The following is a 113,345-nucleotide window of genomic DNA, read 5'->3' as shown; positions in this document are numbered from 1 at the left end:
GCGGCCATGCTGGTCGCCATGGTCGGGTTCGTCTCGACCGTGGCCTATTGCCGCTTCGTGCTGCGCGGCGACATCATCGAGTGAGGGCAACATGGCATCCTTGAGCGACATCCTGATCTCCTTCTTCCTCGTCGTGGCGGGGGTGTTCGGGTTGGTCGGGTCTTTCGGCCTTGTGAAACTCAAGGACACGATGCAGCGCATCCATGCGCCGACCAAGGCGACGACGCTGGGCGTGGGCGGGGTGCTGATCGCCTCCATGCTCTATTTCACGCTGGTCAAGGGCAGCTTCTCCTTCCACGAGCTGCTGATCTCGCTGTTCCTGTTCATCACCGCGCCGATCACCGCGAATTTCATCGCCAAGACCCACCTGACCAAGCATGTGCCCGAAGAAGACCTGCCCGAGAGCGAACAAACCTACGGCTGGGCCGTCTACAACGACCCGCCGGAATAGGGCCGCTATAGCATCCCGCCCGGAACAGCGGCGCAGCCGCCCGGGCAGCACACCATTGCCCGGCAGGCGATTTTGTCTCGCGAAAAATCTGCCGGGAGGGGGCCGCCCCGTCGTGCCGGAGGCACGCCTTCGGCGTGACCGGGTGCTTTCGAGAGGTTGCGCATCACTTGGGACTGGGGATGACGTTGCGGGATTAAGGGCTCTGCACTGATGTTGTGAGTACCCGACCGCGGCCGTGTGATGCCCTTTCGTTTGGCATTGGGCGAATGCGGTTTGATCAGATCTGCCCTAACCCCCGCGCACGATCACCGGCGGCGCGACCCCGATCGTGACCGGCGGCACATCGCCCGCCGCCTCGACCTCGACCAGGCAGGAATGCGCGATCGGCCCCTGGGCCAGTTTCGACGTGCCCTTGTCGGGGGTGAGAGTGTTGGGATTGCCATGCACACAGGTCTCGCCCGCGGGCTCGTACCACGCGCCGGTGGCGATCTGGATCACCCCGGGGCGGATCTCGTCGCTGATCCTGAGCCCGGCGAGGGTCGCCCCGCGCGCGTTGAAGAGGCGCACGATCTGCCCCTCCGACAGACCCCGCTTCGCGGCATCCTCGGGGTTCATCAGCACCGGCTCGCGCCCCGCCACCCGGTCGGCGCGGCTCAGCGACCCGTGGTCGATCTGGCTGTGCAGCTTGGTCTTGGGCTGGTTCGAAATCATGTGCAGCGCATCCCCCGCTCCCGCCTTGCCCAGCCATTCCAGCGGCTCGATCCAGGCCGGGTGACCCGGGCAATCGTCATACCCGAACCCCGCGATGGTCTCGGAAAAGATCTCGATCCTGCCGCTCGGCGTCTTCAACGGCCGCGCCTCGGGATCGGCGCGAAACGCCTCCATCATCACGGTCTGTTTCTCGGGCGCCGGAACCCGGTGCCATCCCTCGCGCCGCAACTCGTCGAGCGTGGGCAGTTCGATCCTGCCGCGCGCCGCCGCCTGCCGCGACAGGTCATAAAGCCAGCGCAGCCACTCCCCGGCGCTGCGCCCCTCGGTAAACGCCTCTTCTACGCCCATCGCGGCGGCGATCCCGCGAAAGATCTCGTGATCGTCGCGCGCCTCGCCCACCGGTTCGCCGACCTTGTCCATCATGGTGATGAACGGATCCTTGGGCGACATGGCGATGTCGTCGCGTTCAAGCGGGGTGGTGCAGGGCAGCACGATATCGGCATGCCGCGCGAGACTGTTCCAGCACCATTCGTTCACGATGATCGTCTCGGGCTTTGCCCACGCCCGGCGCAGGCGGTTGAGGTCCTGATGATGGTGAAACGGGTTGCCCCCTGCCCACCAGACGAGCCGCACATCGGGATAGGTGAGCGTGCGCCCGTTATACTCGACCGTCCCCCCGGGATTTTCGAGCATGTCGGTGACCCGCGCCACTGGGATGTAATCGGGCACCGGGTTCTGGCCCTGCGGAAAGGCGGCATAAGGCACCTGCCGCCGGTTGAGCCCGGTGTGGTTCATCGCCGAATAGCCGAACCCCACGCCACCGCCCTGCAGGCCGATCTGCCCCAGCATTGCCGCCAGCGTGATCGCCGCCCAATAGGGCTGTTCGCCATGGTCCTGCCGGGTCAGCGCATAGGCGACCGAGATCATCGTGCGCCCGCGTGCCATGCGCCGCGCCAGATCGCGGATCGTGTCGGCCGGAATGTCCGTGATCGCGGCGGCCCAGTCGGCGGTTTTCGCAACCCCATCCGTCTCGCCTGTCAGGTAAGCCGCGAACCGCTCGAATCCCACGGTATATCGCTCAAGGAACGCGCGGTCATGCAACCCCTCGGACAGGATCACATGCGCCAGCCCCAGCATCAGCGCCGCGTCGGTCGACGGTCTGAGCGCCAGCCAATCGGCCTCCACCCGGTCGAGAAAATCCGCCCGCAACGGCGAGACGTTGACGAACCGCGTGCCGCCCGCATGCGCCGCCAGAACCCCGGCCTTTTGCACATGCGCGCCGGTGCCGCCCTGGGTGATCTGCCCGTTCTTGAGCGGCACCCCGCCAAAGGCCACGAAAAGATCGCAATGCTCGGCAATCGACTCCCACGATGTCATCCGGTCGAGAAAGCTGCGAAAATCGCCCAGCACATGCGGCACGATCACCTCGGCGGCGGCAAAGGAATAGGTGTTGACCGACGAGGTGAACCCGCCCACGAGGTTGAGAAACCGCTTGAGCTGCCCCTGCGCATGGTGAAACCGCCCCGCGCTGGCCCAGCCATAGGACCCGGCATAGATCGCCTTGTTGCCATGATCGCGCCGCACGCGCTGCAACTCGTCCGCAATCAGGCGGTTCACTTCGTCCCATGTGACCTCGACGAACTCTTCCGATCCACGCCGCGCGCCCGCCGTGCCCGGCCCGCCCTCAAGCCAGCTGCGCCGCACCGCGGGCCGGGTGATGCGCAACGCATCCCGGCGCGTCTCGACCATGCCCGGCCCGATGGGCGAGGGGTCGGGATCGTGTTCGAACGGCGTCAACCCGGTCGGCTCGCCATTCTCGGCCTCGACCCAATAGGTGCCCCAATGGCTGTTGGTGATCGGTTTGCGGTCGAGATCCTTCATCGCGCGCCTCCTTCATGGCCCGTTCGTCGCCGCGCGAGAGTTGCGCAAAGCACGGGCGAAGGCAAGAAGTGGCGCGTGGTGCCAGTGGCCTTGGGCTTGTTGCGCTTGATCGCGTTCATCCCGCCCGGGCTGCATGCAGCCCGGGCAGCGTCCGACCCGCCCCATGGGCGGGCGCTTCACGCCCACCCCGGGTCGGGCGCTGCCCTTTCGTTGGGTGTCAATCAGCTCCTGTTCGGCGCATCGCGCTTCAGGGTATGTTGTGGCCCGGGCGAAATGAACGCGACCAAGCGCACGCCACGTTAACCCCTCGCGTTAACCCTTTGTCAGGATTTACCCGGCAGCCGGGCAGCAGCCGCATGTCAGCCGGATGTCACCCCCCGATTTTTCGCCGAAAAATCGTGTTAACCCGAGCGCGCGGTGCCCTCGATCTTACCCCTTGGGCTTGACGAACGCCGTCGCCTCGATCTCGAGAAGGGCCTCGTCCTCGACCAGATCCTTTATGATAATCAACGACATGGCCGGGAAATGCCGGCCCAGCACCCGGCGATAGGCCTCGCCGATCTCGCGCTGGTGGGCCATGTATTCGGCCTTGTCCTTCACGAACCATGTCAGCCGCCCGATATCGCCCACGTCACCCCCCGCCGCACGCACTATTGCGGCAATGTTTTCAAGGGTTTGCTCCATCTGCCCGACGAAATCGTGCCGCTCGAACACCTTCTGCGCATTCCAGCCGATCTGGCCCGCGATATGCAGCGTGCCATCCTCCATCAACATCCCGTTGGCATAGCCGAGTGCCGGGGCCCATCCTTCGGGCTGAATTGTCTTGGGCGCCATCTCGCCTCTCCTTGTTCCGTCTCGTAACCCGTTGATTTCTCAAAGCTCTCCGCGCAGGTGCCAAAGCTCGGGGAACAGCTCCACCTCCAGCATCCGGCGCAGGTACCCCACCCCCGAAGTGCCCCCGGTGCCGCGCTTGAACCCGATCACCCGCTCGACCGTGGTGACATGATTGAACCGCCAGCGGCGGAAATAATCCTCCAGATCGACCAGCTTTTCAGCCAGTTCATAAAGCGCCCAATGGTTCGCGGTATCCTCGTAAACCATCTTCCACCGCGCCTGGATCTCGGGCACCGCCTCATGCGGCCGGTCAAGCTGCGGGGCAGGGGGTTCGCCCCCGCCCGTGCCCTCGAAAAGCCGCGCGACAACCACGTCGTAAAAGCTCGGGCGGCCCAGTTCCTGCTCAAGCTTTTCAACCACTTCCGGCACATGCGCATGGGGTTTGAGCATGTTGGGATTGCGGTTGCCCAGCACGTATTCGATCATCCGGTATTGCCAGGATTGAAACCCCGACGACGGCCCGAGCGTGTCGCGAAACCGCGTGTAATCCGCCGGTGTCATGGTGCGCAGAACGTCCCACGCGTTGTTGAGCTGCTCAAAGATCCGGCTCACCCGCGCCAGCATCTTGAACATCGGCTCCAGTTGACCGGCCTCAAGCGCCTCCCGGGCGGCGGAAAGCTCGTGAATCGCAAGCTTCATCCATAATTCACTAGTTTGGTGTTGGATGACGAACAACATTTCGTCATGGGCATCCGAAAGCGGGTGTTGCTGATCCAGAAGCGCATCCAGATGCAGGTAATCACCGTATGACATCGCCCCCTTGAAATCGAGCTTGGCACCCTCGCGCCCGGGATCATATGCGCCGCTCATCGCGTCGACCTCAGGCGAAAGCGTTGGATCTTGCCGGTTTCGGTCTTGGGCAGGGCCTTGGTAAACACCACCGAGCGCGGGTATTTATAGGGCGCAATCGTCGATTTTACGTGGTCCTGCAATGACTTGATCATTTCGGGGCCAGGCACCGCGCTGGCCGACAGCACCACATGCGCTTCGACGATGGCGCCGCGCTCCTCGTCCGGCACGCCGATCACCGCGCATTCGGCCACGGCCTCATGGGCCAGCAATGCCGCCTCGACCTCCGGCCCGGCGATGTTGTAACCCGACGACAGGATCATGTCGTCATTGCGCGCGGCAAAGTGGAAATAGCCTTCCTCGTCCATGAAGAACGCATCGCCGGTGATGTTCCACCCGTCCTGCACATACTCGATCTGCCGCTCGCCACGCAGGTAACGGCACCCGGTCGGCCCGCGCACCGCCAGCCGCCCGATCTCACCGGGGGGCAGTTCCTGCCCATCCTCGCCAATCACCCGCGCCTCGTAGCCCGTGACCGGCTTGCCGGTGCAGGCGGGGCGGTGATCCTCGAAGCGGTTGGTGACAAAGATATGCAGCATCTCGGTCGCGCCGATCCCGTCGAGCATCGGCTTGCCGGTCTTCTCCATCCATTCGTCATAGACCGGCGCGGGCAGGGTCTCGCCCGCGCTCACGGCGGCGCGCAGGCTGGAAAGATCCGCGCCCTCGTCCATCGCCTTGAGCATGGCGCGATAGGCGGTTGGCGCGGTAAAACAGACAGTTGCGCGGTATTTCTCGATGATCTCGACCATGTTGGGCGGGGTGGCGTTTTCCAGAAGCGTGGCCGCCGCACCAAAGCGCAGCGGGAAAATCGCCAAGCCCCCGAGCCCGAAGGTAAAGGCCAGCGGCGGCGAGCCCACGAACACATCCTCGGGCTGCACGTCGAGCACCTCGCGCGCGTAACCATCGGCGATGATCAGCAGGTCACGGTGAAAATGCATCGTGCCCTTGGGTTCCCCGGTCGAGCCGGAGGTGAACCCGATCAGCGCCACGTCGTCCTGCGCGGTTTCCACCGCATCGAACTGCACCGATTTCTCCAGCGCCAGCCGGTCCAGCTCGGCATCGTGGTTCGAGGTGCCATCGAACCCCACCACCGTCCTGAGAGATTCCGACTGCTTGGCGCAGATCGCCATCTCGTCCATCAGCCGCGTATCGCAAAGCGCGTGGGTGATCCCGGCCTTGTCGACATATTTCGCCAATTCGCCCGCGCGCAGCATCGGCATGGTGTTGACCACCACCGCCCCCGCCTTGGTCGCGGCCAGCCAGCAGGCCACCATCGCCGGGTTGTTGGCCGACCGGATAAGAACACGATTCCCGGGCTTTACACCCAAATCTTCAACCAATGCATGGGCAAGGCGATTGGTCCAGTCCGAGAGCTCCTTATAGGTCCGCCGCCGCCCGTTGCCAATGAGCGCGGTATGATCGCCAAAGCCGCGCGCGACCATCGCATCGGTCAGTTCCACCCCGGCATTGAGCCGGTCGGGATAATCGAACGCGTCGATGCGAAGCTCCGGCCATGTCTCCGGCGCGGGCAGGTTGTCGCGCGCGAAGCTGTCCTCGTGGGCCGATGGTCTGAGCATGTCCTATCCTCCCTGATGCTGCCCCAGTGTCTGGCGAGCGATCACCACGCGCTGCACGTCCGAGGCCCCTTCGTAAATCCGAAGCGCGCGGATCTCGCGGTAGAGTTTCTCGACCGTTTCGCCAGATTTCACCCCGTCACCGCCGTGCAACTGCACCGCGCGGTCAATGACCTTCTGGGCCTGATCGGTGGCGAAAAGCTTGGCCATCGCCGCCTCGCGCGTGACCCGTGGCGCGCCGGAATCCTTGGTCCAGGCGGCGCGATAGACCAGAAGCGCGGCCGCATCGACATCAAGCGCCATATCCGCGATATGCCCCTGCACCATCTGCAGATCAAAGAGCGGTGCGCCTTGCACATGGCGCGTCGTGACCCGCGTCAGCGCCTCGTCAAGCGCACGGCGGGCAAACCCCAGCGCCGCCGCCGCCACGGTCGAGCGGAACACGTCGAGCACCGACATCGCGATCCGGAACCCCGCGCCCGGCGCGCCGATCATGGCCGACGCCGGCACGCGGCAATCGGTGAACCGCAGCGTGGCCAGCGGGTGCGGGGCAATGGTTTCAAGCCGTTCCGCGACTTCGAACCCGGGCAGGTCGGCAGGCACGATGAACGCCGAGAGCCCCTTGGCCCCCGGCGCCTCGCCGGTGCGGGCGAAAAGCGTATAGACATCTGCAATCCCGCCATTCGAGATCCACGTCTTCTCGCCGTTCAGAACATAATCATCCCCGTCACGTGTCGCCGTCATCGTGGAATTGGCGACATCCGATCCCGAGGCGGGTTCGGTCAGCGCAAAGGCCGAAATCGCCTGTCCCGACCGCGTGAGCGGCAGCCATTCCTGTTTCTGCGCCTCTGTCCCGAAAAGCGAGATCGCCCCGGTGCCCAGCCCCTGCATCGCAAAGGCGAAATCGGCAAGCCCGTCATGGCGTGCCAGAGTCTCGCGAATGAGGCAAAGCGAGCGCACGTCAAGTTGTCCGTCCAAGTCACCGGAATATTGCAGGAATCCCGCCTCACCCAATGCCGAAACCAGCGCGCGGCAGGCGGCATCCGTGTCTGAGTGGTCGATGGTGAGGCCCGCGGCGAAGCGCTCCAACTCCTCGGCCAGTGCCCGGTGGCGATCCTCGAAGAACGGCCAGTTCAGAAAGCTCCTGTCACTCATCGCACCCTCTTTCATCTTGCTCCAAATACTCCGGGGGGTCCGGGGGCTGGCCCCCGGGCTCTCGGCTCAGTCGCCCTCGAACACGGGTTTTTCCTTGGCCACAAAGGCATGATAGGCGCGCTGGAAATCCTGCCCCTGCATGCAGATCGCCTGCGCCTGCGCCTCGGCCTCGATCGCCATTTCAAGGCTCATCGACCATTCCTGCGCCAGCATCGTCTTGGTCATCATATGGGCGAAATTGGGCCCCTCGGCGATCCGCGCGGCCAGCGTCTGCGCCTCGGCCAAAAGGTCGTCGGCGGCGACTTCGCGGCTGAAAAAGCCCCAGTCCACGCCTTCCTGCGCCGACATGCTGCGCCCGGTGTAAAGCAGTTCGGCGGCGCGCGACTGGCCGATGATGCGCGGCAGGATCGCACAGGCCCCCATATCGCAACCGGCCAGCCCGACGCGGGTAAAGAGGAACGCGGTCTTGGCCTCTGGCGTAGCGAGGCGAATATCCGAAGCCATCGCCATGATCGCCCCGGCACCCGCACAGACCCCGTCGACGGCGGCAATGATCGGCTTGCCGCAACCCAGCATCGCCTTGACCAGATCACCGGTCATCCGGGTAAAGCGCAAAAGCTCTTTCATCGTCATCTTGGTCAGCGGGCCGATGATTTCATGCACATCGCCGCCCGAGCTGAAATTGCCGCCATTGGGGGCAATGACCACCGCCTTGACCTCGTCGTCATAATGCAGATCACGAAACCAGTCGCGCAGCTCGGCATAGGAGTCGAAGGTCAGCGGATTCTTGCGGTCCGGCCGGTCGAGCGCGATGGTCGCGATCCCGCCGTCGATCTCGCATTTGAAATGTTTCACGTCGCTGCGCATCAGTCATGCTCCTTCATCGTGTCGCTAAGGTGGTCGAGACGGCGGACCATGCCGTCCACATCGTCGGAATCGAGTCCGGCCAGCATCGCGTCGATCCAGCCTTCATGCGCGGCGGCATGAGTGGCGAACACCTCGTGCCCCTTGTCGGTTAGCCGTACCCGGTGCGCCCGCCGGTCGCCCGGCACGGCCACGCGAAGCGCCAGCCCCTCCTCGGTGAGCTTGTCGACGATCCCGGTGATATTGCCGTTCGACACGCGCAGCATCTGCGAAATCTGGCTCATCTTGAGACCCTCGGGGCTGCGATAGAGCGCCGACATCACGTCGAACCGCGGCAGGGTCGACCCGAACTCGGCCCTGAGTTTCTGGCGAAGACTGGCCTCGATCAGGTTCGATGCCTTCAAAAGCTTGAGCCAGAGCCGCAGCCGCGCCTTGGAGAGCGGCTCCTTGCGGTCGGTCGTTTCGGTCTTGCGTGCCTCGCTCATACGTTGCCCACCATCTCTGCCTCGCGGTCGGCCAGCCGCCAGAGCTGATCACGCCCGGCAAGATAGGGCAGGGGCCAGTCGTTGCCGTGCCGGTCCCCGATCCGGGCCGCCTCGTGAAAGGTCCAATAGGGATCGGCCAGGTGCGGCCGCCCCACCGCAACCAGATCGGCACGCCCCGCCATCAGGATCGAATTGGCGTGGTCGGCCTCGTAGATGTTGCCCACGGCCATGGTCTTGATCCCGGCCTCGTTGCGGATGCGATCCGAGAAAGGCGTCTGGAACATCCGGCCATAGACGGGCTTCGCCTCGGTGCTGGTCTGCCCGGCCGAGACGTCGATGATATCGGCGCCCGCCTCGGCGAACATGCGCGCGATCTCGACCGCCTCTTCGGGCGTGACACCGTGATCGCCGACCCAGTCATTGGCCGAAATGCGCACGCTCATCGGTTTGCCTTCGGGCCAAACGCTGCGCATCGCCGCGAACACTTCGAGCGGATAGCGCATCCGGTTCTCAAGATTGTCGCCATACGCATCGCCCCGTGTGTTCGACACCGGCGAGATGAAGGACGAGATGAGATAGCCATGCGCGGCGTGCAACTCGATCATGTCAAAGCCCGCCCGATTGGCCATATGCGCCGCGTCCACGAACTGATCGCGCACCACGTCCATCTCGGCGCGGGTGATCTCGCGCGGGACGGGGTTTTCGGGTGACCACGGGATCGGCGAGGCCGACACGACCTCCCAATTGCCATCGGGCAGGGGGGCGTCCATCCGCTCCCACCCCAACTGGGTCGACCCCTTGCGCCCGGAATGGCCAATCTGGCAGCAGATCTTTGCGTCCGTCTCGGCGTGCACGAAATCCACGATTCGGCCCCATGCGGTTTCGTGTTCGGGCGCATAAAGCCCGGGACAGCCCGGCGTGATCCGCCCTTCGGCGCTCACGCAGGTCATCTCGGTATAGACAAGGCCCGCGCCGCCCTTGGCACGCTCGCCCAGATGCACGAGATGCCAATCCGTCGGGCTACCACCCACCGCCTTGTATTGCGCCATGGGCGAGACGACGACCCGGTTCTTGAGCGTCATGTCACGCAGCGCGAAGGGTGTGAACATCGGCGCACGCACCGGGGCCTCTTTGGGCACGCCCGCCTGATCCATGAACCAGCGCTCGGCACTTTCAAGCCATTCATGATCGCGCAGGCGCAGGTTTTCATGGGAAATCCTCTGCGACCGGGTCAGCAGCGAATAATTGAACTGCACCGGGTCGAGATCGAGATAGCGTTCGACCTCTTCGAACCATTCAAGACTGTTGCGCGCCGCTGATTGCAGGCGCAGCACTTCGAGCCGCCGCTCGTCCTGGTACCGCTGGAACGCGGCCTCCATGCTGGGTTCGGAATGCAGGTAATCGGCCAGCGCGATGGCACTGTCGAACGCGAGCCGCGAACCGGACCCGATCGAGAAATGCGCCGTCGCCGAAGCGTCGCCCAGAAGCACCACATTCTCATGATACCACGTCTCGCAAAGCACGCGCGGGAAGTTGATCCAGACCGCCGAGCCGCGCAGATGCGCCGCGTTCGACATCAATTCATGCCCGCCGAGGTGATCCTCGAACACCTTGCGGCAGGTCTCGACGATCTCTTCCTTGCTCATGCCCTCAAAGCCGAACCTGTCCCAGGTTTCCTGGCTGCATTCCACGATGAAGGTCGCGGTGTCGGCGTCGAACTGGTAGACATGCGCCCAGATCCAGCCATGTTCGGTCTTCTCGAAAATGAAGGTGAAGGCGTCGTCGAATTTCTGATGCGTGCCAAGCCAGACGAACTTGCATTTGCGGGTGTCGATGTCGGGCTTGAACGCGTCGGCATATTCCTGCCGGACGCGCGAATTGATCCCGTCGCAGCCGACGACGAGGTCAAATTCCTTCCGGTAGTCCTCGGCGCTCCTGAATTCGGTTTCGAACCGCAGGTCGACGCCGAGCTCGCGGGCGCGTTCCTGTAGCAGGCTCAGCATCTGCTTGCGCCCGATCCCGGCAAAGCCATGCCCGCCGGACACGGTGCGCTGGCCCTGGTGGACCACGGCGATATCGTCCCAATATGCGAAATGATCGCGGATCGCCCGTGCGCTTTTCGGATCGTTGGTTTGCAGCTTGTCCAGCGCGTCATCCGAAAGAACCACACCCCAGCCGAAGGTGTCATTGGCGCGGTTGCGTTCAATTACCGCGACCTCATGCGCGGGGTCGCGCAGCTTCATTGAGATCGCAAAGTAAAGGCCGGCCGGCCCACCCCCCAGACATGCAACCCGCATCGAGGCCTCCCATGATTCGCCGGGCCGGAACAGGCCCGATGGGGTCAGTCTGGCCAACATGTCTAAATATTTCAAGCTTGAAAATTATATATGTTGATTTTACCGCCCGCCGAGGGCAAGCTGGTGAGCGGGAGGCGGCGAGACCGGGTTTCTTGTGGGCATGCTTACGTTTTTGTTGACAAGCGCGGTCGCGTTGGGAACCCTTAGGGCTGAGCAATATATTGCATCACCGGCAGCGGAGATTCGCGCTGTATCGGGAAGATGGCCCGGGATGGTGGGGCAATATAATGCCGATCAACGGGAGGAAGAAAATGAAATTGAAATCATTTATGCTCGCGGCCTGTGCCGCGGCGATGACAACCGGCGCGGCACAGGCCGATGGCCTCAAGGTCGGGATGATCACAACGCTGTCGGGGGGCGGTGCCGGACTCGGGATTGATGTGCGTGACGGTTTCATGCTGGCGGTCAAGCAATCGGGTCGCTCGGATATCGAACTGGTGGTCGAGGACGATCAGCGCAAGCCAGACGTGGCGGTGCAACTGGCCGACAAGCTGGTGCAGTCGGAAAAGGTCGATGTGCTGACCGGGATCATCTGGTCCAACCTCGCCATGGCGGTGGTGCCGTCGGTGACGGCGCAGGGCAAGTTCTATCTCTCGCCCAATGCCGGGCCCTCGGCGCTGGCTGGCAAGGGGTGCCATCCGAACTATTTCAACGTGTCCTGGCAGAACGACGCCTTCAACGAGGCGGCGGGTGCCTGGGCCACGGAAAACGGCGTCGAGAAGGTCTTCCTGCTGGCGCCCAACTATCCGGCGGGCAAGGACATGATCGCGGGGTTCAAGCGCTTCTACGATGGTGAGGTCTCCAACGAGGTCTATACCAAGCTTGGCCAGACCGACTATGCCGCCGAAATCGCCCAGATCCGGGCGGATGATGCGGATATGCTCTATTACTTCCTGCCCGGCGGCATGGGGATTTCCTTCATGAAGCAATATGCCGGGTCCGGTGCGGACAAGCCGGTGATGGGCCCGGCCTTCAGCTTCGATCAGGGTATTCTGGGTGCCATCGGCGAGGCCGCGCTTGGCGTCAAGAACACCTCGCACTGGTCCAAGGATCTCGATGTGCCCGGCAATGCCGAGTTCGTGGCAAGCTTTACCGAGGAATTCGGCCGCCTTCCGTCGCTCTATGCCGCGCAGGGGTTCGATACCGGGCTGCTTCTGGCCTCGGCGATGGAAAAGGCCGATGTCTCGGACGCGGATGCGTTCCGCGCCGCGCTGAAAGAGGCGGATTTCCAGTCGGTCCGGGGTGATTTCAAATTCGCGCCGAACCATCACCCGATCCACACCATCTACATGCGTGAGGTGGTCAAGGAGGGCGATGTCGTCACCAACAAGGTGATCGGCGTGGCGGCCGAGGATCACACCGACGCCTATGGCGTTGACTGCAAGATGTAAGTCGATGGCCGCCGGGGCTTCGCGCTCTGGCGGCCCAGACGAAATTCACGGCAGGTTTACGGGCATATGGATCTGGTCCTTCTGATCGAGCAGCTTCTCAACGGGCTGCAATTCGGGGTCATGCTGTTTCTCATGGCGGCGGGGCTCACGCTCATCTTCGGGGTGATGGGGCTCATCAACCTCGCGCATGGCTCGCTCTACATGGTGGGGGCCTTTGCCGCCGCGGCCGTGGCCTCGGCGACCGGCAGTTTCACACTGGCGCTGATCGCGTCGCTGGCCGCCGCCGCGATCGCCGGGGTGATCGTCGAAATGGTCGTGATCCGAAGGCTTTATGACCGCGATCACCTCGACCAGGTGCTGGCCACCTTTGCCCTGATCCTGATCTTTTCCGAAGGCACCCGCTGGGTGTTCGGATCTTTCCCGCTCTATCTCGATGTGCCGAGCGCCCTCTCGGGCGCGGTCGATCTGCCCTTTGGCATCAGTTACCCGGCCTATCGCCTTGCCATCATCGGGATCGGGTTTGTCGTGGCCTTTGGTCTTTTCCTGCTGATCACCCGGACGCGGATCGGGATGCGTATCCGCGCGGGCGAAAGCGACCGCGAGATGATCGCGGCACTCGGGGTCAATATCGCGGTGCTTTACACGGCGGTTTTCGCCCTCGGTGCGGCGCTTGCGGGCTTCGCGGGCGCACTGGTCGGCGCGATCCAGTCGGTGCAGGTCGGCATGGGTGAACCGGTGCTGATCCTGGCCTTCGTGACCATCGTGATCGGCGGAATCGGCTCGATCCGCGGTGCCTTTGTCGGGGCGCTTCTGGTCGGGTTGACCGACACGATGGGGCGTGTGCTTTTGCCGGTCCTGTTCGGTGCCTTCATGAACCCGTCCGCGGCCACGTCGATCGGTTCGGCCCTGGCGTCGATGTCGATCTATATCCTGATGGCGGCGATCCTGCTGTTCAAACCCACCGGCCTTTACGGGAGCGCCTGAACCATGCGGCGGGAAACCCTGATCAACACGGTTCTGACCCTCGGACTGCTGGCGGTTCCGCTGGCAGCCTGGGCCATGGACGAACCCTATACGATCACGCTGGCCACCAAGGTCGTGATCCTTGCGCTGGCCGGTGTCGGGCTCAACCTTGCGCTGGGGCTGGGCGGGTTGGTGAGCCTGGGCCACGCGATGTTTTTCGGCATCGGCGGCTACGCGGCGGGCATCCTGGCCAGCCACGCGCAAAGCTATGACCCGATCATGGAATGGCCGTTCCTGATCGAGGGCACCCAATCCATGCCGGTGATCTGGCTCCTGGCAATCGTGGTCTCCGCACTTGTGGCGCTGGCCACCGGCGCGCTCAGCCTGCGCACCTCGGGGGTCTATTTCATCATGATCACCTTGGCCTTTGGCCAGATGTTCTATTACTTCACCATCTCCTGGCCCGCCTATGGCGGCGAGGACGGGCTGTCGATCTATGTCCGCGACCGCTTCCCGGGGCTCAACACGCTCGATCCCATGCATTTCTTCGGGCTGTGCTTTGCCTTGCTCATGCTGGGCCTCTTCATCGTCGCGCGCATCTCGCGCTCGGGCTTTGGCCTCGCTCTCAACGCCGCGCGCCAGAACGAGGCGCGGGTGCGCGCAGTGGGGATCGAACCCTATCGCCTGCGGCTCATCGCCTTTGTCATCTCGGGCGCGATCACCGGCTTGGCCGGGGCGCTCTATGCCGATCTCAACCGCTTCGTCAGCCCGGTGATGTTCTCGTGGCAAACCAGCGGGGAAATCATGATCTTCGTGATCCTGGGCGGTGTGGCGCGGCTTTTCGGGCCGGTGGCGGGCGCTGCGCTTTTCATCATCCTCGAAGAGGTGCTGGGCGGCGTGTCGGATTACTGGCACATCTATCTCGGCGCGCTCCTGCTGATCGTCGTGCTGTTCGCGCGGGGCGGTCTGATCGGGCTTCTGGCGGGGCGCAACGGGGGAGGTGGCCATGACTGAGTCGCTTCTCGACATTCGCGGCATTTCCAAGTCCTTCGGCGCGCTCAAGGCGTCGGATGACGTGTCGCTCGATCTCAAGCAGGGCGAGATTCACGCACTCATTGGTCCCAACGGCGCGGGCAAATCGACCCTGATCGCGCAGATCGCCGGAAGCCTGCGCCCGGATAGCGGCGAGGTCTGGCTCGAAGGGCGCAACGTCACCCATCACGACACGGTGGCCCGGGCCAATGCCGGGCTGGGCCGGACGTTCCAGATATCCTCACTGGCGATGGAGGACACGGTGCTGCAAAACGCGGTGCTGGGCGCGCTCGGTGCGCGCCACCGCGTGCCGGGCGTCTGGCGTCCGGTGATGCGCGACAGCGATCTGCGCGCAACGGCCATCGAGGCCCTGCGCGAGGTCGGTCTCGAGGAATTCGCCCATTTTCGCACCGCCGATCTCAGCCACGGCCAGCGCCGCCAGCTCGAGGTCGCCGTGGCGCTCACGCTCCGGCCGCATGTTTTCCTGATGGACGAACCCATGGCCGGGCTCGGGGCCGAAGGCTCCGCCATCCTCGTGGAGTTCCTGCGCAACCTCAAATCCCGCGCGCCGATCCTTCTGGTCGAACATGACATGGACGCGGTCTTCCAATTGGCCGACCGGATCAGCGTTCTGGTCTACGGCCGGATCATCGCCACCGGATCACCGGACGAAATCCGCGCCAACCGCGAGGTGCGCGAGGCCTATCTCGGCGAGGAGGACGAAGAATGAGCCTTTTGCGTCTCGAACATGTCTCGGCCTTCTATGGCCCGTCCCAGGCGCTTTTCGACGTCTCGCTCAGGCTCGATCAGGGCGAGGTCGTGGCACTCATGGGCCGCAACGGCATGGGCAAGACCACCACGATCAAGGTGATCTGCCGGATGCTGAAACATCGCGGCGGGGCGGTGATGCTCGACGGGCAGGACATGGCGCGCTGGCCGTCCTATCGCGCCGCGCGGGCCGGGCTCGGCCTTGTGCCCGAGGGGCGGCGCTGTTTTCCCAATCTCAGCGTGCGGGAGAACCTGATCGCCTCGGCCCGGCCCGGTGACTGGACCCTGCGCCGCGTGTTCGACTTTTTCCCCCGGCTGGGCGAGCGCGCGGGCCAGATGGCGGTGTCGCTTTCGGGCGGGGAACAGCAGATGCTGGCGATCGGGCGGGCGCTGATGACCAATCCGCGCATCCTCATTCTCGACGAGGCGACCGAGGGCCTTGCCCCGGTGATCCGCAACGAGATCTGGGCCGCCATCGGACAGCTCAAGCGCGACACCGGGCTGTCCATTCTCGTAGTCGACAAATCGCTCAAGGAACTCTCTCGCGTTGCCGATCGAGGGGTGATTCTCGAACGCGGCCGGTCTGTCTGGGGCGGCGGATTCGACCGTCTCGATGCCGAAAAGCGGGATCGCTACCTCGGCGTCTGAGCCGATTTTTCGCCGAAAAATCGTGCATTGCGCGCGCTCTAGGTGTGGAATTGCCGGATTTCAAAAATTTACCATTTGATAAAATTTCAACTTGTGGCACCCTGAGGAAAACAAAACCGAACTGGGAGATTTGCCACAATGGCGCATACCATCCGGACCCCCGGCATCGTCGCGGGCCGTCTTGCAGAGGATGTTCTGGCCGAGAATTTTTCGGACCTGCACCCGCCGCTTGACGCGCATGAGGCGCATGTCGCTGCTGACCGTTGCTATTTCTGTCACGACGCGCCCTGTATCACGGCCTGTCCGACCGATATCGACATCCCGCTTTTCATCCGCCAGATCACGACCGGAACGCCGCTTGCGGCGGGCAAGACCATTCTTGAACAGAATATCCTTGGTGGAATGTGCGCCCGGGTCTGCCCGACCGAGACGCTTTGCGAAGAGGCCTGCGTGCGCGAGATGGCCGAGGGCAAACCGGTCGAGATCGGGCGCTTGCAGCGTTTTGCCACGGATGCCCTGATGGCCCATGGTCCGCAACCCTTCTCCCGTGCGGCGGCCACCGGAAAATCCGTGGCCGTGGTGGGGGCGGGCCCGGCGGGTCTGGCCTGCGCCCACCGCCTTGCGATGCATGGGCATAATGTCGTGATTTACGAGAAGCGCGACAAGCCCGGCGGACTGAACGAATACGGCATCGCCAGCTACAAGACCGTGAACGGTTTCGCCCAGGCCGAGGTCGACTGGCTCCTGGACATCGGCGGCATCGACATTCGTTATGGTCAGGCGCTGGGGCATGACGTCACGCTGGATCAGCTCTCCGATGCCCATGACGCGGTGTTCCTCGGCATCGGCAAGACCGGCGTGAACCGGCTTGACGGGTTCGATCTCGATGGCATCCGCCCGGCGGTCGATTTCATCGCCGATCTGCGCCAGACTGACGACCTTTCGACCCTGCCAGTGGGCCGCCACGTGGTCGTGATCGGCGGCGGCATGACCGCCGTTGACGCCGCGGTGCAATCGCGGCTCCTGGGGGCCGAGTCCGTCACCATCGTCTACCGCCGCGCACAGTCCGAAATGCCGGCAAGCCGCTATGAACAGGATCTCGCCACCTCCAAGGGGGTCACCCTCGTGTTCAACGCACAACCGGTTTCGGCGAACGGGGCCGGGGCGGTTGAAAGCGTCACCTTCGAATATACCGCCACCAACGGGTCCGGCCTCAAAGGCACCGGGGAACGGTTCGACCTGCCCGCGGATCAGGTGTTCCTGGCCATCGGGCAGGTGCTCGAAGACGCGCCCGACGCCCTCACGCGCAAAGGCGCGGCACTTGCCGCCGATGCGGGCCACCGCACATCGCTGGCCAATGTCTGGGCGGGCGGCGATTGCTCGGCCGAGGGCGAAGACCTCACCGTGACCGCCGTGGCCCAGGGCCGCGACGCGGCCGAAGCGATCCACAAATCCCTGATGGGTGAAGGAGGGCCGGCAAATGGCTGATCTCACGACGAATTTCCTTGGAATAACAACGCCGAACCCGTTCTGGCTGGCCAGCGCGCCACCCACGGACAAGGAGTATAACGTGCGCCGCGCCTTCGAAGCGGGCTGGGGCGGCGTGGTCTGGAAAACGCTGGGCGAGGAGGGCCCGCCCATCGTCAATGTCAACGGCCCCCGCTACGGGGCCGTCTGGGGCGCCGACAGGCGCCTTCTGGCGCTCAACAATATCGAGCTGATCACCGACCGCCCGCTGCAAACCAACCTCGACGAGATCGCGCGGGTAAAAAAGGACTACCCGGACCGGGCGATCATCGTGTCGCTGATGGTGCCCTGCACCGAGGAAAGCTGGAAAGCGATCCTGCCGCGCGTCGCCGAAACCGGCGCTGACGGGATCGAGCTCAATTTCGGCTGCCCCCACGGGATGAGCGAACGCGGCATGGGCTCGGCCGTCGGGCAGGTGCCCGAATATATCGAGATGGTCACGCGCTGGTGCAAGGAAAACTACGACAAGCCGGTGATCGTGAAACTCACCCCCAACATCACCGATATCCGCTATCCCGCACGCGCCGCCAAGGCGGGCGGGGCCGACGCGGTGAGCCTGATCAACACCGTGAGTTCCATCACCTCGGTCGATCTCGACGATTTCTGCCCCGAACCCGCGATCGACGGCAAGGGCAGCCATGGCGGGTTGTGCGGTCCGGCGGTGAAACCCATGGCACTCAACATGGTGGCCGAGATCGCCCGCGACGCGGAAACCGCGGGCCTGCCCATCTCGGGGATCGGCGGGGTGACGACCTGGCGCGATGCGGCTGAATTCATGGCGCTTGGCGCGGGCAATGTGCAGGTCTGCACGGCGGCCATGACCTATGGTTTCAAGGTGGTGCAGGAGATGATCTCGGGGCTCAGCGACTGGATGGACCAGAAAGGCTACGAGAGCACCGATCAGTTCATCGGCAAGGCCGTGCCGAACGTGACCGACTGGCAATATCTCAACCTCAACTTCGTGACCAAGGCCCGCATCGACCAGGAAAGCTGCATCAAGTGCGGTCGCTGCTATGCCGCCTGCGAAGACACCTCGCACCAGGCGATCTGGATGAAGGAGGGGCGGGTTTTCGAGGTCAACGACGCCGAATGCGTGGCCTGCAACCTGTGCATCAATGTCTGCCCGGTCGAGGATTGCATCACCATGGAACGCATGGAGGCGGGTCAGACCGATCCGCGCACGGGCCGGGTGGTCTCGGACGACTATGCCAACTGGACAATGCACCCCAACAACCCGGCGGCGCAGGCGGCGGAATGACATTATGAACGTGATTTTTCGCAGAAAAATCGTGACCGAAAATTCTGCGAATTTTCTTGGGTGTTTGGTCTTTTGTCGGAGCCGGGGATAAGGCGGAACGCTCTAGATCAGGATATGGATCGGCCCGTTGTGGCACACGACGATGTATTGATCGGCAGTCTGCATCAACCGGTGGCCACGTTTGCGAACTTCCGCGAAGAAGCGGTCCTGGCCGACTTCGCGGTGGATCCAGGCAATGGACCTTCGGATCACGGCGCCCTTTCGGGCGGCCCGGGCCGAGAATACCTGGTCGATCCAGGCGTCCGCTCGCGTTTTCCGTGTCACCATCTGCATGACTTCATGCTGGCAGGACAAGGTTAATCACCGGTTAAGCCAAGGCCATCAGGGGCGCAGCATCCGGGTGAAAATCGCCTCGAGATGCGCCTGTGCATCGGGGTAGGGGTCGATGTCCTTGCTCCCCAGAACCGCATGCACCTGAACGTCGAAATCGGCGTAATGCTGGGTCAGCGCCCAGATCGAGAAGAACAGGTGATAGGGATCGACCGGCGCGATCTTGCCATCCCCGATCCAGTGGCGGATGACCCGGGATTTCTCGTCCACGAGATCTTTCAACTCGCCTGACAGATACGGTCCGATCCGTGGGGCGCCCTGGATGATCTCGTTGGCGAAAAGGCGGCTTTCGCGCGGGAAATCCCGGCTCATCTCGAGCTTGCGCCGGACATAGCCCAAGACCTCGTCGAGCGGCTCACCCGCCTCGTCGAGCGCCCGGAGCGGGTCGAGCCATGCTTCGAGCAACCCGTCGAGAAGCGCGGTATGAATCGCCTCTTTCGAGGGGAAATAATAAAGCAGGTTCGGCTTTGAGAGACCCGCCGCGCGTGCGATCTGGTCCACGGTTGCGCCGCGAAAGCCATGGGTCGAGAAAACGTCAAGCGCCGCTTCGAGAATCGCAGCCGTGTTCTTTTGCTGAATCCGCGTTGCCATCCACGCCTGCCATCACGTTCACATCCTCGCCCCTGCCCGGGCAAACCGATTGCCAGATGATCAAGCATCGACCTTTCTTGTGGAATGGCCTTTCCGAACAGGGCAACATGATGCGAAGTTCTTGACTGAGTGTAAAGCCATGTTAGCGTCGGTTTTGACCTGTTGGTCAAAACAGGCAAAAGTGGAGGTGAGGTGCGCGCTCTTCCCTCGACATAAAAAACGGACAGAGAGGACCACGCCATGCCCGCACCGGGAGAAAACCTGAGGATCAACGCAGACCGTCTTTGGGACAGCCTCATGGAGATGGCAAAAATCGGGCCCGGCATCGCCGGCGGCAACAACCGCCAGACCCTCACCGACGAGGATGCCGAGGGTCGCGCGCTGTTCCAGTCCTGGTGCGAAGAGGCGGGGCTGACCATGGGGGTCGACGAGATGGGCACCATGTTCGCGATGCGCCCGGGCACCGACCCCGATGCGCTTCCGGTCTATGTCGGAAGCCATCTCGACACCCAGCCCACGGGCGGCAAATACGACGGGGTGCTCGGCGTGCTGGCGGGGCTCGAGATCATCCGCACGCTCAACGATCTCGACATCAAGACGAAACATCCCATCGTCGTGACCAACTGGACCAACGAGGAAGGCACGCGGTTCGCCCCCGCGATGCTGGCCTCGGGCGTGTTCGCCGGCGTGCTCGGTCAGGACTGGGCCTATGACCGGGTCGATGCCAAGGGCAAGCGTTTCGGCGACGAGTTGGAGCGGATCGGCTGGAAGGGCGAGGAAAAGGTCGGCGCACGCAAGATGCATGCGTTTTTCGAATTGCATATCGAACAGGGGCCGATCCTCGAGGCCGAAGGCAAGGATGTCGGCGTCGTCACCCACGGCCAGGGGTTGCGCTGGATCGAATGTACGGTCACCGGCAAGGGCCAGCATACCGGCTCGACCCCGATGTACATGCGCCGCAACGCGGGCCGCGGCCTCGCGCGGGTGACTGAACTCGTGCACGAGATCGCGCTCCAGTATCAACCCAACGCCGTCGGCGCCATCGGCCAGATCGACGTCTATCCCAACAGTCGCAACATCATCCCCGAAAAGGTGGTCTTCACGGTCGATTTCCGCTCCCACATCCTCGAGACGCTCGAAGCGATGGTGCAGGAGCTGAACGAGACCGCGCCGGGGATCTGTGCCGATATCGGGGTCAATTTCAAATCCGAGGTGGTCGGCTTCTTCGACCCGCCCGCCTTTGACGAAACCCTCGTGGGCCGGGTGCGCGATGCGGCCGAACGCTTGGGCTATAGCCACATGGACCTGATTTCCGGGGCAGGGCATGACGCCTGCTGGGTCAACCGGGTCTATCCCACGACCATGGTGATGTGCCCCTGCGTGGATGGGCTTTCGCATAACGAGGCCGAAGAGATCTCCAAGGACTGGGCCCGCGCCGGGGCCGACGTGCTGATGCATGCCGTGGTCGAAACGGCGGAGATCGTGGGGTGATCTGTCCTGCCGCAGCTTGCCCGCCCGGGCAGGCACATGAGACTTTTGGGAGCAAGATGCCACCATGAGTGCCGCGAACGATATTCAGACGCTCATCGCCACCGAGCTTCACGATTACGACCCCGACGCGGGCAATATCCGCAGCGTGGGGCAGGTCGCACCGATGCCGGCCGACTGGCACCGGCTGTTGCTCGCGGAATTCCGCGCGGCGCTGATCGAGCCGCACGCGGTGGAAACCCTTTTCCCGGGCGGCATGACGGAAACCTGCTGGGCCGTCACGCAATCGAACGGCGCCTATCGCGTCATCTACATCCCGTGGGCCGAACTCTTTTCGCTCGCGGTCGAATCGAAATACGGCCCCGTCGATATCGGCGTCCATGGCGACGCGGTATCGGTCTTCGGGTCGATACATTGAGACAAAAACAGGGAGACTAGGACAATGAGCACCACAGTCATCAAGAACGGCACCGTCGTGACCGCCGATCTGACCTATGAAGCGGATGTCCTGATCGAGAACGGCACGATCACCGAGATCGGCAAGGGCCTCAAGGGCGATAAGGAACTCGACGCCACCGGCTGCTATGTCATGCCCGGCGGCATCGACCCGCATACCCATCTGGAAATGCCCTTCATGGGCACCTATTCCTCGGATGATTTCGAATCCGGCACCCGCGCGGCGCTGGCGGGCGGCACCACGATGGTGGTCGATTTCGCCCTCCCGAACCCCGGCGAGGGGCTGTTTGACGCGCTCAAGCGCTGGGACAACAAGTCGACCCGCGCCAATTGCGACTATTCCTTCCACATGGCCGTGACATGGTGGGGCGAGCAGGTCTTCAACGACATGGAAAAGGTGGTGCGCGAGCGCGGCATCAACACGTTCAAGCACTTCCTCGCCTACAAGGGCGCGCTCATGGTCAATGATGACGAGCTTTACGCGAGCTTCTCACGCCTGGCCGAACTGGGCGCGACGCCGATGGTGCATGCCGAGAATGGCGATGTCGTGGCCGAGCTTTCCGCCAAGCTCCTGGCCGAGGGCAACACCGGCCCCGAGGCCCACGCCTATTCCCGCCCGCCACAGGTCGAGGGCGAGGCCACCAACCGCGCGATCATGATCGCCGACATGGTTGGGGCTCCGCTCTACGTGGTGCATGTGTCCTGCGAGGAATCACATGAAGCCGTCCGCCGCGCCCGGATGCAGGGCAAACGGGTCTGGGGCGAGCCGCTCATCCAGCACCTGACCCTCGACGAGAGCGAATATTTCAACAAGGATTGGGACCATGCCGCGCGCCGCGTGATGTCGCCACCCTTCCGCAACAAGATGCACCAGGACAGCCTGTGGAACGGGCTGCAATCGGGCTCGCTCTCGGTGGTGGCGACGGATCATTGCGCCTTCACCACCGAACAGAAACGCTATGGCGTGGGCGATTTCACCAAGATCCCCAACGGCACCGGCGGGCTCGAGGATCGCATCCCGATGCTCTGGACCCATGGTGTCGGAACCGGGCGGCTCACCCCCAACGAATTCGTGGCCGTGACATCAACGAACATCGCCAAGATATTGAATTGCTACCCGAAAAAGGGTGCGATCCTCGTGGGCGCCGATGCCGATATCCTCGTGCTCGATCCCGAGAAAGAGAAGACCATCACCGCCGCCTCCCAGCAATCGGCGATCGACTACAACGTGTTCGAGGGCCAGCATGTCAAGGGCCTGCCGCGCTATGTGCTGACCCGGGGCCAGGTCGCCGTGATGGACGGCGAGATGCGCAACGAAGAGGGCCATGGCAAGTTCGTCGCCCGCGAACCCAACGCGCCCGTGAACCGCGCGCTCAGCCAGTGGAAAGACCTGACCGCGCCCCGCCCGATCGAGCGCACGGGCATCCCGGCCAGCGGCGTATGAGCGACACACCCGCCATATCCGGCGTGCTCGAAGCCGCGCTTTATGTCGACGATCTCGACGCGGCGGCGGGGTTCTATGGCGATCTCCTTGGCCTCGAAGAGGTGATCCGCCACGACCCGCGCCACATCTTCTATCGCGCGGGCGAGACCATCGTGCTCCTTTTCGTGGCGCACGAGACGCGGATTCCACCCTCGTCCGATACTGCCCTGCCGGTGCCGCCACACGGCGCGACCGGGCCGGGACATCTGTGCTTCAACGTGCCGGGCGACGCGCTCGACGACTGGCGCGCCCGGATCGAGGCGGCGGGGATCGAGATCGAGGCCGATTTCAGATGGCCGAACGGCGCGCGCTCGGTCTACCTGCGCGACCCGGCTGGAAACAGCATAGAATTTGCCGAACCAAAACTGTGGGAGCGCCGCGCGTGAACGAAAATACCCCCGTGATCCAGGCCCGGAACCTCGATCTGACCTTCGAGACCAATGACGGCCCGATCCATGCCCTCCAGGATGTGAGCCTCGATATCATGAAAGGCGATTTCGTGAGCTTCATCGGCCCCTCGGGCTGTGGCAAGACGACCTTTCTGCGGGTCATCGCCGCGCTCGAAGAGCCCACCGGCGGCACCGTGACGGTCAATGGCATGACCCCGGACGAGGCCCGCCGCGCCCGTGCCTATGGCTACGTGTTCCAGGCGGCCGGGCTTTACCCGTGGCGCACCATCGAGGGCAACATCCGGCTGCCACTCGAAATCATGGGCTTCGAGCGCCCCGAGATGCGCGAGCGGATCGACCGGGTGCTGCAACTCGTCGATCTCGAAGGGTTCGGCAAGAAATTTCCGTGGCAGCTTTCGGGCGGGATGCAGCAGCGCGCCAGCATCGCCCGCGCGCTGGCCTTTGATGCCGATATCCTGCTGATGGACGAACCCTTCGGTGCGCTCGATGAAATCGTGCGCGATCATCTCAACGAACAATTGCTCAGGCTCTGGGACAAGACCAGCAAGACCATCGGCTTCGTCACCCACTCGATCCCCGAAGCGGTCTATCTCTCGACCCGGATCGTGGTCATGTCGCCGCGCCCGGGCCGGATCACCGACGTGATCGAGAACACCCTGCCGCGCGACCGCCCGCTCGACATCCGCGACACGCCGGAATTCCTCGAAATCGCCCACCGCGTCCGCGAGGGGCTTCGCGCGGGGCATGCCTATGAGGATTGAACCGATCTTGCGGTCCGGGATGGCGCACCATGGTCCTTCATCTTGCCGCAAATACTCAAAAACGCGGCGCTGTCGGGTTGGCCGGGTATTTGAGTATTTAGAGCAAGATGAAGAACGGGGAGGGCGTGCGCGATGATGCGAAACCTCTTGTCGATCCTCACCGTCGTCGCCGCGATCATCGGGCTCTGGTATGCCGCCTGCATCCCGATGAACATGCACGAGGCCACCCAACAGGCACAGCGCGCCGGGACCGAGGTCACGCCCGCCACCGCCTCCGAGCGGCTGCAACTTGGCGGAATTGCGCTGGCAGTAAAGAACCCGACACTCTGGCGCGGCTCGTTCGGCCAGGACCGCCCGCGCCTGCCATCGCCCGATCAGGTCATGACCGAGCTGTGGAACACCACCGGCGCCATGGCGCTCTCGGGGCGGGCAATGTCGAAACGCAGCCTCGTCTTTCACAGCTGGATCACGCTTTCGGCCACGCTTCTGGGCTTTGCCTTCGGCACCGGGCTCGGCATCATCCTCGCCGTCGGCATCGTGCATTCGCGCGCCATGGACATGAGCGTGATGCCCTGGGCCATCGCCAGCCAGACCATCCCGATCCTTGCGCTCGCGCCGATGATCATCGTGGTGCTGAATTCCATCGGGCTTCAGGGGCTGATCCCCAAGGCGATCATCTCGGCCTATCTGAGCTTCTTCCCGGTGGTGGTGGGCATGGTCAAGGGCCTGCGCGCACCCGGCATGATGCAACTCGACCTGATGCGCACCTATAACGCGACGCAGGGCCAGACCCTGTGGAAGCTGCGCCTGCCCGCCTCCATGCCCTATCTCTTCGCCTCGCTCAAGATCGGCATCTCGGCCTCGCTCATCGGGGCCATCGTGGGCGAGTTGCCGACCGGGGCCATTCGCGGCCTCGGCGCGCGGATGCTGACCGGCTCCTATTACGGTCAGACCATCCAGATCTGGTCGGCGCTCTTTGCCGCCGCGATCCTTGCCGCGATCCTGGTCGGCACGATCGGCCTGATCCAGCGCAGGACATTGAAACGCATGGGGATGCAGCCATGAATGCAGCCGTGAAATCGCTTGGGCTGAGCCTGCCCGGATTCGTGCTTTTCGCGGCACTGGGATTGTCGGTCGCGGACGGGTCGGGCTGGATCGGGGTGGCGCTGGCAGTCGCCGCCGTGGTGCTGGGCTGGCTCGCCATCCGCGGGCTGGCCACGCATTTCGACACGCAAGGCTGGGCGCGGCTCGGGGCGCCGATCCTGCTCGGGCTGCTGATCCTCGTGCTGTGGGAGGTGACGGTGCGCGCGCTTGCCGTGCCCTTCGTCATCCTGCCGCCGCCCTCGGCAATCGCGGTCAAGATGTCGACCTCGCTGCCGATCCTCTGGGCCGACATGGTCCAGACCGTGGTCAAGGGCGCGCTTACCGGTTACGTGATGGGATGCGGCGCCGCCTTCCTCACCGCCGTGGCCATCGACCGCTCGCCGTTCCTGCAACGCGGGCTCTTGCCGGTGGGCAATTTCGTCGCCGCCCTGCCGATCATCGGCACCGCGCCGATCCTGGTCATGTGGTTCGGCTTCGACTGGCAATCCAAGGCGGCGGTGGTCGTGGTGATGGTGTTCTTTCCGATGCTGGTGAACACGGTCGCGGGCCTCTCCGAGACCACGGCGATGCAGCGCGACCTCATGCACACCTACGCGGCCTCCTACCGCCAGACGCTCTTCAAACTGCGCCTGCCGGCGGCGATGCCGTTCGTTTTCAACGGGCTCAAGATTTCATCGACACTGGCGCTGATCGGTGCAATCGTGGCCGAATTCTTCGGCTCACCCACGCTCGGCATGGGCTTTCGCATCTCGACATCGGTGGGGCAGCTTGCGCTCGACATGGTCTGGGCCGAGATTGTCGTCGCCGCCATCGTGGGCAGCGCCTTTTATGGTAGTCTGGCAATCATAGAGAAGGGGGTCACGTTCTGGCACCCCTCGCAACGAGGCTGAGACAGGCAACGAAACTTCTATAAGCAAACAGCAACTCAACAGGGAGCCAAAAGAATGAAGACATTGATGACAACAGCCATGGCGGGCGCAATGACGCTGGCCGCGTCGCTGGCACAGGCCGCCGACGATGTGACGCTGCAACTCAAATGGGTGACGCAGGCGCAATTCGCAGGCTATTACGTCGCCCTCGACAAGGGGTTCTACGAGGAAGAGGATCTTGACGTCACGATCAAGCCGGGCGGCCCGGACATCGCACCGACACAGGTGATCGCGGGTGGCGGCGCCGACGTGATGGTCGACTGGATGCCCGCCGCGCTGGCCGCGCGCGAAAAGGGTCTGCCGCTCGTCAACATCGCGCAGCCGTTCAAATCCTCGGGCATGATGCTGACCTGCCGCAAGGATGCGGGCGTCGAGACCACCGAGGATTTCAAGGGCAAGACGCTGGGCGTCTGGTTCTTCGGCAATGAATTCCCGTTCCTGAGCTGGATGAGCAAGCTCGACATGCCGACCGATGGCGGCCCGGACGGCGTGACCGTTCTCAAGCAGGGCTTCAACGTCGATCCGCTCCTGCAGGGGCAGGCGGCCTGCGTCTCGACCATGACCTATAACGAATACTGGCAGGTCATCGACGCCGGCCTCACACCCGAGGAACTGACCGTCTTCAAATACGAGGACCAGGGCTCGGCCACGCTCGAAGACGGGCTCTACGTGCTTGAGGAAAACCTCGAAGACCCCGAGTTCAAGGACAAGATGGTGCGCTTTGTCCGCGCCTCGATGAAGGGCTGGAAATGGGCCGAGGAGAATCCCGACGAAGCCGCGATGATCGTGCTCGAGAATGACGAGACCGGCGCCCAGACCGAGAAGCACCAGAAGCGGATGATGGGCGAGATTGCCAAGCTCACCGCCGGGTCCAACGGTGCGCTTGACCCGGCCGATTACGAACGCACGGTGCAATCGCTGCTCTCGGGCGGCTCCGACCCGGTGATCACCATGGAACCCGAAGGGGCCTGGACGCATGAAATCACCGACGCCGCGCTGAACTGAGGCAACGGCCCGACGAAGACCTGGCCCCGGGGGAAACTCCGGGGTCATTTTTTGTGCGCATTACCTGTGGACAAGGATCGGGTGCGCGACTAGACACAGCCTCGGTTCGGGGCGTGGCGCAGTCTGGTAGCGCACCTGTTTTGGGTACAGGGGGTCGTGAGTTCGAATCTCGCCGCCCCGACCAAGCGGCAGATCACCCGCCGGATTCATTCACATTCATGACCGGGTCATGTCGTCAGGCAGGCGTCCACCGCGTCCCCCGGGGGCGTTGTCATCGGCGTTCCGCCAAGCCGGGCCAGCATCCCGCGCAGTTTCTGCTCGATGCGGCGATCATCGTGAAGCACCCGCTGCACCCGGCCATCGCGTTGGGGCACCATGAGAAAGGCACAGCTCGTGACCACCTCGCCATCGCTCGCACCAGTGCGCGCGAGGCTGATCACCAGCCGCGGCAGCGTTTCGATGATTCCATCATAGGCCAGAATCGCATTCGCCGTTGCCGCCGGTTCAAGCAGCATGCGGCACTGGATCACGCCCGGCACGGGGCTGTGAATCTCGTCGCCCGGATCGGCGCAGGCGACTTGCATGGCCTCGCCAAGCCCGGCGGGGGCTTGCACGAAATGCGCGCTCGTCACCTGTGGCAGATCGCCCGTCGTGGGCGCATCCGAGCAGGCCGCAAGGGCTATCCCGGCCACCGTCGCGACCGTTCGGGAGAATCGCTTTGACCACATGGTGACCGGCCTTTCCGTGTCGGTTTCGTGACACTTGACCCGGGATCGGAAAATTTTTTTCCTTGCCGCCTCGCCGGGGCCGATCCGGGCCCGTTCCGGTCTCCGGGGTCACGCGGACCTTCAATTTCGGTCGATAACTGTGCTAAAATCAAGTCCTTTCGCACACTGGCCATTGCCGGTCTTCCACCCGCCGCCAATCGACTCGCCCTGTGGATGAATCATTTGCCCCGCCCGGATTTTGTGCCGCGGCCACGGTCAACCGGAAAATCGGCCCGTTTTCAAAATAAAGCAGTTGACGATTGGGGGCGCTCTACGCCAGTTTGTGTAGGCCGGTCGAGAGGACACAACATATAGTGGCCCACGAGGGACAGGCAGGGAAAACAAAAAGTCAGATACGGGTCGGGCACGACGCTTGACCGCCATCCGTTGCAGCTTGCCTTGCGGGCTGCGGACGTCCGATTTCACCCTGCCGTTTCTTGATCCGGTGCGCTGCCCCAAGAGGCCGGGGAGCGCCAACGGGACTTGGAAGATTGAATCAATGGGGCAGCGATGAAAATCGAAAGAAAATTCACCAAGGCTGGGCAGGACGCATATGCCGAGATCGAATTCGTCACCACCGCGTCGGAGATCCGCAATCCTGACGGCACCATCGTGTTCCGTCTCGACGAGGTCGAGGTGCCGAGCGGTTGGAGCCAGGTCGCATCGGATGTGATCGCACAGAAATATTTCCGCAAGGCCGGCGTGCCGGCAAAGCTCAAGCGGGTCGCGGAAAAGGGCGTGCCCGAGTTCCTGTGGCGCTCGGTCGCGGATGGCAAGGATGTCGAAAAGGGCGGCGAGACCTCGGCCAAGCAGGTCTTCGACCGGCTGGCCGGTGCATGGGCCTATTGGGGCTGGAAGGGTGGCTATTTCTCGACCGAGGAAGACGCCCAGGCCTATTTCGACGAAATGCGCTTCATGCTGGCCACCCAGATGGCCGCCCCCAACAGCCCGCAATGGTTCAACACCGGTCTGCACTGGGCCTATGGCATCGATGGCCCGGGGCAGGGGCACTACTATGTCGATTACAAGACCGGCAAGCTCACCAAGTCGAAAAGCTCCTATGAGCACCCGCAACCGCATGCCTGCTTCATCCAGTCCGTCGGCGACGACCTGGTGAACGAGGGCGGCATCATGGACCTCTGGGTGCGCGAGGCGCGGCTCTTCAAATACGGCTCGGGCACCGGCACCAATTTCTCGAGCCTGCGCGCCGAAGGCGAATCGCTCTCGGGCGGGGGCCGGTCCTCGGGCCTCATGGGCTTCCTCAAGATCGGCGACCGCGCGGCGGGCGCGATCAAGTCGGGCGGCACCACGCGCCGCGCCGCCAAGATGGTGATCGTCGATGCCGACCACCCCGATATCGAGGAATACATCAACTGGAAGGTCAAGGAAGAACAGAAGGTCGCGAGCATCGTCGCCGGTTCCAAGATGCACGAGCAGAAGCTCAACTCGATCTTCGCCGCGATCCGCGCCTGGGACGGGGCGCTCGACGATGCAACCGACCCCAAGGTCAACGCGGGGCTGAAAGCGGCGATCCGCGACGCCAAGAAGGTCGCGATCCCCGAAACCTATGTCAAACGGGTGCTGGATTACGCGCGCCAGGGCTATGGCTCGATCGAGTTTCCCACCTATGACACCGACTGGGACAGTGAAGCCTACGCGTCGGTCTCCGGACAGAATTCCAACAACTCGATCCGGGTGACCGACGCCTTTCTCAAGGCCATCAAGGACGACGCCGATTGGGAGCTCATTCGCCGCACCGACGGGACGGTCGCCAAGACGATCAAGGCACGCGACCTCTGGGAACAGGTCGGCCATGCCGCATGGGCCTGCGCCGATCCGGGGATTCAGTATCACGACACGATCAACGCATGGCATACCTGCCCGGCGGATGGCGCGATCCGTGGCTCGAACCCCTGTTCGGAATACATGTTCCTCGACGACACCGCCTGCAACCTTGCCTCGATGAACCTGCTGACCTTCCTCAAGGACGGCGAATTCCAGGCCGAGGATTACATGCATGCGACCCGGCTCTGGACCGTGACGCTCGAAATCTCGGTCCTGATGGCACAGTTTCCCTCCAAGGAAATCGCCCAGCGGTCCTATGATTTCCGCACGCTGGGGCTTGGTTACGCCAATATCGGCGGCCTCCTGATGAATATGGGGCTGGGCTATGACAGCGACGAGGGCCGCGCGATGTGCGGCGCGCTCACCGCGATCATGACCGGCGTCTCCTACGCCACCTCGGCCGAGATGGCGGGCGAGCTGGGCGCCTTCCCGGGCTATGCGCGCAACGCCGATCACATGCTGCGGGTCATTCGCAACCACCGCAACGCCGCCTATGGCGCGACCGATGGTTATGAAAACCTCGCCGTCAAACCCGTCCCGCTCGATCACGGCAACTGCCCCGAGGCCAAGCTGGTCGACCTCTCCAAGGCCGTCTGGGACGAGGCGCTCAAGCTGGGCGAAAAGCACGGCTATCGCAACGCGCAGGTCTCGGTCATCGCCCCCACCGGCACGATCGGCCTCGTGATGGATTGCGACACCACCGGGATCGAACCCGATTTCGCGCTGGTGAAATTCAAGAAGCTCGCCGGCGGCGGCTACTTCAAGATCATCAACCAGTCGGTGCCCGCCGCGCTCGAGAAACTCGGTTACGGCTCGGCTGAGATCGAGGAAATCATCGCCTACGCGGTCGGCCATGGCTCGCTCGGGCAGGCGCCCGCGATCAACCACGGCACGCTGGCCGGCCACGGCTTCACCCAGCGCGAGATCGACAAGGTCGAGGCTGCGTTGGCCAGCGCCTTCGACATCCGTTTCGTCTTCAACCAATGGTCGCTGGGCTTGGACTTCTGCACCGGCACGCTCGGTATCCCCGCCGAAAAGCTCAACGACCCGACCTTCGACCTGCTGCGGCACCTTGGCTTTTCGCGCGCCGATATCGACGCGGCCAACGATCATGTCTGCGGCACCATGACGCTCGAAGGCGCGCCGCACCTCAAGACCGAGCATTACCACGTCTTCGATTGCGCCAATCCCTGCGGCAAGATCGGCAAGCGGTCTCTCGGCACCGAGGCGCATATCCACATGATGGCCGCCGCGCAAAGCTTCATCTCGGGGGCGATCTCCAAGACGATCAACATGCCCAACGATGCCACCATCGAGGATTGCCAGAAAGCCTACGAACTGAGCTGGTCGCTCGGCGTCAAGGCCAACGCACTCTACCGCGACGGCTCGAAACTCAGCCAGCCACTGGCCGCCGCCCTGGTCGAGGATGACGAGGACGCGCAAGAGACGCTGGAAAGCGGCTCGAACCACGAAAAGGCACAGGTTCTGGCCGAGAAGATCATCGAGAAGGTCGTGATCAAGGAAATCGTCCGCTCGAACCGCGAAAAGATGCCCGAACGCCGCAAGGGCTATACGCAAAAGGCCATCGTCGGCGGGCACAAGGTCTACCTGCGCACCGGCGAATACGAAGACGGCCAGCTTGGCGAGATCTTCATCGACATGCACAAGGAAGGCGCCGGTTTCCGCGCGATGATGAACAATTTCGCCATCGCGGTCAGCGTCGGCCTGCAATACGGCGTGCCGCTCGAGGAATTCGTCGATGCCTTCACCTTCACCAAGTTCGAACCCGCGGGCATGGTGCAGGGCAATGACAGCATCAAGAACGCCACCTCGATCCTCGACTACATCTTCCGCGAACTCGCGGTGAGCTATCTCGACCGGACCGACCTCGCCCATGTCAAACCGCAAGGCGCCTCGTTCGACGATCTCGGCCGTGGCGAGGAAGAGGGCGTCTCCAACATCAAGGAGATATCGGGAACCGCCGCCTCGCGCTCGCTCGAAGTGCTCAAGCAGATCAGCTCGACCGGCTACCTGCGCAAGCGCCTGCCACAGGAACTGGTGGTGCTTCAGGGCGGGCAGGCGGTCGGCGGCACCGCGCTCCACGGGGCCGATCCGGTCTCGACGCTCAACACGCTGGTGCCGGAAACCGCCGGGGCGGCGGGCGCCACCATGGCCGCGTCGAGCACCACGACCGCCATGGCCTCGGGCACGGTCCCGATGGACGCCCGCTCCAAGGCCCGGATGCAGGGCTACGAGGGCGAGGCCTGCGGCGAGTGCGGCAACTACACGCTGGTGCGCAACGGCACCTGCATGAAATGCAACACCTGCGGCGCGACAAGCGGGTGTAGCTAAGACTTCCGGGGCGGGTGCGCTCGCCCCTGACGGCGTTCAGGCCGCAGGCAGAAACCGGGCGGTAATCAACGAGTGAGCCTGAACGGCGAAACTGAAAGGGGGGTCTCCGGGCCCCCCTCTTTTCTTGTCCTCGATTCGCATCAACTGTCGCCTGGCCGGGAATACGCAATCTCCCGCCAACCTGAAAAGAACCGGCTTTTCCGGCCATTCCCTGCCTAAACCCAATGCTGCATGCGGGGAGATCCGCTCAACCGGGGGTGGCGGAATTTTGCCCGGCAGATGTCCGCCCGCCGCACCCCCCCGAAATGGCGGCAAACGGCGCGAAATCGGCCCGCGACGCACGACCCGTTTCCAGACCATGCCCCTCTTTGCTTCATGGCGGCCGAAGGCTGTGACCTTCATCAACCACAAGAGGAGATTACGACATGAAACCGCTCTTTCCGACCCTGGCCGCTCTTTCGGTCCTGATGGCCCCCGCACTTGCAATGGGGCAAAGCGCAACCGATGCGGACGCCAATGGTGACGGCGTGCTGAGCCTCGAAGAGGTTCAGGCCGTCTATCCCGAAACCACCGCGGAGGATTTCGACGCGATGGACCTCAATGCCGACGGCGCACTCGACGATACCGAGGTCCAGGCCGCACAGGATGCCGGCATGTTGGGGGCGGCTGACTGACGCAGAAAACAAGCCCCCTGCCGTCATCCCCAACGGCGGCAGGGGGCCCAACCGCCGCGAAATGGCGACCGAAGGCTGTGACCTTCACCCAACCTCAAGAGGAGACTATGACATGAAACCACTCTTTCCCACCCTGGCCGCTCTTTCGGTTCTGATGACCCCGGCACTCGCAATGGGGCAAGGCGCAACCGAGGTGGATGCCAACGGCGACGGCGTGCTGAGCCTGGAAGAGGTTCAGGCCGTCTATCCTGAAACCACCGCCGAAGATTTTGACGCGATGGATCTCAACGGCGACGGGGCGCTCGACGATGCCGAAGTCCAGGCCGCGCAGGATGCCGGCCTGATGGCGGCGCCGTCGGCGGACTGACGAAGAAAACAGCCCCCTGCCGCCGCTCCTCCCGCCGGCGGCAGGGGGCAGTCGGGTCGCGATTATTTCGGCGCGGCCCGGCGCATCCTCCCCAGCGCACGCCGCGTTAACCCCGTTCCCTGCCGAAAGGTTAACGCATCCCCGGCAGCCGGATGTCAGCCGGACGGCAGCCGGGAGTCACCCCCCGGTTTTTCGCCGGAAAATCGCCGTTAACCCCACCGCGCGCTGCCCGCGGCTAGGCTGGCGGCGCGGCCCGGCGCAGCATCCCGAAAAGATCGCGCGGATCGTCGGGATCGGCCAGAAGATCGAGCGGCGCAAAGAAATCCGTGCCCCGGATCGCATCGCGCAGGAACCGCAACGCGCTGAAATCCTCGATCGCGAAACCCACGCTATCAAACAACGTGATCGCCCGCGCATCGCGCCGCCCCGGCGCCGCGCCCGTGATCACCTGCCAAAGCTCGGTCACAGGATGATCCGGCGCCATCTGCTGAATCTCCCCCTCGATCCGGGTCTGTTCGGGATATTCCACAAAGATATCACTACGATAGAGGATCGCGGGGGCCAGCTCGGTCTTGCCCGGACAATCGCCGCCAATGGCGTTGATATGCACGCCACTCCCCACCATGTTGTCGGTCAGGATCGTGGCATATTGCTTGTCGGCGGTGCAGGTGGTGATGATCTGCGCGCCCTCCATGCTCTCTTCGGCGCTCTTGCACTCAACGACCCGCAGCCCCATCCCCGCAAGGTTGCGCGCCGCCTTCTGCGTCGCCTTGGGGTCGATATCGTAAAGCCGCACCGTGTCGATGCCGCAAATCGCTTTCATCGCAAGGCTCTGGAACTCCGCCTGCGCCCCGTTGCCGATCATCGCCATCACCCGCGACTCGCCCGGCGCCAGGTATTTCGCCGCCATCGCCGAAGTCGCCGCCGTGCGCAGCGCCGTCAGGATGGTCATCTCGCTCAGCAGCACCGGATAGCCGGTATAGACATCCGCCAAGAGGCCGAATGCGGTGACGGTCTGCAACCCTTCGCTGGTGTTCTTGGGGTGGCCGTTCACGTATTTGAACCCATAGGCTTCGCCGTCGCTGGTCGGCATCAACTCGATCACGCCGACATCCGAATGGCTCGCCACGCGCGGGCTCTTGTCGAACCTCTCCCAGCGGCGGAAATCGGCCTCGATGTAATCGGCCAGCCCGCGCAGCGTTTGCTCAATCCCAAGATGATGGATCAGCCCCATCATGTGATCGACCGAAACGAAAGGAACCAAAGCCTTGTCAGAGGGTTGCGTCATGATCTTCATCCTTTCGCATAGGTCGGGCGGTCGAATACCTGCCGCCCGAGCGCCGAAGCGGCGAGGTCGACCATCATCTGTGCACTGCGCCCGCGCTCGTCCAGGAACGGGTTGAGTTCGACGAGGTCGAGCGAGGTCATCAGCCCGCTGTCATGGATCATCTCCATCACCAGATGCGCCTCGCGGAACGTCGCCCCGCCCGGCACGGTGGTGCCCACGGCGGGCGCGATCCCGGGATCGAGGAAATCCACGTCAAGCGACACATGCAGCGCGCCGCCCGCATCCGCCACCCGGTCGAGGAAGGCCGCCAAGGGGCGCGCGATGCCATGCTCGTCGATGCTGCGCATGTCGTGGCAACGGATGCGCGAGGCCGTCAACGCCTCGCGCTCCGCCCCGTCGACCGAACGCAACCCGATGATGCAGATATTCTCCTCCGGCACGGCGCAGGGCAGCGGCGGAAACCCGTCAAACCCGGGCCGCCCCGTGATATAGGCCAGCGGCGTGCCGTGCAGATTGCCGCTTTGCGTGGTCTCTGGCGTGTGGAAATCCGAATGCGCATCGAGCCATAACACGAATTGCGGTCGGCCGGTCTCGGCCGCTTGGGCCGCCACCCCCGCCACGCTGCCCAGCGAAAGCGCATGATCGCCACCCATGAAGATCGGCAGGCCCGCCTGCATGGCATCGCGCGCCGCGTCGATGAGCGCGCGGGTCCAGCCGATCACCGCGTTGGGGCGAAAGATCGTGCCGCCGGGTGCGTCGGGGTCATGCGGGGCAGGGGCGAGATTGCCCCGATCCGTAACCCGGTGTCCCAACAATTCGAGTTCGCCCACGATGCCCGCGATGCGATAGGCATCCGGCCCCATCAGGCACCCCTGCCGCCTCTTGCCGCTGTCCATCGGCACTCCGACCAGTTGAATGTCCCGCTGCTCCATGATGATCCTCTTTGTCCGCTTTTGGGCAATCTTTCTCCGATACGGGGATTGATCCAGCGGGCAATTGGGTCAAAATGGTGCGAGATTGATCGAAACGAAGGCTGGGGCAAACGAAATGGACGATACAGATCAGAAACTCATCTCGGCCCTGCGCCACGATGCCCGCGCCTCGCTTTCCGATCTGGCGTTGCTGCTTGGGGTGTCGCGCACCACCGTGCGTGCGCGGATCGAACGGCTCCGGCGCGCGGGCGAGATCATCGGTTTCACCGTGGTCCTCAAGGAGGACGCGCTAGCCGACCCGGTGCGCGGGCTGATGATGATCGGGATCGAAGGGCGCGGCGCAGACCGGATCATCCGCCAGCTTTCGGGCCTTTCGGCCGTGCGCGGGGTGCACAGCACCAATGGCCGCTGGGACGTGATCGCCGAGATCGGCACCGCAACGCTCGAGGAATTCGACGACATCCTGGCCCGCATCCGCCGCTTCGACGGGGTGGCGACCAGCGAAACCTCGCTCCTGCTCAACACACGCAAATCGGCGCGGAGCTGATCGCGCGACCTCAGACCCGGCTGCGCGCCGCCAAGAGCCACAACCCCATCAATCCGAACGAGATCACCGCGTTCCAGCTTGCCATCGACAGGCTCAGCATCTCCCACGGCACCTCGTCGCACATCACCACGCCGGTGGGCGCATCGAGGCTCAGGAGATCGCCGCCCGACAGCCCGCCAAGCCCGCCACCGCCCGAGCAACTGGCCGGACCCTCCCACCAGCCGCGCTCGACTCCGGTGTGATAGACGCCGATGCCGCCCGTGCCACCCGCCGCCAGCGCGCCCAGAAGCGGCAGACCCCGCCCCGCCACCATCAGCGCCAGAACCCCGATCACCACCGCCGCCACATGCGGATAGCGTTGCCAGTAACACAGCTTGCAGGGCGCCATCTCGCCCACATACTGGAACAAGAGCGCGCCGATCAGCATCGCCGCAGACCCCCCGGCGGCCAGAATGATCAATGTCGGTCGGTTGAGTGTCATAGGTATCGCACCGCGTAGAATCCAGCGAGCAGAATGATCACGAACAGCACGAACATCAAGCCCAACCGACGCTCGATGAAATCACGTATCGGTGCGCCGTATTTCCACAGCAGCACCGCGACGATGAAGAACCGCAGCCCCCGGGCAAGAATCGAGGTGGCGATGAACGTACCCAAAGGCATCGCTGACCAGCCCGACATGATGGTGATCACCTTGTAGGGAAACGGCGTCATCCCCGCGGTCAACACCGCCCAGAAGCCGAAATCGTTGAAACGCGTGTTGAACGCCTCCATCGCCTCGCCCTTGCCCATCGTGGCCAGAATGGGCTGGCCGATCTGCTCATAGGCGAAAAACCCGATCGCATAGCCCAACATCCCCCCCAGAACTGAGGCCAGCAGCGCCACGCCCGCGATCAGGAAGGCGCGATTGGGCCGGGCGAGGATCATCGGAATCATCAACACGTCCGGCGGAATCGGAAAGACCGAGCTTTCGATGAACGCCACCACCGCCAGCGCCCAGAGTGCGCGCGGATGATCGGCCAACCGCATCGTCCAGTCGTAAAGCCCGCGTATCATCCCGCCCCCTTTGCCGCTTTTTCCATCCCGTGCCGCATTCCGCACTGGCGTCAAGTCACCGAACCCTGCAAACTATGCGCAAAAATCGACCAAGGACAGGATCGGAGGCATCCATGACGGTTCTCATCGCCGGCGCAGGTATCGGCGGGCTTACACTGGGGCTGAGCCTGCATCAACTGGGCATTCCCTTCCGCATCTTCGAGGCGGTGCAGGAAATCCGCCCCTTGGGTGTCGGCATCAACGTGCAGCCCCACGCCATCCGCGAGCTGCACGAGATGGGCTTGCAGGACGCGCTCGACGCCGACGGCCTGAAAACCGAAGAGGTGGCTTATTTCTCGGCGCAAGGCGGGCGCATCTGGTCCGAACCGCGCGGCCGGTTCGCGGGCTACAACTGGCCACAATACTCGATCCATCGCGGGCGGATGCAGATGCTCCTGCTGCATGCGCTTGTCGAGCGCGCAGGTTCGGACGTGATCCAACGCGGTGCCGCGGTGAGCGATTGGCGCGAAACCGCCGAAGGGGTCGAGATCACGCTGACCGACCGCGCCAGCGGGGCACGGACCGGCACCGCGGAGGGCCGTGTTTTCGTTGCCGCCGACGGGATCAATTCGCGCGCCCGCGCGAAACTCTATCCCGACGAGGGCCCGGCCCATTGGGGCGGGGTGATGATGTGGCGTGGCGTCACGCGCGGGCCGACCTTCCTCACCGGGCGCTCGATGGCCATGGCCGGGCGCCGCGCGTGCAAGTTCGTCTGCTACCCGATCGAGGATTACGGCGATGGCACCTGCCTGATCAACTGGATCGCCGACCGGATGATGCCCGATGACTACGAATGGCGCGAACAGGACTGGAACCGCGATGGCGAGCGCGCCGATTTCGCCCCCGCCTTCGCCGACTGGTCCTTCGACTGGCTCGATATTCCACGGATCATCGCCGATGCCGAACATATCTTCGAATACCCGATGGTCGACCGCGACCCGCTCCCGGCCTGGACCCGTGGCCGCATGACGCTTCTGGGGGATGCCGCCCATGCGATGTATCCGATCGGCTCCAACGGCGCATCACAGGCGATTCTCGATGCCCGCATCCTCGCGCGCGAGCTGCGCGACCGTGGCCTGACAGGCGACGCGCTGCAAAGCTACGAGGACATCCGCCGCGAAACCGTGAACGCGCTGGTGCTGGCCAATCGCGGCGACGGACCCGACAAGGTTCTCGACGTGGTGGCCGAGCGCGCCCCCGACGGATTCGACGATATTTCCGACGTGATGAGCGGTGACGAGTTGAAAGAAGTCGCCGGCGCCTACAAGAAGATGGCCGGAATGGACATCGAAACACTGAACACGCGCGGCCCGCTCATTCCGACCTGAGATCCGCGCATTTTGCCCTTTTCAAAGCCCCGGACCTCGCGTTAAACGGGGGAACCGGGCCCAAGTGGCGGAATGGTAGACGCAGGGGATTCAAAATCCCCCGCCTTCACGGGCGTGAGAGTTCGAATCTCTCCTTGGGCACCAACACCCGGTCCACGACTCAATCGATTCGGCCCCCTGTCTTCCACAACCATTTTGAATTCGTGTTCAATTGTCGGAAAACCCGACGATTGATGCGCCGGACCTGGCTGAACCTGCCGAGTGCGCCCGGAAAATGAACAAATTTCCGACACATTTGTTCGCTCTCGATTGTTCTCGTTTCGGAAACATATTTCCGGCCAGCCCGGACCACGTCTTCCCGAGTTTCGTCAGCTTAGACCTTGGGCCAAAGGTGAAATCACTGAGAGGCGATGCTGCCAATATGGAAACAATCGCAGGAAAAGTGAGGATAAATCCGGCAAGATTATGGCGGCATTCAGCCATAAGTAGAGTAATCATGTCTTTTTCCCGTCAGATTCCGGTTTGCCCGGGAACAGGTGCAAGCTATTCTAATTCTGCCCAACTGGGGGGCGCATCTGCTGGCCGTGGGGCGGCCGCTGAACTGTGACGCATCCGTGCGATGTGGGGAAAGAGGCGACATGCGCGCATGAGTGTGCAGCGTGCTGCCGATGCTGCCGGATCGGGCTTTGGCCCGCGATTTTCCGTGCGAGCCTTTCCACTCCACGCGCTACGAACATGTCACGCATGAAGGGTTAACGGGCCACATCCGCGCAATTTGCCGGTCAGGGTCCGCATTGTCGCCACGCGACAGGCCGGGAAACCGGTGAAATGTGAAAGGGTCTTTTTACTATGGCTGATCTGGTACTCGATTGGGGGCTCTTCGGAGCATACGGAACGGATTTTGGGGCATCCCAGACGGTGGACACGGGGGGTGTCGACGTCACCGTCGCATTCGATCAACAGGACGCGGGCGCACAGGCCTTCACCTTCAACGCCGAAGGCTATGTCGGGCCGGACGAATCGTTCTCCGCGACCTCGTTTCTGAAACTCTTCGGCGATGGCGGCCCTGGCGGAACCTCCGACACCTCCACCACCACGATCTCCTTCGCTTCGAGCGACGATGAGTTCGGCGACGCGGTGCAGAACGTGTCGTTCCGGGTCAACGATATCGACAGCGGCACGGAAGACACCGGCGAATCTTCCGGTTTCCATTTCGACATGCTCACGATCCGCGCCTTCGACGCCGAGGGCAACGAGGTGCCCGTCACGGTCACCCCCGGCAGCGACGTGGTCGGCAGCGGCAACACGCTGAGCGGTGGCGCGAATTCCTGGACGCCGACCGACGCGCAGGCCTCCGCCCTGGTCGAGATCGCCGGACCCGTCGCCTCGGTCGTGATCGACTATGACAACACCGGCGAAGGCGATCAGAAGATCACCGTGTCGGACGTCTATTTCTCGACCACGGATGCCGAGCCTCAGGAGCCGGTTCCGGGCGACGACAGTGCGGCAACCGACGAAGGCACGCCCGTCGTGATCGACGTTCTGGAAAACGACACCGATCCGCAGGGCCAGCCGCTCGAAGTGACCGGCACGTCCGATCCAGCGAACGGCACGGTGACGATCAACCCCGACGGCACCGTGACCTACACGCCCGAGGCGGGCTTCACCGGCGAGGATACGTTCGATTATACGGTCACCGACCCGGACGGCAACACCGCGACCGGCTCCGTGACGGTGGCGGTCGAACCCGAAGGCGGGCCGCAGGCTCCGGTCCCGGGCGACGACAGCGCGGAGACCGGCGAAGACACGCCCGTCGTCATCGACATTCTGGAAAACGACACCGACCCGCAGGACCAGCCGCTCAGCGTGACCGGCACCACCGATCCGGCGAACGGCACGACGATCGTGGCCCCGGATGGCCGGGTCATCTATGTCCCCGACGCGGGCTTTACCGGTGAGGATACGTTCGACTACACGGTCGAGGACACGGATGGCAATTCCGCCACGGGCACCGTCACAGTTACCGTGAACGAAGGCGGCGACGGCGGCCCGAACTACATCGTCGAAGGCACCGGTGGCGATGACCTGATCGACATTGATTACACCGGCGACCCGCAGGGCGACATGATCGACGCCAACGATGCGCGCGACGGATCGAACGACGATATCGTGATCGCGGGGCCGGGCGATGACACGATCCTTGCCGGTGAGGGCGACGATCTCGTTTATGCCGGACCGGGCGATGACCTCATCCAGGGCGAAGAGGGTCACGACACGCTGGTCGGCGGCGATGGCGACGACACGCTCGACGGCGGCTCGGGCGATGACACCATGCTCGGCGGCGACGGGCGCGACACGTTCACCAACGCCAATCCCGGCGATGTCGTGGATGGTGGCGGCGGTCCCGACGGAACCAATCCCGACGATGGCCTGCCCTACGATTATGACACGCTCGACCTCAGGGGCTCGGCCCCCGAAGGCGGCAGCCTGCGGATCGAATACACCTCCGAGGACCGCGAAGACGGCATCGTGCACTATCTGAACGCCGATGGCGAAGATTCCGGCGCGCTCGAATTCCGCGAGATCGAGAATGTCGTGCCCTGCTTCACCCCCGGCACCGCCATCGCCACCCCCAAGGGCGAGCGGATGGTCGAGGATCTGCAACCGGGCGACAAGATCATCACCCGCGACAACGGTATCCAGGAAATTCGCTGGATCGGCACCCGCACGCTTACCGGTCACGAATTGGCCCGCAAGCCGGACCTGCGCCCGATCCTGATCCAGAAAGGCAGCCTCGGTCACAACCTGCCCGAGCATGACATCCTGGTCAGCCCGCAGCACCGGATGCTTCTGACCGGCGACAAGACCCAGCTCTACTTCGAGGAAACCGAAGTGCTGGCCGCCGCCAAGCATCTGACCGCGATGCCCGGTATCGACGAGGTCGGCACGCTGGGCGTCACCTATGTCCACTTCATGTTCGACCATCACGAGGTGGTGCTCGCCAACGGCGCATGGTCCGAAAGCTTCCAGCCGGGGGCCAATGTGCTCGACGGTCTGGGACGGGAGCAGCGCGGCGAGATCCTCGACCTGTTCCCCGAGCTTACCACCACCGAGGGGTCGACGATTACGCCGCCGCGCGCCGCGCGCTGAAACGGCACGAGGCCCGGCTGCTCGCTGGCTGAACCATGGATTGATCCGGGGCCGCGCGTGACACATGTGGCCCCGGACACCCCCCAAATGATACGAATATGCGGCTGCCTCGGGTGCTGATCCTTCACCCGGGCACTTGGGGGAAGGGTGTTCGCATCTTTCCCCCATCCTTCATGGGCTCACCGGGCCCGCCACTCCGCGAAATCCTCGGGCGTGTCGAGATCAATCAGCGCGTGCCGACCGGGCAGGGGAACGAGGTTCACCGCCTCGTCGCGCAGAACCGCTCGCGCCCCCGCATCGCCCTGCAACGCCATCAGCGCCGGGAAAAGCCTAGCCGGAAACACCACCGGATGCCCCGGCGTGCCATCCGCGGCGGTTGCGCGATGCACCTGGTCGGGCGCCGCGCGAAACGCATTCCGCATCGCCTCCATGTCCGCCGTGGTGAGGTCGGGCATGTCGGCGGGCAGGATCATCACCGCGCCCGCGCCCCGGGCCAACGCCGCAACCCCCGATCTGATCGACGCGCCCATACCCTCGGTCGCATCGGCCACGTAAACCGGCTGGGCTTCACCGATCAGTTTTGCGCGTGGATGATCCGGGCCGGGCAGGGCCACGAATACCGGAAGCCCCGAGGCCACGGCCCGCGTCACCACCCGCGACAATAGCCGCACGCCCTCGATGTCTTCCAGCAGCTTGTCACGCCCTCGCATCCGGGACGATGCCCCGGCCGCGAGGATCAATATGGCGATGCGGTCCATGCCGCGCAGTCTTGCCATGCGCGGCCCGGAAGACAAGCCTCAGCCCCGCATCCGCGCACCGTCCGCATCGAACAGCGGCGTTTCGATCAACCGCGCCTTGCGCATCTCGCCGAGGATCTCGATCTCGGCCTCAAGACCCTCCGCCGCCATCTCGCGCGGGATCAGCCCCTGCGCGATCGACTTGCCCGCATGGTGCGAATACCCCCCGGAGGTGCAGAACCCCCGCACCGTGCCATCGATCCAGATCGGCTCATAGGCTTGCACATCCGCGTCCTCGGCCTCGACTTCGAACGCCACGAGCTTGCGTGCCGCCCCCGCCTCGCGCTCGGCCTCTGCCGCCGCTCTCCCGATGAAATCGACCTCTTTCGACCATTGGATGAAACGGTCCAGCCCGGTTTCGCCCGCCGTGTAATCGGGCGAGAATTCGCGCAGCCACGCACCGAAAAACTTGTCGAGCCTGAGGCTCATCATCGCGCGCATGCCAAAGGGCTTCATCCCATGCGGCTGGCCCGCCTCCCACAGCGTCGTCCAGAGGCTGCGTTGCGCCATCGGGTCGCAATAGATCTCGAAACCCAGATCGCCGGTATAGCTCACCCGCTGCACAAGGCAATCGACCATGCCCACGGTCAGATGCCGCAGATCCATGAAACGCATGTCCGACAGATCCTCGCGCACCACCGATTGCAAGACCTCGCGCGCCTTCGGCCCCGCGATCTGGAACCCGTTGAGCCGGTCACTGATGTTCTCGACCCGCACGCCTTCGGCCTCGTTCTGCTCGAACCAGCGCATGTGATAGGCTTGGGAGCCATAGGATGCGGTCAGTTGGAACGCATCGTCCGACAGGCAGGAAACGGTGAAATCGCCGATGAGCCGCCCCTTGGGCGACAGCATCGGGGTCAGCGACAACCGCCCCGGCTTGGGAATGCGCCCCGCCATGATCCGGTCGAGCCATGCGCGCGCATTCGGACCCGTCACCAGGTATTTGCCGAAATTATGCACCTCGTTGATGCCCACCGCCTCGCGCACGGCCCTGACCTCGCGCGCGGTGGCGTCCCAGGCGTTCGAGCGGCGGAAAGACGGCGTCTCGAATCGCGGCTCTTTTTCCTGGCCTACCGCTTCGCTGCTTGAGACCGCGTAGCCTTGCGCAAAATAGTTGACCACCTCGAGCCCGTATTGCGCGCCCCAGACCGCGCCCATGCCGTCAAAGATGTCATACATCGGCGTCTGGCGACAGGGCCGCGCGGCGGGCAGTTCCTCGTTCGGATAAGCCACGGAAAAGCGTTTCTGGTAATTCTCGATCACCTTGGGCCGCGTATATCCCGGCGTGATCCAGTCGCCAAAGCGCGCGCAATCCATCGCGAACGTGTCACGCTCGCATTCTCCCTCGACCATCCACTGCGCCAGCATCAGGCCCACGCCACCGCCCTGGCTGAACCCGGCCATCACAGCGCAGGCCGACCAGTAATTGCGCATCCCCGGCACCGGCCCCACCAGCGGATTACCATCGGGCGCGAAGGTGAACGGCCCGTGAATGACCGATTTCACCCCCGCACGCTCGAGCGCCGGAAACCGGCGATAGGCGAATGCGATGCTGTCCTCGATCTTGTCGAAATCGTCGGGCAACAACTCATGCCCGAACTGCCATGGCGTGCCATCCACCGCCCATGGTCGACAGGGCTGCTCGTAGAACCCGATGCACAGGCCGCGCCCCTCCTGCCGCAAATAACTTTCTCCGGCCGGGTCCATCACGTGCGGATGCTCGCCCCCCGCGTCGATCATCGCGGCGATCTCGGGCACTTCCTCGGTGACGATATATTGATGCTCCATCGGGTGCAGCGGGAAATAGACCCCCGCCATCGCCCCCACCTCGCGCGCCCACAATCCGCCCGCGTTGACCAGGTGCTCGGCATGGATCGTGCCCTTGTCGGTCACCACGTCCCACGTCCCGTCGGCGCGCTGGTTGGTCTCGCGCACCATGCAATGCGTCTCGATCGTGGCCCCGCCCATGCGCGCGGCCTTGGCATAGGCATGGGTCGTGCCCGAAGGGTCGAGATGCCCGTCAAGCGGATCGTAAAGCGCCCCGATCACGCCCTCGGTATTGGTCACCGGCGCGATTTTCCTGATCTCTTCCGGCCCCACGATCTCGGTTTCCAGCCCCATGTAGCGATGCTTGGCCCGCTCGGCCAGAAGCATGTCCATCCGGTCGCGATTGTCCGCAAGCGTGATCCCGCCCACGTGATGCAACCCGCAGCTCAGCCCGGTGATCTCTTCCAGTTCCTTGTAAAGCCGGATCGTATAGCCCTGAAGCGCGGCCATGTTGGTATCGCCGTTGAGCGTGTGAAACCCGCCCGCCGCGTGCCACGTGCTGCCGCTCGTCAATTCGCTGCGCTCGACCAGCATCACATCCGACCAGCCCAGCTTGGTCAGGTGATACAGCACCGAACACCCAACGACCCCACCCCCGATCACGACCACGCGCGCACTGGTTTTCATCGCCCTTTTCCCTCTCGTTTTTCCCGCGTTGCCGTCACCCTGACCGTTTCACCCGCCCCCCGGCATGTCACTGAGCGACGAAGCACGTCGCATTCGGGCAATTCGCCCCGTGCGCCCTGCGCCAATCTGGCGGGGAACGGGCCGGGTCACAACCCGACCCGCGACCCGGGACAAAAGCAAGGAGCCCCCATGCGCACCCATGCACAGGCCGTCGTGATCGGCGGCGGCGTGATCGGCTGTTCGATCCTCTACCACCTGACCAAATCGGGATGGTCCGACGTGATCCTGCTCGAACGCGACGAGCTGACGAGCGGCTCCACATGGCACGCCGCCGCCAATATCCACGGGCTCCACGACAACACCAATATCAGCCGCATCCAGCATTACACGATGCAGCTTTACCGGGATCTCGAACAGGAAACCGGCCAATCCTGCGGCATCTTTCAACCCGGCTCGCTCTACCTCGCCCAGAGCGAGGCGCGCGAACATCAGCTCCGGCTTCAGGCGGCCAAGGCCAAACTTTATGGCATGAACTACCATGAAATCTCGCGGACCGAGGCCGAGCGCCTGCACCCGCTGGTCGATTTCGACGGCATCCGCTGCATCATGTATGAACCCGATGGCGGCAATGTCGACCCTTCGGGCGTGACCAACGCCTATGCCCTTGGCGCGCGGGCGGGCGGGGCCGAGATCATCCGCTTTACCCCGGTAACGGCGACCGAGGCGCAACCCGACGGCACATGGATCGTGCGCACCGAAAAGGGCGATATCAGAACGCCATGGGTGATCAACGCCGCCGGGCTCTGGGCGCGCGAGGTGGCCGCCATGGCCGGGATCACGCTGCCCCTGCAACCCACCGAACACCAGTATTTCGTGACCGAAACGATTCCCCAGATCGCCGCGATGACCCGCCGCCTGCCATCCGTGGCGGACCGCGACGGCGAATATTACCTGCGTCAGGAAGGGCAGGGGCTTCTCGTCGGCGCCTATGAGCGCGACATGCGCTTCTGGGCCGAGGACGGCACGCCCCCCGATTTCGGGCACGAGCTTTTTGCCGACGATCTCGACCGGATCGAGGAAAACATGCTGCGCGCCATCGACCGCGTGCCCGCGGTGGGCGAGGCGGGGATCAAGCGGGTGATCAACGGGCCGATGATCTGGTCACCCGATGCGAACGTGCTTTTCGGCCCGGTGCCCGAACGCCCGGGCTACTTCGCCTGCTGCGGCATCATCCCCGGATTCTCGCAATCCGGCGGCATGGGCAAGCTGGCCGCCGAATGGATCACGACGGGCGAAACCGGCCTCGATATGTTCGCATGGGACGTGGCGCGGTTCGGCGCATGGGCGGGCAAGGAGTTCACCCGCGCCCGCGTCGCCGACCAATATGCCCACCGTTTCGCCATCCATTTCCCGAACGAGGAACGCAGCGCCGGCCGCCCCGCACGCACCCGCCCCGCCCATGACATGCAGCGCGAGATGGGCGCGGTCTTCGGCCTCAACTATGGCTGGGAACACCCGCTCTGGTTCGCCGATGCGCCGGGCGCGCGGGACACCAACGGCTTTACCCGTCAGAACTGGTGGGAACCCGTTGGCGCCGAGGCGCGGATGCTGCGCGACCACGCGGGCATCATCGACATCTCGAACTTCGCCAAATACCGGGTGGCGGGGCCGGGGGCCGAGGAGTGGCTCAACGCGCTCTTCGCCAACCGCATGCCGCGCGCGGTGGGGCGGTCCTGCCTCACGCCGCTCATTGGCAAGCGTGGCGGCATCGCGGGCGATTTCACCGTCACCCGGCTGGCTGAGGATGAATTCTGGATCATCGGTTCGGGTATGGCTGAACGCTATCACAGCCGGTTCTTCGCCATGGTGCCGCTGCCCGACGGGACGACATGCCAATCGCTGACCGACACCACCTGCGGATTCAACGTGGCGGGACCAAAATCGCGCGAGATGCTGGCGCGGCTCACCAATGCGTCGCTTGAAACGGCGGACTTTCCCTTCATGCGATCAAACCGGATCGAACTGGCCGGGGTCGAGTGCCTCGCGCTGCGGGTCTCGTTCACCGGTGACCTGGGATGGGAGCTGCATTGCGCCGCCGAAGATCAGACCCGGCTTTACACCGCGCTGTTGGAGGCAGGGCGCGCGTTTGGCGCGGGGCCGGTCGGGTCGCGCGCGCTCATGTCGCTCCGGCTGGAAAAGGGCTATGGCTCATGGGGGCGCGAATATTCCCCCGAATACTGGCCACAGGAGGTCGGGCTGGAGCGGCTGGTGAAACTGGACAAGGACTTCCTGCACCGCGCGGCCGTGGCCGAGGTGATGGCCCGCGACGCACGCGAAACGCTGGTGATGCTGGCGCTGGATGAGGGCGACGTGACCGCCTCGGGCGCGGACGCGACGGGCGGCGAGCCGATCTTCAAGGACGGGCAGGGGATCGGTCGCGTGACCTCGGGCGGCTATGGCTATCACGTGGGGATGAGCCTCGCGCTCGGCTTTGTGAAGGATGCGGGGCCGGGCGACGCGGTCGAGATCATGGTGCTCGGCCGCCCCCACCGCGCGCGCATCCTTGAACGCCCGCCCTTCGATCCCGACGGCAAGCGCCTGCGCGCCTAGGCCTGATCCTAATGTGCGCCTTCGGCGCGCAGGTTTTGTTCGATTGGGGGCTTTGCCCCCAAGGCGCAAAATGCCACGGCATTTTGTCGCCACCCCCAGAGTATTTCCGGCAAGATGAAGGGGCAGCGCGCGTTGCGTTAACCGGATTCGGTTACATTCGCGACCGGTTTGCCCGGCAGCCGGGTGGCAGCCGCGCGGCAGCCGGATGTCACCCCCCTGATTTGGCACCGTGCGGTGGCGTTAACCTTTGGCGGCAAGCTGTTCGTCGAGCACCTGTCGGACAATGTCGAGGTCGACATCGGGGGTAACAAAAGCCTCGCCGATGCCACGCGCCATGACGAAATGAATCCGCCCGTCACGCACTTTCTTGTCCTGGTGCATCAGCGCGATCATCTCTTCCGATGCTGGCAAATCTCCCTTTATATCAGATAGATCGGCCTTCATCTTCATGTTCTTCAAATGGGCGCGCACCCGGCTTGGATCTTCCTGGCTGCACAGCCCCATCCGCGCCGAGATCTCGAAGGCGAGCGCACAGCCGATCGCGACGCCCTCGCCATGCAGCAGCCGGTCCGAGTAACCGGTCGCTGCCTCAAGGGAATGGCAAAACGTATGCCCCAGATTGAGCAGCGCCCGATCCCCCTGTTCCGTCTCATCGCGCGCCACGATCGCGGATTTCATCTCGCAGGCGCGCTTGACAGCGGCGACCAGGGTTTGGGGGTCGCGCGACAAAAAGGATGAACTATTGGCTTCAAGCTGTTGAAAAAAATCAAAATCGCCAAGAAGGCCGTATTTGACAACCTCGCCGTAACCGGCGAGAAAGTCGCGGCTGGGGAGCGTGGCAAGCGCATCGCTATCGGCCAGCACCAGCGCGGGCTGGTGGAAGGCTCCGATCAGGTTCTTGCCTTGGGGCGCGTTGATCCCGGTCTTGCCGCCGACGGAACTGTCCACTTGCGCCAGAAGCGATGTCGGCACCTGGACAAAACGCACACCCCGGCGCAGAACCGCCGCCGCGAATCCCACGAGATCGCCGATCACGCCACCGCCAAGCGCGACGATCATGTCATGGCGTTCAATCCGCTCTTCGAGAAGCCATTCGACGCTGCGCGTGAAATGCGGCCAGGACTTGGTTGCCTCGCCGGCGGGCAGGGTCAAGGAAGATGTAGAAATATCATATGATTTCAATGAGTTGACAAGGTGTTCCAGATGCAGGGGGGCGACATTCTCATCGCTGATCACGGCCACGCGCGCGCGCTCCAGATGCGGTCGGATCAACCGCCCTGCCTCGCCGATCAGGCCGGGACCGATCTCGATGTCATAGCTTCGCGCGCCAAGATCGACATGCACCGTTTCCCTCATGTCACCTCCGCGAGAACGTCCGGGTGCGAGCGCAGCGCGTCGAGAACCCGTTGAGCCATTTCGGCGATCGAATATTCGGCGCGGGTGCGCAGCCTGAGATCGGCGAGGGCATAGACCGGCGCGCGCGTCTCGTAGAGTGCGGCGAGCGTTGCATATGGATTAGGAGTGCGAAGCAAGGGTCTGGAATCCTTGTGTCTTACCCGATTCCAAAGCAGCGGCAGATCGGCCTCAAGACACACGGAAATCCCGCGCTGCGAGATCATCCGGCGATTGGCTTCGGCCAGGAAGGCACCTCCACCCGTTGAAAGAACACCCTTCACCTCGGCATCGAGGAGCCGCCCGATGACCTGGCTTTCCTTGTCGCGGAAAAACGCCTCGCCATCCCGGGCGAAGATTTCGGCGATGCTCATATTCGCGGCGCGTTCGATCTCGGCGTCAGAATCAAGGAACGGCACGTCGAGCATTTCCGCAAGCGCCTTGCCCACGGCTGTCTTGCCGGCCCCCATCATGCCGACCATGACAATCGTTTTCCTGACCTTCCAACCCATGTTCTGCCGCGCGTGTCGGCGTTCCCCTGCCAAATTTTTCATACGTCGCACCAATGACGTGATCTCGAGAGAAATGCCAGTTATAACTTGATTGTAATCGGTTAAACGCAAACTGAAACACGGGCAGGAAAAACGGGCGGTTCCGACATGTGGCGCATCATCAAATGGCTGTTTATTCTCGCGATTCTTGCGATTATCGCGGTGGTTGCCTATGCTTATGTTGGGCCATACTTCGGCGCGGATTTCTCGCCGCCCGGACAGGAGATTCGTCAGGACATTGAACTGGACGTCAATTAGAGCCCTGATCGTCGCGTTTTCCGCGGTCGCAGGCACGGCGGACGCGATTCGGGCGCATGAGCCGCTTTCGGCCATCGAATGGCTGGAGAATCCACCGCCTGTGGTCCGTCGCGTGGTTCCCGGAACAGGTGGAATACAAGGGCCGCGACCGATTGAACCGCCGGTCACGGATACGGCCGCTGTTCCACAGGTGACGGTCAGCCCGCTTGATAGGGTGTCGGTTGCAGCGGTGGGGTTGTTGCCTGCGTCCGTTACCGGCCTGCCGCGTGATCTCTGGCGGTCAAGCGCCACGACCAGTCTGACAGCGGCCTTGGCCCGCCAGGACGTTCTGGCGTTCCCGGCGATGCAGTCGCTCCTTTACACGCTGCTTCTAGCCGAGGCCGATCCTCCTGCCGACAGCGGCAGCGGACATGCGTTTCTGAAGGGTCGGATATCCAAGCTGCTCGAACTCGGGGCGGCCGAGGCGGCGCAGGCATTGTTGGAACGAACCGGGCCGGAGACACCTGCTCTCTTTCCACTGTGGTTCGATATCAGCCTGCTGTCGGGCACCGAGGAAGCGGCGTGCAACAGCTTGAATGAAAAGCCGTTTTTGTCGCCATCCGTCCCTGCGCGCATCTATTGCGCGGCCCGGGGCGGTGATTGGGCCGCGGCTGCGGTCATGTTCGACAGCGCCGTGGCGCTCGACATGATCGACGCAACAGAACGCCACCTGATTGCTATATATCTCGATCCTGAACTGGCCGAGACCAATGTTGAACCGGCGCCGCCCGCGAAGATGACGCCGCTTGTATTTCGTCTTTTTGAGGCCGCTGGAACACCGCTTCCCACCCTGTCCTTGCCGCGCGTCTATGCGATGACCGACCTACGCGATACAGTTGGGTGGAAGGCCGAGTTGGAGGCGGCAGAGCGCCTCACCCGGACCGGGGCCCTGTCGGAGAATCGCTTGATGGCCCTCTACACCGCTCGCCGTCCGGCGGCTTCTGGCGGGATCTGGGATCGGGTTGAGGCGATTCGACGTTTCGATGCCGCCCTTCAATCCGGTAATGCGGAGGCTGTCGCAACATCGCTTGGACGGGCGTGGCGGGCAATGCAGTCGGTTCACCTCGAAGTGCCTTTCGCGCGTTTCTATGCCAAGGATCTCACGCAGGTGCCGCTCACTGGGCCTGCGCGTGGACTCGCCCTTTCGGTCGGGTTGTTGTCACCCGACTACGAGATGATCGCCGCCGCAGCCGACCCGCAGACACCCGATGAGCGGTTTCTCGTCGCGCTGGCGCGGGGGGAGCCCCGATCCACGTTGGCGCGTGATCCGCTCTTGCGCACGATCGCGCGCGCCTTCGAGGCCGAGGGCCCACCCGAGGCACTGCAACCCCTTCTCGAGACCGGTAAACTGGGCGAGGCCATTCTTCAGGCGATGACGCTTTTTTCAAGCGGCGCGTCCGGCAATCTGGGTCAGCTTGAGAGCGCGCTTCAAGGCTTGCGCGCAATGGGGCTCGAAGACAGCGCGCGCCGTGCAAGTTTGCAGTTGATTCTGCTCAATCAGGGGGAGCTGCAATGACGCATCGCTGGATACCCTTGTTTCTCGAGGCCCAGGCAGCCGAACTGGGGGCCGCAGAAAACACCCGGATGGCCTATGCGCGCGATCTGGGCGATTTCGACGTCTGGTTGGCAGGGCAGGGGATCGACCTCGTCGATGCTACCCGCGTCGACATCGAAGCCTATCTTGTCGCTTGTGACGTGCAGGGGCTGGCTGTTGCCACACGCGCACGACGGCTTTCGGCGATCCGGCAGCTTTTCCGTTTCACTTTTGACGAGGGGTTGCGCGCTGACAACCCTGCCGCGGAAATCAAGGGGCCGGGACGACCGAAACGTTTGCCCAAGACTCTCTCGCATGACGATGTTGACCGTCTGCTCGACGTGGCCCGAAACCATGGGAGAAGCCCGGATGACCGGCTTCGCAACACCTGCCTTATGGAACTGCTCTATGCCACCGGCATGCGGGTGAGCGAACTTGTCGCGCTACCCGTATCGGCGGCGAGGGGTGATCCGCGGATGCTGTTGGTTTCGGGCAAGGGCGGCAAGGAACGCCTCGTGCCGCTGTCGCCGCCGTCGCGGGCGGCGCTGGCCGATTGGCTCGCGGTGCGTGATGAGAAGGATGCACGTGCGCGCAAGACCGGCAAACCCGCTTCGCGTTTCCTGTTCCCCTCGCACGGAAAGTCGGGGCATCTGACACGGCACCGTTTCTATCTCCTGATCAAGGAACTTGCCGTTGCAGGTGGTGTCGCGCCCGATACGGTCACTCCGCACCGGCTGCGCCACGCCTTTGCCACCCATCTTCTGGCCGGCGGGGCCGATCTGCGCTCGATCCAGGTCATGCTGGGCCACGCCGATCTGGCCACCACCGAAATCTATACCCATGTGCTGGACGAGCGCCTGCGCCAGCTCGTTCTCGACAATCACCCCTTGGCCCGGCCTGCGTCCGATGGATGACAAGTCACCGTTGTTTTTTCCCCACCCCCTTGCTTTGCCAAGATCCCGCGCCCATAACCAGTGATCTGACAGACATGACATATCGGTAAAATGGAACCTTCTGACGCTTCGCTGGACGGCGCATTCTGGATAACGTCGTCGGCGATCTTCCTGCTTCTGGTGCTTTCCGGCTTCTTCTCGGGCAGTGAAACTGCCCTCACCGCCGCGTCGCGTGGCAAATTGCGGTCGCGCGCCGACAAGGGATCACGCGGAGCCGAACGGGCGCTCGAGATCACCGAGGACAACGAACGCCTGATCGGCTCGGTGCTCTTGGGCAATAACCTCGTCAACATCCTCGCGACATCGCTGGCCACGGCGCTTTTCACACGGGTTTTCGGCGAAAGCGGGGTGGCGCTGGCGACTCTGGTGATGACGCTTCTGGTGCTGGTTTTTGCCGAGGTTCTACCCAAGACATATGCGATCACGAATGCCGAGACGGCTGCCAGCTTCGTCGCAAGACCAATTCAGTTTGTCGTAACCGTGTTTTCGCCCATCGTCGGCATGGTGCGTTGGTTTGTACGGGGTGTTTTGCGTCTCTTTGGCGTCAAGGCCGATCCCGACAGTCATATCCTCGCCGTGCGCGAGGAAATCGCCGGCGCCCTTTATCTCGGGCATTCGGAAGGGGTGGTTGAAAAAGAGGATCGCGACCGGATTCTTGGCGCGCTTGATCTGGGGGAACGCGCGGTGGAGGAGATCATGCTGCACCGTTCCCGGATCGAGATGATCGACGCGGACAGTGATGCCGAGGCGATCCTCGCACAATGTCTCGAAAGCAGCCACACGCGGTTGCCGGTGTTTCGCGACGATCCTGACAACATCATCGGCGTGGTGCATGCAAAGGACCTGCTGCGTGCCATGCACAAGCTTATGTTTGGACCAGAGGCTTCGCTTGATGGCCTCAAGGGGTTCCAAATCGCCGACGTGGTGATGGAACCCTATTTCGTGCCCGAAACGACCACGCTTGATGACCAGATGCGACAGTTCCTGCGTCGGCGAACCCATTTCGCGCTGGTGGTTGACGAGTATGGTTCTCTACAGGGTTTGATCACGCTCGAAGATATCCTCGAAGAAATCGTGGGCGAGATTACGGACGAGTTCGATCCCGCCGCCGAACACCCGATTCACAAGAGCGAGGACGGCAACTTTCTCGTCGATGGTGCGATGACGATTCGTGACCTCAACCGCGCAACAGACTGGAACCTGCCGGATGAGCACGCCAATACGATTGCCGGGCTGGTCATCCACGAGGCCCAGATGATTCCGTCTGTCGGGCAGGTCTTTGCCTTCCACGGGTTTCGGTTCGAAGTGGCCACCCGAAAGGAAAACCGGATCGTTCGCCTCAAGATCCGGCGGCTCTGACATATCGAATCCCGTTGCGGGTTCCGTGGTGGAATTCGCCTGCTCAGTCGGCCAGTTTCACCAGCGCGTGCCGCTTTTTTCCGGCCGACAACCTGATCGGGGTGGTCAGTGCGTCCGCATGAAGTATCTGGCCTGGATCGGTCAGCGGGATATCGTCGATCCGCGCACCGTTTTCGGCGATCAGCCGTTTGGCCTCCTTGCCCGATTTCGCCAGCCCCGCGCGCAGGATAAGTTGTGCAGCCGAAATCCCGTCGCTCAATTCCGCACGCGTCAGTTCAAGCGTCGGCAGATCATCGCCCACACCGCCCTTCTCGAACACGTCGCGCGCCGTGGCCGCGGCCGCCTGCGCCGCGTCATGCCCATGCAGAAGCCCCGTGACCTCATTGGCCAGCACGATCTTGGCTTCGTTGATCTCTGAACCCGACAGCGCCCCCATCCGTTCGCATTCCTCGACAGGTAGTTCGGTGTAAAGCTTGAGGAACCGTCCGACATCGGCATCGGTGGTGTTGCGCCAGAACTGCCAGAACTCGTAAGCGCTCAGCATGTCACCATTAAGCCAGACAGCCCCGCCCTGGCTCTTGCCCATCTTGCGACCGTCCGACGTGGTCAGGAGCGGCGAGGTCAGCCCATAGACCTCATCCTCCAGCACGCGGCGAGTCAGGTCGATCCCGTTGACGATATTGCCCCATTGATCGCTACCGCCCATCTGCAGCATGCAGCCATATCGGCGATGAAGCTCAAGGAAGTCATAGGCTTGCAGGATCATGTAGTTGAATTCGAGAAAGCTCAGACTCTGCTCTCGATCAAGCCGCGATTTCACGCTCTCGAATGACAGCATCCGGTTGACCGAGAAATGCCGCCCGATGTCGCGCAGGAATTCGAGATATCCCAATGCGTCCAGCCATTCGGCATTGTTGACCATGATCGCGCCGGTTGGGCCGTCGCCGTAATCGATATAGGCGGCAAAGACCCGTTTGATCCCGTCGATATTGGCGTCGATCTGTGCATTGGTCAGCAGCGGCCGTTCCTCGGCACGAAAGCTCGGATCGCCGACCTTGGTCGTCCCGCCCCCCATCAACGTGATCGGCTTGCCGCCGGTCTTCTGCAACCAGCGCAGCATCATGATCTGGATCAGGCTGCCCACATGCAGCGATTTCGCCGTCGCGTCAAAGCCGATGTAACCTGGCACCACCCCCTTCGAGAGCGCCTCGTCAAGGCCCTGATAATCGGTGCAATCGGCCAGAAAGCCGCGCTCGATCATGGTTGCCATGAAATCCGATTTGGGGTGGTAGGTCATGCGTCTTGTCCCGTAATGTTCGGGGCCTGTATAGGGTGCGCGGGGGCCGAGGAAAAGTCCATGTTGAAGGCGGGTAGGGTGAAGGCATTGGGTGCGATGAGCGGCACATCACTCGATGGTGTTGACGTGGCGCTTATCGAGACCGATGGCGAACAGATTTTTGGGTTCGGCGCGACCGGTTATCGCCCCTACAGCGCTGACGAACGCGCGGTGCTGCGCGCGGCGCTCGGCAAATGGCCCGGGGACGATCTGGACCGGGCCCGGACTGTGGTCGAGAATGCGCATGTCGCGGCGCTTTCAACCATCGAGGGGGCCGAGATCATAGGCTTCCACGGCCAGACATTGGCCCACGATCCGCGCGGGCGTGGCACCCACCAACTGGGTGATGGCGCGGTGCTGGCACAGCAACTCGGTCTGCCGGTGGTCTGGGATTTCCGTTCGGCCGATGTGCGGCTGGGCGGCGAGGGAGCGCCACTTGCCCCGTTCTTTCACCATGCCTGCGCGCGTTATATTGGTGCCACTGAGCCAGTGTCGTTTCTCAACTTGGGCGGCGTTGGCAACCTGACATGGATCGACCCGCGCCACACCCGCCCTGAAGAGCCGGGCGCACTTCTGGCCTTTGACACGGGCCCTGCCAATGCGCCGATCAATGATCTTGTCCAAAAGCGCTTGGGCCTGGATTGCGACCACGACGGTGCGCTGGCGCGCAGGGGGCGCGTGGAAAATGGCGCGCTTGAACTGTTTCTCGATGATCCCTGGTTCTATCGCATGCCACCCAAATCGCTCGACCGTGACGCATTCTCCGACATGATCGGATTGGTATGCGAACTTTCCGATGCTGATGCCGCCGCCACGCTTACGGCCATGGCTGCCGCTGCTGTATTCCGCGGAATTGAGCATTGCCCCTCGCCACCCGCCCGCGTCCTTGTGACCGGGGGCGGGCGGCGCAACCCTGTCATGATGCAGATGCTTGGAGCGGCGCTCGATTGCCCGGTCCTTCCGGTCGAAGATGTCGGGCTCGATGGTGACATGCTCGAAGCGCAGGCTTTTGCCTATCTTGCCGTGCGCGTGGCGCGTGGATTGCCCACGTCTTGCACCGCGACGACAGGAGTGCGCGCGGCTGTTGGGGGCGGGGAAATCAGCCGACCCCGATAGGATCAACCGGTGCGGCCTGTTCATTTTGCGCATGCAGCAAACCCATTGAGAACCAACTGCGGCATGTTAAAGTCGGCGTCAGCCAAGGCAGGCTGTCTCGTGCGTATCCAAGTCCAAACGCGAAATCAGGGGACCCGACAATGGTGACACGTGTGATTCCGGTCGATCCCTTCGACCTCGTGGTATTTGGTGGTACTGGCGATCTGGCCCGGCGCAAGATCCTGCCGGCGCTTTATCGTCGTTTCTGTGCCGGGCAAATCCCTGACGAGGCGAACATCATAGGCGCGGCGCGGTCGGAGTTTGACGATGCGGGGTATCGTGCCTTTGTACGCGATACGATCCTCGAATTCGCTCCCGTGACATTGTGCGAGGACGGCGCGATTGATACCTTTTGTGATCGTGTGCGTTATATCAAGCTCGACGCAAGAGGGGATGAAGGCTGGGAGGCCTTGGCGCGGATCATTCACGCCGATCGCGTAAGGGCCTTCTATTTCTCGGTTGGCCCGCAGTTGTTCGCCGATCTGGCCGAGCGATTGCATCGCCACGGCATGGCATCCGGTGAAACAAGAATCGTGGTGGAAAAGCCGTTTGGCCATGATCTCGCCTCGGCTCGTGAACTCAACACCATGTTGGCACGCCATTTTGACGAAACCCAAATCTACCGGATCGATCACTATCTCGGCAAAGAGACCGTGCAGAACCTGATGGCGATCCGGTTTGCGAACATGCTGTTCGAACCGCTCTGGAACAGTCAGTATGTCGATCACATCCAGATCACCGTGGCAGAATCCATGGGCGTGGCGGGCCGCGAAGAGTTTTACGATCGCGCAGGTGCCATGCGCGACATGATGCAGAATCACATGATGCAGCTTCTTTGCCTCATTGCGATGGAGCCGCCCGCCAAGTTCGAACCCGACGCGGTGCGTGATGAGAAACTCAAGGTGATCCGCGCACTCGATACCGTCGTTCTCGATGATATCGTGCGTGGCCAATACGAGGCGGGTGAGGACAAACCCGGCTACCTCGATGATGTGGGCAATTCGGAGTCGACCACCGAAAGCTTTGTCGCGCTCAAGACCGGGATCGGCAACTGGCGTTGGGCTGGAACGCCTTTCTACCTGCGCACCGGCAAGCGGCTCAGGGCGCGCACCTCGGAAATCGCAGTGGTGTTCAAGGATGCGCCGCATTCGATCTTTGGTGCCGATGCCGGACGACATGCCAATATCCTGACCATTGTGTTGCAGCCCAATGAAGGGATCGAACTGGGCGTGACCATCAAGGAGCCGGGCCCGGGCGGGATGCGGCTCATTGATGTACCGCTCGACATGTCCTTTGCGGAAACGCTTGGCCCCGGGGCCGAACTGGTCCCCGACGCCTATGAGCGGCTGATCATGGATGTGATCCGCGGCAATCAGACCCTCTTCATGCGCGGCGACGAAGTCGAGGCGGCATGGCGGTGGACTGATCCGATCATTGCTCAATGGGAAGAAAAGGGTGAAAGACCATTGCCATACGAGTCAGGCAGCACTGGCCCGGAGGATGCCTTGGCGCTCATGCATCGCGATGGACGACGCTGGCGGGAGATCAGGGAATGAAATTCATCGACTATGCCGATGCCGAGATGATGGCGATTGATCTTGCCAACGTGTTGGCGGGTGAGCTCGAGAACATGCTCTTTCACGAAGAGCGCGTATCTTTCGCTGTGCCGGGCGGCGAAACACCGGGACCGGTTTTCGACAATCTATGTGCCGCCGATCTCGACTGGTCGCGTGTTGATGTCTTCCTCACCGATGAACGCTGGCTACCCGAGGATGATCCGCGTTCCAACGCAAGACTGGTGCGGGAACGGCTCCTGACCGATAGGGCCACCGCCGCAGTCTTTCATCCGCTTTATGCCCCTGCGGAAAAGCCGGAGGATGTGTTGACCGAGCTCGAATCCATGCTCGTCTCCTGTCAGCCGATTTCGCTGCTATTGCTCGGAATGGGGGCGGACATGCATTGCGCTTCGCTCTTTCCCGGGGCGGAGGGGTTGAAGGATGCCTTGGCCGCCGACGCCCCGGTTCTCGTGCCGATCCGGACGCCCGCCGCACCCGAAACCCGAGTCACGCTCAGTGCGCGCGTGCTGGATGCTGCGATCTCCAAGCATCTCGTGATCACCGGTCAGCGCAAGCGCGCGGCCCTCGAACGCGGCATGCATCTGTCACCCGACGAGGCCCCGATCGCGGCCGTCATGGACGGGCTCACTGTTCACTGGGCCCCTGAATGAGCGCGCATCCTGATCTTGACGCGGCCTGGGCGTCGTTTTTTGCCGAGGCCGACAGGGCCCGCACACGGCGCATCGCCGATCTGTTCGATGATTCGGATCGCGCGATGCATTTTTCCGCCCGGGCTCTCGGAATGCTGTTCGACTATTCCAAGACTCATATCGACGGCGCGGCCCGTGAGGCGCTTTTGGGATTGGCTCGCGCTGCCCGGGTCGAGTCGATGCGCGATGCGATGTTCTCGGGTGCGCGGATCAACGGCTCTGAAGATCGTGCCGTTCTACATACCGCGCTGCGCAACCTTTCCGGCGTGCCAGTCATGCTCGATGGCGAGGACGTGATGCCCGGGGTTCTTGACACGCTCGAGCGGATGAAAGCCTTTGCTCGCGATGTCCGGGCAGGTCGGTTCAAGGGGCAGGGGGGGGCGATCACCGATGTGATCAATGTTGGTATCGGTGGTTCCGATCTCGGCCCGGCCATGGCCACCCGCGCGCTCACTCCATTTCACGACGGGCCGCGCTGTCATTTCGTTTCGAACGTAGATTCCGCCGATCTTGCCGATGTGCTGGATGGGCTCGATCCAGCGACCACGCTCGTCATCATCGCCTCCAAGACCTTTACCACCATAGAAACCATGACCAATGCCGCCAGCATCCTCAACTGGATGTCGGTTTCCTTGGCCGATCCGGCGGCGCAATGCGTGGCGCTCTCCTCGGCTACCGATCTGGTTGCAGAGTTCGGTATCCCGCCCGAGCGGGTCTTTGGATTCGAAGATTGGGTGGGCGGGCGCTATTCCGTGTGGGGGCCAATCGGCCTGTCGCTGATGATTGCCATCGGCCCCAAGGATTTTACCGAGTTTCTTGCAGGTGGCGCTGCGATGGACACGCATTTCCGCACCGCTTCACTTGCTGACAATCTGCCGGTGTTGTTGGCTCTTGTCGGGCTTTGGCATCATCAGGGCATGAGTTTTCAGACACGGGCCGTGCTGCCTTATGAGCATCGCCTCGCCCGACTTCCCGCCTATCTCCAGCAACTGGAAATGGAAAGCAATGGCAAGCGCGCCGCACAGGACGGTCAATCCCTGCCGCACGGTTCGGGCCCAATTGTCTGGGGTGAGCCGGGCACCAACGGGCAGCATGCTTTTTTCCAACTTCTTCATCAGGGCACCGAAATCGTGCCCTGCGAATTCATGATCGGCGCCGAGGGGTATGAACCCGATCTGGCCCATCACCATCGCTTGCTTGTGGCCAATTGCCTTGCTCAATCGGAGGCGCTGATGACGGGGCGCAGCCTTTCCGACGCACGCGAAATTGCCGCTTCAATGGGGTTTTCGGGCGATAAGCTTATGGCTCAGGCTGAACAGCGCGTTTTCGAAGGTAACCGTCCATCGACGACCTTGGCCTATCCACGTCTCACGCCGCGTGTTCTGGGGCAGATCCTTGCGCTTTACGAACACCGCGTGTTTGTGGAGGGGGTCATCCTCGGTCTCAACTCTTTCGATCAGTGGGGGGTGGAGCTTGGCAAGGAACTGGCCAAGCGGCTCGAACCGCTGGTGGCGGGCAAAGCCCCGCCGGAGGATATGAACCAATCGACCGGGCTTCTGGCGGCCTACCTGCGCGCGCCCAAGTAGGGATCAGGCATTCAGCCGCACCCAGACCGGCACGTGATCCGAAGGCTTCTCTTGCCCGCGCACCTCCTTGTCGATCCGGCATTCCAGCAACAGATCCGCGCATTGCGGGCTCAACAGGAAGTGGTCGATGCGGATACCATCATTTCGATTCCATGCGCCTGCCTGATAGTCCCAGAACGTGTAATGCCCCGACCCAGGCTCCACGGTCCGGAAGGCATCTGTCAGGCCAAGATTGACGATCCGGCGATAGGCAGCGCGGCTATCTGGCAGGGCCAGCGCGTCCTTTTCCCAGGCTTCAGGACGTGCCGCATCCTCGTCTTGCGGGATGACGTTGTAATCGCCAGCCATCAGGAACGGCTCTTCGCTGTGCAGCAATTCCTGCGCCCGCGCATACAGGCGCTCCATCCATGCCAGCTTGTAATCATACTTTGGCCCCGGCACCGGGTTGCCATTGGGGAGATAGAGGCCGCAGACCCGCACCGCCCGCTTGTCGACCACCGTCGCCTCTATCCAGCGCGCCTGCTCATCTACGTCGTCCCCGGGCAATCCGAATGTCACATCCTCAAGCGGCAGTTTCGACAGGATCGCCACACCGTTGAACGATTTCTGCCCATGCGTTTCGACCGTGTATCCCATGTCTTCGAAATGGCTACGGGGGAAGTTCTCGTCGATCGACTTGATCTCCTGAAGCAGTGCGACATCCGGATCGGCCTCTTCGAGCCAGTCGCTCAGCGCCCCGATGCGGGCCTTGATGCCATTGATATTGAAACAGGCGATTTTCATGGATGTGTCCTTTGTTATCCACCATTCCTCTCGGGCGTGGGCTGCCCGATCAGTGTCGATTATTCACCGGCCTTGAACCATCAATTTGTCATGTTGCTGCAATGCAAATCTATCCGTCATGCCACTGATGTAATCCGCGACGAGGCGGGCGATTGCTTGATCATCGCGGTTGTCCGCCAAGCCCGCCTGCCACGCCGATGGCAGCAACTCGGGTCGGGCCATGTAGAGCGGGAACAGATCGTGTATCACGGCCGTCACCTTGTGCCGCATTTCGACCACGCTCGGTGCGCGATACATGCGTTGAAAGAGAAAAGCACGGATTTGCTTCAGTTTTTCCCAATGCGACGGTGAAAATTGAACCATTGGTTTGCCAGCCATGCGAATGTCTTCGACGCATTTTGGGTTCAATTGGCCGAGATTATTACGGCTTGTGTTGATTACATCCTCGACCAGACTGCCAAAAAACCGTCGCAAGGCCTCGTGCTGGCGTCTGTCGGGGGCGAGGCCGGGATAGCGCATGTCCACCTCGCGAAAACAATCCCGAAGAATCGGTAATTCCGTCAGTTCCTCCATCGTGAACAGGCTCGCGCGTAACCCGTCGTGAATATCGTGATTGGAATATGCGATGTCGTCGGCCAGTGCCGCAACCTGCGCTTCGGGACCGGCGTGGGTTGTGAGTTCGAGATCATGAATGACATTGTAGTCTGCCAGCGCATATGGCACGTCACCCTCGATCGGGCCGTTATGCTTGGCGATACCTTCGAGGGTTTCCCAACTGAGGTTGAGCCCGTCCCATTCGGCGTAATGCCGCTCAAGCGTCGTGACGATTCTGACCGTCTGGGCGTTGTGATCGAACCCGCCATGAGGTTCCATGAGTTCATTCAGCGCGTCCTCTCCCGTATGCCCGAAGGGGGTATGCCCCAAGTCATGGGCCAGCGCGATGGCTTCGGTCAATTCCTGGTTGAGGCCAAGGGCACCGGCGATGGTGCGGGCCACCTGCGCCACCTCGATTGAATGCGTGAGACGGGTGCGAAAATAATCGCCTTCATGTTCGACAAAAACCTGCGTCTTGTGTTTCAGGCGGCGGAAGGCGCTTGAGTGAATGATCCTGTCGCGATCGCGCTGAAAACAGGTTCGGAACGCGCTCTCGGATTCTGGATAGAGCCTGCCGCGGCTCCTGTCGGGGCGGGTGGCAAAAGGGGCTGGATCGTGCATCATTGGGCCGCCTTCTTGTCGATGGGTCTATGGGCACGTATATTGTATGAAACGACACAGTTAAACTGCGGAGACCGAAGATGAATCTTCCCCCTAAAGTGACAGAACGCGCATTTGAGCGGCTGGCCGAGATCGGGGCCGGGGATCAGGGGCAAGCCCTGCGCGTGGCCGTGGAGGGCGGCGGGTGCTCGGGATTCCAGTATTCCATCATCCTGGACGCACCGACGCCGGAAGACATTATTCTGGAAGGCAAGGGTCAGAAAGTCGTGGTTGATGAGGTTAGCCTGCCGTTTCTTTCCGGGGCCACAATTGACTTTTCGGAAGAATTGATCGGCGCGCGGTTCGTGATCGACAACCCGAACGCGACGAGTTCCTGCGGCTGTGGCACATCCTTTTCGATCTGACCGGTTTCACCAATCCGTCATGTCCTTCTTGGAACATTGAAGGGTGATTTAGGACGTGGCGGGCGGAAATGGATTCACCCGCTATTCCGAGCGTGCTGCGCGTTGCAAACGCCGCCAAGGGCGGCGTTTGAATAGGAGAAATCGGTCAAGCGCAGCACGCCTCAGAACGGGATTTCGTCGTCGTAGTTCTGGCCGGGTCCACTATTGCCAGGTCCGCTGTCGTATCCGCCACCGCTACCGCCACCATAGTCGCCGCCTGACTGCCCGCTGCTGCCGCCGCCGCCTTCGCCGCGCCCATCCAGCATGACCATGGAGCCGCCAAAGCCCACGACAACCTCGGTCGAATATCGATCCTGGCCGCTCTGATCCTGCCATTTCCGGGTTCGCAATTGTCCTTCGATATAAACCTTGGACCCTTTGCGCAGGTATTTTTCGGCGACACCGACAAGCCCGTCACCACGCAGGACAACAGAATGCCATTCGGTCTGTTCGCGGCGCTCGCCTGTGTTGCGGTCTTTCCAGTTTTCTGACGTCGCGATGCGCAGGTTGCACAGCTTGCCCCCGTCCTGAAAGGTACGCGTTTCAGGGTCGCGACCGAGGTTGCCAATCAGAATAACCTTGTTCACCGAGCCGGCCATCGTCTTCTCCCACAGAATCCAAATTTTTCATTGTCAGCTTACATCATCCCGAACCCGTTAAGAAAAGCCTAAAATGCGAGTAAACCCAGTGAAGACGCGCGATCCCGGTGGTCTGGCGGTGGTGGGCGCGCGATCTGGAAGAATCGTGAAAACTGTTTATAAGGTTGCCGAACGACGGTTTTGGGACGGGTGACGATATGAGCAGAGTTCTGGTTCTGATCACGGCTGTGACCTTGGCGATGCCGCATGCTGCGGCGGCGGATATCCTGTCGACCAAGTCGCGAAGCACGCTGTTCAAGTCGCAGACCAAGGTTCTCGATACCCGCGCGAAATCGCAATACAATGCTTCGGTGCGCCTGCAACCGCCCAGTGTTGTCACCCCATCGAAATGGGGTGATGCCAAGGACTATTCCGGCACATACAAGGGGCCCTACCTGGCCATGGCGCGCGATGCGGCCCGGCGGCACGGGGTGCCGGAAGATCTGTTCTTGCGGCTGGTTCAGCAGGAATCGGGCTGGAAGGTCAAGGCGTTGTCGCACAAGGGCGCGATCGGGCTGGCGCAGCTCATGCCCGGAACGGCGCGGGCGTTGCGCGTCAATCCGCACGATCCTTATGAAAACCTTGATGGTGGCGCGCGTTACCTGATGGCGCAGTATCGCGAGTTCGGGTCATGGCGTCTGGCGCTGGCGGCCTATAATGCGGGGCCGGAAGCGGTCAAAAAACATGGCGGGGTACCGCCCTATAAAGAGACCCGAAATTACGTGAAGGTGATCTGGGGAAGCTGACGCTGCCCCAGATGTCGATTCCGCTCAGTTCTTTTCAAGCTCTTTTGCATGCAGCCAATCGGCATGTTGCGGCGCCTTCCTGGTGCGGCTCCATTCTTCGAGCATGTCCCATTTCACATCGTTGAGACGCGCCAGCATGGCGTCTTCCTCGGGGTCGGGGCAGGCCAGTTCGATCCGGTGCCCATTGGGGTCGAAGAAATAGATCGAGTGAAAGATCGAGTGGTCGGTCACGCCCAGAACCTCGACGCCTTTTTCTTCAAGATGTTCCTTGAATTCAACGAGTTCCGCGCGGTCTTTTACCTTGAACGCGATGTGCTGCACCCATTCGGGGGTGTTGGGGTCCCGGCCCATTTCGGGCTTGGTCGGCAGTTCGAAAAAGGCCAGAACATTGCCGTTTCCAGCATCGAGGAAGACGTGCATGTAAGGGTCGGGTTCGTGGGTCGAGGGCACATGATCCTCGGCGATGGCGAGCACGAAATCCATGTTCAGCATCTTGCCATACCATTCGACGGTTTCCTTGGCATCCTTGCACCGATAGGCGACGTGGTGAATTTTCTCGATCTTCATGTTGAGCGTCCTTTTGCTTGGCTGATCTCCGGTTTGATGGTTGCGTTTGCAACTATCAAGCGAAAAAGAACGTGCGCAAAAGCGCGGCCCACGTTCAATTCTGGCCGAACGCTTACTCGGCCGCCTCTTGTCCGAGCTTGATGACCGGCTCCATCGTCGCAAGCTCTTCATCCGAGAGGTGACACTTGATCTGATGGCCGGGTTTGAGTTGGCGCACCGGGGGCACCTCTTTTTCGCAGAGTCCGTCCGGAACCCGCGATTTCCAGCCGCAACGCGTCTGGAACGGGCATCCGCTGGGCGGATTCATCGCCGAGGGAATGTCACCTTCAAGAACAATATGTTTTTTTGTGACATGCGTGTCGGCAATGGGCACCGCCGAAAGCAACGCCTCGGTATAGGGGTGGTAGGGGGGCGAGAACACCTCGTCGGTGCTGCCCAGTTCGACCACATGTCCGAGATACATCACCATGACCCGATCCGAGAGATAGCGCACGATCGAAAGGTCGTGCGAAATGAACAGGAGCGTTGTCTTCTCGTTGCGTTGAATTTCCATTAACAGGTCGGTCACGGCGGCCTGAACCGACACGTCGAGCGCGGAAACCGGCTCGTCCGCGACCACGATCCGCGCGCCACCGGCAAAGGCGCGGGCGATGCCGACGCGCTGTTTTTGACCACCGGAAAGCTGGCGCGGCATGCGGTCGGCGAATTCACGTGGCAGCTTCACCAGGTCGAGCAGTTCGAGCATGCGCGTGCGCCGTTCCGCATCGTTCTTGCCGATGCCGAAGATATCGAGCGCGCGCATGATCTGGCTACCCACGGTCATCGAGGGGTTGAGCGTGTCGAACGGGTTCTGGAACACCATCTGGATATCGGCCACCGTCTGGGTGTCGCGCTTCTCGATCGGGATCTGTTCGATGTTCTTGTTGTCGAGCAGGATCTCGCCATCGGTCGCGGTCTCCAACCCCATGAGAACCTTGGCGAAGGTAGACTTGCCACAGCCGGATTCCCCAACGATGGCAAGGGTTTCGCTTTCGCGGGCCTCGAAGCTGAGCGTTTCGTTGGCCTTGACCACGCGCTTTTCGCCACCGCCGAACAGGGCATTGGCGGCGACCTCGTAATATTTCTTGAGATTGTCCATCTTGAGGACAACACGACCGATCTCGCCCTTGGTCTTGGTCTCGGCCAGGGTGATCGGTGCGTTCCAGTCGATGTCACGGAAGCGCAGGCAGCGGGTTTCGTGCTGCCCGTCGCCGTCGACATCCTTCATGGTGATGTCGCCCTGATCGCAAAGCCCGGCCTGGAAATAGTCGCAGCGCGGGCCGAAATTGCAGCCCGGGGGGCGTTCATGCGGCAGCGGGAAGTTGCCCGGAATCGCCACCAGGGGACGCGAGTTCTTGTCTGCGCCGGGCAGCGGGATCGAGCGGAAAAGGGCTTGGGTATAAGGGTGTTGCATGTTGTTGAACACGGTTTCGATATCGCCGCGCTCGACCGCTTCGCCGGAATACATCACGCAGATCCGGTCGCAGGTTTCCAGCACGAGGCCGAGATTGTGCGAGATGAACAGCATCGAGGTGCCGTATTTCTTGCCCAGATCCTTGACCAGCTCGACTACCGCGGCCTCGACTGTGACGTCGAGCGCGGTCGTGGGCTCATCGAGGATCAGCAAGGAAGGCTTTGACATCAAGGCCATGGCAATCACGATGCGCTGTTGCTGGCCGCCAGAAAGCTGGTGGGGGTAGCTGCGCAGGATGCGTTCGGGGTCGGGGAGTTTGACGTCGGTGACGACTTCGAGGGCGCGTTGGTAGGCCTCGTGTTCGCTCAGATCCTCGTGGATCATCGGCACTTCCATCAATTGTTTGCCGATCCGCATGGCGGGGTTGAGGGAGGCCATAGGCTCTTGATAAATCATGGCAATTTCGTTGCCGCGCAGGTTGCGCAGCTCGGCGTCGGTCATCGCGGCCATGTCACGGCCCTTGAACTTGACCGAGCCGCCGACGATGCGGCCGTTCTTGCCCAGATCGCGCATGACGCCAAGCGCCACCGTCGACTTGCCGCAACCGGATTCTCCAACAAGACCAACGGCTTCGCCGGGGGTGACCCTGACCGAGAAATCCATCACCGCGGGGATTTCGTGGAGCCGCGTGAAGAAGGAAATCGAGAGCTTGTCGATCTCGAGGATGGGGCCGTCGTAATCATGGATTTTCGGCATTAACTTTCTCCTTTCACGCCCGAATCGGGGGGGTGACCTGCGTGCACCGCCCGGCTGTCCTCCGGCTGCCGCCGGATTCCGCCCTTGGCCGAGGGGCGTTCGTTACCGTGCCGTTCGCCTTGTTCATCACGGGTTCAATCCTTCAGTGATTCTTCGCGCAGCCCGTCGGCCAGAAGATTGAGGCCGAGCACGAGGCTCAGAAGCGCGAAGGCGGGTGGCAGGGCAGGGTGCGGATAGATCGACAGGAGCTTGCGCCCCTCGTTGATCGTCGTCCCCCAATCGGGGCTTTCGGGCGGCAGGCCGAGACCGAAGAAGCCCAAGGTGCCCAGAAGGATCGTGGTGTAGCCGATGCGCAGGCAGAAATCGACAATCAGCGGCCCGCGCGCATTGGGCAGGATTTCCCACAGCATGATATACCACGGCCGCTCGCCACGGGTCTGGGCGGCGGCCACGTAATCGCGCGTCTGGATGTCCATCACGAGGCCGCGCACGATCCGGAAGACGGTGGGCGAGTTGACGAAGACCACCGCCACGAACACCACGAGAATCCCCGGGGGAATGTCGAAGAAATCGAGCGGCCAGAACCGGATCTTGGAGCTTGAGCCGCCATCGTTGATCGCCGCCGCGTAGAGCAGGAAGAGCGGGATCAGGATCAAGGCCATCCAGAAGATGTTCTTCTGCGGCTGGGTGCGAAAGCGCGACTGGATCAGCACACCCATGAACACCAGTGGAAAGAGGAAGAGCACCGTCGCCATGTATTGCGGCAGGCCGGTCTGCACGATCTCGGGTGTCACCAGCAGGTAGAAAAGCAGGATCACCGGGAAGGCGAGGATCAGGTTCGCAAGGAACGACAGGGCGGTGTCGAGCCGACCGCTGTAATAGCCCGCGGGAAGCCCCAGCGTGATCCCGACCATGAAGGCGAAGAGCGTCGCCAGCGGGGCGATCTGGATCACGATCGTGCTGCCGTAGACCATGCGCGAGAAGATGTCGCGCGCGAGGTTGTCGCCACCCAGCAGGTAGACCGGGAATTCTTCGGGTGCCGCGCGCAGGAGCGGTGTGCCCGGCAGCTTGTTTTTCATGCCGGACGCCTGTTCGAGCGGGGCATGGGTGGCGATCAAGTCGAAGACGCCGACGAAAAGCGCGGTGAACACCCAGAACATCACGAGGCCGAAGCCGATCATGCCGATCACGCTGTCAAACAGCTTGCCATAGAGGCCGAGCCGCCGCTTGTAGCGGATCGACACGCCATAGAGCACCACGAGGGTGATCCAGACCGGGGTGAAGCGGAGCACCACATTGGCCAGGATGCCGAGGTTTTCCAGCCGCGAGATGCGTTTGTGCTGGGCGATTTCCTCGGCCGGGGGCATGTCGGCGGCGTCAAAGCCGGCGAGCCATTCCTTGTGCGCCGCCCCCTGCCAGAGCAGCGTGACGACGAGCCACAACAGCACGACCGCGCCGACACCGTAGATGGCCCATTTGAACAGCGTGCCCATGAAGGCGGCGGGGTTGTCGAAGAAATTGTCCAGAAACCACGCCAGCATCGCGGCGAAGATCGCGAGTCCGGCCAGCGTGGCGAGCATCCAGCCCAGCGTCGAGAGCGGCATGGCGCCCCCTTCAACCCCGGTCAGCCCGCCATAGACGTAGGTGAAGCCCACGAGCAGCAGGAGCAGCACGGCGACACCGTTGAAGACCGAGAAGCTCGCCCGTGGGGTGTTGTCGATGAAGGCCAGCAGCGCGGCGCAGAGCCCGCAGGTGATGGCCAGTGTCACGAGCACCAGAAGCAGCGGGGCGAAAGAGCTGCCGTAGGCGCCAAACCAGGTAAGCGGTTCCATGTCTCGGCTCCTTCTTTATGACATGCGGATGCGTGGATTGAGGAACACATAGCCGATATCGGAAATCAGCTGTGTGACCAGAACCACGATCACCGAGACGACCGAAACCGCGAGAAGCAGTTCGATGTCGTTATTGCTGGCGGCTTGCACCAGCGTCCAGCCAAAGCCCTTGTAGTTGAACAGGGTTTCGACAATGACCACGCCATTCAGGAGCCACGGGATTTGCAGCATAATGACGGTGAAGGGCGCGATGAGCGCGTTCCTGAGCGCGTGTTTCATCACGATGTTGCGGAACACCACGCCCTTGAGCCGGGCAGTGCGGATATATTGCGCGGTCATGACCTCGGCCATCGAGGCGCGGGTCATGCGGGCGATATAGCCCATGCCGTAAAGCGCGATGGTCAGCACCGGCAGGAAGAAATTCTCGAAATTGGCGCTTTCCATGGCACTGGTGGCGGTGCCCTTGAACAGCGTCCCGCCGTCGATCAGCCCCCATTCGGCCAGGAGTGGCGAGAGACCGTATCGCGATGACGCGAGAAGCGCGATGAAAATCACCCCCGAGACATATTCGGGGGTGGCGGTGGTGGAGATCGCGAAGGTCGAGAGGGTGCGGTCGGTGCGCGAGCCTTCGCGCATGCCCGCCAGCACGCCGATCAGGAGCGCCGAGGGCACCATCAGCAGCATGACCCAGAGCATGAGCTTGGCGGTGAGGCCGAGGCGGGTGGTGATGATATTGGTCACCGAGTCCTTGAATACCGTGGATTGGCCCCAATCGCCCTGGAGCACGCCGCAAAAGCGGGGCGCCTTGGCCGGGTCGATATCGGGCTGGATGCAGTGGCCGATGACCGCGCCGTCCTCGGTGGTGTTGACAAAGCCCGGTGCGATGCCCAGCCACTGGATGTATTTCAGGGGCATCGGTTGCAGGTAACCGTTGGTATCAAGCCAGCTTTCGACCTGCGCATCGGTCATGCGCATGTTGCCTTCGGTCTTGGCCAGTTTTTCGAGGTTCGGGTAAAGATTGGTCAGGAAAAAGACGACAAAGGTCAGACAGAGTGCCGTCAGCACCATCGTCAGGACCCGCCGGAGAATGAAAAGCCCCATCGGTATCTCCCAGTTGTTTCGGGGTCGTTCGCCCCTGTGCCGGTTTTGTTCCGGCTTCGTAAGGCGGGCGCATCGGCTGCGCCCGCCTGTTGTTCATTGCCGCGCGGCGATCAGGCCGCGAAGCCGATCTTGTAGAGATGGATCTCGTGCGAGGGGTGTTTCGCGGCGTTCACGAGATTGCCGTTGTGGTGGTTGTAGAGCGACCTCCAGTAAGGCTGGATGATGACCCCGTCCTCACGCAGCAGGCGCTCGATCTTCTCGACCACGACGCGCCGTTCATCGGCATCGGCGATGGCGTTGGCATCGTTGATGAGCGCGTCATACTCGGCGCTGGAATAGGCCGCTTCGTTCCAGGCCTCGCCCGAGCGATAGGCCAGGGTCAGGATCTGCACATCGAGCGGACGGTGGTTCCACTGGGTCGCGCTGAACGGGTATTCGGTCCACTTGTTCCAGAACGTGTTGCCCGGAAGCACCGTGCGCTTGGCATTGATGCCCGCGTCGCGCAATTGTGCGGCGAGCGCGTCACCGGTGTTGCGCTGCCAGTCGTCATCGACGGTGATCAGCTCGTGCTCGAAATCGGCCATGCCGGCCTCTTCCATCAGGGCCTTGGCGCGGGCCGGGTCATGCGGTGCCGGACCGATATCGGCATAGGCCGGGTGGATCGGGCAGACATGGTGGTTCTCGGCCACCTCGCCACGGTTGGAATAGCCCAACTCAAGGAGGAAGCTGTTGTCGACCGCCAGCGCCAGCGCTTGGCGCACGCGCTTGTCGGCATAGGGCTTCATGCCGTCGACCTCGGCCTCCTGGTTGCCGCGGAACACCAGCGTCGCGGCGGTCACGGTCTCGGTCTGGGTCCAGCCGATGGCGTCCATCACGTCGATGAATTCGCCCACGGTTTCGTAGAGCAGGTCCACCTCGTCGGATTCGGCCGCGGCGATAAAGGCCGACGGGTCGGTGCCGTAGTCGATGAATTCGACCCGGTCGACGTAAGGTCCGCCATAAACCTCGGTGCCCCACCAGTCGTGGTCGGCGGCGCGTTCGAGAACGCATTTGACACCCACCTCGATGCTGACCGGGGCGAACGGGCCGGTGCCGATGCCGTTGGCGAACGGGTCGCCGCCATCATAGCTCGAATGGGTGATCGCCGCCGGGTAGTCGGACATGTTGGCAATGACCGACACATCGGGCAACGAAAGGTTGAGCACCACGGTGTGGCTGTCGCGCACTTCGATCGCACCGTCGCGGGCCTTGCCGGATTCCTCGTCGATGAGGCCGCCCATGCGGCTTGCCATCGAGTTGGCCTCGATCGACTTGTCGCACCAGCCGGCGATGTTGCGGGCCACGTCCTCGGCGGTGAAATCGTCGCCGTTGTTCCATTTCGCGCCCTGTCGGACATTGAGGATGTATTGGGTCGCGGTGTCGTTGACCTCCCAGCTTTCGAGAAGCATGGGACGGAATGTGCCGTCGGCGTTGTATTCGACGAGATACTCGAGAAAGCCGCGCGACTGGTTGCCGATCTCGGACCAGTCATAGGCGCGGGGGTCCTTCATGCCCTTGACCGACTGCTGAATGCGCAGTGTGCCGCCCTGCTGGATATCGGCCTGCGCGCGAGCCGGTTGGGCGAGGCCGCCCATCGTATAGGCCGCCGTCGCGGTCACGCCGAGTGCGGTGGTCCGGGCGAGGAATTCGCGGCGGCTGAGTTTGCCGGCCTTGAAGTCCTTGACATAGGTCCACGCGGTCTTGTGAACCGGTTTTCCGTTGATGGTCTGGGTCATGTTGTTCTCCCTATGACGTTCATTATTAATTGATCGGGTCGCTATATCCCCGAGGTGTATTGGGCCCCGGTGGCATTCTCCCCCTCTTTGCAAAACTATTTGCGCATGTTTCCGCCCCCGGCGTCAATCGCCACGATCGTCATTTCCTGTAAAAAAAACGACATCCGACTGTCGAAAAAGCGACACCGCCCAACATGGCAAGGTCATGTCACGGTGGAATTTTCCATGCGTTCCGGGCGGCGCTCGTGCCGGGGATGCATCCGGCCCTCCGGGTTCGGGGCGGCGGCGGAGGCGGCGCGGCGCGCCCGAGGGTGGGTCAGGTGTGGGAGACCGCCCCGGCGCCGGAGGCCTCTGCGTCGCGCAGGCCGGACGGTGTCTTGCCGGTATGTTGTTGCATGAAGCGGGTGAAATAGGCCGCACTGCCAAAGCCCAGATATTCAGAGATGCGGCCGACAGGATGGTCGGTGTCGCACAAGAGGCTGCGGGCGGCATGCAGGCTGCATTCGGTCAGGATCGCGGCGGCGCTCATCCCGGCGGTGGTGTTGAGGCAGCGGGCGAGATGGCTGGGCGTGATGCCCAGTTTCTCGGCATAGGTGGCCGTCGACTGGCCGCTGTGGAACTCGCGGGCCACGAGGTCGGTGAAGGCGGTGGCGATACGCGCCTCGGCGCTGGTCTCGGCGGGGCCGGGCGCGGCGAGAAGCGCGCGCTTGAGCCAGATCGCGATCAGCGTCGCGTGGGCGCGGGCTGCCGCGGCGTGAAAATCGCGGCTGCCGGATTGTTCGCGTTGCATCGCTTCGACCAGCGCGGTCAGCTCCTGCTGGGCGTGAACGTCGCGGATGCGCAGGTGGTGATTGCCCTCGGGCAGCGGAATCCCGGCACCGGGCGGCACCACCATGGCAAGCCCGAACCCCTGTGGCCCGGGATCGACGGAAAACAGCGTTCCGGCGGGGATGAAAAGCATGTTGTTGATGCCCATCCCCTTGCGCTGACCGGCGACGATGGCGCGGCCCTGTCCACGGGTGATCCAGATCAGCAGGTGGGTATCGCGGCTGTGCTGAAGCCCGAGCCGCCACGGCGCCTTGCCCGAGAGAGTGGCGAGCGTGTCGATGCGGGGTGCGTCCTGTGTCATTTCCGGGTCTTTCGAGGCGGGTGGATGGTGGATGATGGGTTGGTAACGCATGACTCCAAGGGGTAACGACTTGTGGGCGGTTGCGCCACGGGCTTGCCGTGGCGAGTGGTTCAGACGGCGGGAACATGCCGCCAGCCGCGCATTCGCGCGCGGAACCATGTGCGCTGACGCTTGGCATATTGACGGGTGGCGATGATGGCGGCGGTGCGGGCCTCGTCGAGTGTCATCTCGTCGCGCAGATGGGCGATCAGTTCGGGTGCGCCGATGGCGCGGGACGAGGGGCGGGCGGCGTCCCAGGTTGTGAGGTTGGCGCGCGCCTCGTCCAGCGCACCCGCATCCAGCATCCGGTCGAAGCGGGTTTCGATCCGTGGGGTGAGCCAGTCCTTGGGCGCGTCGATCAAAAGCGCGCAGGTGCGGGCCAGCGGCAGGAGCGGGGGTGGGGTGTCATCCTGCCACGCGGCCAGCCCGCGCCCGGTGCTGTGCTGCACTTCCCATGCACGTTGCACCCGCATCGGGTTGAGCGTGTCGATGCGGGCGGCGGTCGCGGGGTCGAGTTCGGCCAGCAGCGTCTCGCGGCCCCTGGCCGCCATGCGCGCGTCGGCCTCGGCCCGGATCGCGGGGGGGGTGGCGGGGATCTCGGCCAACCCTTCGGTCAGGGCGGTGAAGTAGAGCCCGGTGCCACCCACGATGATCGGGCGAGTGGTCTCAAGCAGGGGGGCGGCCTCGCGCAGCCAGTGGCCGACCGAATATTCGGCATCGCCCGGCACATGGCCGTAAAGCGCGTGCGGGGCGCGGGCAAGGTCGTCGTCGGAGGGGCGCGCGGTCAGCACCCGCCAGTTGGCAAAGACCTGAAGCGCATCGGCATTGACGATGGTGCCGCCCTGCGTCTCGGCGATGGCGAGCGCGAGGGCGGATTTGCCGCTGGCGGTGGGGCCGGCGATGACAACGGGCCGGTCCGGCAGGAGGTCGTCAAGGATATCGTCAAGGGTTCTGGTGGGCGCGATCATGGGAGCTTTGCCTTGCGGATGGATCGAAATGGATAGCGGAGGGCGTTCACCGATTGCAACACCGGTGGAAACCCGTATTTTGCGCGCCAGAACAGGATTGCCCCAAAGGAGCCCCCATGGACAAGGCCGATACCCCGCAAACCCGCTTCAACCGTGTCCTTCTCAAGATCTCGGGCGAGGCGCTGATGGGGGATCAGGGCTATGGGCTGCACCCGCCGACGGTGAGCCGAATCGCCGAAGAGGTGAGGGCGGTGCATGACATGGGGGTCGAGATCTGCATGGTGATCGGCGGCGGCAACATCTTTCGCGGGCTTCAGGGCAGCGCGCAGGGGATGGAGCGCACCACCGCCGATTACATGGGCATGCTGGCCACGGTGATGAACGCGCTGGCGATGCAATCGGCGCTGGAGGCGCATGGCGTCTTCTGCCGGGTGATCACCGCGATCCGCATGGACGAGGTGGCCGAGCCATACATCCGCCGCCGCGCGGTGCGCCACCTTGAGAAGAAGCGGGTCTGCATTTTCGCCGCCGGGACCGGCAACCCCTATTTCACCACTGACACCGCCGCCGCGCTCAGGGCCAATGAAATGGCCTGCGAGGCGATCATCATGGGCAAGAACGGGGTCGACGGGGTCTATGACAAGGACCCGCGCGTGCATGAGGACGCCAAGCGCTATGACAAGGTGTCGTTCGACGAGGTACTGGCGCGCAACCTCAAGGTCATGGATGCGAGCGCGATCGCGCTGGCGCGTGACAACAACCTGCCGATCATCGTCTTTTCGCTCGACGAGCCGGGCGGATTCAGTGGCATTCTGGCCGGTCAGGGCACCTTTACCACGGTCGGCGGCTGAGCGCCGGAGCGGTTGGAGCGCGGCGCGGGTTGGTCTATACAAACCCCGCGCGCAGGAGATATAGCAAGTGGGACACGGATAGCCCGCAAGGGGAGTGAAGAGCAGATGGCCGACGAGGAATTCATGTTGGACACCGACGATCTGGAACGTCGGATGCAAGGGGCGATGGGGTCGCTGCGCACGGAATTCGCAAGCCTGCGCACCGGACGGGCCAGTGCCGCGATGCTGGAGCCGGTGACGGTCGAGGCCTATGGTCAGCAGACGCCGATCAACCAGGTCGGCACGGTGAACGTGCCCGAGCCGCGGATGGTGACGATCAATGTCTGGGACAAGTCGCTGGTGCGGGCGGTGGAAAAGGCGATCATGAATTCGGGGCTGGGGATCAACCCGCAGACCAACGGCACGATCATCATGCTGCCCATTCCCGAACTCAACGAGGAACGGCGGCGCGATCTCACGCGGGTGGCGGCGCAATATGCCGAACATGCGCGGGTGGCCGTTCGCAACGTGCGCCGCGACGGGATGGACCAGATCAAGAAAGCCAAGGCCGACGGCCAGTTGAGCGAGGATGACCAGAAATTCTGGGAAACCGAGGTTCAGGAGATGACCGACCGCTTCATCAAGGCGGTGGACGAGGCGCTCGAGAACAAGCAGGGCGAAATCATGCAGGTCTGACGTGACCTGTCGCCGGACCGCACTGCGGGAGGAGTGGGCGATGTCCCCCAAGGATCAGACCACGGGCAAGCACGGGCGGCGCGGCCCGCGCCACGTGGCGATCATCATGGATGGCAACGGACGCTGGGCGCAAGCGCGGGGGCGACCGCGCCTGTTTGGCCACCATGCCGGGGCCAAGCGGGTGCGCGAGATCGTCGAGGCCTGTCCCGATCTCGGGGTCGAATACCTGACCATTTTCGCCTTTTCGACCGAGAACTGGAAGCGCACGCAGGTCGAGGTGGCCGGGCTGATGAGCCTGTTTCGCCGATACATCACCAAAGAGGCGCGCGCGCTGCGTGACGAGGGGGTGCGGGTGCGGTTCATCGGCGACCGGGTGCGGCTCGATGACAAGCTGATCCGGCTGATGGACGAGCTGGAGGAGATGACCGCCGGAAACACGCGGGTGCATCTGACCATCGCGCTTAATTACGGTGGCCGCGACGAGGTGGCGCGGGCCACCAAGCGGCTGGCCGAGGATGTGGCGGCGGGGCGGCTCGACCCGGCGAGCGTGGACGAAGAGACCCTGCCAAGGTACCTGGATACACATGTTTTACCCGACCCCGATCTTGTCATCCGCACCAGTGGCGAGGCGCGGATCTCGAATTTCCTGCTGTGGCAGTCGGCCTATGCGGAATACGAATTCATCGACACGCTCTGGCCCGATTTCTCATCCGATATCTTTGCCGGGCTGGTGCGCAGCTATGGCGCGCGCGACCGGCGGTTCGGCGGGGTGAAAGCATGAGCGCCGCAACAACGCCGCCGACCGGCCCGTCGCGATGGGGTGATCTTGCGCCCCGGGTGATCTCGGGCGTGGCGATGATCGCGGTGGGCGCAGTGGCGATCTGGGTCGGCGGGGGTGTCTTTGCCGCGCTGGCCGTGGCCATCGCGGGGCTGATGACGTGGGAACTGGTGCGGATGATCCGCCCGCGCCATCGCCGGGCAGCGGTGCAGGAGGGCGCGTTGGCGGCACTTGCGCTGGCGGTCGCGCTTTACGTGCCGGGCGGCATCGCGGCGGTAATCCTCGGCGTTCTGCTGGTCGTGCTGGTGGGGCGGACGGGGGCGCATCCGCTGCTGACCGCCGGATATGGTGCGGGCATTTTCCTCGGGGCCTACGGGCTGGTGATGCTGCGAAACGATGTCGGGCTGATCTGGACCCTGTGGCTGGTCGCGGTGGTGGTGGTCACGGATGTGGCGGGCTATTTCGCGGGCCGGATCATCGGCGGGCCGAAATTCTGGCCGAAGGTCAGCCCCAAGAAGACATGGTCGGGCACGGTCGCGGGCTGGATCGCGGCGGCGGGGTTGAGCGCGTGGATGCAGGCGCAATTCGGCCTGCCCGCATGGTTGATCGTCGCCGGGGTGGGGTTGTCCTTTGCCTCGCAGATGGGGGATGCGGCCGAAAGCGCGCTCAAGCGGCGGATGAAGGTCAAGGACAGTTCGAACCTCATTCCCGGCCATGGCGGGGTGATGGACCGGTTCGACGCGATGATGGGCGCGGCCTTGGCGGTGACGCTGGCCATGGTCGTGGCCGGGGTGTCATGAGACGGGTGTCGATCTTCGGGGCGACCGGGTCGATCGGGCAATCGACCATCGACCTGATCGCGCGGACGCCCGAGGCGTATGACGTGGTGGCCCTGACCGGGGGGCGCAACATCGCGCGGCTGGCGGATGATGCGGTGCGGCTGGGGGCCAAGCTGGCGGTGACGGCGCATGACGGGTTGCTTGATGATCTGCGCGCGGCGCTGGCGGGCACGGGGATCGAGGCGGCGGCGGGCGAGAGCGCGCTGATCGAGGCTGCCGCGCGGCCTGCTGACTGGGTGATGAGCGCCATCGTGGGCGCGGCGGGGCTGCGCCCGGGGCTCAAGGCGCTGGAGCAGGGCGGCACGCTGGCGCTGGCCAACAAGGAATCGCTGGTGACGGCGGGGCCGTTGCTGATGGAGGTGGCGCGGGCGCATGGCGCGACGGTGCTGCCCGTGGACAGCGAACATTCGGCGATTTTCCAGGCGCTGGTGGGTGAGGATATGAGTGCGGTCGAGCGCATCATCATCACCGCGTCGGGCGGGGCATTCCGCGACTGGCCGCTGGCCGATCTTGAACGCGCCACGGTGAAAGAGGCCAGCCACCACCCGAATTGGGCGATGGGTCAGCGGATCACGATCGACAGCGCGTCGATGTTCAACAAGGCGCTGGAAATCATTGAAACCCATGAGTTTTTCGGAATCGCGCCTGAGCGGATCGAGGTCTTGGTGCATCCCGAATCTCTGGTTCATGCGCTGGTGGGGTTTCGCGACGGGGCGCTGATGGCGCATCTCGGGGTGTCGGACATGCGCCACGCGATCGGGTATGCGCTGAACTGGCCCGCGCGCGAGGCGCTGCCGGTGGGGCGGCTCGATCTGGCGGGGATCGGACAGTTGAATTTCCGCCACCCCGACGAGGCGCGCTATCCCGCTTTGCGGCTGGCGCGCGAGGTGATGGCGCGGGGCGGATTGTCGGGGGCGGTGTTCAACGCTGCCAAGGAGGCGACGCTGGACGGGTTCATCGCCGGGCGGATCGGATTCACCGGCATGGCGGGCGTGGTCGAGGCGGTTCTGGAGCGGATTGGGTCAAACGAGGGTCTTATTGATGCCAACATGACCCTTGATAACATCCGCGCGGCGGACCACGTAGCCCGTAGCCTTGCAGACGAAGAGATGCGGGAGCGGGCCGCCTGAAGGCGCAACCCCGGATCGAAGACAGAACGAAGACAACGAATAACAGGCAGGACGACGTTTTGGATATTTCCCTGATTCCGCAGTTCGGCGGCTTCGTCATGACCGTGATCGCCTTTGTGGTGGCGCTGTCGGTGATCGTGGCGGTGCATGAATACGGCCATTACATCGTCGGGCGCTGGTCCGGGATCAAGGCCGAGGTGTTCTCGCTGGGGTTTGGCCCGGTGCTGTGGTCGCGCCATGACAGGCACGGCACGAAATGGCAGATCGCGGCGCTTCCCTTTGGCGGATATGTCAAGTTCCTGGGCGATTCGAACGCGGCGTCGGCCAAGGATGAGGAGGCGGCTTATGCCTTGTCGGAGGAAGAGCTGCGGCATTCGATGCATGGTGCGCCGCTCTGGGCGCGAACGGTGACGGTCGCGGCGGGGCCGATCTTCAACTTCATCCTGTCGATCCTGGTTTTTGCCGGGGTGATCCTGTGGCAGGGGCAGGTGGCCGAGCCGCTGACCGTGGGCAGTTTCCGCGCCTTGCCGGGCGAGGTTCAGGAGTTGCGCGAGGGCGACGAGGTGATCGCCATCGGCGGGGTGCGGGTGCCCGCCTTCGAGGATCGCGAGGCGTTCCGCAGTTTCGGCGACGCGGTGCCGGTCGAGCCGGTGCTGGATTACGATGTGCGCCGGGATGCGCGCGAGATGCGTGTTGGCGGGCCCTATCCCTATCCACCTCTGGTCACGCAACTGTCGCCGCAATCGGCCGCCTATGACATCGGCCTGCAGGTGGGTGACGTGATCACCGCGGTCGACGGGACGCCGATCTTTGCCTTTGAGCAACTGCGCGAGCGGGTCGAGGGTGGTAACGGCAAGCCGCTGTTGCTGAGCGTGTGGCGCGATGGCGCGGCGCTTGAATTCACATTGGTGCCGCGGCGGGTGGACGAGCCGCAGGCGGAAGGCGGGTTCAAGACCAGTTGGCGAATCGGGATCGCGGGGGGGCTTTTCTTTGAGCCGGCCACCGAGATGACGGGTGTCGGCTCTGCCTTGTGGGGCGGGGTGGTGCAGACCGAGCGGATCGTCCAGGGGTCGATCTCGGGGCTGTGGCACATGATCACCGGTGCGATTTCGAGCTGCAACATGTCGGGACCGATCGGAATCGCGCAGGTGTCAGGCGCGATGGCAAGCCAGGGTGCGGTGAGTTTCATCTGGTTCATCGCGGTTCTGAGCACGGCTGTGGGGTTGCTCAACCTGTTTCCGATTCCGGTGCTCGATGGTGGGCACCTGGTGTTTTACGGCTATGAGGCGGTGGCCGGGCGGCCGCCGTCGGACGGGGCCTTGCGAATCCTGATGACCGTCGGGCTGACGTTGATCCTGTCGCTGATGGTCTTTGCGCTGAGCAACGATCTGTTCTGTCCCTGATCGCCGCCTGGGCGCGATTGCCATAGTCTTGCCTCAATTCCGGTCTGCATTCCGTCACATTGGCCAGTCAACCTCTACGGGAATCGAACCACCGGCAATGGAGGGTGTGAAATGAGCACGATCGCGCGCGGATACCAGGGGCTTCACCTGTTGTGGGATCTCAACTGGGATCGCTTGCTTTATGTTTGCACAATCGCCGTGGCGCTGATGGCGGGCGCGTGGCTCGGGTCGCAGTTCTGAACACGGCCATTCGGCCCGGGCGGTTCGGCGTGCAGGCCCAATCCCGGCAGCCAATCATTTTTCTTCAAGCCCCCCGTCCGGGGGGCTTTTGCGTTTTTGACAAGTCAGGGCAATCCCTTTAGCTAGTCTATAGTTGGGGTGTCTGACCGGGTTGAGCAAATGACGTATAATATAAATGGCCACGCAGGGGGCCTGATTGAACAAGGCAGGAAAACACGCGCGTTCATGGCGGTGATTTTCCTGGGAGTTTCATTCATTTTCAGCACCTTGCCGGGTGTGGGCGAGGCACAGTCCTATCGCTTTACCGACGTGACCATCGAGGGCAATCAGCGGATCGAGCCGGGCACGATTCTGAGCTATGCGGGAATCGCCCGCGGCGAAACGGTGTCGGCGGCCGAATTGAACGACGCCTACCAGCGCATTCTGGCCAGCGGGTTGTTCGAAACCGTGACGATTGAACCGCGCGGTAGTCGACTTGTCATCGCGGTCAAGGAATACCCGACGATCAACCGGATCAATTTCGAGGGCAACCGGCGCCTCAAGGATGAGGAACTCGCCGGTTTCATCGAGTCGAAATCGCGGCAGGTCTACAACCCGACCAAGGCCGAACGCGACGCCGAGACCATCGCCGAGGCCTATTTGCAGAACGGTCGGCTGGCCGCGCGGGTGAGCCCCAAGATCATCCGGCGCAGCGACAACCGGGTCGACCTGGTGTTCGAGATTTTCGAGGGCGGGAATGTCGAAATCGAGCGGATCAGCTTTGTCGGCAACCAGGTCTATTCCGACCACCGGCTGCGCCGGGTTCTGGAAAGCAAGCAGGCCGGGCTTTTGCGGATTCTCATCCAGCGGGACACCTTTGTCGAGGATCGGCTGCAATTCGACCGGCAGGTGCTGCGCGATTTCTATCTCAGCCGGGGTTATATCGACTTTCGAATCACCGGCGTGAACGCCGAGTTGGCCCGCGAGCGCGACGGCTATTTCATCACCTTCAACGTCGAGGAAGGGCAACAGTTCCGGTTCGGTGAGATCACCACGGTGAGCGAGATGGACGAGGTCGTTGCCGAGGAATTCCAGTCGATCCTGCGGGTGCGTCCTGGCGTGGTCTATTCGCCGACGCTGGTTGAAAACTCGATCGCACGCATGGAGCGTCTCGCGGTGCGCAAGGGCATTGATTTCATGCGGGTCGAGCCACGGATCAGCCGCAACGACCGCGATCTTACGCTCGATATCGAGTTCGCGCTGGTGCGTGGTCCGCGCGTGTTCATCGAGCGGATCGATATCGAGGGCAATGCCACGACGCTCGACCGCGTGGTGCGGCGGCAATTCCGGGTGGTCGAGGGCGACCCGTTCAACCCGCGCGAAATCCGCGAGGCAGCCGAGCGCATCCGGGCGCTGGGGTTCTTTGAAAAGGCGGATGTGAATGCGCGCGAGGGATCGAGCCCGGAACAGGTGATCGTGGATGTCGATGTCGAGGAAGCCCCGACAGGGTCGTTGGGATTTGGCGGCAGTTTCTCGTCGAAAACCGGATTCGGTCTTGCGGTTCAGTTCGAGGAGAACAATTTCCTCGGGCGTGGGCAGACCTTTCGGTTCTCGATCTCGGGTGCGGAAGAAAACCGCAACTATGGTATGAATTTCGTGGAACCTGCCTTTCTCGGCCGCGATGTCCGGTTCCATTTCGACGTCGGTTATGTCGAGACCGAGGGCTACAATTCGAATTACGATACCGAGTCGGCGAGTCTGGGTTTCGGATTGGAGTTCCCGATCAGCGAGCGGGCGCGGTTCGGGGTGAATTACAAGTTTGATCACACCGAGGTGCTCAACTACACGGGACCCGCCGGGACACTTCTGGATGGCGAGGCCGGTCTGGGTGCGTTGAACGCAAGTTCGGTTGGCTTCACCTTTTCCTATGACACGCGGATCACCGGGTTGAACCCGAATGCCGGGATGTTGCTTGAGTTCAGCCAGGATTTCGGCGGTGCCGGGGGCGATGTCGATTTCTCGAAATCGACGGCGCGGGTGATGGCGCAGACCAAGATCCTGAACGAAGAGGTCACGCTGCGCGCGACCCTCGCGGGCGGGATGGTGAATTTCCGCAAGGGGCAATCGAGCCGGATCACCGACCGGTTCCTGTATGGCAGCGATATCATTCGCGGTTTTGCCTATGACGGGATCGGGCCGCGCGAGCGTGATGCGGGGGGCACGTTTGATGACGCGCTTGGCGGGAATTTCTTTGCCACCGCGAAATTCGAGGCGCAGTTCCCGCTGGGCCTGCCCGAGGAATACGGTATCGAGGGCGGCCTGTTCTATGATGTCGGTTCGGTCTGGGGGTTGGACACGACCAGCCCGAACACGCTTTACGCGGGCGGGCCGGTGCGTCATGTCGCGGGGCTCTCGATCTTCTGGAAAACGCCGGTCGGGCCGCTGCGGTTGAACTGGTCAAAGGCGCTTCAGAAACAGACCTTCGACAAGGAACAGCAGTTCGAGTTGACCATTCAGACCAACTTCTGAGGCCATGATGGGGCGCGCGCTGCGGGGGCTGATCTTGGCAACGGTGGCGGCGGTGATCTGCGTGACGCCGCCACTGGCGCGCGCGCAGGATCTGGGTTTGCCGGACAGCCCGGTTCTGACGGTCGATCTCAACCGGCTTTTCAACGAGACGCTGTTTGGCGAACGTGTTGCCAGCGAGCTTGAGGCCGAGAGCGCGGTTCTGGCGGCCGAGAACCGGCGGATCGAGGCGGAGTTGACGGCCGAGGAGAAGGAGCTGACCGAACGCCGCGATGCGATGACGCCCGCCGCGTTTCGCGAAGCTGCGGATGCGTTCGACGCGAAGGTGCAGCGCATCCGTGCCGAGCAGGAGGCAAAGGCCCGCGCGCTGGCCGATGAGAACGAGAACGCGCAGCGCCGGTTCCTCGGCGCGGCACGGCCTGTTCTGGAGCGGTTGATGCTCGAGAGTGGGGCTTCGGTGCTGCTTGATACGCGGGCGGTGTTGCTGAGTTCGGATGCGGTCAACGTGACCGACGCGGCGGTGGATCGGATTGATGACGCGATCGGCGATGGCAGCGGGGTATCGCCCGACGCCGAAGAGGTGGCCCCCGAAGTGCCGATTGCGCCGCAAGAGGCCCCGCCTCTCGTCCTGCCCCCGGAAGAGAGCGAATGACCGGTCGGGTGCCGTGATGCTTGCCCCGTTGGGAGGGAGTTGGTAAAGCCTTTCCCACTGAATTCGTGGCAGGATCGGAGTGTAACCTGCGAGACATGTGAGCGTGGCGCGCTTGCCGACAAGCCATGATGCAGGCGTGCCTGCGACGCATCGGGCAATGTCGAGAAGCCGAGAGGAAGGAAACGACAATGACCGAGGCAACCCGGGCGGGGATCGACCTGATCCAACGGATCATTCCGCATCGCTATCCGTTTCTCCTGGTCGATCGGGTCGAGGATATCGTGGGGTATCAATCGGCGCGCGGCATCAAGAACGTGACCATGAATGAACCGCATTTCCAGGGCCATTTCCCCGGCAATCCGATCATGCCCGGGGTGACCATCGTCGAGGCCATGGCCCAGACCGCGGCGGTGATGGTGGGCACGGCACTCGACATGGCCGATCGCAACATGCTGGTCTATTTCATGGCAATCGAGAAGTGCAAGTTTCGCCGCATGGTCGGGCCCGGTGACGTGCTGGAGATGTATCTGGAGACCATGCGCGGCAAACCGGGTGGCAAGGTCTGGAAATTCGCCGGAACCGCCAAGGTGGGCGAGGAAATCGCCGCCGAGGCCGAGTTCACGGCGATGATGGACCTGCCAAAGGAGTGACCTGAATGAGCCGTATCCATCCAAGCGCGATCGTCGAAGAGGGCGCCGAGATCGGTGAAGGCTGTGTGATCGGGCCGTTCTGCCTCGTGGGGCCGGAGGTGCGGCTGGGGCCGGGTGTCGAGCTCAAATCCCATGTGGTCGTGACCGGCAATACCGAGATCGGCGCCGAGACGGTGATCTTTTCCTTTTCGGTGATTGGCGAGGTGCCGCAGGATCTCAAGTTCAAGGGCGAGCAAACGCGGCTGATCGTGGGCGCGCGAAACCGTATCCGCGAGCATGTGACGATGAACACCGGCACCGAGGGCGGCGGCGGCGTGACCCGGGTGGGCGATGACGGGCTGTTCATGGCCGGGTGTCACATCGCGCATGATGCGCAGGTGGGCAACCGTGTGATCGTCGTCAACAATTCGGCCATCGCCGGGCATTGTATTCTCGAAGATGACGTGATCGTCGGGGGGCTTTGCGGTGTGCATCAATTCGTTCGCATCGGGCAGGGCGCGATCATCGGCGCGCTGTCGATGGTGACGAATGACGTGATCCCGCACGGGCTTGTCCAGGGACCGCGCGGGGTTCTCGACGGGCTCAACCTTGTGGGGTTGAAGCGTCGCGGGGTCGGGCGTGCCGACATCACGGCGCTGCGGGCCGCGTTCCAGATGCTGGCGCAGGGCGAGGGTGCGTTCCAGGACCGGGCGCGCCGTCTGGGCGAGGAAACCCAGAGCGATTACGTCCGCCAGATCGTCGATTTCGTGACCGCGGGCAGTGACCGGTCCTTTCTGACTCCGGGGTGAGCCGATGCTGGCGTTGATTGCGGGGCGGGGGCATTTACCCGACAAGGTGGTTGCGGCTCTGGGCGAGCGACCGATCATCTGTGCGATGGAAGGCTGTTTGCCGGATCGGCTTGACCCGGATCTGGTGTTCCGGCTGGAGACGCTGGGCACGCTTTTGCGGATACTGGCGGAACGCGGTGTGACCGGGGTGTGTTTTTGCGGTGCAATTGACCGTCCGGCGCTCGATCCGGCTGCTCTCGATGCCGAGACGCGACCGCTTGTCCCGATATTCATGGAGGCGCTGGCCAAGGGCGATGACGGGGCGCTGCGCGCGGCGATTCACCTGTTCGAACGCGCAGGGTTCACGATCCGCGCGGCGCATGAGATCGCGCCGGAGATCGTGGCGCGGGCGGGCATTCCCACGCAGGGAAAGCCCCGTTCGACCCATCGCGCCGATGCCGATCTGGGCGACCGGGTTCTGGCCGAGATGGGGGCAGCGGACGAGGGGCAGGCCTGTGTGATCCGACAGGGCCGGGTTCTGGCGCGTGAAGACCGGGCGGGCACGGATGCGATGCTGGCCGGGCTGGCGGGCGCGGCGCAGGATGCGCCGGGCACCGGCGCGATCCTCTTCAAGGGGCCGAAGCCGGAGCAGGACCGGCGCATCGACCTGCCCACGATCGGCCCGGACACGGCGAAAGCTGCCGCCGAAGCCGGGTGCGACGGGATCGTGATCGAGGCGGGCGGCGTGATCATTCTCGACGAGCCGCGGGTGGTCGCGGTTCTCGATGCGATGAACATGTTTCTTTGGGTTCGGGAGAGGCCATGAAGGTCTTTGTGATCGCGGGCGAACCATCGGGTGACCGCCTGGGCGGAGCACTGATGGCGGGGCTGCGGACGCTGATGCCCGAGGTTGCATTTCGCGGCGTGGGCGGGCCGGAGATGCGCGCGCAGGGCATCGAGAGCCAGTTCCCGATGGAGGAGCTGTCGATCATGGGTGTGGCCGAGGTTCTGCCGAAGCTGCGCCATCTCATGCGGCGGCGTGACGAGGTGGTGCGCGCGGTGCTCGATTGGGCGCCCGATGTCCTGATCACCATCGACGCGCCGGATTTCAGCCTGCGCGTGGCCAAGGGGGTCAAGGCCGCGTCGGGTATCCGCACGGTACATTACGTGGCGCCCTCGGTCTGGGCATGGCGGCCCGGACGCGCGGCGAAGATGGCGCGTCATATCGATCATGTTCTGGCTCTGTTGCCATTTGAACCGCCTTACATGGAGGCGGCGGGGATGGAGTGCGATTTCGTGGGGCACCCGGTGGTGAGCGAGCCGGTGGCGAGCGATGCGGAGGCGGCGGCCTTTCGCGCCGAGCACGGGATTGCGGGCGAGATGCTCTTGGTGCTGCCCGGTTCGCGCCGGGGAGAGGTTGCGCGATTGTCGCAGCGGTTCGGTGAGATCATTGCCCGGGTTGCAGCCGCCCGACCGGGGCTGCGGGTGGTGGTTCCGGCCGCCGCACCGGTGGCGGAGATGCTGGCCGAAATCGTGCCGGGCTGGGCCGGTGATCCGGTGCTGCTCGATCCGCGCGGTGTCGGGGGGGACGTGTTTTCTGCGACAAAACGGGCGGCGTTCCGGGCGGCGGACGGGGCGCTGGCGGCATCGGGGACGGTGTCGCTTGAACTGGCGGCGTCGGGGACGCCGATGGTGATCGGTTATGATCTCAACTGGCTCAGCCGCCAGATCATCCCACGGCTGTTGCAGGTCGATACGGTGACGCTGGTCAACCTGGTGAGCGGTACGCGAGTGGTGCCGGATTTCATCGGCAAGGCGTGCCGCGTGGGGCCGATGGCCGAAGCGGTGATCGGGATGTTTGAGGCGCCAGAGGCGCAGCACGCGGCGCTCGATCTGACGATGGAGCGGTTGGGCCGGGGTGGCGAGGCGCCGGGGCTGCGCGCGGCGCGGGCGGTTCTGGCGCGGATGTGAACGGATCGTGCGGGGTCAGCCCGCGTGAATCCAGCCGCCCCCGAAGATCCGGCTGCCGCCGGTTTCGTAGAACACGCAAGCCTGCCCCGGCGAGACGCCTTCCTCGGGGGTGAGGAGTTCGACCTCTGCCGTTGAGGGCGAGAGCGCGCGCAGAATCGCGGGGCGGGGTGGCCGGGTCGAGCGGACCTTGACCATGATCTCGCGCTCGGTGACGTTTTCGAACGTTTCGTCGCCCAACCAGTTGACCTCGCGCACGGGAACGATGCGGGTGGCGAGCAATTCCTTGGGGCCGACGATCACGCGGCGATTGTCGACATCGAGTTTCACCACGTAGAGCGGATCGACAAGCCCGCCGATCCCGAGGCCGCGGCGTTGGCCGATCGTGTAATGGATCACGCCCTTGTGGTTGCCCAGCACATTGCCGTCGATATCGACGATCTCGCCCGGTTCGGCCGCGCCGGGGCGCAGTTTCTCGATCACGCTGGCATAGTCGCCATTGGGGACAAAGCAGATGTCCTGGCTGTCGGGTTTCATCGCCACGGGCAACCCGTATTTTGCTGCCAGCGCGCGGGTTTCATCCTTCGAGGCAAGATGCCCCAGCGGGAAGCGCAGGAAATCGAGTTGCTGTTGCGTGGTCGAGAACAGGAAATAGCTCTGATCGCGGTTGGCATCGGCGGCACTGTGCAATTCGGCGCCGTGCGGGCCGGTCTTGCGCTGGATATAGTGGCCGGTGGCCATGCAATCGGCGTCGAGATCGCGCGCGGTTTCCAGCAGGTCCTTGAATTTCACCCGTTCGTTGCAGCGGATGCAGGGCACCGGCGTGGCACCGGCGAGATAACTGTCGGCAAACTCGTCAATCACCGCGTCGCGAAAGATGTTTTCGTAATCGAGCACGTAATGGGGAAAGCCCATTTCCTCGGCCACGCGGCGGGCGTCGTGAATGTCGATGCCCGCACAGCACGCACCCTTCTTGGCCAGGGCCGCGCCATGGTCGTAAAGTTGTAGCGTGACACCGACCACGTCATAGCCTTCGTCAGCCAGCATCGCGGCCACGACCGAGGAATCGACACCACCCGACATGGCGACCACCACGCGGGTTTCAGAGACGGGTTTGGCGATCCCCAGCGAGTTGAGCGGGGTCGCGGTATCGAGCGACATGGCGGGTTCCTTCAATTCCTGGGTAAATATAGGAAAATCCTAAACACTCTCAAGTCCCGGTTTCACCGGTCATTAAGCCTGCCGGGTGCATCACCGTGGCATCGCAATGACGAGGTTTGGGCGATGTATCTGAAAAAAGTCGATGGGCCAAGGGCCGTGACCCTGCCGGGCGGAACTGTGATGTCGCGCTCGGACCTGCCGCCGGCAACCACCGCGCGCTGGGTGGCCAGCCGCAAGGCCGCCGTGGTGCGCGGCGTGGTCTACGGGTTGATTTCACAGGACGAGGCGCTGGACAGGTACGGGTTGAGCAAGGAGGAATTTCTCGAATGGGTTGCCGCGGTTACCGGGTTCGGCGAAGATGCACTGAAGGTGACGCGGTTACAAAGATATAGACAACTTTAACGAGCGTTCGTAAGCTTTATTGCGATTTTAACATGTGATTAACCATTTTTGTTCACGTTTAATTCCTATGATTGCATTGAAGCGGAGAATTGAAAATGCGCGTGCTGCTGGTGGAAGACGATCCGACGACGTCGAAGAGCATCGAGTTGATGCTGACCCATGCCAACCTCAATGTCTATACGACCGACCTCGGCGAGGAGGGGGTCGATCTGGCCAAGCTTTACGATTATGACCTGATCCTTCTCGATCTCGGGCTACCGGACATGAACGGGCATGAGGTGTTGCGGCAGTTGCGCCTGGCGCGAATCGATACGCCGATTCTCATTCTGAGCGGTGCCGACGATACCGAGAACAAGCTCAAGGGGTTCGGCTTTGGTGCCGATGACTACCTGACCAAGCCGTTCCACCGCGAGGAACTGGTTGCGCGCATCCATGCGATCATCCGCCGCTCGAAAGGGCATTCGCAATCCGTCATCAAGACCGGGAAGGTCTGTGTCAATCTCGATGCCAAGACGGTCGAGGTCGATGGTCGGCCGGTGCATCTGACCGGCAAGGAATACCAGATGTTCGAACTGCTGAGCCTGCGCAAGGGCACGACCCTGACCAAGGAGATGTTTCTCAACCATCTTTATGGCGGCATGGACGAGCCGGAACTCAAGATCATCGACGTCTTCATCTGCAAGCTGCGCAAGAAGCTGACCACTGTGACCGACGGCGAAAATTATATCGAGACGGTCTGGGGGCGGGGCTATGTTCTGCGCGACCCGGCGCCGGTCGAGGAACCGAGTCGCCCGATCGCGATAGGCGCCTGAGCCGGCCCGCTCGGATCGAGATGGATTGAGGCGGCGCAAGGGTAGAAGGATACCACTCACGGATCGCGCCCGGGGATTGCGCGGTACTTGTCCTATGGTGGCGGCAGGGGATGGCCGTGCCGGGCGGCCACGCATTGACCCCGGGTGGTGGAGATCGGGCATGCCTTGTTTGCATCGGTAGGCTGGACCTTGGTTCGGGGCGGGGCTAATCCTTGGTGGACAAGACCTGCGCCAAGGCGGCGCACGCTCAATCCTTGGGGGGCGATGTGACGGGCGAAACACCGGTGGATCAGTTGAGCGAAAGCGAGGCGAGCGGCGAGTTGGAGCGGCTGGCGCGGGAGATCGCGGCGGCGAACGAGGCCTACCATACCCGTGATGCGCCGGAGATTCCGGACGCGGCATATGATGCGCTCAAACAGCGCAACCAGGCGATCGAGGCGCGATTTCCCCATCTCAAACGTGCCGACAGCCCCAGCGAGCAGGTCGGTGCGACCCCGGCCGAGGGGTTTGGCAAGATCCGCCATTCCGTGCGGATGCTGTCATTGGGCAATGCCTTCGATGACGGTGACGTGGTCGAATTCGGTGAAAGCGTGCGCCGCTATCTCGGGGTCGAAGAGGCAATCGCCTATACTGCCGAGCCCAAGATCGACGGGCTGAGCCTTTCGCTGCGTTATGAGAACGGCGCGCTGGTGAGTGCCGCCACGCGCGGCGACGGCGAGACCGGGGAGAACGTCACGGCCAATGCCCGCGAGGTGGATGACATTCCCGAGCGGATCGAGGGCGCGCCCGAGCTCCTCGAAGTGCGCGGCGAGGTCTATATGAGCCATGCCGATTTCGAAGCGCTCAATGCGCGGCAGGAAGACCGGGGAGGCAAGACATTCGCCAATCCGCGCAATGCCGCCGCCGGATCGCTGCGCCAGCTTGACGCGACGATCACTCGCGACCGGCCGTTGCGGTTCTTCGCTTATGGTTGGGGCGAGGTGAGTACACCGCTGGCCGAGACGCAGATGGGGGCAATCGAGCGGCTGAAGGATCTGGGATTTTGCACCAATCCATTGACGCGGCTATGCGATGGGCCAGACGAGATGCTAGCGCATTACCGGGTGATCGAGGAACAGCGCGCGACGCTCGGCTATGACATCGACGGTGTGGTTTACAAGGTCGACGATCTGGCTTTGCAAAAGCGGTTGGGATTTCGCTCGACCACGCCGCGATGGGCGATTGCGCACAAGTTTCCCGCCGAACTGGCCTGGACCCGGCTTGTGGCGATCGACATCCAGGTAGGGCGGACCGGTGCGCTTAGCCCGGTGGCGCGGTTGCAGCCGGTGACGGTGGGTGGCGTGGTGGTGTCGAACGCGACGCTGCACAACGAGGATTACATTGCCGGGCGATCGAACACCGGTGAGCAGATTCGCGAAGGCAAGGACATTCGCGTGGGCGACTGGGTTCAGGTCTACCGGGCCGGGGACGTGATTCCCAAGATCGCGGATGTGGACATTGAGAAACGGCCCGAGGGGTCGGAGCGGTTCGTGTTTCCCGATCACTGCCCGGAATGCGGCTCAGCGGCGATTCGCGAGGAAGGTGACGCGGTGCGACGCTGCACCGGGGGGCTGATCTGTCCGGCACAGGCGGTGGAAAAGCTCAAGCATTTCGTGTCGCGCAAGGCGTTTGACATCGAGGGGCTGGGCGCGAAGCAGGTTGAAATGTTCTATCGGGACGAGATCTTGCCGATTCGTGAACCTGCCGACATTTTCACGCTGGAAGCGCGCGACGAGCAGAACATCGCGAAACTCAAGAACCGCGAAGGCTGGGGCGAGACCAGCGCTGGGAACCTCTTTCGCGCGATCAATGAGAAGCGCGAGATTGCGCTGTCGCGGCTGATTTTCGGGTTGGGCATCCGTCACGTGGGCGAAGTCGCCGCGCAAGACCTTGCACGGCATTACGGCGATTGGCACAGGATGGCCGAGGCGCTCGACCTGGCGCGGGCTGCGGCGCTGGCGCATCGGGCGGGTGACGAAGCGGCGGAGGAAGAACGCGCCCGTGCGGTCGAAGAGGGCCGCCGCGCAAGGGTGAGCGAGGCGCGGGCGGCTGCCGTTGCGCGGTGCAACGTGCCCGCGCAGACGCAGGCGGCCTGGGAGGATCTGATCTCGGCTGACGGGATCGGCCCGGTGATGGCGCTTTCGCTCTCGGATGCCTTTGCGAACGATCACGAGCGCCGGGCGATTGACGCGCTGGTGGCGCATCTGACGCCACTGCCGCCAACGGCGCGGGCGACGGAAAGCCCGGTCGCGGGCAAGACGCTGGTCTTTACCGGGACGATGGAAAAGATGACCCGGGCCGAGGCCAAGGCGCGGGCCGAGGCGTTGGGCGCCAAGGTCGCGGGCAGCGTGTCGGCCAAGACCGATCTGGTCATCGCCGGGCCGGGGGCGGGATCGAAGGCGAAGAAGGCCACCGAACTGGGGGTCGAGACGATCGACGAAGACGGCTGGCTTGCGATGATCGAGGGGCTATGAGCGGACGCCCGGAGCCCCTGTTCCCGCTTTTCGCGGATATCGAAACGCTGGAGGGCGTGGGGCCCAAAACTGCGCAGCACCTGGCCCAGATCGACATCGAGAAACCGCGCGACCTGCTGTTCACGTTGCCCTATTCGGTGGTCGACCGGCGTCGGCGCGAGACGGTTCAGGGCGCGGACCTGCCGGCGACGTTGACGGTCGAGGTCGAGGTTGGCCAGCATCGCCATGCGACGCGGCGGGGCGGGGCCTATCGAATCAATGTCGAGGATGCGAAGACCGCGTTTCAACTGGTATTTTTCCACGCCCGGGATGAGTATCTCAACCGTATCCTGCCCCCGGGCAGTCGCAAGCTCGTTTCGGGGCGGGTCGAGATGTTCGACGGGCTGGCGCAGATGGTGCATCCCGACCACGTGCTCGACCGGCATGAAGCGGGCGAGATTCCCGAGTTCGAACCGGTCTATCCGCTGACCGCGGGCGTGACGCAGAAGGTGATGGCCAAGGCGGCCCGCGCGGCGGTGCTGCGGGCGCCGGAGCTGGCCGAATGGATCGACCCGCTGCAGAAGGCCAAGGCGGGCTGGCCCGATTGGCATGACGCGGTTGAAAACGCCCACGCGCCGCGCGCGATGGCCGACCTTGCGGCGACGGCCCTGGCGCGCGAACGGTTGGCCTATGACGAGTTTCTGGCCCATCAACTGACCCTCGCGTTGGCCCGCGCGAATTTGCGCCGCGCCAAGGGGCGCGAAAGCCACGGCACGGGAATGTTGCAGGCGAAGGTTCTGGAAAGTCTGGTTTTTCGGCCTACGGGTGCGCAGACCCGGGCGATCAACGAGATCGCGGCGGACATGGGCAAGCCGCAGCGGATGAACCGGCTGTTGCAGGGCGATGTGGGGGCGGGCAAGACGCTGGTGGCGTTCATGGCGCTCTTGATCGCGGTCGAGGCGGGCGGGCAGGGGGTGATGATGGCGCCCACCGAGATACTGGCGCGCCAGCATCTTCAGGGGTTGCGCCCCTTGGCCGAGAGCGCGGGCGTGGTGATCGAGCTTCTGACCGGGCGCGACAAGGGGGGCGAGCGCAGGGCCAAGTTGGCGGCGCTGGAGACCGGCGAAATCCAGATCCTTGTTGGCACCCACGCGGTGTTCCAGAAGGATGTGGAGTTCCGCGATCTGCGATTGGCGATCATCGACGAGCAGCACCGGTTCGGCGTGCGCCAGCGGCTTGAGCTGGGTCGCAAAGGGGCCGGGGCGGATGTTCTGGTGATGACGGCGACGCCGATTCCGCGCAGCCTTTCGCTGGCGCAATATGGCGATATGGATATTTCGATTCTCGACGAAAAACCGCCCGGGCGGCAGCCGATCAAGACCGCGCTGGTCAGCACTGCGCGGATGGGGGAGGTGGTCGATCATCTGCGTCGCGCCGTGAGCGAGGGCAAACAGGCCTATTGGGTCTGCCCGTTGGTTGATGAGAGCGAGAGCAGCGATCTGACCGCGGCGGAGGAACGGTTCAAGCACCTGCGCGCGGCGCTTGGCGAGGGCCGGGTGGGGCTGGTTCATGGGCAGATGCCGGGGCCGGAAAAGGACGCGGCGATGGCGGCGTTTCAACGTGGCGAGACCAGCGTTCTGGTCGCCACGACGGTGATCGAGGTGGGGGTGGATGTACCCAACGCCACGATCATGGTGATCGAACGGGCCGAGATTTTCGGGTTGGCGCAATTGCACCAGCTGCGCGGGCGGGTCGGACGAGGGAGCGGGGCGTCGACCTGTCTCTTGATGTATCAGGCACCGCTCAATGAGGGTGGCGAGCGGAGGTTGACCACGTTGCGCGACACCGAGGACGGGTTTCGCATCAGCGAGGTCGATCTGGAGATGCGCGGCGCAGGCGATCTGATCGGCGTGGCGCAGTCGGGGCTGCCGAGGTTTCGCGTCGGAGACATGGAACATCAGGCGGCGCTCATGGCGGTGGCGCAGAGCGATGCGCGCAAGCTTTTGAACGACGATCCGACGCTTGAGACGAATCGGGGCCGGGCGGCGCGAGTCCTGCTTTGGTTGATGGAGCAGGATCAGGCGATTCGTTTGATTTCAGTGGGTTGATCCGAGTAGGCCCTGAAAGTTCGCAAATGTTCCTAAAAAGTTCTTTACAAGCGAATCAAAAAATGAGAACAAAGAGGCAACATGATGCCCGAGAGCAGGAGATTCCCGATGGTCAACCAGATCAAATCGATTCTCGAACGTAGCCAGGACACGATCTGGCAAGATGCGATCGGGGCCGTGTCTCTAATGATTTTGCTGATTGCCGGGCTGCACCTGCCCGGGCTTGTCTGAGCCGTTTGATGAATTCTGCCACGTGAGCCTTTGCCCCTGTCCGCGGCGCAACTTGTCCCAAAGCCTGCGCCGAGACTGACACTGCCTGTCCCTCATGTCGTCCCGGGGTTGCTTCATCGGCCCCGACTGATTGGCGGGGGCACATGGGCTCACGCAACTGACCGCCGCCTTGGAAACCAAGCGCGGCGGTTTTTTCTGTTCAGGCGTTATCGCGTCCGGGAAAACCTTGGATCAGGCGCAATTGCTTTGCGCGGCCTTGTCCATCGCTTCGAGCGTGGCCTCGATGGCCAGCAGGATCGAGGCGTGGCGGTTCTTGTAATCGCGGGCCGGGCGCAGCACCTCCAGCCCGTCGAACGGGGCAGGCGGTGTCGGGCCGTCGTGTTTGAGCATGTCGCGCAGGGCGTCACGCGTTGCTTCGACCTCATCGCGGGTGCGGCCGATGATGTTGGCACCGACGATGCTCGCCGCAGCCTGACCCAGGGCGCAGGCTTTCACATCCTGGCCGTAGTCGGTGATTACACCATCGCGCAGCTTGATATCGACGGTGACGGTCGAGCCGCAAAGCGGCGCGCGGCGCTTGACCGTGGCGTCCGAATCCGGGAGCCGATCAAGATGCGGGATCTCGGCGGCCAGCGCGAGGATGCGCTCGGAATAGAGCTTGATGAGATCTGTCTCGCTCATGTCGTTTCCTTCGCGGTCCTTTTGTCCTAGATAAACCTGTCGAACGTGGATGCAAAGGGGGCAGGGATGGGCTTTGACGCCGAAACACTGAAATATGATGATCGGGGACTGGTCCCGACGATCGCACAGGATGCGGCCACGGGCGAGATCCTGATGATGGCGTGGATGAACGCGGAATCGGTGCGCCGCACGCTTGAGAGCGGCAAGGTAACCTATTGGAGCCGATCGCGGCAGAGCTTTTGGGTCAAGGGTGAAACCAGCGGCCATGTGCAGAAACTGGTGGAAATGCGCATTGATTGCGACCGCGATTGCCTGCTGGTCCTGGTCGATCAGGCCGGTCCGGCCTGCCACACCAACCGGCGCAGTTGTTTCTACACCGCCGTGCGGGACGGCCGGGAAGTCGAGCTCATGAAGCCGGTTGATGATCACACGCCATAGGTGGCGTTTGTGGCGGAGAGACAGCCCGCCATTCTGCCTATTTTGTGCCCTGCAATTCGATGCGACAAATCTTGTAAAACCTAATAAAATAGCACCTTTGTGGGTGGTTTGGCTTTGCGGCCTTGTGCAATCTTATGCGACCGGTTACATCTATTATGTGGGGTAAGATGTGGGAGCACAAGAATGCCGAAGGTCGCGCAGGAACTATCAGCACTTGAGGTCAAGAACCTGGCCCATCCGGGCGGCAAACGAAATGTCTTGTATTCGGTCGGCGGCGTGGCGGGGCTACATATGCAGATCACGCCGCATGGCGGGCGCTCTTGGGTTTTGCGCGTCAAGGTGGGTGAGAAGCGCCGCGACCTTGGCTTGGGCGGTTTTCCGACTGTTACGCTGTCACAGGCGCGCGACAAGGCGCGTGAGGCCCGCGACAAGATTGAACGCGGCATTGATCCGGTCGAGGAACGAAAGGCCGCCAAGGCCCAACTGGTCGCGGCCCAGCGTCGTGGCCTGACTTTCGCCGACGCGGTGGACAAGGCTCTTGCCGCCAAGCTCGACGCCTTCAGGAACGCCAAACATCGCCAGCAATGGGAAACCACCCTTGCCACCTACGCCACGCCTGAATTGGGCAAGATGCTTGTGCAGGATATCGACACGCAAGACGTGTTGCGCGTGTTGCAGCCGATCTGGGCGACGAAAACCGAAACCGCGTCCCGCGTCCCGCGTTCGAGGCCGAATCGAGGCGGTTTTGAGCTGGGCAACGGTTTCGGGACACCGCAAGGGTGACAACCCGGCGCGATGGGCAGGTAACCTGAAAGAGTTGTTGCCAGCCCCTGCTAAGATAGCCAAGGAAGCTAACCACCCCGCCGTGCAGATCGACGACGCCCCGCGATGGTTTGCGGCGTTGAAGGCGCGGGAAGGGCTTGGCGCGCGGGCGCTGGAATTTCTGGCGCTTTGCGGTCTGCGTTCGAGCGAGGTGCGCAGCCTGACATGGGATGATGTGGACAAGGACAAGGCGCTTGTCGTCATCCCGGCTGACCGGATGAAGGCGGGCAAGGAACATCGCGTGCCGCTATCGCCCGAGGCGCTGGCGCTGTTGGACGCCTTGCCCCGCTTCGAGGACAACCCGCTTGTCTTCCCGGCCCCGCGCGGTGGTATGTTGTCCGACATGACCTTGAGCGCGACCATGAAACGGCTTCATGAGGCTGATCTGGAGCAGGGTGGCGAAGGCTTTATCGACCGCGTGTCGAAGCGTCGCGCCGTGCCGCATGGCCTGCGCAGCACGTTTCGTGACTGGGTGGCAGAGCGCACGAGCTACCCCGGTGACATGGCAGAGGTTGCGCTGGCCCATAAGATCAGCAACGCGGTAGAGGCAAGCTATCGACGGGGCGACATGATCGAGAAGCGTCGGCGCATGATGGCTGATTGGGCCGATTTCATGTGCGGCAATGCTGAAGGTGGAAAAGTGGTGATGATGAGATGAGCGACTCCAAGACCTCGGTGCGCAAAACAATCGTTGAAAAGGTGAAAGTCCTTCACTCGTCACCCGGTGATACATTTTTCCCAGATTTCTTGTTTCAGAATGGCGAGAAACCAACTGACGTTTGGCAGATTTTTACTACTACTCGCACAGGTTTGTTGCCCAGCAAAACTGGAATACATACTTGTTACAGTGAAGAGGAAGCCAGCGCACTTGCAGCAAAATATCCTGTTGGCAGCGAGCTACCAGATTCTCAAGGTGTTGAGGAATATAAGATGGATTTGGTGCGCGCGATCATGGAATCGGATTTTCCGTTCGGGGTCTGCGCCGGAGATGAGGAATCTCCACTTGCGTTTGATGTTCTCGGAGATTCGGGAATCTATCGTGGACGATATGGAACGCTGTCACAGAAGGTCATTGACTTTCTGGGTAAGCAACGCACTGGTAAGCTCAAAAACCGCTTTGGGGAGAATTGGCATGTTGCCGCAGCATTTGAGTATTGTTGGCTGAAATTTCCGCATTCGTCACCCGCCTTTGTAGCTGCATCTTATCAGTATCACTACTACATAACCAACGATGACTTTTCGGCAGGTTATCATTGGCGTGACCTCGAAGTTTTGGTGCACGGTGTAGAGGCGGAAGCCACAAAGGCAATAGAAACCCGCAAGAAGGCAGGTGTATCTGGAAGTCGAAAGTCTGCGCAGTCGCGTGAAGATCGTAGGAACGCGCTCATGACAGCGATGGAGGATGTCGCAAGACGCAATCCGCAAATTGCCCAGTTAGGCGAAAAGGCACTCGTCCAACTCGCGACGGCAGAAGCAACCGAATCCGACCCTGCATTGTGGCGGCAAGGCAAAGGCCAAGTGATGGAGTATCTGGGTGAAATCCGACGCGGGGAGGCAGGGAAAGACCTGCAAGCCAAATATAGAGCGCTATTTCCAGCCAAACCGCCTAAGCGGATTGGTTAGTTTTATCAGGCTGCTTAGGCTAGAGCCGGTTTTTGTTGATCCGCCTAAGCAACTGATTTTGAATGTTCATTGACGCGATAGATGGCATGATGATGCACCCCATAGCGAAACTATGGAGGCGCATATGCCCGAAACATATCTATCAGACCGCCAGCTTGGCGCGCGTTATTCGGTTCATTATTTGACCCCACGGCGCTGGGCGAATGAAGACCCGACATTCCCCAAACCCGTTAAGCTAAGCCCCGGCTGCACCCGCTGGAGGTTGTCCGAGATCGAGGCTTGGGAAGCTGCGAAAGCCGAACCCGAGCCGAAGCCCTGACGCGGGCGCGAAACGATCAAGGACAGGTTTGCACATGGCAAAGCGCCCCAATCCGCGCGCTATCAAGGCGGCACGCACCTACACGATAGAAGAAGCGGCCCAAACCCTTGGCGTGACCACTGGCACGATCCGTAGTTGGGTGAAATCCGGCCTGCCCCTTATGAGGTCACGGCGGCCCTTCCTGATTCTTGGCGATGACCTGCGCGGTTTCCTTGAAGACCGGGCGAAGCGGCGGAAAGCGCCGTTGCAGCCGGATCAGCTCCGTTGCTTTACCTGCAAGGTCGGACGCACCCCGATGGGGCTGATGGTCGATTGCATCCCTCAAACCCCGAAAACCGCGCGCCTACTGGGTCTGTGCGAGGTCTGTGGGGGCACCTGTAATCTCATGATCAGCCAGACCAAGATCGACCATTACAGCCAGATTTTCGAGGTCGCCATCAAAGAGGGGCGATGAGCCTAAAGGATACCACGGAACCCCTCTTGAAACATCACTTCGGAAAGGATGAACAATGGCACGGAAATTCAACGAAGAAAACGAGCGGATCAAGCGCCGCTACCTGCAATTCCTGCGTGAAGCCAAACGCAGCGACATGGCGACGGTGGACAAGGCCGCCTATGCCATCCTTCGCTTTGAACGCAGCACCGGCTTCAAGCCGTTCAAGCGGTTTCATATCGAACAGGCTGTCGCCTTCAAGCACCGACTGTCGAGCGAGAAGAGCGCCCGCACCGGCGCGCCGCTGGCCAAGGCCACGGTCGATAGCACCCTGCGCATGGTCAAGGCGTTCATTCACTGGCTGGCGGGGCAACCGGGCTACAAGTCGCGTATCGCCTATGCCGATGCCGAGTATTTCAACCTGAACGCCAAGGACGCCCGCATTGCCCACACCGCCCGCGAAACGCTCTATCCGACGCCCGAGCAATGTCGCCATGCCTTCGCGCAGATGCCCAGCGCCACGCCATTGCAGCGCCGTGACAAGGCGCTCTTTGCCTTCCTGATGCTGACCGGCGCGCGGGATGGGGCGGTTGCGTCCATGCGCCTGAAGCACATCAATTTGGTGCAGGGTTGCGTTAATCAGGATGCCCGCGACGTGAATACCAAATTCGCCAAGACCTTCATCACTTGGTTTTTCCCAGTTGATGACGCCTACCTGCAAACCTTCAGCGATTGGATGGACTATCTGCGCCAAGACGAACTGTTTGGCCCGAATGACGCCCTTTTTCCCAAGCCCAAGATGGGGCTGAAAGACGGTGCATTTGCCGCGCTGGGCCTGTCGCGGGACACCTACAGCAACGCGGGCAAGTTGCGCGCGGTGATCAAAGATGCCTTCACCAGCTCAGGCTTGTCCCCCTATGCCCCGCACAGCTTCCGCAAGATGCTGGGCCTATTGGCGAATGATCATTGCAAAACGCCGGAACAATTCAAGGCATGGTCCATGAACCTGGGCCATGAAAGCATTGCCATCACGTTGAGTGCATATTGCCCCGTGTCGCCGTCGCGGCAGGGGGAACTGATCCGAAGTATGGCTTAGAGGTTGCCCTTTGTTGCGGCACCTGCTTTGCCTAGTGTCGTGTCAGCAAGGGGAACGCCGTGTCAGTTATAACCGATTTCATTTCCCGCGTGCAGGCGATCTACAAGACCGGCAACGCGACCGAACATTCCTATCGTTCCGCCTTTGAGGCACTGTTCGAGGCGCTGGGCGATGAGGTGCGCGCCCTGAACGAACCCAAGCGGGTGAAATGCGGCGCGCCCGATTTCATCGTGACCCAAGGCGATATCGTGATCGGCCATGTCGAGGCCAAGGACCTGCATATCGGCCTGCGTGGCATGAAGGACGCGAACAAGAATCAGCAGGACCGTTACCGCGCCGCCCTGTCCAACCTGATCTACACCAATGCGCTGGATTGGGATTTCTACCGTGATGGCGATCTGGTGGCGTCAGTGAGTATTGCCGATTTCGTCATGGGCATTCAGCCCAAGCCCGACCAATACGAAACGCTCGAAAACCTCTTGCGCGACTTCATCGCCCAGCGCCCCCAGACGATCACGTCACCCCGCGAACTGGCCACGCGGATGGCGGGCAAGGCCAATCTGATCAAGGACGTTCTGGGCAACACACTGCGCGAGGATGCGGACCTGCAAACCGAACTGGCCGCGCAATACCATGCGTTCAAGGAAAACCTAATTCACGACATCACGCCAGAGGATTTCGCGGATATCTACGCCGAGACGGTCGCCTATGGCATGTTCGCGGCACGCCTGCATGACCCGACCCCGGACACGTTCAGCCGCCAAGAGGCGTTGGAACTCCTGCCCAAATCCAACCCCTTCCTGCGCAGCCTGTTCACATATGTGGCGGGCTATGATCTTGATGACCGGATCGCATGGATCATTGACGATTTGGCCCGCGTGTTCCGCGCTTGCCATGTGGACAAGCTGATGGAGGGGTTCGGCAAGCTGACCGGGCAGAATGACCCCTTCCTGCATTTCTATGAAACCTTCCTTGCCGCCTATAACCCCACCAAACGTAAGGCGCGGGGCGTCTGGTATACGCCCGAACCGGTGGTCAATTTCATCGTGCGGGCGGTCGATGAGGTGCTGCAATCCGAATTCGGTCTGCCCGATGGTCTGGCCGACACGTCCAAGGTCACGCTGGACTGGGACACGGGGCAAACCGACGCCAAGGGCAAAGCGGTCACGATCAAGAAAGAGGTTCACCGGGTCCAGATACTTGATCCCGCGACCGGCACTGGCACCTTTCTGGCTGAGGTGATCAAGCAGATCGCCCCCAAGGTGCAGGGCGTCGCCCCCGGCATGTGGTCGCAATATATTGAGGATGACCTGATCCCGCGCCTGCACGGGTTCGAGTTGCTGATGGCCTCTTATGCCATGTGCCACATGAAGCTGGACATGATCCTGACCGAACTGGGCTATCGGCCTACCAAGGAACCGCCGCGCCTGTCCGTTTATCTGACCAATAGCCTGGAAGAGGGCGAACCGGCCAATCAGCAATTGCCGTTTTCCCAATGGCTGAGCCGAGAGGCAAAAGGCGCGAACACCATCAAGCGCGACATGCCCATCATGTGTGTGATCGGCAACCCTCCCTATCTGGGCGAGGGCGGCGTGTCAGAGGGCTGGATCGGCAACCTGATGGACGATTACAAGAAAGAGCCGGGCGGCAAGGTGAAGCTGAAAGAGCGTAACCCCAAATGGCTCAATGACCTCTACGTAAAATTCATTCGCCTGTCGTCGCACCTCATTGAGAAGAACGGCGAGGGCGTGCTGGGCTTCATCACCAATCACGGCTATCTCGACAACCCGACATTCCGGGGGATGCGCTGGCACCTGCTCAATACCTTTGACCGGATTTGGGTGCTTGATCTGCACGGCAACACTAAAAAGAAAGAGGTCACGCCAGAGGGCAAACCCGACAAGAACGTATTCGACATTCAACAGGGCGTGTCGATAATCATCGCCGTGAAGAAGGACGGCGGCAAGGGGTTGGCCGAGGTGATGCATGGGGATTTGTGGGGCGCGCGACAGGCAAAGTATGACGCGTTGGAAGCGGTCAGCCTAACCGAGCCGGTGTTCGAGAAGCTGGAAAGCCCAGCACCGCAATATCCCTTTGTGCGAAGGGATTTCGAAGTTCAGGAGAAATATGAGGAAGGTTTCTCAATACGCACTTTCTTCACCGTCGGAACACTTGGTTTTCAAACACACCGAGATGGGTTTGCAATCGACGAAACAAAATCAATCTTAGAGTTGCGCCTTGCAAATATGCGTGACCAGGCGATTTCCGATGCAAAGTTTGCGGAGGTATTTTCAGTCAACGACAATCGTGACTGGAAGATTGAGCGCGCGCGTCAACTCGCCAGAGAAACGCAGGACAAAGATGTCTTGAGGCTTTGCGCCTACCGCCCTTTTGATAATCGGTGGGCTATCCTCAGTGAGATAGCGATGGATTACCCTAGACCTGAGTTTAATTCGCACATTACAGATAGAGAAAACCTGACTCTAACGGTGCCGAGACAGATTGCCTTTATCGGCTATCGACATGCATTTTTGACTGATCTACCCGCTGAAAGCTGTCTTATTTCGAATAGAACCAAAGAAGGCAACGTGAATTTTCCACTATATCAATATGAAAGCATCGACCAAACCCGCCGGGTGAATTTTGACCCTAAGCTTTACGCAAAACTGCAAAAGCTGGCTAAACACCCCACACACGGCACCCCGGATGAGGTGCAGGTGTTCGATTATATCTACGGCGTGCTGCATTGCCCCGCCTATCGCGACACCTATGCTGAGTTTCTGAAAATCGACTTCCCCCGCATCCCTTGGCCCTCCAGCCCGGATGAATTCTGGGATATCTCGGCCAAGGGCACCCAGTTGCGTAAGCTGCACCTGATGGACGCCGCCACCATCGGCCCGACCCCCTATCCCTTCACCGGCGAGGGTGACAACGTGGTGGACAAGCCACGCTATGACGCGGGCCGCGTCTGGATCAACAAGACCCAGTATTTCGCGGACGTGCCCGAGGTGTCATGGGGCTTCTACATCGGCGGCTATCAGCCCGCGCAAAAATGGCTCAAGGACCGTAAGGGGCGCGAGTTGTCCTTTGACGATGTGAAGCACTATCAGAAGATCATCAAAATCCTGTCCGAAACCGACCGGATCATGCAGACGATCACGATGGATTTGGGCGGGAGTGCAGACACGAGCGAGGGAGGTTGAGCATGTGGAAATGGATCATCTGCTTGGTTCTGGTCGGCATAACCGGCTTTATCGGCTACGCAGGGTATCACAGCTATCAGAAAGGCTATTTCAATCTGCCGGAATTCAGTGAGACTTCTTACGCGCTTTCATTTCGAAACGGATTTCGAGGTATTGTGGTCGATCCCGAAGTAAGCAACCCGTTGGAATCTTCACCACGGTTCTTTCGGCGGTTAAATCTGGCCAATCCTGAACGGCGGTATTTTACCCTTGCCTTCGATGTGCCCTCCTGGTTCGAAAAGACTTGGTCATTCTGCCACCCGCCCACAGACGAAGAACGTGCCGTAATTGAAAGAGACATGCCCGACGAGGTGAAGCGCGAAATCATCGGTGGACGGCTCGACGGTGTCTGCAAGATCGAAGTCGATGGTGAAAGCATATGGCGAGGATTGATCTATTCCGTGCCCAAGCAATAGGTCGAGGGTCTTGGATGCGACCCCGCTCCATCGTCGCGGTTAGATGCAGACCATCACGATGGATTTGAGATCGAACCCAGCTAGAAAATGCAAGACGTGAAAGGAAGAAACAGACATGTTGTTTACCAAAATTGGCCGTATCATCGCTTTTTCTATTGTGGCTTTTGGCCTTCTGACAGTTGCTATGGGAGTTTACGTTTCGGTCATTTCTGAAAACATGGAAGTTAATCAGTTACTATCGAAAAGATATTTGGGTAGCAGCATTAATAGCGGCGAGCACATCGACAAGGGCATATTCCGTGTTCTGATCGGAGTGGCATTTGGCATTGCCACCGATGTCAGTCAGAGGCTGGAAACGTTGAGCACTCGGGCATGAGGGCTGTTCAAACTTAGATAGGACTTTCGGCATGATCCGTTTTTTCATTCTCGCGTTGGCGCTGATATCCACCACGCCAGCCTTTGCACAGAGCTTCTCATGCCGGATCGGCACTCGCCCTGCCTGCCTCGATTATGGCGACACGGTGTGTTCCTCGACGGGCAAATGCGTGGATGCGAACGCGGCCTGTTTCGACACCTACCAATGCAATTACGAAGGCTTCACCTGCCGCTCGAACGTCACCGAATGCGTCGAAGAACACGACGACCTTTTGCGCAAGCACAACAAATTGGTCCGCGACTACAATGACCTTCTAGAACGTAACAACGAACTGGTCAGTGATTACAACGCCCTTCTGGAACGTAACAACGAACTGGTCAGTGATTACAACGCCCTTCTGGAACGGTCAAAACGCGCTCAATCCTTAGCCGAAGACACGGAGCGCTGCGTCCGGTGGGCTACGACACTGAACGATGCGCAAAGCTGTTACTGATCCAGAGGCCCAAAGCTGCAATCAGAACATACCGCCGCATCTGTTTACCAGCTGATTCAATACCGGGACACCTTGGCATTTATCGACGCCGTATTTGGTGCAGACCTATAGCGACATGATATGCCCAGTGCTCGTGGTATGTTTGTAAATCAGGGTTTGCAGGTTAGCATAGGTGATTGTGCACAGGAATAGAGGCGAATAGCATGGCAAAAGTTGAAGAAGCCGAAGCCGACCAACTGGGGGTAAAGTTAAGCGGATCGCCTCAACGCGGCCAAAAGGTCGAGCTCGCCTGGAAAAACGCGCTTGGTAAGATATTCGGAACCTCTGACGACATGCAGGCTGAGGTTCTGCTGAGCCATTGCCTGAAGCCCCTGAAGGCGGATGAGGCCAGCGACGATCATCCCGGCAATGATGAGCGGATATTCATGCTGTCCATCATCCGCGACATGGCCCCGCGCGATGCGATTGAACGCATGCTGGCGGTGCAGATGGCCGCAACCCATGTTGCGACGATCCGGTCATCCCGATGGCTGGCCCATGCCGAGACCATCCCGCAAGTGCAGGCGCACTACACCGGTTTCAACAAGCTGGCCCGGACCTTCACGGCCCAGGTCGAAGCGCTGCGAAAGTATCGCACCGGCGGCAAGCAAACGGTGGTGGTGCAGCGCATGGATGTTTCAGACGGCGGGCAGGCAATCGTTGGCAACGTGCAGCACGGGGGGAGGGCCAGCGATGAAGGATGACGACAACCCCATGAGCAAGGCACACGCGGCCCCCAGATGCACTGCAAACTCCAAGCGGACAGGCGAGCAGTGCAAAGCCCCCGCCGTCAAGGGCTGGTCGGTTTGCCACTTTCACGGCGCAGGCGGTGGACATGGCGCAGGCCCTTCGCATCCGTCATGGCGACACGGCATGCGGTCGCGGGAATGGACCGAGGCGCGGGCCGAGATAAATTCATTGGTGCGGGAAACCAGAAAGATCGAGCGTATGCTTTCAGGTGGCGAGGCGAGTTGACAGGGCGGGCGACCCCGGGGGGTTACAAAAGTCCGGCTGTGTCGATCCCTGCCCGGCAGGGGTAGGTTCTCGCCTATATGCCAATACTGCGACAAAGGGTCAGACCCGCGCCATGACCTCACCTAGCGTTTTTTCTATGTGGGGCTCTATGTGGGGTAAATTACCTTTAAGGGCATTTTTACCTTTATAATCAAGGCCAAATGGCGGAGAGACAGGGATTCGAACCCTGGGACCCCGTGAAGGGTCAACGGTTTTCGAGACCGCCCCGTTCGACCACTCCGGCACCTCTCCGCGGGGGTCTGTGGGGCCGTTTAATCGGCTTTGTCGGGCGGATCAAGGGGCGTTTTGCATTGTGTCGCGAGGGTTTTGCCCTAGGTTTCAGGCAGAGGCGACGGGAACCAGCAGGTGGCGGTCATGGATCAATGGAGCAGGGGTTTTGCACGTTTGGCGCGGCTCGGGGTTTTTTCGGGCCTGTTGCTTCTTGTCGCGGTAATGCGTCCGGCGCAGGCCGATGATCGCGACAGGCTTGAAGCGTTTTTGAATGTCACTGGTTTTGATGTTGCGCTCGACTCGATTGCATTGATGGCGTCGGACGCTCCGGACATGGTGGGGATACGGGCCGAAGAGTTCGGGTATCGCTGGAAAGAGGTCACAGAAGAAGTATTCGACAGGGCCAGGATGCACGGAATGGCGTTGGAAATCCTGGCGGGCACGTTGGACGACGACCTCTTGGATCACGCGGTTGAATTCTATGCCACGCCATTGGGGCAGCGGCTGGTCGAGGCCGAGAACCGTGTTCACATGGAGGAGGACGATACCGCGAAACGCGAAGAGGGTGCGCGAATCGTGGCCGCGCTGAGGGAAGAGGGTAGCCCGCGTATCGGATACTTCGAGCGGATGAACGCGGCGATCGACGCTTCGGACAGCGCGGTGCGGGCCATTCTGGAAATCCAGTTCCGGTTTTTGATGGCGGCGAGCGAGTCGGGTGTGATCGACGGGCCGCTGGATGCCGGCGCCTTGCGGGCGCTGCTTTGGGAAAACGAGGACGAAATGCGTGATCGGATGGCAGCCTCGACGCTGGCCAATTCGGCCTATGCCTATCGTGATTTCTCCGATGAGGATATACGCGCCTATACCCGTGCGCTGGAAGCGCCGCCGATGCAACGGGTATACGAGTTGATGAACGCGATTCAGTGGGAAATCATGGCCAACCGGTTCGAGGCGCTGGCAATCGCATTGGGAACGCTGGATCGGGGAGAGGAATTGTAATGACGCATGCGTTGATCCGTTCGACCGTTGCCGTGGTATTGGTTCTGGTTCTTGCGCTGCGCGCGGCAGGAGACGAGGCCGAGGACCGGATCGTGTTGAACCAGGCGCTTGGACTGGGTCCGCTTCTGGAGATCATGCAGGCGGAAGGCGAGGAATTCGGCGCCGGGTTGGGGCAGAATTTCCTGCCCGGTGGCGGCGGGGCTGCATGGCAGAGGGTCGTGACGCGCATCTATGACCCGGAAAAGATGAGCCAGGTGGTGGAGCGCGGCTTGCGGGCGGAGCTTGAGGCGCGTCATTTGCCGGACCTGCTTGAATTCTTTCACTCGGCGCGCGGCAAGCGGATTGTCGAGCACGAAATTGCGGCGCGGCGGGCGTTTCTTGACTCCGCGATAGAGGATGCGGCCAAGGCGGCCTATCGGGAGGCGAAAGAAAGCGAGAGTGGCGGCCAGCAACAGGACCGGCGGCTTGCGCTGATCCGCTCTTATGTCGAGGCCAATGATCTGATCGGGTTCAATGTTGCCGGGGCGTTGAATTCGAATCTGCGCTTTTATCAGGGTATGGTCGAGGGCGGCGGGCTCGACATGAGCGATGCCGAAATGGTGGACGAGGTTTGGGCCCAGGAAGAAGAGACGCGCGCGGATACCGAGGAATGGATGATGTCCTATCTGATGCTGGCCTATTCGGATCTTTCGGATGCGGATGTATCGGCTTATGCGACATTTTCCGAAACCCCGGCGGGCCATGCGCTGAATCGGGCGCTTTTCGCCGGTTTCGACCGGATGTACGGCGATATCTCCTATGCCTTGGGATTGGCCCTGGCGGCCCAGATGAAGGGTGAAGACCTGTGAGTTCTATCGTTGGATACCCGAATCGGTTGACGGGTGCCGGGTGTGGTGACAATCGCGGAAAATAGCCGCCGCAGCCTCTTGACTTGCGCCACGTGATTGAAGATAAGCCGTCATCCGGGCGCGGGGTAACCTGTGGCCCGGCTCTTATATTAATGACGCCTGTGAGGGCGCGCTGTCCGAGGTGGGGCCATGCCCCGATAACGCCCGCTTTGGGGACCAAAGGACGCGAAAGCAAAAGGAAAGCGAGCCATGTTCGCGGTAATCAAGACCGGCGGCAAGCAATACAAGGTCCAGTCCGGCGACACGCTCCGAGTGGAAAAACTGGCTGCCGATGCCGGTGAAACGGTTCAATTCAACGACGTGCTGATGCTGGGCGGTGACAAGACCGTGGTCGGTGCGCCGCTGGTGGATGGTGCGGCCGTGCAGGCCGAGGTGGTTGACCAGGTCAAGGGCGACAAGGTCATTCACTTTGTGCGCCGCCGACGCAAGCATAGCTCCAAGCGGACCAAGGGGCACCGCCAGAAGCTGACCCTGCTCAAGATCACCGAGATCCTTGAGAGCGGTGGCGACAAGACCGGGGTCAAGGCCGCATTGGGCGCGGGATCGGTCGGGGCGGTGGCTGTGGCCGCAGCTGACGCCGAGAAGCCCGCCAAGAAGGCGAAGGCCAAGGCAGAGACGGCGAAACCCGCCGCTGCATCGGGCGCTGGCGATGATCTCAAGGTGCTTTCGGGGGTTGGCCCCGCGCTTGAGAAGAAGTTGCATGAGGCCGGGGTAACCAGTTTTGCCCAGATCGCCGCATGGACCGAGGCGGATATCGCTGCTATGGACGAGAAACTCAGCTTCAAGGGCCGCATTGAGCGCGAAGGCTGGGTTGAACAGGCCAAGAAACTGGCCAAATAAGACGGCAAAGGAGAAAGCGATATGGCACACAAGAAAGCAGGCGGTTCGTCCCGCAACGGTCGCGATTCTGCTGGACGTCGTCTTGGCGTCAAGAAATTCGGTGGTGAAAACGTGATTGCTGGCAACATCATCATGCGCCAGCGCGGCACCAAGATGTGGCCGGGCGAAGGCGTGGGCATGGGCAAGGATCACACGATCTTTGCCACGGTTGACGGACACGTGCAGTTTCACAAGGGCCTCAAGGGCCGCACCTTCATTTCGGTGCTCCCGGCGATGGAGGCCGCAGAATAAGCCGACCTTAAGGTTACGAGAGTAAGGGGATCGGCATGAAAGGCCGGTCCCCTTTCTCGTTCAAGGGTTTGCATTGTGGCGACGTGCATCCCCCGTGAGGAGGAAGGCGGGTAGGATGGCAAGGATGTCGGGCAATGCCCCGGGGGTGCGTTTTCGGAGGAGTAGCAGCGCATGAAGTTGGAAAAAGTGATCAATCAGCCGGTGATCGAGACGGATCGGTTCGACCTGCGCCCATTGCGGGTGTCGGACAAGGGGCTGATCGAGCTTTATGCGGGCGACGAACGCGTGGCACGCAATACCACGTCGATTCCGCATCCCCTGCCGCCGGGTACGATCGAGGATTTCATTCGCCGGGCGCAATCCGAGGGTCGGGTGGAGGATGTCTGGGCAATGGATGCCACAAAGATCGGCGGGCACGAGTTAATGGGGCTGGTCGGGCTGACCCGGATGGATCGCAACCAGTCGGAAATCGGCTATTGGGTGGCGCCCGTATTCTGGAACACCGGCATAGCACAGGAGGCAGTTGCCGCGATTCTGGCCGCCAACCCGCTGGACAGCAAGACGATTTTTGCCAGCGTCTTTCAGGACAACCCGGCCTCGGCCCGGGTGTTGACCAACCAGGGGTTCGAGTATCTGGGCGACGCCGAAACCTATTCGGTGGCGCGCGGCGCGACGGTGCCCACCTGGACATACAGTTTGAAACGCAGTTGAGCCGTCACCGGCCTTTGCGTAAGAGGATGACATGAAGTTTCTTGATCTCGCAAAGGTTCATATCCGATCCGGTTCGGGCGGCAATGGCTGTATCAGCTTTCGCCGTGAGAAATACATCGAGTTCGGCGGCCCGGATGGCGGCGATGGCGGTGGTGGCGGCGATGTATGGGTCGAGGCCGTGGACGGGCTCAACACCCTGATCGACTTTCGCTATCAGCAGCATTTCTTTGCCGATAACGGGCGCCCCGGAATGGGGCGCCAGCGCACCGGCGCGGATGGCAAGGATATCGTGCTGCGCGTGCCGGTGGGGACCGAGATCCTCGACGAGGATCAGGAAACGCTGATCGCCGATGTCACCGAGGTGGGACAGAGAATTCTGTTGGCCAAGGGGGGTAATGGGGGCTGGGGCAACCTGCATTTCAAGACCTCGACCAACCAGGCCCCGCGCCGCGCCAACCCGGGGCAGGAGGGCGTCGAGCGCACCCTTTGGCTGCGCCTGAAACTCATTGCCGATGCCGGGCTTCTGGGATTGCCCAATGCGGGCAAATCCACCTTTCTGGCCGCGACGTCGAACGCACGCCCCAAGATCGCGGATTATCCCTTTACCACGCTGCATCCCAATCTTGGCGTGGTGGGCGTGGACGGGGTCGAGTTCGTGATTGCCGACATCCCGGGGCTGATCGCGGGGGCGCATGAGGGGCGCGGGATCGGTGACCGGTTCCTTGGTCATGTCGAGCGGTGTTCGGTGCTGTTGCACTTGGTCGACGGCACATCCGAGACGGTGGTCGAGGATTACCGCACCATCATTCAGGAGCTTGATGCCTATGGTGGTCATCTGGCCGAGAAGCCGCGCGTGACCGCGCTCAACAAGGTTGACGCTCTGGACGATGAGAAACGGGCCGAGGTGAAAGCCGCGCTTGAGGTCGAGGTCGGGCGCCGGGTTCTGATGATGTCGGGTGTGTCGGGCGAAGGGCTGACCGAAGCACTGCGCGCGTTGCGCGCGGAGATCGACGAGGATCGGTTGCGGCACAAAGAGGCATCATCCGAGGAGCGCGAGACGTGGCAACCCTGAGCGAGGCGCGGCGCGTTGTCGTCAAGATCGGCTCGGCGCTTCTGGTTGATCGCGCGGGCGGGGGCCTCAGGTCCGACTGGCTGCGCGGACTGGCCGAGGACGTGGCGGGATTGAAGGCGCAGGGCAAGGATGTGATCCTTGTCTCTTCGGGGTCGATCGCCCTGGGGCGTGGCGTGTTGGGCTTGCCTGCGTGTGAACTGTCACTCGAACAGAGTCAGGCCGCGGCGGCGGTGGGGCAGATCCGTTTGGCGCGCGCCTACGAAGAAGGGTTGGCGCCGCACGGGATCACCACGGCGCAGATTCTTGTCACCCTAGAAGATTCAACGAACCGGCGGCGCTATCTCAATTCGCGGGCGACGATGGAGCAGCTTCTGAAGCTTGGTGTCGTGCCGATCGTGAATGAGAATGATACGGTTGCCACCGACGAGATCCGATATGGCGACAACGATCGGCTGGCCGCGCAGGTGGCGGTGACAGTGGGGGCGGATGTCCTGGTTCTCTTGTCGGACGTGGACGGGTTTTATGACGCCAATCCCGGCGAAACGCCGGGTGCCAGGCGATTTGACCTGATCGAGCGCATCACGCCGGAGATCGAGGCGATGGCGGGCGACGTCGGGTCGGGCCTGTCCAAGGGGGGTATGAAGACCAAGTTGATAGCTGCCAAAACCGCGACCGCCGCGGGATGCGCCATGGTGATCACGCAAGGTTTGCAATCCAACCCTTTGAAATCACTAGAATCTGGGGCAGCCGCAACATGGTTTCAGGCGTATGGAGACCCGCAGGCGGCACGCAAGCGCTGGATCGCGTCGATGAAGCCACGCGGCGTTGTCGTGGTGGATGAGGGTGCCGCGAAGGCCTTGACCCGCGGAACCAGCCTTTTGCCCGCCGGTGTGGCGCGCGTCGAAGGGGCATTCGGACGGGGCGACCCGGTAGAGATTCTTGATCTGGAGGGTCACAAGCTGGGTCAGGGGCTCAGTCGCTACACCGCGGACGAGGCGGTCAGGATCGCCGGCCGTCGCAGTGACGAGATCGAGTTGTTGCTGGGCTATCCCGGTCGGGCGGCACTGATCCATCGCGATGATATGGTGCTGTGAGCGGAAGCGAGAACTGTGAAACAGGGAATGTCGAGATGACAGATACAAGCGATATCGCGGTCATGATGGCCGATCTGGGTAAGCAGGCAAAGGCGGCTGCCGCCGAACTGGCCTGCGCCAGCGCCGAGATGAAAGAGGCGGCGTTGAATGCCGCGGCTGATTCTGTCTGGGCGCGACGGGCCGAGATCATCGCGGCCAATGCCGAGGACGTGGACCATGGTCGTGAAAAGGGCCTCACCGCTGCGATGATGGACCGGCTGATGCTGGACGAGACGCGTATCAAGGCGATGGTCGAGGGATTGCGCGCCGTGGCCGCACAGCCCGATCCGGTGGGTGAAGTGATGGCCGAGTGGGACCGGCCCACTGGTCTGCATATACGCCGCGTGCGCACGCCCCTGGGGGTTGTTGGCGTGATCTACGAGAGTCGGCCCAACGTGACCGCCGATGCCGGTGCGCTGTGTCTCAAATCGGGGAATGCGGTGATCCTTCGTGGCGGGTCCGAGAGTTTTCATTCGGCCCGGGCGATTCATCGCTGTTTGATCGAGGGGTTGGCACAGGCAGGTTTGCCGGAAACCGCCATACAACTCGTCCCGACGCAAGATCGAGCCGCTGTGAGCGAATTGCTGCGAATGACCGAATATGTTGACGTGATCGTGCCGCGCGGTGGCAAGGGCCTCGTCGGGTTGGTGCAGCGCGAAGCACGGGTGCCGGTCTTTGCCCATCTGGAAGGTATCGTGCACATCTATCTTGATGCGGCGGCCGACCCGGTCAAGGCGCTCGACGTGGTGATCAACGCCAAGACGCGGCGCACGGGGATATGCGGGGCGGCCGAGTGTCTTTTGATACATGAAGGTATTCGCGACACCATTGGGCAAGGCGTGATCAAGGCCCTGATTGACAAGGGCGTGCGCGTTCATGCGGATGAGGCTCTTTCGGTCATCAAGGGGACCACGCCCGCGACCGAAGAGGATTGGGGGCGAGAGTATCTCGACATGGACATCGCGGCGCGGGTGGTGCCGGATATCGACGCGGCGATTGCGCATATCCGATGCTACGGCTCGAACCATACCGATTGCATCCTCACCGAGGACGATGACGCGGCGGCGCGGTTCTTTGAAAGGCTGGATTCAGCCATCCTGATGCGCAACGCCTCGACCCAGTTCGCGGATGGTGGCGAGTTCGGCATGGGGGCCGAGATCGGGATCGCGACGGGCAAGATGCATGCGCGCGGGCCGGTGGGTGCGGCGCAGTTGACCAGTTTCAAATACCTGGTCGATGGTGATGGGACGGTGCGGGCCTGAGGGTCAGAAGCTGAGGGTCAGGGCGTCATCGGATTGCTCGATACGTGCAGTTTTTCCCGCTTCTGCAAGACAAAGCGGCAAGAGCGCGTATTGGACATGGGCCGGGCGCAGCCCAGTAGGGATATTGCCGTCAAGCGCGGTGCGGGCGTCGGGGGTGAGCGCGATACGCGGGCCTGTCGCGGTAAGTGCCCAGGCACCGGCATGGCCCGTCACCGTGATCAGGCCGCCCTGCGGCAGTGCGGTTTCGAGGCAGAGCATGGCAAGATAGATGGCCTGAACCTCGGCGCGGGGCACATCGCCGGTGCCTTGCCAGTCGGCCTTGTGCCGTCCTTCGCCATAGATGCCGTCGATCACGGCGCCGATTTCGGGCGCGCCGATCATCTGTTCGGCCGAGGTCATGCCAAAGGCGACGCGAAAGAACTTGATCCTTGCGCTGGCATTGTCGACGCTGTCCGAGATGAGGCGCAGTTCGGGCGTGGCGATGGGACCGCCCATGGCGATCAGTTCGAGGCCGTTGTGAATGGCGCCGACCGGGCTAATCAGATCGTGGCAAATACGCGATCCGACCAATGCGGCAAGGGTGAGATCAGGATGGGGCATGGACAACTCCGAAAGGGCGAAAAATGAATGATCTCAACGCGATGCTTGAACCTGGAATGCTGGTGCGGCATCCCGAGCGGCCCGATTGGGGGCTGGGGCAGGTGCAATCGAATATCGCGGGCAAGATCACGGTCAATTTCCCCGAGGCTGGCAAGGTGGTGATCGAGGGCGCGCGCGTGGCGCTGGTTCCCGTCTTTGATGACGGATGAAGGTTATCTAAAGGTTAACAGAGATTGAGTCGCCTTGCGAAGTGGCGGGAGGATGCCTAGAACCGCGCGGCGGGGAATGGGTAGATGGGTGAATGGCTGAACCGGAGTTCGAAGTAAGACTGGCGCGGAGCGCTGCGGATCTGGTGGCTGCGCAGCGGTTGCGGTATTGCGTTTTCGTTGAGGAACTGGGGGGGGACGGGGCGCTGGTCGATCATGTCAATCGGCTTGAGCGGGACCGGTTTGACCCGTTTTGCGACCACATGTTGTTGATCGACCGGACCAAAAACCCAGATCGTGTGGTTGGTGTCTATCGCCTGATGCGGCAGGCGCATGCGCAGGAGGCTGGCGCCTTCTATTCCGAGGACGAATATGACCTCGGGCCGCTCAAGGCAAGCGGGCGAAAGCTGCTTGAGCTGGGGCGGTCGTGCCTGTTGCCGGAATATCGTGGCGGGGCGGCGCTGTTTCATCTCTGGAGCGGGTTGGGGGTCTATGTCGACACCCATGGGATCGAGATTCTCTTTGGCGTGGCCAGTTTTCATGGCACCGATGTCGAGGCGCTGGCGCAACCGCTTTCCCTTTTGCATTACAATCACTTGGCCCCTGAAGAGATACGCGTTCGCGCGCGTGATTTCCAGCCGATGAACCTCATGCCCGAGGCGGCGGTCGACCGGCGGGCGGCGATGGTGCAGGTGCCCGCGCTGATCAAGGCCTATCTGCGGCTTGGCGGGGTGGTCGGCGAGGGGGCGTTCGTGGATCGCGCGTTCAACACCACCGATGTCTGCCTGATCATGGATACCGCCCGGATGAATACGCAGCGTGCGCGGCTTTATGGGCGAGGGAGCGCGCTGTGACCACCTGGGACCCGACGCAGGAGCCACCGCAGGTCAGGATCGGGCCGGTGGGTGTTTTTCTCGTGTTGTTCCGGGGG

109 protein-coding genes and 3 tRNA genes (2 of these 112 cut by a window edge) are annotated in these 113,345 nt (G+C 62.5%); 77 read left to right on the top strand and 35 right to left on the bottom strand.

Annotation, left to right across the window (positions count from 1 at the left end):
- Together FLO80_RS02740 and FLO80_RS02735 are read left to right on the top strand one after the other, a co-directional pair.
- Nucleotides 1-84, top strand: partial view of a K+/H+ antiporter subunit F gene (locus FLO80_RS02740; protein WP_111361878.1) — the end only. It extends 186 nt beyond the left edge of the window; 84 of the gene's 270 nt are visible here — the last part of the coding sequence; its start codon lies off the left edge, out of view; its stop codon occupies nt 82-84.
- Nucleotides 85-91: 7 nt separating this feature from the next.
- Nucleotides 92-451 carry a Na+/H+ antiporter subunit G gene (locus FLO80_RS02735; RefSeq protein ID WP_111361879.1) on the top strand — a complete coding sequence of 120 codons (360 nt, stop codon included), beginning with the start codon at nt 92-94 and terminating at the stop codon, nt 449-451.
- A gap of 288 nt (nt 452-739) precedes the next feature.
- Here FLO80_RS02735 and FLO80_RS02730 read toward each other — a convergent pair whose 3' ends face one another.
- The 8 genes from FLO80_RS02730 to FLO80_RS02695 form a co-directional block, all read right to left on the bottom strand.
- Entirely contained in the window at nt 740-3,043 is a 2,304-nt protein-coding gene (locus FLO80_RS02730; protein WP_111361880.1) for a molybdopterin guanine dinucleotide-containing S/N-oxide reductase, read from the bottom strand.
- Between the two features lie 429 nt (nt 3,044-3,472).
- Nucleotides 3,473-3,877, bottom strand: coding sequence for a RidA family protein (locus FLO80_RS02725; RefSeq protein ID WP_111361881.1), 405 nt, complete (start codon nt 3,875-3,877; stop codon nt 3,473-3,475).
- 39 nt (nt 3,878-3,916) lie between these two features.
- Nucleotides 3,917-4,747: a tryptophan 2,3-dioxygenase gene (locus FLO80_RS02720; RefSeq protein WP_111361882.1), complete on the bottom strand. Its 831-nt coding sequence runs from the start codon at nt 4,745-4,747 to the stop codon at nt 3,917-3,919.
- A complete protein-coding gene (locus FLO80_RS02715; RefSeq protein ID WP_111361883.1) occupies nt 4,744-6,363 on the bottom strand; it encodes an AMP-binding protein in 1,620 nt (539 codons plus the stop codon). The genes FLO80_RS02720 and FLO80_RS02715 overlap by 4 nt, the downstream gene beginning before the upstream one ends.
- Before the next feature lie 3 nt (nt 6,364-6,366).
- Nucleotides 6,367-7,515, bottom strand: coding sequence for an acyl-CoA dehydrogenase family protein (locus FLO80_RS02710; protein ID WP_111361884.1), 1,149 nt, complete (start codon nt 7,513-7,515; stop codon nt 6,367-6,369).
- 66 nt (nt 7,516-7,581) lie between these two features.
- Entirely contained in the window at nt 7,582-8,382 is an 801-nt protein-coding gene (locus FLO80_RS02705; protein ID WP_188078194.1) for an enoyl-CoA hydratase family protein, read from the bottom strand.
- A complete protein-coding gene (locus FLO80_RS02700; protein WP_111361886.1) occupies nt 8,382-8,864 on the bottom strand; it encodes a MarR family winged helix-turn-helix transcriptional regulator in 483 nt (160 codons plus the stop codon). The genes FLO80_RS02705 and FLO80_RS02700 overlap by 1 nt, the downstream gene beginning before the upstream one ends.
- Entirely contained in the window at nt 8,861-11,161 is a 2,301-nt protein-coding gene (locus FLO80_RS02695; protein ID WP_111362367.1) for a bifunctional salicylyl-CoA 5-hydroxylase/oxidoreductase, read from the bottom strand. Before FLO80_RS02695 ends, FLO80_RS02700 begins: the two co-directional genes overlap by 4 nt.
- A 311-nt stretch (nt 11,162-11,472) precedes the next feature.
- Between FLO80_RS02695 and FLO80_RS02690 the strand changes: the two genes are divergently transcribed.
- The 7 genes from FLO80_RS02690 (at nt 11,473) to preA (ending at nt 18,808) form a co-directional block, all read left to right on the top strand.
- Nucleotides 11,473-12,612, top strand: a complete 1,140-nt coding sequence (locus tag FLO80_RS02690; protein ID WP_111361887.1) for an ABC transporter substrate-binding protein — start codon at nt 11,473-11,475, stop codon at nt 12,610-12,612.
- A 66-nt stretch (nt 12,613-12,678) separates the two neighbouring features.
- Nucleotides 12,679-13,596: a branched-chain amino acid ABC transporter permease gene (locus FLO80_RS02685; RefSeq protein ID WP_111361888.1), complete on the top strand. Its 918-nt coding sequence runs from the start codon at nt 12,679-12,681 to the stop codon at nt 13,594-13,596.
- Nucleotides 13,597-13,599: 3 nt separating this feature from the next.
- Nucleotides 13,600-14,589 (top strand): branched-chain amino acid ABC transporter permease, encoded by a 990-nt coding sequence (locus tag FLO80_RS02680; protein ID WP_111361889.1) that lies wholly within the window; start codon nt 13,600-13,602, stop codon nt 14,587-14,589.
- The gene (locus tag FLO80_RS02675; protein ID WP_111361890.1) at nt 14,582-15,337 is read left to right on the top strand and encodes an ABC transporter ATP-binding protein; all 756 of its coding nucleotides are present in this window, start codon (nt 14,582-14,584) and stop codon (nt 15,335-15,337) included. Before FLO80_RS02680 ends, FLO80_RS02675 begins: the two co-directional genes overlap by 8 nt.
- Nucleotides 15,334-16,023 carry an ABC transporter ATP-binding protein gene (locus tag FLO80_RS02670; RefSeq protein ID WP_111361891.1) on the top strand — a complete coding sequence of 230 codons (690 nt, stop codon included), beginning with the start codon at nt 15,334-15,336 and terminating at the stop codon, nt 16,021-16,023. Before FLO80_RS02675 ends, FLO80_RS02670 begins: the two co-directional genes overlap by 4 nt.
- A 138-nt stretch (nt 16,024-16,161) precedes the next feature.
- Nucleotides 16,162-17,511 (top strand): NAD(P)-dependent oxidoreductase, encoded by a 1,350-nt coding sequence (locus FLO80_RS02665; RefSeq protein WP_111361892.1) that lies wholly within the window; start codon nt 16,162-16,164, stop codon nt 17,509-17,511.
- Nucleotides 17,504-18,808: an NAD-dependent dihydropyrimidine dehydrogenase subunit PreA gene (preA, locus tag FLO80_RS02660; protein ID WP_111361893.1), complete on the top strand. Its 1,305-nt coding sequence runs from the start codon at nt 17,504-17,506 to the stop codon at nt 18,806-18,808. The genes FLO80_RS02665 and preA overlap by 8 nt, the downstream gene beginning before the upstream one ends.
- Nucleotides 18,809-18,910: 102 nt before the next feature.
- On the opposite strand, the gene FLO80_RS02655 is transcribed toward preA, so the two are convergent.
- Together FLO80_RS02655 and FLO80_RS02650 are read right to left on the bottom strand one after the other, a co-directional pair.
- Nucleotides 18,911-19,141, bottom strand: coding sequence for an N-(5'-phosphoribosyl)anthranilate isomerase (locus FLO80_RS02655; RefSeq protein WP_111361894.1), 231 nt, complete (start codon nt 19,139-19,141; stop codon nt 18,911-18,913).
- Nucleotides 19,142-19,189: 48 nt separating this feature from the next.
- On the bottom strand, nt 19,190-19,789 hold the full coding sequence (locus FLO80_RS02650; protein ID WP_111361895.1) for a TetR family transcriptional regulator C-terminal domain-containing protein: 600 nt from the start codon (nt 19,787-19,789) through the stop codon (nt 19,190-19,192).
- Nucleotides 19,790-20,029: 240 nt separating this feature from the next.
- Here FLO80_RS02650 and FLO80_RS02645 point away from each other — a divergent pair, with 240 nt between their 5' ends.
- From FLO80_RS02645 to FLO80_RS02605, 9 genes are all read left to right on the top strand, one after another.
- Nucleotides 20,030-21,280 (top strand): Zn-dependent hydrolase, encoded by a 1,251-nt coding sequence (locus FLO80_RS02645; RefSeq protein WP_111361896.1) that lies wholly within the window; start codon nt 20,030-20,032, stop codon nt 21,278-21,280.
- 64 nt (nt 21,281-21,344) lie between these two features.
- Nucleotides 21,345-21,695 carry a hypothetical protein gene (locus FLO80_RS02640; RefSeq protein WP_111361897.1) on the top strand — a complete coding sequence of 117 codons (351 nt, stop codon included), beginning with the start codon at nt 21,345-21,347 and terminating at the stop codon, nt 21,693-21,695.
- 24 nt (nt 21,696-21,719) lie between these two features.
- Nucleotides 21,720-23,177, top strand: a complete 1,458-nt coding sequence (gene hydA / locus FLO80_RS02635; RefSeq protein WP_111361898.1) for a dihydropyrimidinase — start codon at nt 21,720-21,722, stop codon at nt 23,175-23,177.
- Complete coding sequence (locus tag FLO80_RS02630) at nt 23,174-23,602, top strand: VOC family protein (protein ID WP_111361899.1); 429 nt, start codon at nt 23,174-23,176, stop codon at nt 23,600-23,602. The genes hydA and FLO80_RS02630 overlap by 4 nt, the downstream gene beginning before the upstream one ends.
- Nucleotides 23,603-23,616: 14 nt before the next feature.
- Nucleotides 23,617-24,387: an ABC transporter ATP-binding protein gene (locus tag FLO80_RS02625; protein WP_246156539.1), complete on the top strand. Its 771-nt coding sequence runs from the start codon at nt 23,617-23,619 to the stop codon at nt 24,385-24,387.
- A gap of 135 nt (nt 24,388-24,522) precedes the next feature.
- The gene (locus FLO80_RS02620; protein WP_111362368.1) at nt 24,523-25,452 is read left to right on the top strand and encodes an ABC transporter permease; all 930 of its coding nucleotides are present in this window, start codon (nt 24,523-24,525) and stop codon (nt 25,450-25,452) included.
- Entirely contained in the window at nt 25,449-26,381 is a 933-nt protein-coding gene (locus tag FLO80_RS02615; RefSeq protein ID WP_111361901.1) for an ABC transporter permease, read from the top strand. Before FLO80_RS02620 ends, FLO80_RS02615 begins: the two co-directional genes overlap by 4 nt.
- A 54-nt stretch (nt 26,382-26,435) precedes the next feature.
- Nucleotides 26,436-27,425: an ABC transporter substrate-binding protein gene (locus FLO80_RS02610; RefSeq protein ID WP_111361902.1), complete on the top strand. Its 990-nt coding sequence runs from the start codon at nt 26,436-26,438 to the stop codon at nt 27,423-27,425.
- Nucleotides 27,426-27,532: 107 nt separating this feature from the next.
- Nucleotides 27,533-27,609, top strand: a tRNA-Pro gene (locus tag FLO80_RS02605).
- A 43-nt stretch (nt 27,610-27,652) separates the two neighbouring features.
- On the opposite strand, the gene FLO80_RS02600 is transcribed toward FLO80_RS02605, so the two are convergent.
- The gene (locus FLO80_RS02600) at nt 27,653-28,153 is read right to left on the bottom strand and encodes a hypothetical protein (RefSeq protein ID WP_111361903.1); all 501 of its coding nucleotides are present in this window, start codon (nt 28,151-28,153) and stop codon (nt 27,653-27,655) included.
- A gap of 549 nt (nt 28,154-28,702) precedes the next feature.
- On the opposite strand from FLO80_RS02600, the gene FLO80_RS02595 reads away from it, so the two are divergent.
- The 3 genes from FLO80_RS02595 to FLO80_RS02585 all read left to right on the top strand — a co-directional run bounded on the left by FLO80_RS02595 (nt 28,703) and on the right by FLO80_RS02585 (nt 33,430).
- The gene (locus tag FLO80_RS02595; protein WP_111361904.1) at nt 28,703-32,389 is read left to right on the top strand and encodes a vitamin B12-dependent ribonucleotide reductase; all 3,687 of its coding nucleotides are present in this window, start codon (nt 28,703-28,705) and stop codon (nt 32,387-32,389) included.
- A 425-nt stretch (nt 32,390-32,814) separates the two neighbouring features.
- A complete protein-coding gene (locus tag FLO80_RS02590; protein ID WP_111361905.1) occupies nt 32,815-33,063 on the top strand; it encodes an EF-hand domain-containing protein in 249 nt (82 codons plus the stop codon).
- Nucleotides 33,064-33,175: 112 nt separating this feature from the next.
- Complete coding sequence (locus tag FLO80_RS02585) at nt 33,176-33,430, top strand: EF-hand domain-containing protein (RefSeq protein ID WP_188078193.1); 255 nt, start codon at nt 33,176-33,178, stop codon at nt 33,428-33,430.
- Nucleotides 33,431-33,665: 235 nt separating this feature from the next.
- On the opposite strand, the gene ocd is transcribed toward FLO80_RS02585, so the two are convergent.
- A complete protein-coding gene (gene ocd / locus FLO80_RS02580; RefSeq protein ID WP_111362370.1) occupies nt 33,666-34,718 on the bottom strand; it encodes an ornithine cyclodeaminase in 1,053 nt (350 codons plus the stop codon).
- Nucleotides 34,719-34,723: 5 nt separating this feature from the next.
- Complete coding sequence (gene rocF, locus FLO80_RS02575; protein WP_111361906.1) at nt 34,724-35,650, bottom strand: arginase; 927 nt, start codon at nt 35,648-35,650, stop codon at nt 34,724-34,726.
- 115 nt (nt 35,651-35,765) lie between these two features.
- On the opposite strand from rocF, the gene FLO80_RS02570 reads away from it, so the two are divergent.
- The gene (locus FLO80_RS02570; RefSeq protein ID WP_111361907.1) at nt 35,766-36,197 is read left to right on the top strand and encodes an Lrp/AsnC family transcriptional regulator; all 432 of its coding nucleotides are present in this window, start codon (nt 35,766-35,768) and stop codon (nt 36,195-36,197) included.
- A 10-nt stretch (nt 36,198-36,207) separates the two neighbouring features.
- Here the strand turns inward: FLO80_RS02570 and FLO80_RS02565 are convergent, their stop codons facing one another.
- Complete coding sequence (locus FLO80_RS02565; RefSeq protein WP_111361908.1) at nt 36,208-36,678, bottom strand: disulfide bond formation protein B; 471 nt, start codon at nt 36,676-36,678, stop codon at nt 36,208-36,210.
- Complete coding sequence (locus FLO80_RS02560) at nt 36,675-37,253, bottom strand: YqaA family protein (RefSeq protein ID WP_111361909.1); 579 nt, start codon at nt 37,251-37,253, stop codon at nt 36,675-36,677. Before FLO80_RS02560 ends, FLO80_RS02565 begins: the two co-directional genes overlap by 4 nt.
- Before the next feature lie 113 nt (nt 37,254-37,366).
- On the opposite strand from FLO80_RS02560, the gene FLO80_RS02555 reads away from it, so the two are divergent.
- From FLO80_RS02555 to FLO80_RS02545, 3 genes are all read left to right on the top strand, one after another.
- On the top strand, nt 37,367-38,620 hold the full coding sequence (locus FLO80_RS02555) for a flavin-dependent oxidoreductase (protein ID WP_111361910.1): 1,254 nt from the start codon (nt 37,367-37,369) through the stop codon (nt 38,618-38,620).
- Between the two features lie 58 nt (nt 38,621-38,678).
- Nucleotides 38,679-38,764, top strand: a tRNA-Leu gene (locus FLO80_RS02550).
- Between the two features lie 705 nt (nt 38,765-39,469).
- Nucleotides 39,470-41,770 carry a Hint domain-containing protein gene (locus tag FLO80_RS02545; RefSeq protein ID WP_111361911.1) on the top strand — a complete coding sequence of 767 codons (2,301 nt, stop codon included), beginning with the start codon at nt 39,470-39,472 and terminating at the stop codon, nt 41,768-41,770.
- A gap of 179 nt (nt 41,771-41,949) precedes the next feature.
- Here the strand turns inward: FLO80_RS02545 and FLO80_RS02540 are convergent, their stop codons facing one another.
- On the bottom strand, nt 41,950-42,546 hold the full coding sequence (locus tag FLO80_RS02540; RefSeq protein ID WP_246156529.1) for a nucleotidyltransferase family protein: 597 nt from the start codon (nt 42,544-42,546) through the stop codon (nt 41,950-41,952).
- A 21-nt stretch (nt 42,547-42,567) separates the two neighbouring features.
- Entirely contained in the window at nt 42,568-45,021 is a 2,454-nt protein-coding gene (locus FLO80_RS02535; protein WP_111361913.1) for a GcvT family protein, read from the bottom strand.
- Between the two features lie 189 nt (nt 45,022-45,210).
- Here FLO80_RS02535 and FLO80_RS02530 point away from each other — a divergent pair, with 189 nt between their 5' ends.
- Nucleotides 45,211-47,631 (top strand): GcvT family protein, encoded by a 2,421-nt coding sequence (locus FLO80_RS02530; protein WP_111361914.1) that lies wholly within the window; start codon nt 45,211-45,213, stop codon nt 47,629-47,631.
- Nucleotides 47,632-47,871: 240 nt separating this feature from the next.
- Here FLO80_RS02530 and aroB read toward each other — a convergent pair whose 3' ends face one another.
- Both aroB and FLO80_RS02520 read right to left on the bottom strand, forming a co-directional pair.
- On the bottom strand, nt 47,872-48,987 hold the full coding sequence (gene aroB / locus FLO80_RS02525) for a 3-dehydroquinate synthase (RefSeq protein ID WP_111361915.1): 1,116 nt from the start codon (nt 48,985-48,987) through the stop codon (nt 47,872-47,874).
- Complete coding sequence (locus tag FLO80_RS02520; protein WP_111361916.1) at nt 48,984-49,577, bottom strand: shikimate kinase; 594 nt, start codon at nt 49,575-49,577, stop codon at nt 48,984-48,986. Before FLO80_RS02520 ends, aroB begins: the two co-directional genes overlap by 4 nt.
- A gap of 105 nt (nt 49,578-49,682) precedes the next feature.
- Here FLO80_RS02520 and FLO80_RS22810 point away from each other — a divergent pair, with 105 nt between their 5' ends.
- The 4 genes from FLO80_RS22810 to FLO80_RS02505 all read left to right on the top strand — a co-directional run bounded on the left by FLO80_RS22810 (nt 49,683) and on the right by FLO80_RS02505 (nt 53,717).
- Nucleotides 49,683-49,832 carry a hypothetical protein gene (locus tag FLO80_RS22810; protein WP_188078192.1) on the top strand — a complete coding sequence of 50 codons (150 nt, stop codon included), beginning with the start codon at nt 49,683-49,685 and terminating at the stop codon, nt 49,830-49,832.
- Complete coding sequence (locus FLO80_RS02515; RefSeq protein ID WP_146610988.1) at nt 49,813-51,387, top strand: hypothetical protein; 1,575 nt, start codon at nt 49,813-49,815, stop codon at nt 51,385-51,387. The genes FLO80_RS22810 and FLO80_RS02515 overlap by 20 nt, the downstream gene beginning before the upstream one ends.
- Nucleotides 51,384-52,319 carry a site-specific tyrosine recombinase XerD gene (locus tag FLO80_RS02510; protein ID WP_111361918.1) on the top strand — a complete coding sequence of 312 codons (936 nt, stop codon included), beginning with the start codon at nt 51,384-51,386 and terminating at the stop codon, nt 52,317-52,319. The genes FLO80_RS02515 and FLO80_RS02510 overlap by 4 nt, the downstream gene beginning before the upstream one ends.
- A 90-nt stretch (nt 52,320-52,409) precedes the next feature.
- Nucleotides 52,410-53,717, top strand: a complete 1,308-nt coding sequence (locus tag FLO80_RS02505; RefSeq protein ID WP_111361919.1) for an HlyC/CorC family transporter — start codon at nt 52,410-52,412, stop codon at nt 53,715-53,717.
- 43 nt (nt 53,718-53,760) lie between these two features.
- Here the strand turns inward: FLO80_RS02505 and tyrS are convergent, their stop codons facing one another.
- On the bottom strand, nt 53,761-55,014 hold the full coding sequence (gene tyrS / locus FLO80_RS02500) for a tyrosine--tRNA ligase (RefSeq protein ID WP_111361920.1): 1,254 nt from the start codon (nt 55,012-55,014) through the stop codon (nt 53,761-53,763).
- Nucleotides 55,015-55,074: 60 nt separating this feature from the next.
- Between tyrS and FLO80_RS02495 the strand changes: the two genes are divergently transcribed.
- The 4 genes from FLO80_RS02495 to pgi all read left to right on the top strand — a co-directional run bounded on the left by FLO80_RS02495 (nt 55,075) and on the right by pgi (nt 60,060).
- Complete coding sequence (locus FLO80_RS02495; RefSeq protein ID WP_111361921.1) at nt 55,075-56,169, top strand: anhydro-N-acetylmuramic acid kinase; 1,095 nt, start codon at nt 55,075-55,077, stop codon at nt 56,167-56,169.
- Nucleotides 56,170-56,309: 140 nt separating this feature from the next.
- The gene (gene zwf / locus FLO80_RS02490; protein ID WP_111361922.1) at nt 56,310-57,764 is read left to right on the top strand and encodes a glucose-6-phosphate dehydrogenase; all 1,455 of its coding nucleotides are present in this window, start codon (nt 56,310-56,312) and stop codon (nt 57,762-57,764) included.
- Nucleotides 57,761-58,435, top strand: coding sequence for a 6-phosphogluconolactonase (gene pgl / locus FLO80_RS02485; protein ID WP_111361923.1), 675 nt, complete (start codon nt 57,761-57,763; stop codon nt 58,433-58,435). Before zwf ends, pgl begins: the two co-directional genes overlap by 4 nt.
- A complete protein-coding gene (gene pgi / locus FLO80_RS02480) occupies nt 58,432-60,060 on the top strand; it encodes a glucose-6-phosphate isomerase (protein ID WP_111361924.1) in 1,629 nt (542 codons plus the stop codon). The genes pgl and pgi overlap by 4 nt, the downstream gene beginning before the upstream one ends.
- Nucleotides 60,061-60,063: 3 nt before the next feature.
- Here pgi and xth read toward each other — a convergent pair whose 3' ends face one another.
- Nucleotides 60,064-60,843: an exodeoxyribonuclease III gene (gene xth, locus FLO80_RS02475; protein WP_111361925.1), complete on the bottom strand. Its 780-nt coding sequence runs from the start codon at nt 60,841-60,843 to the stop codon at nt 60,064-60,066.
- 63 nt (nt 60,844-60,906) lie between these two features.
- Nucleotides 60,907-62,058, bottom strand: coding sequence for a deoxyguanosinetriphosphate triphosphohydrolase (locus tag FLO80_RS02470; RefSeq protein WP_370330240.1), 1,152 nt, complete (start codon nt 62,056-62,058; stop codon nt 60,907-60,909).
- 80 nt (nt 62,059-62,138) lie between these two features.
- Here FLO80_RS02470 and FLO80_RS02465 point away from each other — a divergent pair, with 80 nt between their 5' ends.
- The gene (locus FLO80_RS02465) at nt 62,139-62,462 is read left to right on the top strand and encodes a HesB/IscA family protein (RefSeq protein ID WP_111361927.1); all 324 of its coding nucleotides are present in this window, start codon (nt 62,139-62,141) and stop codon (nt 62,460-62,462) included.
- 161 nt (nt 62,463-62,623) lie between these two features.
- On the opposite strand, the gene ssb is transcribed toward FLO80_RS02465, so the two are convergent.
- Nucleotides 62,624-63,100: a single-stranded DNA-binding protein gene (gene ssb / locus FLO80_RS02460; protein ID WP_111361928.1), complete on the bottom strand. Its 477-nt coding sequence runs from the start codon at nt 63,098-63,100 to the stop codon at nt 62,624-62,626.
- A 197-nt stretch (nt 63,101-63,297) separates the two neighbouring features.
- Here ssb and FLO80_RS02455 point away from each other — a divergent pair, with 197 nt between their 5' ends.
- Nucleotides 63,298-63,885, top strand: coding sequence for a lytic transglycosylase domain-containing protein (locus tag FLO80_RS02455; RefSeq protein ID WP_111362371.1), 588 nt, complete (start codon nt 63,298-63,300; stop codon nt 63,883-63,885).
- 24 nt (nt 63,886-63,909) lie between these two features.
- On the opposite strand, the gene FLO80_RS02450 is transcribed toward FLO80_RS02455, so the two are convergent.
- From FLO80_RS02450 to miaA, 7 genes are all read right to left on the bottom strand, one after another.
- On the bottom strand, nt 63,910-64,452 hold the full coding sequence (locus FLO80_RS02450; RefSeq protein WP_111361929.1) for a VOC family protein: 543 nt from the start codon (nt 64,450-64,452) through the stop codon (nt 63,910-63,912).
- Between the two features lie 112 nt (nt 64,453-64,564).
- Entirely contained in the window at nt 64,565-66,661 is a 2,097-nt protein-coding gene (locus tag FLO80_RS02445) for a dipeptide ABC transporter ATP-binding protein (protein ID WP_111361930.1), read from the bottom strand.
- A gap of 134 nt (nt 66,662-66,795) precedes the next feature.
- A complete protein-coding gene (locus FLO80_RS02440; protein ID WP_111362372.1) occupies nt 66,796-68,028 on the bottom strand; it encodes an ABC transporter permease in 1,233 nt (410 codons plus the stop codon).
- Between the two features lie 480 nt (nt 68,029-68,508).
- Nucleotides 68,509-69,594 carry an ABC transporter permease gene (locus tag FLO80_RS02435; RefSeq protein ID WP_111361931.1) on the bottom strand — a complete coding sequence of 362 codons (1,086 nt, stop codon included), beginning with the start codon at nt 69,592-69,594 and terminating at the stop codon, nt 68,509-68,511.
- Nucleotides 69,595-69,704: 110 nt separating this feature from the next.
- Nucleotides 69,705-71,369, bottom strand: a complete 1,665-nt coding sequence (locus FLO80_RS02430; protein ID WP_111361932.1) for an ABC transporter substrate-binding protein — start codon at nt 71,367-71,369, stop codon at nt 69,705-69,707.
- Between the two features lie 316 nt (nt 71,370-71,685).
- Complete coding sequence (locus FLO80_RS02425) at nt 71,686-72,549, bottom strand: helix-turn-helix transcriptional regulator (RefSeq protein WP_246156524.1); 864 nt, start codon at nt 72,547-72,549, stop codon at nt 71,686-71,688.
- 59 nt (nt 72,550-72,608) lie between these two features.
- Nucleotides 72,609-73,505: a tRNA (adenosine(37)-N6)-dimethylallyltransferase MiaA gene (gene miaA, locus FLO80_RS02420; protein WP_111361934.1), complete on the bottom strand. Its 897-nt coding sequence runs from the start codon at nt 73,503-73,505 to the stop codon at nt 72,609-72,611.
- A 116-nt stretch (nt 73,506-73,621) separates the two neighbouring features.
- On the opposite strand from miaA, the gene pyrH reads away from it, so the two are divergent.
- The 13 genes from pyrH (at nt 73,622) to lpxB (ending at nt 85,966) form a co-directional block, all read left to right on the top strand.
- Nucleotides 73,622-74,356, top strand: coding sequence for a UMP kinase (pyrH, locus tag FLO80_RS02415; protein ID WP_111361935.1), 735 nt, complete (start codon nt 73,622-73,624; stop codon nt 74,354-74,356).
- Nucleotides 74,357-74,461: 105 nt separating this feature from the next.
- Nucleotides 74,462-75,031, top strand: coding sequence for a ribosome recycling factor (gene frr, locus FLO80_RS02410; RefSeq protein WP_111361936.1), 570 nt, complete (start codon nt 74,462-74,464; stop codon nt 75,029-75,031).
- A 40-nt stretch (nt 75,032-75,071) separates the two neighbouring features.
- Nucleotides 75,072-75,812: a polyprenyl diphosphate synthase gene (gene uppS / locus FLO80_RS02405; RefSeq protein WP_111361937.1), complete on the top strand. Its 741-nt coding sequence runs from the start codon at nt 75,072-75,074 to the stop codon at nt 75,810-75,812.
- Nucleotides 75,809-76,609, top strand: a complete 801-nt coding sequence (locus FLO80_RS02400; RefSeq protein WP_111361938.1) for a phosphatidate cytidylyltransferase — start codon at nt 75,809-75,811, stop codon at nt 76,607-76,609. The genes uppS and FLO80_RS02400 overlap by 4 nt, the downstream gene beginning before the upstream one ends.
- The gene (gene dxr, locus FLO80_RS02395; RefSeq protein ID WP_111361939.1) at nt 76,606-77,778 is read left to right on the top strand and encodes a 1-deoxy-D-xylulose-5-phosphate reductoisomerase; all 1,173 of its coding nucleotides are present in this window, start codon (nt 76,606-76,608) and stop codon (nt 77,776-77,778) included. Before FLO80_RS02400 ends, dxr begins: the two co-directional genes overlap by 4 nt.
- Before the next feature lie 59 nt (nt 77,779-77,837).
- Nucleotides 77,838-79,181: an RIP metalloprotease RseP gene (gene rseP, locus FLO80_RS02390; protein WP_111361940.1), complete on the top strand. Its 1,344-nt coding sequence runs from the start codon at nt 77,838-77,840 to the stop codon at nt 79,179-79,181.
- A 111-nt stretch (nt 79,182-79,292) separates the two neighbouring features.
- The gene (locus FLO80_RS23345; protein ID WP_281286949.1) at nt 79,293-79,421 is read left to right on the top strand and encodes a hypothetical protein; all 129 of its coding nucleotides are present in this window, start codon (nt 79,293-79,295) and stop codon (nt 79,419-79,421) included.
- Between the two features lie 225 nt (nt 79,422-79,646).
- Nucleotides 79,647-81,929, top strand: coding sequence for an outer membrane protein assembly factor BamA (bamA, locus tag FLO80_RS02385; protein WP_246156522.1), 2,283 nt, complete (start codon nt 79,647-79,649; stop codon nt 81,927-81,929).
- Nucleotides 81,930-81,936: 7 nt separating this feature from the next.
- Nucleotides 81,937-82,578 (top strand): OmpH/Skp family outer membrane protein, encoded by a 642-nt coding sequence (locus FLO80_RS02380; protein WP_111362373.1) that lies wholly within the window; start codon nt 81,937-81,939, stop codon nt 82,576-82,578.
- Nucleotides 82,579-82,766: 188 nt separating this feature from the next.
- Complete coding sequence (fabZ, locus tag FLO80_RS02375) at nt 82,767-83,228, top strand: 3-hydroxyacyl-ACP dehydratase FabZ (RefSeq protein ID WP_111361942.1); 462 nt, start codon at nt 82,767-82,769, stop codon at nt 83,226-83,228.
- Nucleotides 83,229-83,233: 5 nt separating this feature from the next.
- On the top strand, nt 83,234-84,016 hold the full coding sequence (lpxA, locus tag FLO80_RS02370; RefSeq protein ID WP_111361943.1) for an acyl-ACP--UDP-N-acetylglucosamine O-acyltransferase: 783 nt from the start codon (nt 83,234-83,236) through the stop codon (nt 84,014-84,016).
- Nucleotides 84,017-84,020: 4 nt separating this feature from the next.
- Complete coding sequence (locus FLO80_RS02365; protein WP_111361944.1) at nt 84,021-84,821, top strand: LpxI family protein; 801 nt, start codon at nt 84,021-84,023, stop codon at nt 84,819-84,821.
- Nucleotides 84,818-85,966, top strand: a complete 1,149-nt coding sequence (gene lpxB / locus FLO80_RS02360; protein WP_111361945.1) for a lipid-A-disaccharide synthase — start codon at nt 84,818-84,820, stop codon at nt 85,964-85,966. The genes FLO80_RS02365 and lpxB overlap by 4 nt, the downstream gene beginning before the upstream one ends.
- Before the next feature lie 15 nt (nt 85,967-85,981).
- On the opposite strand, the gene mnmA is transcribed toward lpxB, so the two are convergent.
- Complete coding sequence (gene mnmA / locus FLO80_RS02355; RefSeq protein WP_111361946.1) at nt 85,982-87,124, bottom strand: tRNA 2-thiouridine(34) synthase MnmA; 1,143 nt, start codon at nt 87,122-87,124, stop codon at nt 85,982-85,984.
- A gap of 123 nt (nt 87,125-87,247) precedes the next feature.
- Here mnmA and sciP point away from each other — a divergent pair, with 123 nt between their 5' ends.
- The 5 genes from sciP (at nt 87,248) to FLO80_RS23340 (ending at nt 93,169) form a co-directional block, all read left to right on the top strand.
- Nucleotides 87,248-87,526 carry a CtrA inhibitor SciP gene (gene sciP, locus FLO80_RS02350; protein ID WP_111361947.1) on the top strand — a complete coding sequence of 93 codons (279 nt, stop codon included), beginning with the start codon at nt 87,248-87,250 and terminating at the stop codon, nt 87,524-87,526.
- 95 nt (nt 87,527-87,621) lie between these two features.
- Nucleotides 87,622-88,338 (top strand): response regulator transcription factor CtrA, encoded by a 717-nt coding sequence (ctrA, locus tag FLO80_RS02345; protein ID WP_111361948.1) that lies wholly within the window; start codon nt 87,622-87,624, stop codon nt 88,336-88,338.
- Between the two features lie 293 nt (nt 88,339-88,631).
- Nucleotides 88,632-90,851 carry an NAD-dependent DNA ligase LigA gene (gene ligA / locus FLO80_RS02340; RefSeq protein WP_111362374.1) on the top strand — a complete coding sequence of 740 codons (2,220 nt, stop codon included), beginning with the start codon at nt 88,632-88,634 and terminating at the stop codon, nt 90,849-90,851.
- Complete coding sequence (gene recG / locus FLO80_RS02335) at nt 90,848-92,938, top strand: ATP-dependent DNA helicase RecG (protein ID WP_111361949.1); 2,091 nt, start codon at nt 90,848-90,850, stop codon at nt 92,936-92,938. The genes ligA and recG overlap by 4 nt, the downstream gene beginning before the upstream one ends.
- Nucleotides 92,939-93,046: 108 nt before the next feature.
- Nucleotides 93,047-93,169, top strand: coding sequence for a hypothetical protein (locus FLO80_RS23340; protein WP_281286948.1), 123 nt, complete (start codon nt 93,047-93,049; stop codon nt 93,167-93,169).
- Between the two features lie 231 nt (nt 93,170-93,400).
- Here FLO80_RS23340 and FLO80_RS02330 read toward each other — a convergent pair whose 3' ends face one another.
- Nucleotides 93,401-93,850: an iron-sulfur cluster assembly scaffold protein gene (locus FLO80_RS02330; protein ID WP_111361950.1), complete on the bottom strand. Its 450-nt coding sequence runs from the start codon at nt 93,848-93,850 to the stop codon at nt 93,401-93,403.
- Between the two features lie 66 nt (nt 93,851-93,916).
- On the opposite strand from FLO80_RS02330, the gene hisI reads away from it, so the two are divergent.
- The 7 genes from hisI to FLO80_RS02300 all read left to right on the top strand — a co-directional run bounded on the left by hisI (nt 93,917) and on the right by FLO80_RS02300 (nt 98,581).
- On the top strand, nt 93,917-94,288 hold the full coding sequence (hisI, locus tag FLO80_RS02325; RefSeq protein ID WP_111361951.1) for a phosphoribosyl-AMP cyclohydrolase: 372 nt from the start codon (nt 93,917-93,919) through the stop codon (nt 94,286-94,288).
- Between the two features lie 183 nt (nt 94,289-94,471).
- Nucleotides 94,472-95,071, top strand: coding sequence for a tyrosine-type recombinase/integrase (locus FLO80_RS23460; protein WP_342781697.1), 600 nt, complete (start codon nt 94,472-94,474; stop codon nt 95,069-95,071).
- Nucleotides 95,034-95,768: a tyrosine-type recombinase/integrase gene (locus FLO80_RS23455; protein WP_439328700.1), complete on the top strand. Its 735-nt coding sequence runs from the start codon at nt 95,034-95,036 to the stop codon at nt 95,766-95,768. The genes FLO80_RS23460 and FLO80_RS23455 overlap by 38 nt, the downstream gene beginning before the upstream one ends.
- Nucleotides 95,765-96,733: a hypothetical protein gene (locus tag FLO80_RS02315; protein WP_111361952.1), complete on the top strand. Its 969-nt coding sequence runs from the start codon at nt 95,765-95,767 to the stop codon at nt 96,731-96,733. The genes FLO80_RS23455 and FLO80_RS02315 overlap by 4 nt, the downstream gene beginning before the upstream one ends.
- Before the next feature lie 112 nt (nt 96,734-96,845).
- On the top strand, nt 96,846-97,052 hold the full coding sequence (locus FLO80_RS23505; protein ID WP_111361953.1) for a helix-turn-helix transcriptional regulator: 207 nt from the start codon (nt 96,846-96,848) through the stop codon (nt 97,050-97,052).
- A gap of 34 nt (nt 97,053-97,086) precedes the next feature.
- The gene (locus FLO80_RS02305) at nt 97,087-97,506 is read left to right on the top strand and encodes a helix-turn-helix domain-containing protein (protein WP_111361954.1); all 420 of its coding nucleotides are present in this window, start codon (nt 97,087-97,089) and stop codon (nt 97,504-97,506) included.
- 136 nt (nt 97,507-97,642) lie between these two features.
- Nucleotides 97,643-98,581 carry a tyrosine-type recombinase/integrase gene (locus tag FLO80_RS02300; RefSeq protein ID WP_246156521.1) on the top strand — a complete coding sequence of 313 codons (939 nt, stop codon included), beginning with the start codon at nt 97,643-97,645 and terminating at the stop codon, nt 98,579-98,581.
- A 62-nt stretch (nt 98,582-98,643) separates the two neighbouring features.
- On the opposite strand, the gene FLO80_RS23135 is transcribed toward FLO80_RS02300, so the two are convergent.
- Entirely contained in the window at nt 98,644-98,841 is a 198-nt protein-coding gene (locus FLO80_RS23135; RefSeq protein WP_246156520.1) for a hypothetical protein, read from the bottom strand.
- Nucleotides 98,842-98,877: 36 nt separating this feature from the next.
- Between FLO80_RS23135 and FLO80_RS02295 the strand changes: the two genes are divergently transcribed.
- The 5 genes from FLO80_RS02295 to FLO80_RS02275 all read left to right on the top strand — a co-directional run bounded on the left by FLO80_RS02295 (nt 98,878) and on the right by FLO80_RS02275 (nt 103,851).
- Nucleotides 98,878-101,784 carry a type ISP restriction/modification enzyme gene (locus FLO80_RS02295; RefSeq protein ID WP_246156519.1) on the top strand — a complete coding sequence of 969 codons (2,907 nt, stop codon included), beginning with the start codon at nt 98,878-98,880 and terminating at the stop codon, nt 101,782-101,784.
- Nucleotides 101,785-101,786: 2 nt separating this feature from the next.
- Entirely contained in the window at nt 101,787-102,239 is a 453-nt protein-coding gene (locus tag FLO80_RS02290; RefSeq protein ID WP_111361957.1) for a hypothetical protein, read from the top strand.
- A gap of 115 nt (nt 102,240-102,354) precedes the next feature.
- On the top strand, nt 102,355-102,615 hold the full coding sequence (locus FLO80_RS02285) for a hypothetical protein (protein ID WP_111361958.1): 261 nt from the start codon (nt 102,355-102,357) through the stop codon (nt 102,613-102,615).
- Nucleotides 102,616-102,646: 31 nt separating this feature from the next.
- Nucleotides 102,647-103,108, top strand: a complete 462-nt coding sequence (locus tag FLO80_RS02280; protein ID WP_111361959.1) for a hypothetical protein — start codon at nt 102,647-102,649, stop codon at nt 103,106-103,108.
- 203 nt (nt 103,109-103,311) lie between these two features.
- Nucleotides 103,312-103,851, top strand: coding sequence for a hypothetical protein (locus FLO80_RS02275; RefSeq protein ID WP_111361960.1), 540 nt, complete (start codon nt 103,312-103,314; stop codon nt 103,849-103,851).
- A gap of 472 nt (nt 103,852-104,323) precedes the next feature.
- Here the strand turns inward: FLO80_RS02275 and FLO80_RS02270 are convergent.
- Nucleotides 104,324-104,413, bottom strand: a tRNA-Ser gene (locus FLO80_RS02270).
- Between the two features lie 123 nt (nt 104,414-104,536).
- On the opposite strand from FLO80_RS02270, the gene FLO80_RS02265 reads away from it, so the two are divergent.
- The 8 genes from FLO80_RS02265 (at nt 104,537) to FLO80_RS02230 (ending at nt 111,608) form a co-directional block, all read left to right on the top strand.
- Complete coding sequence (locus tag FLO80_RS02265; protein ID WP_111361961.1) at nt 104,537-105,391, top strand: DUF2059 domain-containing protein; 855 nt, start codon at nt 104,537-104,539, stop codon at nt 105,389-105,391.
- Nucleotides 105,391-106,239, top strand: coding sequence for a DUF2059 domain-containing protein (locus tag FLO80_RS02260; protein WP_111361962.1), 849 nt, complete (start codon nt 105,391-105,393; stop codon nt 106,237-106,239). The genes FLO80_RS02265 and FLO80_RS02260 overlap by 1 nt, the downstream gene beginning before the upstream one ends.
- Nucleotides 106,240-106,488: 249 nt before the next feature.
- Nucleotides 106,489-107,139, top strand: coding sequence for a 50S ribosomal protein L21 (locus FLO80_RS02255; RefSeq protein ID WP_111361963.1), 651 nt, complete (start codon nt 106,489-106,491; stop codon nt 107,137-107,139).
- 21 nt (nt 107,140-107,160) lie between these two features.
- Nucleotides 107,161-107,430 carry a 50S ribosomal protein L27 gene (gene rpmA / locus FLO80_RS02250; protein ID WP_111361964.1) on the top strand — a complete coding sequence of 90 codons (270 nt, stop codon included), beginning with the start codon at nt 107,161-107,163 and terminating at the stop codon, nt 107,428-107,430.
- Nucleotides 107,431-107,601: 171 nt separating this feature from the next.
- On the top strand, nt 107,602-108,141 hold the full coding sequence (locus FLO80_RS02245; RefSeq protein WP_111361965.1) for a GNAT family N-acetyltransferase: 540 nt from the start codon (nt 107,602-107,604) through the stop codon (nt 108,139-108,141).
- A gap of 31 nt (nt 108,142-108,172) precedes the next feature.
- Nucleotides 108,173-109,213, top strand: coding sequence for a GTPase ObgE (gene obgE, locus FLO80_RS02240; RefSeq protein ID WP_111361966.1), 1,041 nt, complete (start codon nt 108,173-108,175; stop codon nt 109,211-109,213).
- Complete coding sequence (gene proB / locus FLO80_RS02235) at nt 109,201-110,307, top strand: glutamate 5-kinase (protein ID WP_111361967.1); 1,107 nt, start codon at nt 109,201-109,203, stop codon at nt 110,305-110,307. Before obgE ends, proB begins: the two co-directional genes overlap by 13 nt.
- 35 nt (nt 110,308-110,342) lie before the next feature.
- Complete coding sequence (locus tag FLO80_RS02230; RefSeq protein ID WP_111361968.1) at nt 110,343-111,608, top strand: glutamate-5-semialdehyde dehydrogenase; 1,266 nt, start codon at nt 110,343-110,345, stop codon at nt 111,606-111,608.
- Nucleotides 111,609-111,611: 3 nt separating this feature from the next.
- On the opposite strand, the gene FLO80_RS02225 is transcribed toward FLO80_RS02230, so the two are convergent.
- Nucleotides 111,612-112,208, bottom strand: coding sequence for a histidine phosphotransferase family protein (locus tag FLO80_RS02225; RefSeq protein ID WP_111361969.1), 597 nt, complete (start codon nt 112,206-112,208; stop codon nt 111,612-111,614).
- A gap of 23 nt (nt 112,209-112,231) precedes the next feature.
- Here FLO80_RS02225 and FLO80_RS02220 point away from each other — a divergent pair, with 23 nt between their 5' ends.
- From FLO80_RS02220 to olsA, 3 genes are all read left to right on the top strand, one after another.
- Entirely contained in the window at nt 112,232-112,417 is a 186-nt protein-coding gene (locus FLO80_RS02220) for a DUF3553 domain-containing protein (RefSeq protein ID WP_111361970.1), read from the top strand.
- Nucleotides 112,418-112,509: 92 nt separating this feature from the next.
- On the top strand, nt 112,510-113,268 hold the full coding sequence (gene olsB / locus FLO80_RS02215; RefSeq protein WP_111361971.1) for an L-ornithine N(alpha)-acyltransferase: 759 nt from the start codon (nt 112,510-112,512) through the stop codon (nt 113,266-113,268).
- Nucleotides 113,265-113,345: the 5' portion of a lyso-ornithine lipid O-acyltransferase gene (olsA, locus tag FLO80_RS02210; protein WP_111361972.1), read on the top strand. The gene runs 759 nt beyond the window's last position; 81 of the gene's 840 nt are visible here — the first part of the coding sequence; the start codon lies at nt 113,265-113,267; its stop codon lies beyond the right edge, outside the window. Before olsB ends, olsA begins: the two co-directional genes overlap by 4 nt.

This window comes from Aquicoccus porphyridii, from assembly GCF_008369105.1.
GTDB classification, from domain to species: Bacteria; Pseudomonadota; Alphaproteobacteria; order Rhodobacterales; family Rhodobacteraceae; genus Aquicoccus; species Aquicoccus porphyridii.
This window is presented reverse-complemented; position numbering and strand designations above follow the sequence as displayed.

Coding starts and splice junctions, on each gene's coding strand:
- FLO80_RS02735 (WP_111361879.1), top strand. CDS start 92: ATGGCATCCTTGAGCGACATCCTGATCTCCTTCTTCCTCGTCGTGGCG.
- FLO80_RS02730 (WP_111361880.1), bottom strand. CDS start 3,043: ATGAAGGATCTCGACCGCAAACCGATCACCAACAGCCATTGGGGCACC.
- FLO80_RS02725 (WP_111361881.1), bottom strand. CDS start 3,877: ATGGCGCCCAAGACAATTCAGCCCGAAGGATGGGCCCCGGCACTCGGC.
- FLO80_RS02720 (WP_111361882.1), bottom strand. CDS start 4,747: ATGAGCGGCGCATATGATCCCGGGCGCGAGGGTGCCAAGCTCGATTTC.
- FLO80_RS02715 (WP_111361883.1), bottom strand. CDS start 6,363: ATGCTCAGACCATCGGCCCACGAGGACAGCTTCGCGCGCGACAACCTG.
- FLO80_RS02710 (WP_111361884.1), bottom strand. CDS start 7,515: ATGAGTGACAGGAGCTTTCTGAACTGGCCGTTCTTCGAGGATCGCCAC.
- FLO80_RS02705 (WP_188078194.1), bottom strand. CDS start 8,382: ATGCGCAGCGACGTGAAACATTTCAAATGCGAGATCGACGGCGGGATC.
- FLO80_RS02700 (WP_111361886.1), bottom strand. CDS start 8,864: ATGAGCGAGGCACGCAAGACCGAAACGACCGACCGCAAGGAGCCGCTC.
- FLO80_RS02695 (WP_111362367.1), bottom strand. CDS start 11,161: ATGCGGGTTGCATGTCTGGGGGGTGGGCCGGCCGGCCTTTACTTTGCG.
- FLO80_RS02690 (WP_111361887.1), top strand. CDS start 11,473: ATGAAATTGAAATCATTTATGCTCGCGGCCTGTGCCGCGGCGATGACA.
- FLO80_RS02685 (WP_111361888.1), top strand. CDS start 12,679: ATGGATCTGGTCCTTCTGATCGAGCAGCTTCTCAACGGGCTGCAATTC.
- FLO80_RS02680 (WP_111361889.1), top strand. CDS start 13,600: ATGCGGCGGGAAACCCTGATCAACACGGTTCTGACCCTCGGACTGCTG.
- FLO80_RS02675 (WP_111361890.1), top strand. CDS start 14,582: ATGACTGAGTCGCTTCTCGACATTCGCGGCATTTCCAAGTCCTTCGGC.
- FLO80_RS02670 (WP_111361891.1), top strand. CDS start 15,334: ATGAGCCTTTTGCGTCTCGAACATGTCTCGGCCTTCTATGGCCCGTCC.
- FLO80_RS02665 (WP_111361892.1), top strand. CDS start 16,162: ATGGCGCATACCATCCGGACCCCCGGCATCGTCGCGGGCCGTCTTGCA.
- preA (WP_111361893.1), top strand. CDS start 17,504: ATGGCTGATCTCACGACGAATTTCCTTGGAATAACAACGCCGAACCCG.
- FLO80_RS02655 (WP_111361894.1), bottom strand. CDS start 19,141: ATGCAGATGGTGACACGGAAAACGCGAGCGGACGCCTGGATCGACCAG.
- FLO80_RS02650 (WP_111361895.1), bottom strand. CDS start 19,789: ATGGCAACGCGGATTCAGCAAAAGAACACGGCTGCGATTCTCGAAGCG.
- FLO80_RS02645 (WP_111361896.1), top strand. CDS start 20,030: ATGCCCGCACCGGGAGAAAACCTGAGGATCAACGCAGACCGTCTTTGG.
- FLO80_RS02640 (WP_111361897.1), top strand. CDS start 21,345: ATGAGTGCCGCGAACGATATTCAGACGCTCATCGCCACCGAGCTTCAC.
- hydA (WP_111361898.1), top strand. CDS start 21,720: ATGAGCACCACAGTCATCAAGAACGGCACCGTCGTGACCGCCGATCTG.
- FLO80_RS02630 (WP_111361899.1), top strand. CDS start 23,174: ATGAGCGACACACCCGCCATATCCGGCGTGCTCGAAGCCGCGCTTTAT.
- FLO80_RS02620 (WP_111362368.1), top strand. CDS start 24,523: ATGCGAAACCTCTTGTCGATCCTCACCGTCGTCGCCGCGATCATCGGG.
- FLO80_RS02615 (WP_111361901.1), top strand. CDS start 25,449: ATGAATGCAGCCGTGAAATCGCTTGGGCTGAGCCTGCCCGGATTCGTG.
- FLO80_RS02610 (WP_111361902.1), top strand. CDS start 26,436: ATGAAGACATTGATGACAACAGCCATGGCGGGCGCAATGACGCTGGCC.
- FLO80_RS02600 (WP_111361903.1), bottom strand. CDS start 28,153: ATGTGGTCAAAGCGATTCTCCCGAACGGTCGCGACGGTGGCCGGGATA.
- FLO80_RS02595 (WP_111361904.1), top strand. CDS start 28,703: ATGAAAATCGAAAGAAAATTCACCAAGGCTGGGCAGGACGCATATGCC.
- FLO80_RS02590 (WP_111361905.1), top strand. CDS start 32,815: ATGAAACCGCTCTTTCCGACCCTGGCCGCTCTTTCGGTCCTGATGGCC.
- FLO80_RS02585 (WP_188078193.1), top strand. CDS start 33,176: ATGAAACCACTCTTTCCCACCCTGGCCGCTCTTTCGGTTCTGATGACC.
- ocd (WP_111362370.1), bottom strand. CDS start 34,718: ATGACGCAACCCTCTGACAAGGCTTTGGTTCCTTTCGTTTCGGTCGAT.
- rocF (WP_111361906.1), bottom strand. CDS start 35,650: ATGGAGCAGCGGGACATTCAACTGGTCGGAGTGCCGATGGACAGCGGC.
- FLO80_RS02570 (WP_111361907.1), top strand. CDS start 35,766: ATGGACGATACAGATCAGAAACTCATCTCGGCCCTGCGCCACGATGCC.
- FLO80_RS02565 (WP_111361908.1), bottom strand. CDS start 36,678: ATGACACTCAACCGACCGACATTGATCATTCTGGCCGCCGGGGGGTCT.
- FLO80_RS02560 (WP_111361909.1), bottom strand. CDS start 37,253: ATGATACGCGGGCTTTACGACTGGACGATGCGGTTGGCCGATCATCCG.
- FLO80_RS02555 (WP_111361910.1), top strand. CDS start 37,367: ATGACGGTTCTCATCGCCGGCGCAGGTATCGGCGGGCTTACACTGGGG.
- FLO80_RS02545 (WP_111361911.1), top strand. CDS start 39,470: ATGGCTGATCTGGTACTCGATTGGGGGCTCTTCGGAGCATACGGAACG.
- FLO80_RS02540 (WP_246156529.1), bottom strand. CDS start 42,546: ATGGCAAGACTGCGCGGCATGGACCGCATCGCCATATTGATCCTCGCG.
- FLO80_RS02535 (WP_111361913.1), bottom strand. CDS start 45,021: ATGAAAACCAGTGCGCGCGTGGTCGTGATCGGGGGTGGGGTCGTTGGG.
- FLO80_RS02530 (WP_111361914.1), top strand. CDS start 45,211: ATGCGCACCCATGCACAGGCCGTCGTGATCGGCGGCGGCGTGATCGGC.
- aroB (WP_111361915.1), bottom strand. CDS start 48,987: ATGAGGGAAACGGTGCATGTCGATCTTGGCGCGCGAAGCTATGACATC.
- FLO80_RS02520 (WP_111361916.1), bottom strand. CDS start 49,577: ATGAAAAATTTGGCAGGGGAACGCCGACACGCGCGGCAGAACATGGGT.
- FLO80_RS22810 (WP_188078192.1), top strand. CDS start 49,683: ATGTGGCGCATCATCAAATGGCTGTTTATTCTCGCGATTCTTGCGATT.
- FLO80_RS02510 (WP_111361918.1), top strand. CDS start 51,384: ATGACGCATCGCTGGATACCCTTGTTTCTCGAGGCCCAGGCAGCCGAA.
- FLO80_RS02505 (WP_111361919.1), top strand. CDS start 52,410: ATGGAACCTTCTGACGCTTCGCTGGACGGCGCATTCTGGATAACGTCG.
- tyrS (WP_111361920.1), bottom strand. CDS start 55,014: ATGACCTACCACCCCAAATCGGATTTCATGGCAACCATGATCGAGCGC.
- FLO80_RS02495 (WP_111361921.1), top strand. CDS start 55,075: ATGTTGAAGGCGGGTAGGGTGAAGGCATTGGGTGCGATGAGCGGCACA.
- zwf (WP_111361922.1), top strand. CDS start 56,310: ATGGTGACACGTGTGATTCCGGTCGATCCCTTCGACCTCGTGGTATTT.
- pgl (WP_111361923.1), top strand. CDS start 57,761: ATGAAATTCATCGACTATGCCGATGCCGAGATGATGGCGATTGATCTT.
- pgi (WP_111361924.1), top strand. CDS start 58,432: ATGAGCGCGCATCCTGATCTTGACGCGGCCTGGGCGTCGTTTTTTGCC.
- xth (WP_111361925.1), bottom strand. CDS start 60,843: ATGAAAATCGCCTGTTTCAATATCAATGGCATCAAGGCCCGCATCGGG.
- FLO80_RS02470 (WP_370330240.1), bottom strand. CDS start 62,058: ATGCACGATCCAGCCCCTTTTGCCACCCGCCCCGACAGGAGCCGCGGC.
- FLO80_RS02465 (WP_111361927.1), top strand. CDS start 62,139: ATGAATCTTCCCCCTAAAGTGACAGAACGCGCATTTGAGCGGCTGGCC.
- ssb (WP_111361928.1), bottom strand. CDS start 63,100: ATGGCCGGCTCGGTGAACAAGGTTATTCTGATTGGCAACCTCGGTCGC.
- FLO80_RS02455 (WP_111362371.1), top strand. CDS start 63,298: ATGAGCAGAGTTCTGGTTCTGATCACGGCTGTGACCTTGGCGATGCCG.
- FLO80_RS02450 (WP_111361929.1), bottom strand. CDS start 64,452: ATGAAGATCGAGAAAATTCACCACGTCGCCTATCGGTGCAAGGATGCC.
- FLO80_RS02445 (WP_111361930.1), bottom strand. CDS start 66,661: ATGCCGAAAATCCATGATTACGACGGCCCCATCCTCGAGATCGACAAG.
- FLO80_RS02440 (WP_111362372.1), bottom strand. CDS start 68,028: ATGCCCCCGGCCGAGGAAATCGCCCAGCACAAACGCATCTCGCGGCTG.
- FLO80_RS02435 (WP_111361931.1), bottom strand. CDS start 69,594: ATGGGGCTTTTCATTCTCCGGCGGGTCCTGACGATGGTGCTGACGGCA.
- FLO80_RS02430 (WP_111361932.1), bottom strand. CDS start 71,369: ATGACCCAGACCATCAACGGAAAACCGGTTCACAAGACCGCGTGGACC.
- FLO80_RS02425 (WP_246156524.1), bottom strand. CDS start 72,549: ATGCGTTACCAACCCATCATCCACCATCCACCCGCCTCGAAAGACCCG.
- miaA (WP_111361934.1), bottom strand. CDS start 73,505: ATGATCGCGCCCACCAGAACCCTTGACGATATCCTTGACGACCTCCTG.
- pyrH (WP_111361935.1), top strand. CDS start 73,622: ATGGACAAGGCCGATACCCCGCAAACCCGCTTCAACCGTGTCCTTCTC.
- frr (WP_111361936.1), top strand. CDS start 74,462: ATGGCCGACGAGGAATTCATGTTGGACACCGACGATCTGGAACGTCGG.
- uppS (WP_111361937.1), top strand. CDS start 75,072: ATGTCCCCCAAGGATCAGACCACGGGCAAGCACGGGCGGCGCGGCCCG.
- FLO80_RS02400 (WP_111361938.1), top strand. CDS start 75,809: ATGAGCGCCGCAACAACGCCGCCGACCGGCCCGTCGCGATGGGGTGAT.
- dxr (WP_111361939.1), top strand. CDS start 76,606: ATGAGACGGGTGTCGATCTTCGGGGCGACCGGGTCGATCGGGCAATCG.
- FLO80_RS23345 (WP_281286949.1), top strand. CDS start 79,293: ATGAGCACGATCGCGCGCGGATACCAGGGGCTTCACCTGTTGTGGGAT.
- bamA (WP_246156522.1), top strand. CDS start 79,647: ATGGCGGTGATTTTCCTGGGAGTTTCATTCATTTTCAGCACCTTGCCG.
- FLO80_RS02380 (WP_111362373.1), top strand. CDS start 81,937: ATGGGGCGCGCGCTGCGGGGGCTGATCTTGGCAACGGTGGCGGCGGTG.
- fabZ (WP_111361942.1), top strand. CDS start 82,767: ATGACCGAGGCAACCCGGGCGGGGATCGACCTGATCCAACGGATCATT.
- lpxA (WP_111361943.1), top strand. CDS start 83,234: ATGAGCCGTATCCATCCAAGCGCGATCGTCGAAGAGGGCGCCGAGATC.
- FLO80_RS02365 (WP_111361944.1), top strand. CDS start 84,021: ATGCTGGCGTTGATTGCGGGGCGGGGGCATTTACCCGACAAGGTGGTT.
- lpxB (WP_111361945.1), top strand. CDS start 84,818: ATGAAGGTCTTTGTGATCGCGGGCGAACCATCGGGTGACCGCCTGGGC.
- mnmA (WP_111361946.1), bottom strand. CDS start 87,124: ATGTCGCTCGATACCGCGACCCCGCTCAACTCGCTGGGGATCGCCAAA.
- sciP (WP_111361947.1), top strand. CDS start 87,248: ATGTATCTGAAAAAAGTCGATGGGCCAAGGGCCGTGACCCTGCCGGGC.
- ctrA (WP_111361948.1), top strand. CDS start 87,622: ATGCGCGTGCTGCTGGTGGAAGACGATCCGACGACGTCGAAGAGCATC.
- recG (WP_111361949.1), top strand. CDS start 90,848: ATGAGCGGACGCCCGGAGCCCCTGTTCCCGCTTTTCGCGGATATCGAA.
- FLO80_RS23340 (WP_281286948.1), top strand. CDS start 93,047: ATGGTCAACCAGATCAAATCGATTCTCGAACGTAGCCAGGACACGATC.
- FLO80_RS02330 (WP_111361950.1), bottom strand. CDS start 93,850: ATGAGCGAGACAGATCTCATCAAGCTCTATTCCGAGCGCATCCTCGCG.
- hisI (WP_111361951.1), top strand. CDS start 93,917: ATGGGCTTTGACGCCGAAACACTGAAATATGATGATCGGGGACTGGTC.
- FLO80_RS23460 (WP_342781697.1), top strand. CDS start 94,472: ATGCCGAAGGTCGCGCAGGAACTATCAGCACTTGAGGTCAAGAACCTG.
- FLO80_RS02315 (WP_111361952.1), top strand. CDS start 95,765: ATGAGCGACTCCAAGACCTCGGTGCGCAAAACAATCGTTGAAAAGGTG.
- FLO80_RS23505 (WP_111361953.1), top strand. CDS start 96,846: ATGGAGGCGCATATGCCCGAAACATATCTATCAGACCGCCAGCTTGGC.
- FLO80_RS02305 (WP_111361954.1), top strand. CDS start 97,087: ATGGCAAAGCGCCCCAATCCGCGCGCTATCAAGGCGGCACGCACCTAC.
- FLO80_RS02300 (WP_246156521.1), top strand. CDS start 97,643: ATGGCGACGGTGGACAAGGCCGCCTATGCCATCCTTCGCTTTGAACGC.
- FLO80_RS23135 (WP_246156520.1), bottom strand. CDS start 98,841: ATGGCCGATCACGATATCGCCTTGGGTCACGATGAAATCGGGCGCGCC.
- FLO80_RS02295 (WP_246156519.1), top strand. CDS start 98,878: ATGAAGGACGCGAACAAGAATCAGCAGGACCGTTACCGCGCCGCCCTG.
- FLO80_RS02290 (WP_111361957.1), top strand. CDS start 101,787: ATGTGGAAATGGATCATCTGCTTGGTTCTGGTCGGCATAACCGGCTTT.
- FLO80_RS02285 (WP_111361958.1), top strand. CDS start 102,355: ATGTTGTTTACCAAAATTGGCCGTATCATCGCTTTTTCTATTGTGGCT.
- FLO80_RS02280 (WP_111361959.1), top strand. CDS start 102,647: ATGATCCGTTTTTTCATTCTCGCGTTGGCGCTGATATCCACCACGCCA.
- FLO80_RS02275 (WP_111361960.1), top strand. CDS start 103,312: ATGGCAAAAGTTGAAGAAGCCGAAGCCGACCAACTGGGGGTAAAGTTA.
- FLO80_RS02265 (WP_111361961.1), top strand. CDS start 104,537: ATGGATCAATGGAGCAGGGGTTTTGCACGTTTGGCGCGGCTCGGGGTT.
- FLO80_RS02260 (WP_111361962.1), top strand. CDS start 105,391: ATGACGCATGCGTTGATCCGTTCGACCGTTGCCGTGGTATTGGTTCTG.
- FLO80_RS02255 (WP_111361963.1), top strand. CDS start 106,489: ATGTTCGCGGTAATCAAGACCGGCGGCAAGCAATACAAGGTCCAGTCC.
- rpmA (WP_111361964.1), top strand. CDS start 107,161: ATGGCACACAAGAAAGCAGGCGGTTCGTCCCGCAACGGTCGCGATTCT.
- FLO80_RS02245 (WP_111361965.1), top strand. CDS start 107,602: ATGAAGTTGGAAAAAGTGATCAATCAGCCGGTGATCGAGACGGATCGG.
- obgE (WP_111361966.1), top strand. CDS start 108,173: ATGAAGTTTCTTGATCTCGCAAAGGTTCATATCCGATCCGGTTCGGGC.
- FLO80_RS02230 (WP_111361968.1), top strand. CDS start 110,343: ATGACAGATACAAGCGATATCGCGGTCATGATGGCCGATCTGGGTAAG.
- FLO80_RS02225 (WP_111361969.1), bottom strand. CDS start 112,208: ATGCCCCATCCTGATCTCACCCTTGCCGCATTGGTCGGATCGCGTATT.
- FLO80_RS02220 (WP_111361970.1), top strand. CDS start 112,232: ATGAATGATCTCAACGCGATGCTTGAACCTGGAATGCTGGTGCGGCAT.
- olsB (WP_111361971.1), top strand. CDS start 112,510: ATGGCTGAACCGGAGTTCGAAGTAAGACTGGCGCGGAGCGCTGCGGAT.